This is a genomic window from Enterobacter cloacae complex sp. 394I7 (assembly GCF_057320345.1).
Map to the genome: position 1 here is coordinate 1 of NZ_JBXWCR010000001.1, position 115,343 is coordinate 115,343.

A 115,343-nucleotide genomic window follows, 5' to 3' on the forward strand; every position below is an offset into this window, starting at 1 on the left:
CCAACTACAACAAGCTGTATGAATTCCAGGCTTATTCAATCGACAGGGCCGGAAACCGTTCGGCTACCTCGTCGAAATTTGGGATCACTGTAGATACCGTCAACGCCGCGCCGGTGATCACCAGCGTCACGGATAACGTCGGTCCGGTAACGGGCAACGTGGCCAACGCGGGTTCAACGGATGACAACACGCCGACCCTGAACGGTACCGCTGAAGCAGGTAGCACAGTGTACATCGCGGTGAACGGTTCTACGTACAGTGTCACCGCCGCCGCTAACGGCAGCTGGAGCTTAACGCCGTCTGCACTGCCGTTGGGGAACCACACGTTTAGCGTGTTCTCTATCGATAAAGCAGGGAACCAGAGTGCGGGTGTTTCACGCAGCCTGACAGTGGTTTCTCCGAAATCGAGCGGGTTCGAAGATTTTAACACTGTACCGTTCCAGAACTTTGGAAAGGGTCTGGTCACACTGCCAAGTGGTCTGAAATTTACGTTAAACGATAAATATTACCCTGGTTATGGTGCGGCGATTTATCAGTGGGGCGTTTCATCCACCAGTCGGGTATTAGCAATGACTGGCGACATCACCATGCATTTTGACGGGGTAAATGCTGTCAGCATGAAACTTTCTGGTGCGAACGATTCCGTCCAGTCTAGCGTTGTGAAGTCAACATACACCGTTTACGACACGGCAGGGAAAGTGATCTCTTCAGGATATCTGCCAGTTGGTGAGTCAACCTTCTCTGTTAATGCCCCGTCGGGACGTGAGATTGGAAATATCGTGTTCAGTATGGGGCGTGGTGCAAGCAGTGGTTTGTCGGGTGGCGGTAACACCATCAATACCGATCAGTACTGGATTGATGATGTCCGCTGGACAGTGAACACACCGCGCTCAGCATCCAGAAGCATGATGATGAACGCTGAAGAGCAGCATGACGATAACGCCAGTGTTGTTAGCACCCTGAACGATCGTGAAATCAACCTGGATAATCTCCAGCACAAGACGATTGATATTACCAACAGCAAGCAGGACAAGCTGAATATCAGTCTGCACGACGTGCTGACCCACGCTGAAAAAGACCTGTTTATCACAGATGGTAATAAACAGCTGATGGTGCAGGGTAATAAAGGCGACGTGGTCAACCTGAGCGATCTGCTGCCTGACAACAGCGATCCGGGCAACTGGACCAACGCCGGTAATGTGAAGGTATCGGGTGTTGAGTATCAGGTGTTCCACATGGAAAGCCAGGATGTCGAGCTGCTGGTACAAGCTGGCGTAACCGTCAACGTGAATAATCACTAACTTAAACTTTTCCAGGCCTCCTTTCGGGGAGGCCTCTGGAGGATTTATGACTTTTTTCAAGACCTCTTTATTTGCGGCGCTGTTTACCTCCTCCGCATTTTTCATTCACACCGCCACCGCTGCGGAGAATTTTGGCAAGGTGTATCAGCCTGTTGCACCCGTCGCTCAGACTCAGGCGCAAATTGTTTACTACCGTGACGCCGGTAACACCACCGGCGGGGCGGCACATATTTATGTGGATAATGAATTCCACGATGCGCTGCTGCCTGGCGGTTATACCGTGTTCTGTCTGGCGCCGGGTAAGCATAATCTCGGCGCATACCAGAACGATGCACCGCAGTATCGTGGTAAAGAACAGGGTTACAACGTCGAAATGAACGGCGGGCAAACCTATTTCGTGCGCGTCAGTGACACGATGAATGCCGTGCCGGAAGCCCGTACGCGCGAGCAGGCGGAGAAGGATTTATCGGGGCTGCACGAGCAGACCCATGTGCTTTCTCGCGCATCCAGCGTGGAAGCCTGTAAGACTCTGGCCGCGCCTCAGTACAAAGATTACACCCTGTCTGGCGATATTATGTTCCGCTTTGGACAGTCCGGGGAAAAGGGCGTTTCCGCTCAGGGCCGCCAGGCGGTGAAAGACCTGGTGGCGACAATAAAACGTGAAAACGTCGAGCTGAAACAAATTCAGGTGATTGGCCATACGGATGCTATCGGCAGCGATCGTAGCAACTACGCGCTGGGGCTGAAGCGTGCGCAGACGGTACGTACGATGCTGGCAGAAAATGGCCTTCCGGCGCGTTTGATGGTGGCGTCCAGCGTCGGCAGTAACGAGCCGGTTGTTAATGACTGTGCCGCGTCCGGCAAGCGTGAGTTGGTTTCCTGCTATGCGCCAAACCGCCGCGTTGTTGTGCGTGTAAGCGGCGATCAGAACGTGACTGCACCTGAGCAAAAATAATCTTGCGTCCTGCCTTCCCGCAATGGGAGGGCATTCTCTTTTCCCTCGTGTATCCCTCATCAAACCTGTTTCGTGACAAAAAATAACCCGTTCCATTGAGACAGGTCTCATTAATTTAAGACTGTTCCGCGTGACAGAATATTCTTAATTTAAACCAATAAATCAATTTAATTCATTGATTTAAATATAAATAATCAATCAGGAAAAACGCGAAATATGGAATCCTCAACTGCAAATTTTCAGGAGGAACAGCTGCTTGCCGCCGCTCGCGATAACCGACAAAGTGATGATTCTCTGCTCAGAAGTATTGCCTGGGTGTGTGAGCATTATGGTCTCGGTAAAAGCGATGATGTTTTGCTGGCGGGTCTGCCTGTCGAACAACTCCTCACTCCCTCTTTAGCGCTTGATGCGCTCAAAAATGCCGGTGTGACCGGAGGGCTCATCAAGCGTAATAGCGCAGAACTGCCGGAGCAGATCTTCCCGATGATTTTGCTGCGTAAGGGTGCTGGCGGGATGGTGCTGCTGGGACGCGAGCGTCGTAAAAATGCCGAAGACAAATGGGATCTGTTCTATTCCCTGGTCATGCCGGATGTCTCTGACGAGCCGGTTGAACTGAATCATGAAGCGCTTAACGAGCTGTATGTTGGATACGCGATCGCGGCTAAACCGACTGCGCGTATTGACAGTCGGGTTAGCGATATCGCGCCGCCGCAGCCGAAAGGCCACTGGCTGTTCAGTACGCTGTGGCGCTACCGTCGTTACTATCGTAGCGCGGCGCTGGCGTCGGTGCTGGTGAACGTGCTCGCGCTGGCCACCGTGTTCTTTACCATGAACGTTTATGACCGCGTGATCCCTAACCAGGCGTTTACCACGCTCTGGTCGCTGGCGATTGGCGTGCTGGTGGCAATGATTTTTGAAGCCGTAACCCGTAGCGTGCGTGCTCACCTGCTGGATACCGCAGGAAAAAAAGCGGATCTGATTGTCGGCAGCGTGCTGTTTCGTCAGGCGCTGGCGGTGAAAATGGAGCATAAGCCCGCCTCTTCTGGCTCTTTTGCCAACCAGCTGCGCGAATTCGAATCCGTGCGTGATTTCGTCTCATCCGCGACGCTTGCAACCCTTGCCGACCTGCCGTTCGTTCTGCTGTTTATTGGCATTATCTTCGCCATCGGCGGCCCGCTGGCGATTGTCCCGTTGCTGATGCTGCCAATGATCCTGCTGGTCAGTATGGCCATTCAGTGGCCGCTGGCCAAAGTGATGAAAGCCAGCCTGCAGGAAGCATCGCTGAAGCAGGGCGTCCTGATTGAATCCATCGAAGGGATGGAAACGCTGAAATCCGTGGGGGGCGAGTCCTGGATGCAGAGCCGCTGGCAAAAGTTCAGCGCCATGCAATCGTCCAGCTCGGCGGCGTCTAAGCACTACTCTACGCTGGCGATGAATTCGGTGAGTTTCCTGCAACAGCTGCAGACGGTCATGCTGATTGTCACCGGCGTGTACCTGATTGATGCCGGCACCCTGACGCAGGGCGCGTTAATCGGTACGGTCATGCTGGCCGGCCGTGTGACCGCGCCGTTAAGCCAGGTCGTCGGTTTAGCCGTGCGTTATCAGCAGGCCAAAGCCGCGCTGACTTCGCTGAACAAGCTGATGGAGAACCCAACCGATCGCAGCAGTGAGATTGATTACATCAAACAGCCTGAGTTGAACGGTGATATCGAGCTTAAAGGCATTACCTTCTCTTATCCGGCGCCGCCCATGCAGCCGAACCCGGATATCCTCAAAGGCGTGAATCTGACGATAAAACCGGGCGAGCGTGTGGCGATCGTCGGGAAAATCGGCAGCGGTAAATCCACGCTGCTGCGCATCATTGCCCGCCTTTACACGCCGGTGAAAGGGCAGATTTTCAGTAGCGGTCTGGACGTGAATCAAATTGAGCCGTCTGACTGGCGAAACAACGTAGGGTTTGTGGGGCAGGATGCGCGTCTGTTTTACGGCACATTGCGCGAAAACATCATGATTGGCCGTCAGAATGCGTCGTCTGATGAGTTTCTTAAGGTACTGCGTTTAACCGGGCTGGACCACATTGCCGCGCGCCACCCGCGTGGCATTCATATGCCCGTTGGCGAGCAGGGCAACAGTTTGTCCGGCGGCCAGCGTCAGCTGGTTTCCCTGGCGCGAACGCTGTTGGCGCGTCCTAACCTGCTGCTGCTGGATGAACCGACCAGCGCGATGGATGCGCAGACCGAAGCCCTGTTCCTGCAACACCTGAAAATCGCGACTGCCGGACACACGCTGGTTGTTGTCACCCATCGCCCGTCGCTGCTGGCGCTGGTGGACAGAATGGTGATTATTGAGGACGGCAAAATCGTTGCAGATGGTCCAAAACAGCAGATTCTGGCTGCGCTCAACGGCACGCCAAAAGCGCAACCTGAGCAGACGCCCGCTAACGACAGTACGCCAGCGCAAGCTGTGCCAGTAAAAGAGCAGGCGGAGGCCAGCGCATGAAATTTCTAAAACAGAAGAAAAATAAACCGCTCTCAGCGCGTGATGCCGCCTGGATGAGCGATATCCAGGAGGCGCTGTTCTCCCAGACCACGCCAAAATCGCGACTGGTGTTATGGCTCATCCTGGCGGTGTTCATCGGCTTCTTAACCTGGGCGCATTTCGCCAAAGTGGAAGAGATCACCAAGGGTGATGCGAAGATCGTCTCAAAAAGTCGCGAACAGATTATCCAGAGCCTCGAGGGCGGGATACTCGAAGAGTTGAATGTCCGTGAGGGCGATATCGTTGAACCGGGGCAGGTACTGCTGAAAATCGACCCGACGCGTGCGCAATCGAGTTATCAGGAGACGCTTCGCAAGGTGGTGGCACTGGAAGCGACCGTTAACCGCCTGCGTGCGGAAGCGTATGGTCTGCCGCTGACCTTTAGCGACCGCGTGAAAAAGTATCCTTCTGAGGTCGAGCTGGAAACCCGCGCTTACAACAGCCGTAAGCAAGCGCTGGAAGAGGGCGTGGCTTCGCTTGAGAAGAGCTATCGTCTGGCGCAAAACGAAATTGCCATGTCTGAGCCGCTGGCGGCGCGCGGCCTGCTTTCCGAAGTAGAGCTGCTGCGTATGCGTCGTCAGGCAAACGACCTGCAATCGCAGATTGTTGAGCGCCGCAACCGCTATCAGGCGGATGCCAACGCCGACCTGATCCGTCAGGAACTGGATCTGGTGCAGGCTGAAGAGAGTCTGACCGGTCGCGAAGATATTGTGAACCGCACAACCATTACTGCACTGGTAAAAGGCACGGTCAAAAATGTGCGGGTTACCACTATTGGCGGGGTTATTCAGCCGGGTGAACACATCATGGAGATCGTGCCGCTGGAAGATCAGCTGCTGGTGGAAGGGAAGATCAAACCGTCTGACGTGGCCTTCCTGCATGCCGGTTTGCCTGCCATGGTGAAAATCACCGCTTACGATTTTGCAATCTACGGCGGCCTGAAGGGGCAAGTGTCTCTCGTCAGTCCGGATACGTTAAAAGATGACGCTAAAGCTGCGGCGGGCCGTCCTGATGATACGTATTACCGGGTGATGGTCTTAACCGACAGCAGTACCCTCAAAGCAGGGGATAAAGCCCTGCCGATTATTCCCGGCATGATTGCGACCGTGGAAATTCGTACGGGCGAAAAAACCATTCTTGATTACCTGCTGAAACCTATTTTCAAAGCGAAAGAAGCCTTCCGGGAGCGTTAATTTACGATGAAAAAGTATTCTCCAGTACAGCGTCGCCTGGCGGCGACGCTGACGGTACTCTCTTGCCTGATTTCAGGGAAAAGTGTCGCCAGTAGCGAGGGCTTATTAGCCTTTCAACCTGTCGCTCCGCAGGCAAAATCCGGCATGGTGATGGCCTCCACCCCGCCTGCACCTCTCGCGCCACGGGTGGCGCAGAAAAGCGCGGTGGATAACCATGCTACTAGCACAACCCACGCCGCGTTTGCGAAAAGCAACGCGACAAACGTTGACCGGCAGACCGCCCGTGCGCCTGGCGAGAATGAAATCCGTCTGCTCTTTAATGATGCGGTCAATACTGCACTGGGTATGAGCCCTGAGGTTCGTGGCGCGCAGTTCAATACCGAGGCGGCACAGGCCAACGTTGATGAAGCGAAAGGGCAACGCTGGCCGCAGGTGGATGTCGGGACGCGTTCAAAAAGCGTCCAGTTCGGTGGCGGAGAACGGGGCTACAGCGACAGTCGCCCGGCGGTGACCGTGAATGTCGCAACCACATTGCTCGATTTTGGTCGTACCAGCAACACCATTAAAAGCCGTGAAGCGCTGCATCTGGCCGCGAAAGAGAATACGGGCGCACAGGCGGAAAACATTGCCTGGCAGGTCAGTAGTGCACTCATTGAGTTGAGTAAGCAGCGCCAGATCATTGTTCTCAGCCAAAAGTACGTGGCGCGTATGAATGAACTGGTCGAAATGCTGGACGGTATTGTGAAGGTTGACCAGGGGCGTCGCAGTGAACTGACGCAGGCCAGAGGGCGTTTTTTACAGGCGCAATCTTCTTTAGATACGGCCATATCGCGCGCGCGTGATACGGAAATCATCCTCAACCGCCTGCTGGGGGATACGCCCGTTCCTCTGCCAACAGCACCGGTGTGGAACCTGAAGCCAGGGGAGCTGAACAAGCAGTTATCCGCCATTGAAAGCCATCCCACCATTCGACAGGCGCAGGCAGAGACCGCATCAGCACTGGCGGATGCGGAAGCGGCGCGTTCTGCCGCCTACCCAACGGTGACGTGGAACGTTGGCAAAAGTACCGGGCGCGATGAACTGGGGCGTGAACAGGCGTGGGAAACCAATGTAAACTTAAGCTGGCCGATTTTCCGGGGCGGTTCACAGCGGGCCGCTGAGCTTTCTGCCGCACGCCGTGCAGATGCCAGCAGAGAGGCCATTGAACAGCAATCCCGCGATCTGGATAACCGGGTACGTGCTGCCGATCAGGATGCCCATAGCATGCTGGAGCGCGCGGAGTTGTATCATAACTTATCGATTGAATCCGATCGTATTCGTCATGATTTCTTCGATCAGTGGTATCACCTCGGTCGACGTACTCTGTTAGATGTGTTGAGTGCAGAAAGTGATTTTTACGGCAACCAGGTCGCGGAAGTGACTAACCGTTTTGATGGCTATTCCGCTATTTTTCGTAGCTATGCCAGTTCCGGTACTTTATTGTTATGGTTACGGAATAATAATTAAGTCTTTTTTAAAGATGGCTCACACTGCAGGCATAAAAGAGAATATGTATGAACCCGTTTTCAGGTAAAAAAATATACGTCGCTTTACTCGACGATCACCCGATTGTCCGTAAGGGGATGGAAATTATATTGAGCCAGGAGCCTGATTTCGAACTAAAAGGCAGCTTTGCCACTCGTATCGAACTCATGAATTTTTTACGCAACAACCGTGTTGATGTGTTGGTTCTTGACTATTTGCTTGGTGATGAAGAGATCGACGGTTTACCGATGATCAAACAGCTCATGAGCACCTTCCCGTGGCTGAAAATTCTGCTTTCCTCCACGCTGGAAAACACGGCGATTGTGCGCATGGCGTTAAAAATCGGCGTGCGTGGGCATGTCGGTAAAAGCCGTGATTTATCGGAAGTGGTGAATGCGGCGCGCCAGGTCGCGGCGGGGCGTATCTCCCTCTCAGAAAGCATGGAGAAAGAGTTCTACCTGATTTCAGAGCCTTGTGCAGACACGAAATCGGGTTCAGAGGGTGACAACGCGCCGCAGGTGATTGAGGGCATTGGCCGCCTGGATCAGCTGTCTCCCAAGGAGCTTGAGGTGCTGCGACTCTTTACCGGTGGAATGTCTGTCCTGCAGATTTCAGAGAAATTCAATCGTAGTCGTAAGACGGTCAGCGGACAGAAGAAATCGGCCATGAAAAAGCTGGGCGTGAAAACGGACTCTGAACTGTTTCTTTGGCACGACCAACTGCTTTAAATCCATTACAACCGATTCATCCGAGACATTATCAGGAGCCTGTTACAGGCTCCTTTTTTATTTCAGTCAGACGGTATCGTCCGATGCTTTGTGCTCAATGGGATGAATATTTCGCAGTGCAGCCGCGAGATGATTGATTGAGCAGGGCTTGAACAGGCAATCATTCATACCAGCCTGTAAACAACGCGCCGTGATCTCATGCATGGCATTGGCGGTAAAGCCGATAATCCAGGCCGCGGCCCTGTGCTGCTCCTGCTCACGCGTGCGGATTATGTCAGTCAGCTGATAACCATTCATGCCGGGCATGTTGCAGTCGGTAATGATCACGTCGAAATCTGTTTTTTCCCAGATAGCCAGTGCCTCATTTCCCTCTGACGCAAGATACGCATGCTGTCCTAACCAGGCCAACTGTTTAGCCAGCAGGATCCGGTTGGCAGGGTTATCGTCCACGACCAGGATCTTCAGGGCCGGAATTTTGTCTTCGTCTTCGTGCTGCTGGGCATCCACGGCCGCCGCCGTTTTTACTTTCGGCAGTGTAAAGGTTGCTCTCACCGTGGTGCCCACGTTTTTCTCACTGGTCAGCATAAGCGTGCCGCCCATGCTTTCGCAGATGGTCCGGCTGATATAGAGGCCCAGCCCCGTTCCTGCGCGGCGGTTGTCTGCCTGACTAAAGGGCCTGAACAAGGCTGCCTGCTGGCTGGCATCGATCCCCACGCCGCTGTCCTTGACGTCAATGATGTAGTGAACGCTGTCATTTACCGGGTCTTCAGCCTGCTGCAGCGTCAGTGATACGCCGCCGACGTCGGTAAACTTAATGGCATTACTTAACAGGTTCGACAGAACCTGCTTGATGCGTAAGGGATCGGCACAGACATCGATTATCGGTTCCGTCGGGAACGCGCGAGTGAGTTCGATATTTTTCTCAATGGCCACGCCCTGGAAAACCCGCATCATATTGTTAATCAGCGTACCGAGGTTCGTGGCTTCAGGATTGAAATCGAGATGCCCCCCCTCAATACGGGAAATATCCAGAATATCGCCAATTAATCCCACCAGTCCTTCTGCCGATTCATACGCCACCTCGAGCGCCTGAATATCTTGCTCACCACGGCGTCCTTTTTTCAGCACGATATCCAGCATGCCAATAATGGCATTCATCGGCGTGCGGATTTCATGACTCATGGTCGACAGGAAGACGGATTTTGCGCGGTTAGAATCCTCGGCCCTGTCTTTGGCTTCCTCAAGTTCAACCAGCAGCGCTTCACGCTCGGTGATGACCTCGCGTAATTGCACAAGCTGGGTGTTCATCTGACGACGAAGTGCCGCTTTACGCGCGATTTGTCGACGCAGGTAGAGTGCCCAACCCAGGGCCAGAATAATTAAGACGGCGCTAAAGACGGCGGTGGCAATCAACACTTCCCGATAGCGATACCAGAAGCTGTCCACAACCACCAGTTCGTTGGGCCGCCAGCGGTTGGCCAGATTTTCCAGCTCAACAGGGGGAATGCTCAGCAATATTTTATCTAAAATCCCCTGAAGTTCCGGATTGGACAGCCCGACCCCGAAAGAGATCCAGACAGGGGCGTCACCCACAATCGACACCACTTTGAGTTTGTCCTGAAAGTTGGTGAAGATTTGATAGTCACTCATGATCAGAATACCCACTGCGGCATCCGCTTTTCCCTCAAGTACGGTGGAAAGCAGCTGTGATTCATTGCCCACGTGAACAATTTCAATTTCCGGGTAACGCTGGCGCACCATACTTTCCACACCAATGTTTTTTACCATCGCCAGCCGTTTTCCACGCAGGTCTGCCAGCATATGAATGTCGTTACGATTTGTCGCTGTTGCCAGGGAAAAGGCGCTCCGCAGATAGGGGCGGGTGAAAAGAATTTTATTTTTACGCGCTTCACTGGGGGTGATTGAGGCGAGCATATCCGCGCTTGACTCGTTCACCTGTTGAATCAGTTCCTCGGTGGTGCTGCCCGTTTCAAAACGAAACTGTAAACCGGTTCTGAGCGACACAACGGAAAACAGATCGGCGGCAATACCGCGCAGCACACCTTTATTATCAATAAATGAGACCGGGGCTGCATTGTCCTGGCTGTAGATCAGAACGTTAACGATGGGATGTTTCTTGATCCACGCTTTCTCTTGCTCGGTAAAGAGAAGGGATTTCGACCCCTGTGCGAGATCAATCCGATCGGGCTGCCAGAGACGATAAAGCTCCTGCTTTTCATCTTCTGGCACGGCCTTGATTGCGGCATTAATCAGTGTGAGCAGTTGTGGTTTTTTTTGGCTGACGGCAAATCCCACTTCACGGCTGGTCAGGCGTGAGAATCGCTCAACATGAATATTGTTCAGGTAGTTGCGGCTGAGCGAGTAACTGTTGCCCAGGTAAACCCGCGACTGACCAAACGCCACCGCGCTCAACGCTTCCTGATAACTGTCGAACAGGCGAAAACGGGCGTTAGGGTAGGCGGCCTGAGCCTGTGACAGGGGCAAATAGTCCCTCGGCATTGCGACGTCGGTATCACGCAGATCCTCTGCCAGAGGGGCGGTATCGCTATCGTTGAGCCCCAGCACCGGTTTATCGCTGGCATAAGGCAAAGAAAAGGCAAAGGCATCGTTATCCGGGAAGGCGGCCACGGACGGGATCAGGTCAATATCGCCACGTGCCAGCGCCTGCCACGCCTCTTCAGAGGAGCTAAACACTTTTATCTTAACCGGGAGGTTAAGTTGCCAGGCGACCAGTCCCGTATAATCCGCGCTCAAACCTTCATACTCATTGCGAATGTTACGCATGCCAAACGGTGGGGCATCATAATGGGTCACGCCCACGTTCAGTTGTCGTTGTTGTTTAATAAACGCGGCTTGATCGGCGGTAAGAGATAAACGCTGTAATCCCTGGACCGGTGTTCTCATCAGGATCTTATATTCATCGCCTATCGCTGAAGGCATTGAAAGCGAGAGTAAAACCAGCAGCACAAAAAGGCGAAAATAGTGACGCATATCTCTTTAACTGACTCCTGAAAACGAAGTGAGCCTGGGAATATCTTCCCCGGACATCGGGTGTGCTGTGAATGAAACATCATAAACAACCTGTACGGGCTAGCCCATAACTTACTGTATAGCCGATGAAAAGACATCCTTCATGCCTGACCTCAGCAATACCGGGGTCGAATTATACCGATGTCATCCTCATTTATGTGTGCGCAGTATGATGAAACAGACGATAAAGAGTTATAAGACCTGACTTGGTTATTTTTTTAATGAAATAACATCTCATTATAAACGGTAATGGTATTAATTAAGTTGCTGTAAAATACTCAGCTTAAGTGAAATTGAATAAGAGGCGGAAATCGCTTTTTACCTGCCAGGACCGGGGCTGTACTCTCTTCAGGGAATATCAAGACGGGTCTTATCGTGAGCCACCTGTAACAATGAAAAAATCGGCTTAATTTTTCTGATTAAATAATTGAGCGGATTTTTATGCGCCCGGTACCTCAACGTCGACCTGTTAACCACGCCGCAATAAGCCAGCAGTTACATTCCCTGGCGGAGATTTATCGCCAGTCTATGGCAGACGGGGATTACGCCAGCGCCTCGCGCTGCTGTGAAAAAGCCCTGGCCGTATTGCCCAAAAATATGTCAGTGCAAAGTGACTATGCGCTAAGCCTGATGCGTCAGGGAAAGTACGATCAGGCGTATAAAGTGTATCGTAAAATATACCAGTCGCCGCAGCGTCATGAAGCCTCTGAAACCTGGCTGGATGGTTTTGCTGAACTGTGTGGGCACATGGGCAAAACCCAGGAGATGCGCACCTATGGCCTTGAGTCGCTGACGCTGTCGGATCAACGCTTTGGTCATGGCAAATGCTGGCCGCTTCCCTCAATGCCGCCGCGTCCTTTTGATGCCACGCAGCGCGAAAAAAATATTATCGCCTTCAGCCTGTTCGGCGATCGGCCGCGCTATTGCGAAACGCTGATTAAAAACATTGAAACCGCAAACTCGCTGTTTCCTGGCTGGTGCTGCCGTGTGTATCTGGATAATTCTGTGCCGCAGCACGTCTGGCAACGTCTGCAGGCGGGCGGTGCTCAACTGGTCGATATGAGCCACGAAAAAACCATCTATCCCACGTTATGGCGTTTTCTGGTGATGGACGACCCGACGGTTGAGCGGTTTTTAGTTCGTGATGCCGACTCGTTGCTCTCCGAACGCGAGCAGGTTTGTGTCGAGGCGTGGCTACGTTCGCCCTGGTACTTTCACCATATGCGTGACTATTTCACGCATACCGAGTTGTTACTCGCCGGGATGTGGGCTGGATGTGGCGGCATCTTCCCAAACGTTGCAAGAATGATGCGTGAGTTTGTCGTGCAGTACCGGGGCAATGCGCGCTTCACTGACCAGTATTTCCTGAAGGCGGTGCTGTGGTCCACCGTGCGGCAAAGTCTGCTTAGCCATGATGATATTTTTGGTTTTCATCATGCTGAACCCTGGCCGGCGCATCCTCCTGTTCGCTGGAAGGCAGAACACTTCCACGTCGGGAGCAATGCCGGGTTTACGATCATGGCCGGGCCAAGCCATAAACAAGACGGGGAAAAGGAGGCTGTGCTGCTGAAAATGGACGGTAATGCCTGGCGGTATACGGCACCCGTGCAGCAGGGGCAGTGGAAACTGCCGATGCCTTTTTTTCTTGCCGAGGGGTTTCGTCAGGGAGACGTTAAGGTCGAGATAGTGAACGACGACGATCGTCAGGGGAGCTGAGACCGATTGCGGGACTCCCGGAAACGCAGCGTCCCGCGTGTCGCCAGGACCGCAGGACGCCTGCATTTACATATTATTGAGGGCGACCTGCATACCGACCTGAACCAGCAGTTCCGTTTCCATACCTGAATGCTGATATACGGCATATTGCACGCCATCGACAGTTACTGAGCCCCGGGCTTTCGTCCATTCACCCATTTCCGCGCCTTCGGGAAGTAGGTCCGAGAGGTTAATTACATCCCCTGCATCACCTTTTATCATCAGTTGCTGGCTGGTATCGTCGGCAAAAAGACGCGCTTCATTCTGAATTAAAACGTCGTCGAGCGTTATTTCCAGCACCACCGGAAATGGCGTATCGCGGTCCCCATCCGTGAGGGCCTCTGGCGCGATATCGCGATTATCAATATTGTTGTTCATCACGGATTAACCTGTTCAAACGTATAAAAGTGCTTTCCTGGTAAAATGGAGGAGAAATTTTTACCGGGACGGAACAGGCGCGACAATAAGTCCGGTCTTATACTGTCGGGATCTTGCCTGCCATGAGGTATTTGCGCAGAACAAGACAAAGCTTACTCAGGGTAAGCCGGGTCATCGATATAATTTTATTTTCCAGCATGTTTTATTCAGGGAACGACTCGTACGATGCGTTTTTTATCAGCCCGGCTATTGAGCCTGCTTCTTACCGTGTGTTGTGTATGGCAACTGCACGCCCAGCCACTGGAACTGCAGCGTCGCGTTCAGGTTAACGCGCCGCATGTCCAGTTCAGTGAGGCGGCGCAACGCTGGCTGGACAGCCATTCCACGCTGCATGTGGGGGTTTGGGGGCAGGAGCAACCGCCGTTAAGCGAAGGGATGGGCCATGGCGTCTTTGGCGGCATTGCCGCTGATTACCTGGCAATGCTGGAAGACAGCCTTAAGGTAAAAATTAAGCTGCATTACTACGAAAACAGCAGTGAAGCGTTACTCGCGCTGAAGCGCCAGGAAATACAGATGGTGGCTATCTGGAATCCGGAACTGTGGCCAAGCCCGGACCTGCAAGCCTCACCGCCCTGGCTGCTGGATAAAGCGGTTTTGATGACCCCAAAATCACAGGGTGAAACGCCTGTCGATCTGCGAAATAAAGTGATTGGCGTCGTCTCAGGAAGCCAGGCCAGTGAAGCGCTTCGCCGCCAGTATCCGGACAGCACCCTGCGCTTTCAGTCGTGGTATAACACCGCCGTCAGCGCGCTGGCCTTTAAGCAAATCGATGCGCTGTGGATTAACCGGGCCAGTGCGGAATATCTTACGCAATACCATCAGGTCAGAGACCTGAGCTGGACGTTCAGCCCGACGATACCTAATCTGAACATGAGTTTTGGTATCGACCGACAGCTACCGCTGCTGGCGGAATCCATCGATACCGTATTTAAACATATTTCGTTAGCCAGCCGTTTACGCATTGCGACCAGCTGGGGTCTGAACCGGAGCTTTGTTATCACCGCCAATCCACTGGGGTTAGATCCCGAGGAGGAAAGCTGGCTACGCGAGCACGGGCAAATTCAGGTCATTATTGACCGCCGTCAAAGGCCTGTCACGTTTGTCAGCGAAGGTGAACCTCAGGGGCTGGTGGTCGATCTGCTTAACCAGTTTAACGACCAGTACGGCATTCGCTTTTCCTTCCTCAGCGTTGAAAGCGATGCTGAACTTCTGGCAATGAAGCGCGCTCACCCTGACGCACTGTTTGTTGAACAGGTTATCGATACGCCGCAGCAGACCAAAAGCGGTGCAGCGAAAACGCCTCCGTTGCTTACCACGCCCGCCGTGGTGGTGATGGATCAGGGCATCAAGCGCCCCAGTGATTTCTCACAGTTGAAAGGCGAGAAAATTGCCATTCAGGCGAATGACCCGCTGTTACCCTGGCTGGACACCTGGTATCCCACCATTAAGCTGGTGAAAGTTCCGCATATGGACGACGCCCTTGAACGCTTAAAACGTGGAGAAGTCCGTGGGGTGATTGCACCGCAGTTTATTGCCAGTTATCTCGTGACTCTCCACCATCCAACCCGTTTTCATCTGGCGGTGACCCTTCCTGTGACACCCGTCGATCTGGTGTTGTCGGCGCAAACGGACAGCAGCCAGCCGATCAATATCCTGAACAAAGCGCTGGCCGATATGCAGCCACGGGCGCTGATGCAAATGGCGGGTGACTGGCGTCAGGCGGCGATAGAAAACAGTGAAACCTGGAATAAAAGCACGTTCGTGAACTCGCTGCTGTGGGGCATATTGCTCTTTCTGGTCGTGGTGGGCTGCTGGCTGTGGATCCAGTATTTGCGCCGTGCATTACGCCGCGGCAACGTCTGGCAGCAGAAGCTGGCTGAGCAGCTGAAATTTACCCAATCACTGATAGACGCCTCTCCTGTTGCGCTCTATGTCCGCGATCGGCAGGGGAATTTACTGCGTTATAACCAGGCCTGGAGCGATACTATTGGCCTGTCAGGGCAGGATCTGAAAGGTCTGCCGATCACCGCCATCAATACGGTTGAGCCTTCAGAGCTGGCGGCGATCGAAGCCCGCTATCGCCAGGCATTGCAGGATGGTCAACCGCAGAAATGGTCCGCCAGGTTTCAGGTGGGTGAGCAGCCACGATACTTGCAGGGGTGGGTCGTGCCGTGGCATGACGGGCAGGGCGAGATTGGCGGGTTAATTGGTGGCTGGCTGGATATCACCGAAAAAGAGCTGTTAATTACTCAACTCTCTGAAACAAAAAGTAATCTTGAGCAGGCGATTGCCAGTAAAAATGCCTTTATGCTGAGCATGGGGCATGAGGTTCGCACACCGCTTAACGTGATTACGGGTCTGCTGGAACTGGAACTTCAGGCGCTGGACGAGCGCCATGAACGCAACGAGAATCTGAACCTCATCTGGGAGTCCTCCCTTAATCTGCTTTCGTTAATTGGCGACATGTTCGATGTTTTCCGTGCCGATAACCCGCAACTGCTCGGCTTAACGCGCAGCACGAACCTGCCGCAGCTGATTGACAGTACGGTCGCCCTCTATCGTCAGCAGGCAGAAGCGAAAGGCATGAGCCTGAACGTACTGATCGAGCTTTCAGCGCAACGCTACGATACCGATCCGCTGTTAATTATCCGCATTCTGTCGAGCCTCCTGCGCAATGCCATCAAGCATGCTGACGGCGATGCCATTGATATCGAGGTGTATGAGGGAACCCGTGACCCACAGGTTGAAAGCGTCCGGCTGGTGATTGAGGTGTGCGATGGGGGCCCGGGGATTTCCGAAGCAACCCAGGCACAAATCATCGAACGCGCGAACAACGTGACGCTTAAATCGGAGTGGACCGATACCGGCTTTAGTTTGCCCGCCTGTCTGCATATGGCGCGCGCTGCCGGGGCGGAGGTGCGCATTGAGAGCGAGCCGCACGAAGGATGTGTGGTGAGTTTCCTCTTTAATGCGACACCCTCAGCGAAAATAGCCCTGCATCATCCGGCACCGGACAGCGTAGCCAGCCTGCACATCCTGGTGGTGGATGATTATCCTCCCGCGCGCCAGACCTTGCAGCAGCGACTCGAATCATGGGGACACCGCGTCTCTTTGGCCACGCAAGGAGAAGAGGCGCTGGCAATGTGGAAAGCGCAGCCAGCGCGTTATGCCGCCATTATTACTGACTGTACTATGCCGGTGATGGATGGTTACGAACTGACCCGGCAGATCCGTGAGCATGAACGACGGGAAGGGCGTGAGGCGATCCCCATTTTTGGTCTGACGGCCATGAGCGGCACAGAAGCGGCCGCAAGCTGTATTGATGCCGGGATGGATGAATATCTGGAAAAACCGCTAACGCCGCAAAAATTGCAGGAGATGCTGGAGCGGTATTTCGCCAGTGCCGGAAAGACGGACGCCACCGTTGACGATAAAACACGCCAGCTTCAGCTCGAAATGATCGCCGTGAATCATGACGACGCCGAACACCTTAAACAGCGACTTGAACAGCGAGAGCGCGACAAGGTTGGCCGCATGGCGCACCGGATTAACGGCGGTGCGCGGTTGATGAATTTTACCTCGCTGAAAGAGGCCTGTGAGGCGCTGGAACTCGCCTGCAACAACGAACAAGGCTGGGAATCCATTGAACCGTTGGTCAGTCGTGTGCTGGAAGAGATGGAACGGTTTAACGCGTGGCTGGAACGCCAGACGTGAGACGTCGGCAAAAGGGAATGTTGCGGCATAACGGCGATACCAGGGCAAATATCCTGCACCCTGACGCTTATTGGATATACTTCATGTGGCAGGTTGTGCTGTTTCCGGATTTTTCAGCCAGAGCGGAGACACCGCATCGTACATCCTGCAACGGGATCCAATGAAAATGTTCACCATGAAACAGTTATGGAGGTGTGGAAGATGGGATTATTAAGTTTTGTGAAAGAAGCGGGCGAGAAAATCTGGGATGCCGTATCCGGCGGTAGCAAGGAAGATCAGGCCGACAAGCTGAAAAAACATATTGATAGTCTTAACCTGCCTGGTGCCGAAAAGGTCAACATTAATGTCGCGGACGACGGTACGGCGACGGTGACCGGCGACGTGGGCTCCCAGGAAGATAAAGAAAAAATTCTGGTGGCGGTAGGTAACGTCACCGGGATTGGCCAGGTCAATGATAGCGTGACCGTCACCCAAAGCGGGGTGGAAAGCCGCTATTACACGGTGAAATCCGGCGATACCCTGAGCGCCATCTCAAAAGCGATGTATGGCTCTGCCAATGAGTATCAGCGTATTTTTGAAGCCAATAAACCGATGCTGACGCATCCCGACAAAATCTACCCGGGTCAGGTACTGATTATCCCGGCTAAGTAAGCCGTCAATCAGGACGTGTTAGCGATGTTTGTAGGGAGTCTGTGATGGGATTATTAGATCAAATCGGCAGCCTGGCCGGCGGGCAGGGCGGTAAGACGGAGCAACTCCAGGCGATCATGACCTGGATTGAGCAGCAGGGCGGCATTCAGGGGATCCTCGAAAAATTCCGCAATGGCGGCCTGGGCGGCGTTGTCGAGTCGTGGCTTAGCCAGCAGAGTAATCAGTCGGTGAACAGCGAACAGATCACATCGGTGTTTGGATCGCCAGCGCTGCAGGATCTTGGCGCGAAACTGGGCGTGGATTCTCAAACCGCGTCGACGCTGATTGCTGAATACCTGCCTAAAATCGTCGACGGTCTTTCACCGCAGGGCGAAGCCCCGGCCCAGGGCGACCTGATGTCTGCGGGACTTAATCTGCTCAAAGGTAAGTTCCTGAGTTAGTGCAATCCGCAGCGTCATGACGCCGTGTACATACCAGGCCTGTATTCAGGCCTGGTATGTAGTATCAGGCTTAATGGGAAGAGACAAATATCGACGCCTGCTGCACAGGCGGAACGGCGAAATTACGCTGCATGCGTTTTATTTCCTCTGCGGGTGGCAAACCAAACAGCCGTTTGAATTCACGATTAAACTGCGACGGACTTTCATAACCGACGGCGTAGCTCGCGGCGGCGGCGGTAATATGCTGACGCACCATCAACATCCTTGCCTGGTGCAGGCGCACCGATTTCACATACTGCATCGGCGGCATACGGGTTATCGCTTTGAAATGGGTGTGAAACGTCGGCACACTCATTCCGGCCTCCATCGCCAGTTGATTAAGCGTTAACGGCTCAGCGTAGGCGGTATGGATGTGCTGCAGTACTTTGCCAATTTTGCCGAACTGCCCCTGTAAGGCCAGCGCGGCGCGCATGGCCTTGCCCTGGGCACCCGTCAGGACGCGGAAATAGAGCTCTCGCACCCGCGCCGGGCCGAGGATCGCCGCCTCAAGCGGATTGTTCAGTACTTCAAGCAGGCGCAGCACGGCCGTTTTTACCGCGTCGTCCATCGGGCTCGACATCATGCTTTGCGGCGCAGCGGGAGGATGTGGGGCGTGATGCTGCTCAATCTGCAACATCAGTTCAGCGGCAAGCTGAAAATCCAGATGCAGATATATCGCCAGCAAGGGGTGTTCTGCCGATGCGTCGGTTTCCATCACAAACGGCACCGGAACCGACACGGCCAGATAGTGCTGTTCATCATACAGATAGGTCTTCTGACCGAAAAAGCCGCGTTTGCTGCCCTGGCAGACAATTACAATCCCCGGATCGTAAAGCACGGGCGTTCGCGCAAGCGGGCGGTCGGCACGCAAAATTCGCACATCAGGTAACGCCGTCAGGTTGTACCCCTCCTGCACCGCCAGTGCTTTTACTAAGGTAATCATCCCGGACATCACTGCACCTCATAAAATCAGGCAATAAAAAGAGAAGATACGGCCTAAAAATACGGCAGGGCAGAGAATACCATGCAACCTTCACTGTTCATGGGAGTAATTTATGGCATCTGCAAAAACAATCTTAATCACCGGCGTTAGCAGCGGCTTTGGTCGTGCTCTGGCGGAGGAAGCCCTCGCCGCAGGCCATCGGGTCGTGGGGACCGTGCGCACCCCCGAAGCAAAGCAGGCATTCGAGACACTCGATACGCAGCGGGCATTCGGCTGCCTGCTGGATGTCACGGACTATGCGCACATTGATGAAGTGGTTACGCAGAGTGTATCTACCGTCGGTCCGATTGATGTCCTTGTGAACAATGCCGGTTACGGTCACGAAGGCATACTGGAAGAGTCCTCGCTCGCAGACATGCGCCGCCAGTTTGAGGTGAATGTGTTTGGCGCCGTCGCGATGATCAAAGCCGTGCTGCCGGGCATGCGCCAGCGTCGTCACGGCCATATTATTAATATCACCTCGATGGGCGGTTTCATCACTCTGCCCGGTATCAGCTATTACTGTGGCAGTAAATTTGCGCTCGAAGGCATATCAGATACGCTGAGCAAAGAGCTTGCTCCGTTCAACATACATGTCACTGCGGTGGCACCGGGCTCGTTTCGCACCGACTGGGCAGGACGCTCGATGGTACGCAGCGCGCGCAGCATCCCGGACTATGACGCGTTATTCGATCCTGTCCGCCAGGCTCGTCAGGAAAAAAGTGGTCAGCAACTCGGCGACCCCGTAAAAGCGGCGCGCGCCATGCTGGCTATCATTGAGAGCCAGAACCCGCCGACGCATTTATTGCTTGGCAGTGATGCTTTGAGTTTAGTGCGGGAAAAGCTCGCGCGTTTAGGTGAGGAAATCGATCGCTGGGAAGCGTTAACACGTTCAACGGACGGCTGAGCGGCGAACACGGGAACATGATTACAGGCCGGTTTGCCACCGGCCAGTACGGGTCGCGGTGAAAGCCGCGACACTATGTTGATTGCTGGCGTTCAGGGCAGACGGTACTGCGACGCCATGCCCCGGGGGCCTGGCCATACTGACGCTTAAAGCTGCGGTTGAAGGACTGCTGGGAGTCAAAGCCCAGCGCGATCGCCACGTTCAGGATCGGTTCATCGCTGTGGGTTAAGCGCTCGACCGACTTTTGCAGCTTTTGTGCACGAATATACTCGGCCAGCGGATACCCGGTATGTTCCTTGAAGATCCGCTGGAGATGCCATTTCGAGTAGCCGGCGCGCCTGGAAACGGTGTTAATGTCCAGGCGGCTTTCAAGGTTGTTGTCGATCCAGTCGAGTAGATCATGAATAAATGCGTCAGTGTTCATGGTTTCCCCCACGCCGCGTTTTAAAAAGCATTTTTGTCTGTTGCATTTAAAGATGACTCGCTCTGACATTAAATGCAAGTTTTATTGTTGCATTTAAATCCTTGCCGAAAACGCGCCTTTTGCCCCTGAGCCAAATAGCACATAAAGTGTATTAATTATTCTTGCACTAAATCTGACGCCTTCCTACAATCGCCGCGATAGTGTATTCGCAACTGTTACAGTTTTGTGGCGATGAACGACACAAATAGTCTCAAGCCAGTCCGGACAAAGGAAGTGGCGCCGCGTCTCCCGCAGCGTCTTGCCCGGCGGCTACCATTACCGGAATAAAAATAATGAGCCTGCAAAAACCCTGGGTTAACGTTCATCTGACGGCGCTGGGAGCGATGTTCCTCTCCATGCTGCTTGTCGGATGCGATGACGGCGTGGCACAAAATGCCGTCCCACAAGCGCCCGCTGTGAGCGCCGCTGACGTGGTAGTGAAATCCATCAGTCAGTGGGATAGCTTTAACGGCCGTATTGAAGCGGTGGAAAGCGTTCAGCTGCGCCCCCGCGTCTCCGGCTACATTGATAAAGTGAATTACACCGACGGCCAGGAAGTGAAAAAGGGCGAGGTGCTGTTCACTATCGATGACAGAACCTATCGCGCTGCGCTGGAACAGGCGCAGGCCACCTTAACGAGAGCCAAAACGCAGGCCAGCCTGGCGCGCAGTGAGGCTAACCGTACCGATAAACTCGTTAATACCAACGTCGTTTCCCGTGAAGAGTGGGAGCAGCGCCGTTCGGCCGCCGCTCAGGCGCAGGCCGACATTCGCGCCGCGCAGGCAGCAGTTGACGCGGCACAACTTAACCTCGATTTCACCAAAGTGACCGCGCCTATTGATGGCCGCGCCAGCCGCGCGCTGATCACCAGCGGTAATCTGGTCACTGCGGGTGACAGTGCCAGCGTCCTCACCACGCTGGTCTCCCTGAAAACGGTTTACGTCTACTTTGACGTGGATGAAGCAACCTACCTTCACTATCAAAATCTCGCCCGCAGCGGGCAGGGCGCGTCCAGTAACCATCTGGCACTCCCGGTTGAGATTGGCCTGGTGGGGGAGGAGGGTTATCCCCATCAGGGCAAGGTGGATTTTCTTGATAATCAGTTAACGCCGAGCACCGGCACCATCCGTATGCGCGCGCTGCTGGATAATGCGCAGCGTCAGTTCACGCCAGGACTGTTTGCCCGCGTACGCCTGCCGGGCAGTGCTGAATTCAAAGCCACGCTTGTCGACGATAAAGCGGTGCTGACCGATCAGGATCGCAAATACGTTTATATCGTTGATAAAGAAGGTAAAGCGCAGCGCCGCGATATCACGCCGGGACGTCTGGCCGCCGGTTTACGTATCGTGCAGCAGGGGCTGAACCCTGGCGATAAAGTCATCGTCGACGGTTTACAAAAAGTGTTTATGCCGGGTATGCCGGTTAACGCGAAAACCGTTCCGATGACCGCCAGCGCCGCGCTTAACTGATCCCTTACCCGAGAATCCGACATATGGACTTTTCCCGCTTTTTTATCGACAGGCCGATTTTCGCCGCAGTACTGTCGATTCTGATTTTCATCACAGGATTAATCGCTATCCCGCTGTTGCCGGTGAGCGAATATCCTGACGTCGTACCGCCAAGCGTGCAGGTGCGCGCGGAGTATCCGGGTGCCAACCCGAAAGTGATTGCAGAAACCGTGGCGACGCCGCTGGAAGAAGCCATCAACGGCGTTGAAAACATGATGTACATGAAATCCGTTGCAGGCTCTGACGGCGTACTGGTAACCACCGTGACGTTCCGCCCGGGTACCGACCCGGATCAGGCGCAGGTTCAGGTGCAAAACCGCGTGTCACAGGCCGAGGCGCGTCTGCCAGAAGATGTACGACGTCTGGGCATTACCACCCAGAAACAATCACCGACGCTGACGCTGGTGGTGCATCTGTTTTCGCCGGGCGGCAAGTACGATTCACTGTATATGCGTAACTACGCCACGCTTAAAGTGAAGGACGAACTGGCGCGTCTGCCGGGCGTGGGTCAGATTCAGATTTTTGGCTCTGGCGAATACGCGATGCGCATCTGGCTGGATCCCGACAAGGTGGCAGCCCGCGGGTTGACGGCCTCGGATGTCGTGACGGCGATGCAGGAGCAAAACGTTCAGGTTTCTGCCGGGCAGCTTGGCGCCGAGCCGCTGCCGAAAGAGAGCGATTTCCTGATCTCCATTAACGCCCAGGGGCGTCTGCACACGGAAGAAGAGTTTGGCAATATTATTCTGAAAACGGCGCAAGACGGCTCGCTGGTACGCCTGCGCGACGTGGCGCGTATTGAAATGGGCTCTGGCAGCTATGCGCTGCGTTCCCAGCTCAACAACAAAGACGCGGTCGGGATCGGTATCTTCCAGTCCCCGGGCGCGAACGCCATCGATTTGTCTAACGCCGTGCGCGCGAAAATGAACGAACTGGCCACGCGTTTCCCGGAAGATATGAAATGGGCAGCACCGTACGACCCGACGGTTTTCGTTCGCGATTCCATTCGCGCGGTTGTGCAGACCCTGCTGGAAGCGGTGGTGCTGGTAGTACTGGTGGTGATCCTGTTCCTGCAGACCTGGCGCGCGTCGATTATTCCGCTGATCGCGGTGCCGGTATCGGTTGTGGGGACGTTCAGCATTCTCTACCTGCTTGGCTTCTCACTGAATACCCTGAGTTTGTTCGGGCTGGTGCTGGCTATCGGTATCGTCGTGGATGACGCCATCGTGGTGGTGGAAAACGTCGAGCGAAATATCGAAGAGGGGCTTTCTCCGCTTCAGGCGGCGCATCAGGCGATGCGTGAAGTTTCGGGGCCGATTATCGCGATTGCGCTGGTGCTGTGCGCGGTGTTTGTACCGATGGCGTTCCTCTCCGGGGTAACCGGCCAGTTCTACAAACAGTTTGCGGTGACTATCGCGATTTCGACGGTGATTTCCGCCATCAACTCGCTGACGCTCTCGCCGGCACTGGCAGCGCTGCTGTTAAAACCGCACGGCGCCCCGAAAGACTTCCCGACCCGGCTTATCGATCGTCTGTTCGGCTGGCTGTTCCGTCCGTTTAACCGCTTTTTCCACCGTAGCTCTAATGGTTATCAGGGACTGGTGGGGAAAACGCTCGGACGCCGTGGCGCGGTGTTTGTTGTTTATGTGCTGCTGTTGTGCGCGGCTGGCGTCATGTTTAAAGCGGTCCCCGGCGGGTTTATACCTACCCAGGATAAGCTGTATTTAATTGGCGGCGTGAAAATGCCGGAAGGTTCTTCACTGGCCCGCACCGATGCGGTGATCCGCAAAATGAGCGAAATCGGGATGAATACCGAAGGCGTGGATTATGCGGTCGCTTTTCCTGGGCTTAACGCGCTGCAGTTCACCAACACGCCGAATACCGGGACGGTCTTCTTTGGTCTGAAACCGTTCGATCAGCGTAAACACACGGCGGCGGAAATTAACGCTGAGATCAATGCCAAAATCGCTCAAATTCAGCAGGGCTTTGGTTTCTCCATTTTGCCACCGCCGATTTTAGGGCTGGGGCAGGGGTCGGGCTATTCGCTGTACATCCAGGATCGCGGTGGTCTGGGCTATGGTGCGCTGCAAAACGCGGTGAACACCATGTCCGGTGCGATTATGCAGACGCCGGGGATGCATTTCCCGATCTCAACCTACCAGGCTAACGTTCCGCAGCTGGATGTGCAGGTTGATCGAGATAAGGCGAAAGCGCAGGGCGTGTCGCTGACCGATCTGTTCGGTACGCTGCAAACCTATCTGGGATCGTCTTATGTGAACGATTTTAACCAGTTCGGGCGTACCTGGCGCGTGATGGCGCAGGCCGACGGGCCGTTCCGCGACAGCGTGGAAGACATTGCGAATTTGCGCACCCGTAATAATCAGGGCGAAATGGTGCCAATCGGCAGTATGGTGAATATCAGCACCACCTACGGGCCGGATCCGGTGATCCGTTATAACGGTTATCCGGCGGCGGATCTGATTGGCGATGCCGATCCGCGCATTCTCTCTTCGGCACAGGCGATGACGCAACTGGACGGAATGTCTAAGCAGATCCTGCCGAACGGGATGAATATTGAATGGACGGATCTGAGCTTCCAGCAGGCCACTCAGGGCAACACGGCGCTGATCGTCTTCCCGGTCGCGGTGCTGCTGGCTTTCCTGGTGCTGGCCGCACTGTATGAAAGCTGGACCCTGCCGCTGGCGGTGATCCTGATCGTTCCGATGACGATGCTGTCCGCGCTGTTTGGCGTCTGGCTGACCGGGGGCGATAACAACGTCTTCGTGCAGGTGGGGCTGGTGGTACTCATGGGGCTGGCATGTAAAAACGCGATTCTTATCGTTGAGTTTGCGCGCGAGCTGGAGCTTCAGGGGAAAGGGATTATGGAAGCGGCGCTGGAAGCATGCCGCCTGCGTTTACGCCCGATTGTGATGACCTCCATCGCCTTTATTGCCGGGACGATTCCGCTGATCCTCGGCCACGGCGCAGGCGCAGAAGTGCGCGGTGTCACCGGGATCACGGTGTTCTCCGGGATGCTGGGCGTGACGCTGTTTGGTCTGTTCCTGACGCCGGTGTTTTACGTGACGCTGCGTAAATTCGTTACGCGCGGCAAACCGGTCAACGACGTTTTACCTGCCTAGGTTTTTACAGGGCACAAAAAAACCGCCTTCTCGTTAAGGCGGTTTTTTTTCGTATCAGGAAGGGCATGACTACGCTTTTTTATGCAGGCCTTCAATTTCAGGCACCGGATCGCACCCGCTGGTATCGGCTTTTTTGACCTTTTCCAGCGCGCTGGCCACGGTATGTTGAGCCAGAACCTCTAACGAAGCCTGCTCCGCTTCATCGGCGATAGATTTGAAGTACCAGCACGCATTGGCGCTGACGACGCAGCGAGCCGGTACGTCAGGACGCGACGCCCACAGCTTTTTATCTTCTATGACAGAAACATAGATATCACGCAGGGTGATCTTATCCGCCGGACGACCAAGATGAATAGAACCGTTACGGCCAAGGGTTGAGACGATAATGCCGTCACGCGTAAGCGGAACCATCAACTTGCGGATAAAGCTCGGATTTGCTTCCAGTCCGTAGGCCAGAATCGCACTCGTCGAACGTTCACCCGATTGCTCCGCCATCGCTACGCTGAGAACCATCTGCAAAGCTGTCGGGAAGCGGTAATCTAACATTTCTTTGTCCTGGGTTGCGGTGAATCTTGTTCTTTTTGGCACCGCAGAGGTGAATAATCAATAAGTAACAATATAACAAATACGGCAATTTTTTTGAAGCAGACAACGCCTGACCTGGCCCGTAAAAAAGCGTTTACGCTTCGCGTCGAATGGCAGCATAAGACCCATCCATACGCTTTACCGATTGTATAAGCATTGTCTATTTCATCATGGCGACTGATAAAAATATTATGAAAAAATGCTGATCGAATCGCCGCTGATTTTTTGAGCACATAAAGGGAATGACATTACCCTCGTCAGAAGAAACAGGAGTCAGACCTATCCTGTCATTCATACATTAAAAAGCGGGAACGGGTCTGGTTTCTGTTTGAGTTGCCCGGCAATCTCGTTGAGTTTCAAGAGTGCTTGCTTTAACTGGCTGAACTCCGTTCCGCCAATACATAACCTGACGCCGTACTGATCCGACTGTTGACCCACTTCAGTCGAGGCCGGTGCTGTCACTTTGATGCCTGTCGCCAGCGCTGCATTGTAGAAAGAGTGCGCATCATCGCGTGAAAACGGTAACCAGAGATGAAAGCTGGGCAGCCCCGAGCGATAAACGTGCTCTCCTAAAATGTCGATAGCGAGTTGGTAACGACGCCGGGTTTCGTGTTCAATTGCGAGGGTGACGGTTTCTGCTGTGCCATCAATCAGCCATTGCTCCATGATGGAGCTGCTTAGCGGAGAGACCATCATCGCCGTTGCCCTCAGCATGGATTCTGCTCGTGAATACAGCGCCTCCGGTACCAGTAGCCCGCCAATCCGCAATGCTGGATTAAGGATCTTAGATAAGCTATTCACATATAAGGTGATATCGGGGGCTATTTTGGCAATCTGTGGCAATTCTGTCGTGCTCATCAGCCGATAAACATCATCCTCAATAATCTTTATGCCCCTTTCCCGACAAACCCGAACCAGTTCCTGACGGCGGGCCAGGCTCATAATGCGTGTGGACGGACTTTGTAAGAGCGGCGTGACATAGACAGCACCGCCTTTTTCCGCATTTTCATCGAGGGTCTTTTCCAGAACAGAGACATCCATGCCTTCGTCATCCATCGGGATCCCCACTAATGTGAGCTTCAGTAAATGCGACAGCTGAATCAGCCCTGAATAGGTCTGGGCCTCAACGTACAGTCGGCCAAAAGGTTCACAGACCGTAGACAACGCTACAGAGAGCGCATGCTGAGCACCGTTCGTTAAGATGAGATGCTGGTAATCGGCCGGGACACCCAGACGACTGAACCACTGCGCAAGAAGCCGCCGGTGTTCATCATGGCCCGTTGCCGGGGCGTAAGTGTTAAACATATCCATGTCAGGACGCCGGGCGAGGGTGGTGAGTGTCTTACTCAGTGACCGGGAGGTCAGTGCTGCCGGCGGGGTGTTTTGCGACAGGTCGATAAAGGTTCGGCTTCTGGAATTGGCCAGCGCGACAAACATTCCGCTGCCCTTAACGCTTCGCACCAGACCCCGTCTCTCCAGGATCCCATAGGCTTTCGTTACAGTACCCACCGCGATACCGAGCGTATCTGCCAGTTCACGATGCGCCGGAAGGCGCGCGCCGAGCCTCAGCAGGCCTGAAAGAATATCGTCTGACAACGCCTGGACCAGCCGATCGGTAGGGGATGAATTGCCTTCTGCAAGATGGGGTTGCCACGGAGAACGTTCGCGCATGAGATTACCATAAGTGTAATGTGACACTATTTATATTTACTGATAGTGTCACATCTTTTATTCTGGCGCCAGTATTTGAAATAGACGAAATGAGCGAAACGCATGAGTGAACAACGTGTGGATGTCAGTTCTGCCAGACCATTACTGGATAAGAGTGAAACGAAGAAAAAAGAAATTCTTCGTGGCCTGAAAGATGGGTTACCCGTATTACTGGGCGTGATCCCATTTGCGCTGGTGTTGGGTGCGCAGGCAAGCCATAAGGGGCTCACGCCTCTCGACGTTCCCTTGATGACAGGATTAAATTTTGCCGGCGGGTCTGAATTTGCCGCCATACAAATCTGGACGTCGCCGCCACCTTTTTTACTTATTATGGCCGTAACATTACTGGTAAACAGTCGTCATATTTTAATGGGGGCGACGCTGGTTCCCTTACTTTCTCGTTTTCCAAAACGAAAGGTCTTACCTGCGCTTTTTTTTATGACGGATGAGAGTTGGGCACTCAGTTATAATGACGCGCATTCCAGAAATAACAAAACGGCGCCGCTGTTCAGCATGCCATATTATATGGCGGTCTCTTTATCTTTCTATACGATGTGGGTTTTCTGTACCGCACTCGGCGCGTTAATTGGCCCAGTGCTGGGCGATGTTCACCAGTATGGTTTTGATATGGCCTTTCCGGCGGTCTTTCTTGTGCTGGTCAGAGGCATGTGGAATGGCATTCGTAAAGCCGTGCCCTGGATAATCAGTCTGGCCGTCTCCGTGGCGGTATGTCATTTTATTGCCGGCCTGTGGTACGTCATTGCTGGCCCTTTAGCAGGATTAGCCGTTGCCGCATTTTTAGGGGGAGAGGATGCCTGATTATCAGACCTTCATCGCCATCGTATTAATGGCACTCACCACGTATGCAACGCGTGTGACCGCTTATCTTATATTACGAAACCGGGTGCTTACGCCCAGGGCGATGACGGTACTTAAATCCTCTCCCGGTTGTGTCATGCTGGCTTTCATTGCGCCTTTTTTTGCCTCCGGAAATCCCGCAGATCTGATCGCGTTAGGGTTAACGTTGGTTGTTGCAATGCGCTTTTCAATGCCGGTGACGGTGATCTGCGGCGTGATGTTTGCCTTTATACTTCGCTATTATTTAGGGTAAGTTTCCTGACCTGCCGCGCAACCAGAAACAGAATCGACTTCCCACATTCCATTCCCCGCAGCTGTGCGCGACGTGGTAATGTTGGCGTCGAACAGGTTCTGCGTTGAGGATCCCGCTATGACCACGTTTTATCAACTGACAGCCACCCGTCTGGATGGACAGCCTGTCGCTATGCTCGACTTCGCTGGCAAGGTGGTGTTGGTCGTGAATACCGCCAGCCAATGTGGCTTCACGCCACAATACGGCGGCCTTGAGGCGCTTTATAAGAAATACGCCGCTCAGGGGCTGGTGGTGCTTGGGTTCCCCTGCAACCAGTTCGGTAAACAGGAGCCCGGCGATGCCGACGACATCGCCAGGACCTGTCACATTCATTACGGTGTGAGCTTCCCGATATTTGAGAAAATCGAGGTCAACGGAGCCGCAGCGCATCCGGTGTTTCGCTATCTGAAAAACGAATTGCCCGGCGTGCTGGGGGGACGAATCAAGTGGAACTTCACCAAGTTTCTGATCGGACGCGACGGTAAACCGCTCAAGCGTTTTGCGCCGATCACCACCCCCGAGAAAATGGAAGCCGCAATCCTTACTGCGCTTGAACGCTAAGTATTGTGGTCATGATGGTCTGAACTCTGAGGTATTCATTGCAGGGGGCGTTTATCGCGCATCGCAGACGCCATGACCGCATCTAAAATAGCACTCACGGAAAGATGTCACTCCCTCTCCTCATGCTATATCTCCATAAACATACCCATTAATGAAAGGACGTATGGAGATGCTGAGAGGCAAAAGAGCGGTTATTACGGGTGGGGGCAGGGGATTTGGTCAGGCGCTGTGCGTATGGCTGGCGCGGGAAGGCGTTGAGGTAGAATTTTGCGCGCGGCGGGCTGATGATATTCAACAAACCTGCAGTCTTATCACTGCTGAAGACGGTATGGCAAAAGGGTATATCTGTGATTTAACCCGGCCTGAATCCCTTTCTGCGTTTTCTTCACAGCTATTAACTTCAGACAAGCCCATAGATATTTTAATTCTCAATGCTGCCCAATGGTTGTCAGGAACGTTAGACGACCAGCCTGATACCGACATTATTAATACCGTCAGTTCCGGCCTGACAGCGTCGATTCTTCTGACGCAGGCTCTGTTGCCTGGGTTAAGACGTTCAGACAGTGCTGATATCGTCTCAATTATCTCTTCCTGCGGGATCCCGAATTTCACGGATTCAATTGCGCACCCCGCTTTTTTCGCCAGCAAACATGGGCTCAGCGGATTTACAACAAAACTCGCACAGCAATTGTCCGAAGAAAATATACGGGTTACCGGACTGTACCCTCCTGATTTCGAACTTACAGGGTTAGATTCGAGTGTCGATAGCCAATGCAGAATGGGAGAGCGACTCTTGAACGGGCGATCGGTCTGGGAAGCGATTCGTTTTGTGTTGGTTCAACCGCGTAGTTGCCATATAACTAGCCTCTACTTTCAAGGTCCAACCCGCGAAGACCTGAGTGATAGGGTCTAAATCGGGGGGATGTTAAACAGAACAGTCTTCGCACAGAGCAGCGTTGATACCAGATGAAACAGGCTGCTCTGTGCCCTAAGTGGATGCGTTGAGTCAATATGGGGGTTATGACAATTCAGGGATACCGACAGGATATCCGGAAGTTGACATTAAAGGGGTGAAATTGCCTCAACAACATGCTGGAAAACGTAAGGGTCAGAAAGTAGCTTAAATTCTTCATCATCCGGGTAAGTGACCGCCACATGATAGTTTTCTCCAGCAAATGCCTTCACTGACTGCAGATCCTGCCAGTAAGTTGCCAGAAAGAAATGCTCCCAACTTCCCTGCGTTTCTCTGCGAACGAACGCGCCTTTGTTCCCCGATATGCTCCTGGAATGCTCTACCCCTGTTTTTTCAAGGTGTTTTGCAAAACCTTCCGCATGTTCAAGCGGAACACATCCATGCCAGGTCCTTACAATCATTAGTGTTCTCTCTTTAGGGACGGTGAGGGTATAACCATATCATCAGAAAGCACCTCATGGTGTGATTAACGAAGAACGCTATCTCGCACATCGATTTATCGGACATTCTTCACCTTGCTTCAGACTGAATCTCATGACCATGATAAATTTAGGTCACTTCCGTTTTTTGCTCACAGTTGCATCCAGCCGCTGTGTACCGCTAGCGGCAAACATCAGTGCTCTGAGGAGGGAAGCGCTGCAGCGCTCTTTGTTGAGATAGCTCCCTCACTTCGGTTTTCCTTACGCTATGATAAATCATTATATTTTGCTCAAGGGCCATACATGAACATCTCCATCTGCAGACCAGACGAATATGATGATTTGGCTGATATTTTTATCGAAATGGAAACCTACTATAACCAGACGCTTTGCCTGTCCAGGCGTGATATGTCCGTGTATCTGAGGGATAAGATCTTTGCAGCCGACTCCGGTACCGAAGTTCACAAAGTGGTTTGTGATGGAGTTATCGCTGCGTTCTCATGTGTATCAGTAATGTACCCCTCTCCGCGATTTAGTGGGCAAATGTTTATCAAAGAGCTTTTTGTCTCTGCACCTTTCAGAAGGGCTGGAATTGGGAGAGGGCTGATGAGTTTTATAGCCAGTCGTGCTATAGAACGCGGGTGCTTTCAGCTCGACTGGTTATCTGTGACAGCAGACCCACTGGCGCAGACGTTTTATGAGTCTCTCGGTGCTCAGATTATCAGGAGCGTTAACTATCATCGGATTTCAGGCCCATCAATAGATAAGCTTGCCCGTCGTGCCAACTGAAGCATTCAGGCAAAGATACTCCCCGTTGAAAACCATATCATTATGGAAGGTCCGCTTCTCATTCATAGCGGACCTTCTGCTCCGTTAGTTTGGCCGCTTTATGCCAGCAGCGGACGTAGGCTGAATTGAAAGTAGCCATGATGTGTTTTCATTATGACCGGTTACGTTAGAATAGCCTCGTTGAAAACGATAGAGCTGGAGTAAAAATGTTTGCTGATTTTGGTATCGTGAATTTCTGGACGTATCTACTTGGTGCGACACTGATAGTCCTTGCCCCCGGCCCTGAGACCATGTTCGTGATTAAAACAAGCATTACGAGCGGCATCAAACGAGGCTTTGCTGCAATATTTTCCATTCTCATGAGTGACGTACTTCTGGTTCTGCTGGCATGGTGTGGGCTGGCCGCGGTTATAAGCTCAACTCCTGCCTTGTTTAACGCCATCAAATACGCAGGTGCTGCCTATCTTTTCTATCTCGGTGTCCAGACGATACGCGCTATCTTTAAGCCAGCTCTCGAAACGAGTCAGGAAAATAAATCTTCAGCTGATGCTAAGGAGATCATCGGGCGCGGAATGCTGGTTACTCTACTGAATCCAAAGACGCTGCTGTTCTATATCTCTTTCTTCGCCCAGTTCATCAATGTTCAGGCTGAACACTCCTGGATGGCGTTTATCATTCTTGCTGCAGTAATGTTCGCAATTACTCTCGTTTATTTCGGTTTCCTTGTTTTCTGCGGCTCTTATCTGCTCAGCCGTCTGAAAGGCAACCGTAGGTTATCAACCATTGGAAACGCGCTGGTAGGTATGTTCTTCATTGGATTTGCAGCGCGACTCGCAAGCGCAACTTCCTGACAAGACAGCTAAACCGCCTCACGGCGGTTTTTTTTTACGTTCTTACGCTGGATGGGACGGCCGCTCTTCGCTCACAGCGGACTTTATGCTCGGTGAGTTCGCCCGCTCTGTGCCAAAAGCAGGCATTTCTCCTTCGCAACCATTATGTATTAATCACTGGGGGTCAGGTCGTTTTCTATGAGGTCTATGCATTTTCTGAATGCCAGTTAAACGCAAACGTGATGACTGGTAAGAGAGTTACTGACGTAGCGGTGAATCATCAACGCTGGCGGGTCATTTGCAGGAGGAGCGTTTACTGTTCCAAACCAGACAGGATTAGCCGGGCAGACGGAGCCACAAATGTAGGCAGGTATGTCCGCAAATGTACCAGCTATTGGTCTATGGACATGGCCTGTAGAAATGGCGAGTAGTCTGGTCGGGGAGCGTCTTATCAAATCTTCCATCTCAGTTAGACCTCTGCACATAGTTTCGTCTAGCGTTGGTATGCCAGATGCAAATACATGATGGTGCAAAAACAGCAATGAAGGAGGGCTGTCTGCGTCGCTAAATTGATTATCCAACCATTCCAGATGGTCAGTCACACTGCCGTAATCCTTATAATTAACCGTCGAATCCAGACCAATCAGGCGAATGCCACCGGTATTATGAATTAAGTGCAGGGCTTCTCCTTGGGCATCGTGCGCCCATCTATTTTCATCCCAAACAGAACGCATCAGACTGCGGTCGTCTGAGTTACCCGGCAGGATATACGAAGGGTAATTTTGCTGATTCAGGCGGTCAGCTATCTGTACATAACCTTCCTGCCAATACCCATCCGTTAGATCACCTGTAAGTACCAGTACGTCCGGTTGCAGATGCGTAAGCCAATTTAATATCTGGTCGAACCGAAACAGATGATCATTCTCGGGTGAGGCGTGAATGTCTGAAACCTGCGCTATCAGCATAAAGGCCTCATACGATTATTGTGTGGGGAACAAGATCGTGATACATGGCCATAAATCCGGTTTCAAATTTCATTTTTTCACCACTATGGCAACAATGGACAGATTAATTAGGATCGGTAATTCAAAAGTTACGCTGAATCAAACTGGCTCCGAAGGCGGTCGGGAATTCACAGTAAATCGCTAAGTTTAATTTCTAATGCTCAGAGCCAATGTTAGCAGGGATGCGTAAGGTCCGCTTTTCGCTCAAAGCGGACTTTCCGTTCCCACCTGCCTTTTGCCTTGAACTCCTTCCTGCCGTATTTCCCTCAGCCTTCCATACGATTAGACAGCCCGGATCCGACATTGGTATTTTTCGGATCTTAGAAGCAGAAGAGAGGTTAAGGTCTTTTGCCTGACGATCGCTGATGTGAAAGCCAGGAGAACCATCTTCTGCATTTCAGCCAACGCAACCCGGCTGTGATCTTGAGATCTGACTTGGCCTTCCAGATCTCGGGAAAGGAGAAGAAAGATTGTTGCAATGGACGCTTAAAATAAGCGAATTGTTGCTCTCATCTGATAAGTCATCCTGACGGCGAATCTACCCACATCATTTTCACCCTGAACATCCGTGCGATCCATCTGCCCCTCGATCTGGATTTCAGTGGGTGGAGCGCGACGGAGATCGTCAGAGTCGGAAAGCATCATCCTGTGCCCCGTCCGGCTGACCCGGAGTTCGTTCGCGCAGCGTGAAAACGCTGATCCTGACTTTATGGAGTCGTGCAGCGAGGTGGCCAGCGACGAAAGACGATTTAACCTGTGAATACGATCCGGTGTTATTGTGGGAGATAAACGGTTGAACTCGGGAACGCAAAGTCAGCATTCCTGCTATGGACGATACTGATGATTTTCATAAACACTTTTTGCTGCACCGCCAGCCACTCGCTCCATACCGTTGTATACGTGAAGCAGTACACCATAATATTCAGCGAAGAATCGCCAAAATTATTAAAGTTGACCAGCAGTGTCTGACTTTGATCGATATCCGGGTCTTGAGCCAGAAACGTGTGAATATCATTCACGATATCGGCAATTTTCTCAGCATCCTCATAACGTAAACCAACCGTGGTCTCGATGCGCCGGTTCAGCATTCGCCCCGGATTCTCGACCGTGATATCAGCAAAAACGGAGTTGGGTATATACATTGGCCGGTTTTCAAACGTCATTACTTTGGTTAAGCGCCACCCAATTTCAGCCACGACACCCTCAATATTCCGGTCCGGTGAACGGATCCAGTCACCAATGTTAAATGGTCGGTCAAAATAGAGCATGATGCCGGCAAAAAAATTACTCAGTATGTCCTTACCTGCCATCCCGACGGCAATCCCACCGATACCACCAAAGGCGAGCAGGCCGGAGAAACTCATTCCGAAATGCTGACCAAAAATCAGCATGGCTATCAGAGTAACGGTTATCTTCAGCACCCGGGTGATAACCCGCGAGTCTGTCACATCATGTCCTTTATTAATCTGGCGGATTTCAAAATAATCAATAACCAGAAACAGTTTTCTCAGGAACAAAAGAGCGATCAGCGTGATACCGAATAAATTCACCGCCGTTCGTGAGAGGTATCTGATGTGCAAATCAGCAATTCCGTCATACAAATAACCTGTGCCAAGAAGTATAATTCCTGACCATAAAGCAAAACCCAGCAGGTGCTCAGTAAAACGGTACCGAATATTCCGGAAGTTCACTCCCCGGCAGGTGATAACCCCCAGGACAGGAATAGCGAAGATCATGAAAATTATCCCACTGAATTATGAATAAACAGTTCACCGGACATCGTCGACTCCTTTCGTATTCGCAACCGTTAAATTTTACGCTTTTCAGTTCAGGGAACACAACCGGATAAATTTTCTTTCTTGCGTTTTATATCTGTCTCCCTGAAAAAGGGATTTATAGCGCGTCCAGATCGGGGAACGCAGAAGAACGGTCCCGACAGACAGGCTCTGACTGATATTCTGCGGCCGTCCTGATGCCGCTGTTCCCTGAAACCAGGCGGCAGCGGACATCAGTACGGAGAATAAAGCGGAGCCATTCGGGACCGGGATGCTGTTCACCTCATCACGAAAGATACAGCGCGTGCCGGAAACAAGATTTCGTCAGGCATGATACTGGCGACCTGTAATTCGCGGCTTTTTTGGCGCGGAATACCGGGTACATACTGCGCTGGTCAGCGAGAGACATTAAGGATGCTGAAGATTGGCTTTCGCCGTAAACAACCGTTAATTTCGCATTCAGATATATATAACAATATTTACAGGCCACACCCGGAAATGAATTGAAAAACGCATGATCTTTAACGGTATTAGTTACCAGCATTAAAAAACGGTGACTTAATGTCCGGTTTTATTTACAGGAGTCTGTCTTATGTAACTTAAATGTTACTCCTGTTTTCTGGGAGGGGGCGTTACATATGAAGTAATAAAGGTTTAACTGTACCCGGTAGCTGTAAATAAGAAATTCACATTTTTTAATCCTTCAGGAGCTAATATGACTGACAAACATATATTTTCAGCGCAGGATTGTGATCATGGTATATATTTGCTTGAGAAAAGCATGAGTTTTATGTGGGCTGCTGCACTCCGGTCTGTCACGTTACTGGGCGTGGCCGAACATCTTACCAGTGGGCCTAAATCATGCGATGAACTGGCCGATATGCTGAAACTTGACGCCCAGGCACTTCTGCGGGTAATGCGGATCCTTGCCTCCGGCGCTGTGTTTAAGGAATTCCCGGAAGGTTATTTTTCCCTTACCCCTGCGGCCCACTTTCTCTGTAAGGACCACAGCCATTCATTGCGGTCAGCGATACTGATGCTCACGGATAAAACATTCTGGGAGCCCGCAGGTCATCTTGACAGGGCGCTTAAGGGGGAAGATGTCTTTAGCAGTCTTTTCGGGATGCCGTTCTATGACTACTGGACTAAGGAAAAGCACTCCCGTGGTGAGTATGATTTTCATGCTGGTATGTCATCGATGTCGACAGTGGAAAACGAAATTATTGCTGACGCCTATGATTTCCCGCACGGAGCAACGGTCGCGGACATTGCTGGAGGATATGGAAATCTGCTTTTACGGGTGTTACGTAAGGACAGCTCATTGCGTGGTATTTTGTTCGATCAGTCAGATATTCTGAGTAAAAACGTGCTTCATCAGCTCAAGGACGATACCCGTTGGGACACGGTCTCAGGTAGTTTTTTTGAAAAATGCCCTACTGCAGATATCTATATGCTGAAGTATATCCTCATGGACTGGTCAGATGAAAAGGCCTGCCAGATCCTGTCGAGTTGTCGTCGGGCCATGCGAGCTGATTCGAAATTATTAATTATAGAACCCGTTATAAAGGATAAAGATAATGAGGATGGCCGGTATGAAATTGACATGCTTCTTCTGGCAAGCTTTGACGGCGGGCAGGCCCGTACAGAACAGGCGCTGGGGAAAATGCTGGATGGCGCAGACCTGAAAATCAGTAACATTATTCATACACACAGTTATTTATCCATAGTGGAGGCAGTAATCAGGTAAACCTGTATCTTGATTCAGGTTTTCTCGTTTCTTAACGTCGACCTCTACGGAAGAAATTGTTTTTTTTAGCACAGCCCTATTTCATATGGTTTTTATCCAAAAATTCAGAAAGTTAACGAGAAATGGGGCAACTAAGGTTGATACAAGACATTAAATCTCCTTTTCGTCATCGGTCAGAAGATGACCGCCATTTTGACAATACAATCTCTTCATAGGTAGTGCGGTATCTTCATCGGACTGGAAACGGTTACGCCAACAAACGGCCAGAACAGCAGGGTGGAAATGCCAGATCTGCGGTGGAAAGGGACCACGATGGCCTGTGGAGTGCAATGAAATCTGGCATTACGACGATGACAGGCAGTGTCGACCCTCACCGGGCTCATCGCGTTATGCCTTTCATGCCATGAAGTCAAACACATGGGGTTCAGCGAGCTCTGGGGTAAAAAGAACGAAGTGGTGGCTCATCTGGCTCTCGTCAACGGGCGGTCCCTTCAGGGCGCATTTGACAATATGGATGAGGCCTTTGACGTGTGGCGGGAACGCTCTCGTCATGCCTGGCAACTGGATATCTCGTGGCTCGAAACGCAGGGGATTACACTCGAGGATGAGACAGCAGCAGAGGGCGACAACATCCCTGCTGAGAATCAGCTTTCGCTGGAGCTTGAGGTTCCGCCTGTCGCGACGGAGAGCACTGCAGTGCCCGCCGTCGGTGAACAAGAGAGCATCTCCGGCGATGAGAGGCCAATCCAGAAGGACAAACCTGTATCCCGCTCATCGTCCGTAGGGTCAACGTTCTGGTCAGTCTGCCAGCGGGTGTTCTACCAGGTGAAAAAGGTGATACGGGAGCAGTGGTGATTAAACCTGTGGCGACGCATTCCCGGTGAGAGAGCCGAATGAAAATGCATCACTTTTTTCAGGACGTAATTTCGATCTGACTGGCGATGAGCGCATCCACTTTACTCTGTACCGGCGTCAGCAGATCGACATCGGTCTTCCGGTACATGCAGGGAGACGATAACGCTATAGCGCGCTTCAGAGCGTGTCGAGTCTTCCACCAGCGCTGACTGTAGGGTTAGCGGTTTGGTTGTTGGCAAGGGAAGGGCAATGTTGTCGCATGAGATATGCCATTGATGTTCACGGGTGGGAATGTGCGTCCGCTCTGTGTCAGGAGCGGACCTCCGTTACTATTCTGAAGAGGAAGCACAGAAATATTTAGGTCTGTTGGGTAATAATTACGATATATAATAAAAACTCCTCCATTTCAGAATCCAAGAGTATGGGCATACGCAAGGATGCAATTATGAAATCCAAGAGTGCGTTAGTTTTAGAAGAACTCAGATCCAAATTACGTACTGCATCTGTGGCACAAGTCGGTGGTTTCCGCCCTACAGCAGACCCAATTACATCCTGGTTTTTAAAAGGAGTCGCTCTTCCAGGTGAAGGGTTGCCAGTTTGGAAGGGGCAGCCGATGTTTCCGCTTCTCCAGATTCGCGTAGATGAGCTTCCCGTGATTCCTGAACAACTGAAGGGGATCGCGCTCTTAGTGCTTTATCATAATATGGAAAGCCATCCATTTGATAAACCTCATGGCGAGGGGTGGCTAATACGAGAATACGCCACCCTTGATGGGCTTGAGTTATTACCTGCAATTAACACTCCATATCGAGCATTTCCGGTTCGGTGGGTGAGTGTCAATGATGATGCTCCGGGATGGGAGGATGCTTGGGATATTATTGACTTGTCTGACGTAAACGATGATGAGGATGCAAGTAATAGATTCTATGATGGTTTTAACCGGTACAGGGGAACCAAGGTTGGAGGATATCCAATGGAGATACAACATGGTGTGGGGATTCAAGATTTTGTCTTTCAAGTGGGGTCAGAAGAAAAAGTAAACTGGATGTGGGCGGACAATGGTATCGGCTACTTTCACAAATCCCCAGAGGGACTTTGGACGTTTTCATGTCAGTTTTACTAGAAACTCAACGTCCTCTTATCGCTCACAGCGGACCTTGCGGCTCTTATGCCGGTCCGCTTTGTGCAGAAAGGTAAATTCAGCTGTATTCAATAATATCAAACCCTTCATCAGCCGTTGGCTCTGCGAAAAAGCGCGTTATGGTTTCAAATTGTTGATCTGAGGCTGTAAATTCATGCATTCCTTCTTCATTACGGGCGCGCAAGCGGGATTTACATACTTCATCAGTAACTTTCAAATAATGCAGCCTGTTACTGGCACCTGACTCTTTAATGATGCTCATCATCCATTCACGATTGGTTTGTGTGTTTGCCGGAAAATCCAGAACTACGGATAAACCCGCATTGAGTAGCGACACCAGGTGAGGCTTCATAGCGTTTCTGAGTCTTGAGGAATACTGCACATAATCAGCTATGGATTGCATTTCATTGGCAAAGAGGGCAGCCAGCCAATAATCTTCACTGACAATTATGGTGCCGGGTAATGCACCTAACTTTGCTGATAATGTGGATTTGCCTGATGCAATTTTCCCACATAACAAGTGCAAAGTGGGTTTTTCTGACGTTGTTACTGAAGCGATATCCATTATTTACCTCACGGGATTGTTACCGGTAAGGCCCGCCTTACCGGCGGGAAAATGGCGAACGTTATCCCACCTGAGTCAGACAGGTGATAATAATCATTGAATGGAATAGGACAGAGTGTGTTTTCATTGTCATTCAAGTTAACAGGGCCTGAATGCAAAATCAGCAATTTTTTCCCTTATACATTCAATGCCCACTCCAGTGAGTTTGGCTGCTTCGTGCCAGAAGCGGACATTTAACAAGGCGCTGCATTGAATAACACCAGCTGGCTCATCTTCGCTGACGTAGCGCATTAAGTAGCGTCTGCGTTGCATCAGAAGACGCTCCAGATGCCGAACAAACCAGCCCAAATTCCCGGTGTATAGCAGGCGTCAAAGGCGCCACGCACAGGTTGCGCAGCGTCTCCGGCAGGGCTGATTCAGGTACAAGGGCGACGCCCATCTCTTCCCCGACTAGCTTACAGGCGCTAATCCAGTCGCGTACTGTTACGCGTATATCGGAAAGTTGCAAACCAGCCATTTCCATCAGGCTTTTTCCATTAACGACACATCCGCCTGTCGCCAGAATAAAGGGCTGGTCTGCCAGCACCTTTAGCGTTATGCCATAAGCCCTGGCATGATGTGCCAGCTGATGTTTAGCTGGTATTACCGCGACCCAGGCATCCTGTCCTAATATAACCTCTGCACGCCCGGGACCGGGATTCATGACCACCCCAAGTTCTACGGTATCGGCGGCAAGCCACTCCTCGACTTCCTCGTCCGATCCTTCCAGGACAACGATTTCAATACCCGGATGCAGGCGCTTAACGTCGCGAAGAAGCCCTGGCAACAATGTGGATGTCACTGAGGGAAAACTGGCCAGGCGAATGCGCCCCCGGTGTAAGTCTCGGCTTTTATCAGCCAGTATGCGGATGGCATTCAGCTGCGAAAGCATGTTTCGTGCATTTTCAATAACCTGCTCACCCAGCGCGGTAATACCGATATACCGTCGCTCACGCGTAAATACCGGGAATCCAAGCGAAGCTTCGAGCTGGGCGATGGCCTGGCTGGCTCCTGACTGAGTCATTCCTATCTCTTCTGCGGCGCGCGAGATGTTGCCGGCATCGGCGACGGCCACCAGCAGGCGCCAGTGTAAAAGATTCATCATGATTATCAGTAGCTCAGCTAATAGTTAGATTCTATATCATTAATTTTACAGCGAAATACGCGTCAAATACAGTGAGTTCAGAATTGCTTCGAATTTCTCGATGGCTTTACACATTTAACGGAGACAACATGAAACTCTATTACGCCCCGGATACCTGTTCGTTATCACCGCACATTGTGCTGCGCGAACTGGAAATTGAATTTGAACTGGTGAAGGTTAACAACAAAAGCAAGCTCACTGCTGATGGTCGCGACTTCCGCGCCATTAACCCTAAAGGTTATGTCGCTGCACTTGAATTGGATAATGGGCAGATACTCACTGAGGGGCCAGCCATTGTGCAGTACCTCGCCGATCTTAAACCAGAATATGGCCTGGCACCGCGCGCGAACAGTTGGGATCGGGTACGTCTGCAGGAATGGCTTAACTTTATCACTAGTGAAATACACGCTGGCTCGGCACCGCTGTTCAACCCCGCACTGCCCGAGGACATCAAAGCGATTTTTCAAGATAAGCTCTTCCGACAGTTCGATTTACTCCAGGCGAGGCTCAACGAAAACACTTATCTGACTGGCTCATCCTTCAGCGTAGCGGATGCCTACCTTTTTACTGTGCTGGGTTGGTGTAAATTCTTCTCAATCCGACTGGAACGCTGGCCAGCGCTACCGGCGTACATGGAAAAAATAAATGCCCGACCTGCTGTACAGGCTGCATTACTGGCTGAAGCGTCTCAGTAGGGTAGGTAATCGCTTATTGCTGGACACAACATGTTGAGTGTCTGCAAAGAGGTCGTCTGCCCTTTGTTCTACGCGGGCCTGAAGTTGCGCGTAGCGTTCTGCTCCGTAGCATGAGCTGACGCTGAAACCCATTCCCGGCGGCATTCACTGCTGCTTTCGTTTCATTATGGACTCAACGCCACGCGACTTTTTGCCTTCATCTATGCCTCAAGTCAGACCTTGCGGCTCTTATATCAGGCCGCTTTATGCCCTAAGCGGCCGTTACGCCTGGCCACTCGTTTGTCGTGAGGAAACGTTAAGGCTCAAAATAATGCACTGTTTCAGATATAAAATTATACCGTCGGGACAGTACCGCCATCGATCACATATTCCGTACCGGTAATAGTGGCAGCACAGGATGACGCGAGGAAGACGATGAGGTTCGCCACTTCGATGGGCTTTGAGGGACGGCCCAGCGGAATTCCACCGAGTGCATTCATGATGATCTGCTTACCGCCCTCGTAGTCCGTTCCTGCCTGCTGAGCAAGTCGTTCCGCCATCGCGACCGATGCTTCGGTTTCTACCCAGCCAGGCGCCACACGCACCACCCGAATCCCCTTAGGGGACACTTCTTTCGACAGGCTTTTGCTGTACGCCGACAGTGCCGCTTTGGCCGCCGCATATCCGGTGGTCGATTCCGGTAACGGCAGTTCACGCTGAATAGAGGTGACGTGGATGATCACCCCATCCTGTTGCGCCAGCATCCCAGGCAACAACGCGCGATCTAAGCGTACCGCAGGCAACAGATTAAGATTGAGCTCCTGTTGCCATTCCTCTTCCCCAAGGGCTGCAAACCCACCGCCGGGAGCGGTAGAACCGCCTGCTACGTGGATGATGATATCGACGCCGCCCAGGTATTTCTGAACGGCGTCCACGACTAAATTACATCCCTGGATGGTGGTCAGATCCGCCGCCACGAAAGCGTCTGCGGTAGATTCTGCGGGCTCGTGACGCGCGGTGGTTAGCACCGTTGCCCCTTGCTGTTTTAAAAGGCGGACAACTGCTTTGCCGATCCCTTTGGTCCCTGCGGTAACCAGAACACGTCTGCCCTGTAAATCAAGATCCATCAGCATCAGATTATCTCCAGAGTCGCAATCTTGTCGCCAGCGAGGCCGAAAGTATGTGTAAGCATCACGGGGCTACCGGGAAAATTACCGACAACGTTCGTGGTGACTATTACCCGATCGCCTTGCGTGAGAACTTCAATGGGGTGAACGCTATAGTCGAAGGCCGCCCGCGCCGCGCGTTGCCACGCTTCGATTGCCGCGTGCCCCCGATGGGTTTTACCTTCGTCGAACACGACGGCATTGAGGGTAAAACAGCGCTTAACGCTGGCAATATCGGCACCATTGCCGATCGCAAAATAGGTTGAAATAGCTTGCGGTAGAGATAATGACATGGCCCTTACTCCCGTTATTTACAGTACGGGAATTTTTAACATAGACTGTAAAATTGACAAGTACGCACAAAAAAGTGAGCAACTGAATTATGAGTAAGTTATATAGCCCTGAAACCGCCGCAAGCGGCGTGGAACAAGTTCTGCGAATGCTGGAAGGCCGCTGGAAACTCATTATTCTGTTTCATCTTTTCGACGGAAAGGTGCAACGCTATTCTGATTTTGAAAAACTGATCCCCGAAATTTCGCAGAAGATGCTGGCACAACAGCTGCGACAGCTGGAGGCCGACGGCATTGTGTCACGTAGGGTATATCCCCAGGTTCCACCGAAAGTCGAATATCGGCTCACTGAGTGGGGGCAGGCGCTGTGTCCGGCTCTCGATGCAATGCTGAAATGGGCAGAAAAACGCGAGGTTTAGGGGCTCGGGTACATTTTTGTTTATGGTCGAAAATTGTTGATGTTCATTCCTTGCTGATAGCAGACCTTGCGGCTCTTATTTCGGTCCGCTTTGTGCCGGGAGTGGACATTATTTTTCTCGACTTATTCTAAATTCAATGCAAGGTACAATTATGAAATATATTGTCTGGTTTAAATTATGAACACAACCAAACCCATAAAGGGCAATATTGTGAAACGGAGGAATATTTGCATATGGCCTCATGGCCGCATCCCTGCTCATAGGCTGTTATGCGGACGTACAACGCATTGAGTGGAGTAGGGAGCATGATAAAGAGCGAAGTATGAAAATCGAAATCTACTAATCCTCGTAGTACCGAAGATTGCCGGCATACTATAGACTCTGGCACCCGCAGCGTTTCATATTCTAAAAGTCCTCAAGAAAGCTAAACAAGGCGTCCTGATTCTGTGAACGCTTTGAGCTTATGGAGCATATTTGCATTAATTAATCAAGCTCAGCTGATTATATAATAAACAAGAATCACACTATTTTCTATATTTAAATGAAACGGATAAAAACCGAGCCGGTTTAGGTGCTATGAAATGTTATTAACTCTTAAAAAAACTTGTTATGATAATTTTAGATTTGTTTTAAGTGTGGCGTTTTTTATAATTTCAGTATCCATTGTTGTTATTGTTAATTTTATTGGTGCGCGTTATAATTTGGTCATTAATCGCACCTTAGTTTTTGCCTTTCTGTTATTAACACTTCTTTGCATTAATGGCAAAATATTAAAAAACCTTATTGGCTTTATAGCCTTAACATTAATCGCTGCTGATTTATCTCTTCAAATGTATGCCTGGAGTCACTTCAATGCTAAATTTGACTATGGTTTTGCATTAAGTGTAATAAATACTACAGGTAGCGAAGCATTTTCAATGTTAGGCGTTTATTGGAGAAGTTGTGCAATTTTTATGGGATTGCTGTGTTTATTTATTTTAACTATTAACTGTAGCACAAGTACCCTGCCGTTAAAGTATAGGCGATACCCTGCAATATTATTCGTGCTTTTGCTGACTGGCTATACTGTACAGGGTATACTGCATCAATTACGAAAAAGCAATGTTGATAGCCTTGCTCAACGTGTTGTCAATTCAACTCCGCTGAGCACGGCTACAGTCTTTATGCAAGCCATCTCTGATATGAGTATTGCCTCCAGTATTAATAATAATACACCTGACTATTCAGTATCACTATCAGATACCGGAATTGATAATTATGTAATTATTATTGGGGAGTCTGAGCGCAGTGCAAATATGAGCATATATGGATATGAGCGAAGCACGACTCCTGAACTGGAAGCAGAAAGGAAAAATCTTCTGTTGTTCCAGCATGCCATTAGCCCAGCGCCAGTGACCATTATGGCTGTGCCACTTGCGCTCACTGCTGATTCAGTACAGGAAGCAGATCCCGCTAAGTACAGTGACAATATTATTAGTATAGCGAACAAAGCCGGGTACGATACGTACTGGTATAGCCACCAGGGAAAAGGGGGCGCATATAATAATGTGATTACAGGTATCGCTATGAAAACCAAACACCATCAGTGGATTGAGCAGGGGTTCGATGACTCTTTGCTCCCAGAACTTGAATCAACGCTGAAAACATCTGGTAAGAAATTAATTGTGCTACATCTATATGGTAGCCACGAACCAGCCTGCGCGCGCTTCCCAAAAGATGCTTCCGTCTTTAAAGATGGAAATAAAGATGATGATTGCTATGATAACTCTGTGCGCTTCACGGATTATGTTATGGGGAAAGTTTTTAGCCAACTTTCAAATACACGCTCTTCTGTATTTTACTTTTCTGACCATGCCTTAATACGCGATCCTTCACGTTCAGTGGTATATTACCATGCGGGGGCTAATCCACCCCGGGAAGCGTTATCTGTCCCAACTTTCATTTGGTATAGCCCTAAAGTTGAAAGAAAGAATAAGTTGATCGGAAACTACGATACGCCATGGTCTACCGATGATGCGAATACCCTTTCCGAATTATGGCTCGGAATACATCGGGTTGAAAATGATATCGTTAGCTTGCAAAAGTGGCTACAGGACTATCAAAAACCGATTGTAATTAAGGATACAACGGGTAAGAAATTTAATTGGACGGATATAAAGTAGTTGAAGCTATGATTTTTAGTTAAAAATTATTCTGCCGATTGACTGAAAATACATGACTATGGGAGCCAGGCCTGAAGAGGTACTGGCTCGTACTCTCAATATTCATGACCAGCTCTCCATTGATTGATTTATACACTATGCTCTGAGTCAATCTTCACCGGGTGTGATAAAAATTGCGACGTCCGCACCTCATTCCCCGCGGCTGTCAGGGCAATGTAAATGAGCCTTCCATGACAATAACGCTTTTTCCTCCTACCCGAACTGACGGGCTTTCTGCAGTGCCGTCATAGCCTGAAAATAATATGCTGGCGCGCCCCATATCAACGCCCTGGCTTACGCGAAGAGAGAGCTCTTTTTTATTGCGAAGCTGGGCCAGCAGGGCTGTTACTGCGCCAGTCGCGCTGCCTGTTGCCGGATCTTCGGTCATGCGTGGCGTAAACATCCGGGCCTGCAAATCACACGGGTCTTCAGGATCCGTTTCCAGCGTATAGGCGTAAATGGACACCGCACCGTCGAGGGGCAAAATAGCCCGGAAACCCTGCAAATTGGGTACGCAACAGCGAAGCGCATTTCGGGTCGCGAGTTCGGCAATCAAAAAAGGCAGGCCAACAGAGGCGACGACAGGCATATGCATTTCAGTGCGTATATCACTGGCTTCAAGAGAGAGGCAGGCCGCCACGTTTTCCGGACTGACTTCTGAATGGCAGGATAAAGCTTGCGGAACAAGAAGCTCTGCACCCGTGACCTTTGCATTTTCTCTGATAATCCTGACAGGTACCCGCCCGGCGGCTTCTTCGAATATCAGCGTTTCAGGTAGCGATTCGCCATTCAGTTCAGCCTGATACGCCAGGACAAAAGCAGTCCCAATATTGGGATGACCAGCGAAAGGTATTTCACGCGTCGGGGTAAAAATCCGTACCCAAGCCGTATGTGATGGTTCTTCAGGAGGTAAAACAAACGTCGTTTCACTGTAGCCAAATTCTAACGCGAGCAGCTGCATTTGCTCAGTGGTCAATCCCTCGGCATCCAGAACGACAGCTACCGGATTACCGCAAAACGGTTTATCAGTAAACACATCTGCAATCACATAACGTCTTCTCACCAGGACCTCAACTTCCATGCCTTAAAATGAATTTATACTCAACGAGTTTGTCGTTTTAATATACGCTCACGTGAAAACATAACCCACTGGCATTTGCCTGTATGCGTATTTTTCACCTTAACGACAGAAGGTGATGTTTACCTGGTTTTGTTCATCCACTCCGTTAAGGTGAGTGAATACAAAAGGCTCGGCGGTGCGTCTTTAATATCATGTATATCTCTGACATATCTCAGTCCCGTTTTCTCAAGAACGTTCTGTGACGCCAGATGGTTAGCTCTGACAACGGCTGAGATCTCGGTGAGTTTCCTATCATCAAAACCATACCTTACCGCGCGTGTAGCAAATTCTGTCGCCAGGCCTTTTCCCCAGGCATCTGTCGATAACCGATATCCAAGATTGTTAATCACACTATCGCCATAGCTACGGATGCTCAGACCACCAAATCCGATAATTTTTTCAGGGGATTCGAGAAGCGATATGGCGAAGCTACCAAAGCTGTGAGTTTGCCAGTGGGCGAGCCAGCGATTGAGAACCGTTTTTGCATGATCAATATCCGGGTAGGGGCCTGCGGGGTTAAACGTGTTCGTCGCCGGATCACCATAAATTCTGAAAAGATCGGCTACGTCTGATGCCATTACCGGGCGAAGGCACAATCGAGTTGTTTCAATTCGCAAACAGACCTCCTGATATGTGTTGACGGGAAATATGTCTTTCATTAATTGATGTTCTCTGATTTAAGCATATATGTGTTTTGACGTAATTCGACAGATCCGATTGTGTGCTGTCGTGGCGAAACGCACACGACGAATACCCTGGTGTGTTAACCAATGGGCACAGGTCAGCCTCACCAGATATCAGTTTGCGATGGACAGAATACGGACAAAAAAAGACCCGCAGTACGCGGGTCTGTATAAATGCTGAAAAGGGTAATCAGAACGACCAGCGCAGGTTAGCGTTGACCGAATTGATGCGGGTGTCTTGACCGAGTTGCCCCTGATAACCGACATCCAGCGTCGCAGCGCGCGACAGCTGTACGCTGACGCCGATATCGCCCACCATCACGTCCTCATCAACGGCCTGGCCCTGGGTGATGAACGCGTCACTGCCGGCAAATGCCATCCGCGATGAGGTGTTTTTATCCCCGTAGGCGTGCTGCCAGCCCAACGAACCATACAGGTTAACGTTTTTCGGCAGCTCGGTGACACCGCGCATCCCGAGCGTGGAGTAGAAGGTGTTCATCGTTTCATTACGCACGCTCAGCGCGGCGGCACCGCCATCTTCCCTGAAACTGTCGGTATGCAGTCGAATCCAGGACAGGTTGATAAACGGTTCAACATTCATCGCCGGCTGGCCAAAACGGTAGCCCGCCTCGGTAAACGCCAGCAGCGAGTTGGCGTCGTAATCTGACTTCAGGCGGTCCGAGAAACCACTGAAATCAACGTTGCGCTCGCCTTCAATCTTGTGCCAGGTGTAACCCAGCGCGCCGCGCAGTGAGAACGCATTCTGTTGCCCTGCGGCATACAGGCCAAGGTGATAGTTATCGGTATCCGTGGATGAATGGCGGCTATCAACGTCGTAATCACCACGGCTATAACCAAAGTACCCCCCGACACGTACGTTATGGTCAGCCAACTTGCGATCCGCGCCCAGCAGGAAGCCGGTGGTGTTGCCGTCCAGCTTGCCTGCGTTACCGTTGTCGCGCGTTCTGCTCCAGGAACTGAAGGTCTGGCCCCATACGCCGTTATTTTGTTGCTCCGGCTGTTGTACCAGCGACATCGCTAACGGCGGTATCGGCAGACTGTCATTATCGAACGCGCGCTGCATGCGCTGGTTCAGTACGTTGAACAGCTGAGTGCTGCCGGCGATCAGGTTAGACTGTACCGACGGGTAAACTTCACCTGACAGCTGGTTGAACGCCTCGCGCGCTTGCGGTGCGCTGAGTACCAGCAGAGAGTTATAGAGCGCCAGGGAAGGGCCGTTTTGTGTCAGCGTGGAAAGCGCGCCGGCGGTATTCCACTGGTTGCTGGTGTTGGCTACCGTCTGGAAAATACCCGGTTTACCGCTTCCTGGATTCTCGCCGCCTGGATTCTCACCGCCAGGGTTTTCACCACCCGGATTTTCACCCCCAGGGTTCTCACCGCCCGGATTCTCACCACCCGGGTTTTCACCCCCAGGATTCTCTCCGCCGGTCTCTTTCTGCGCGATGGTGAGATCGACAGCGTCGGTGCTCTGTTTCAGTGCCACGTCCAGGAAGGCGGATTGGGAGATGGCCCCGGCGAACTGGCCGTCAATTCCCCCCTCGGAGGTTAGAATGCGATAGCTTTGGCCCGTTTTGTAGCTGGTCTGCGGATCCAGCGCGGTAACCTGTACTTTAGCCTGATCGCTGATGGTCGTTTTGCCAGACACCAGTAACTGATCGCTGCGGCCGTCACCGGCGATATCAACGTCATAGAACGATTCACCCACAAAGTTCAGGTAGCGTTTCAGCGTCAGCGTGCCGATAGTACCATCACCGGGCGAGATATGGCCGCCGGAGAGGATCTCTGTCTGGCCCAGCGTGCCGTCACCGCCCAGCGTGCCGCCGGCTTTGATCGACGCGGCGCTGCTGTAACCTTGTCCGTTACTGACCTCCGATCCCGCCGTCGCGTTGAGGATCAGCGTGCCGCCGTTCTCGGCGCTAAGCGTCTGCACATCAAAAATATCGTCTTCGGGTTGGGTGTTGATATTGCTGGCAATAATGACTTTTCCACCGCGCGCGGTCACGTTCGCCTTGAGTCCTGAAAGATCGCCGTTCAGCGTGGTCTGGCCGGAGGTATTGATCACTTCACCTTCGCCGCTCATCTTGTTGCTGAAAACGTAATTTCCGTCGGTATGGTTGAAGTAGACATAGCTGCCGAATAACCCACCCCGAAGGCTGATTGCCGTCTTCGCATCAAGAGTGCCCGCGCCGCCCGCCGCGCCGAGCGTCGGCTCCGTTAAACCGGTGCCGGAGTCCATATTGCCGCGGCTGCCGATTATCAGCGCGCCCCGGTTCGAGCCAGAACCCGTCATCCCCACTACCAGCTCGTTACTGCCTGCGGAAAATGCACCGCCGTCCATGACCGACAGTACGCCATTGCCGTAATCGCCAACGCTAACGCTGCTGGCACTGGTAAAACGCGAGCCCTCGCCCGCGATAACCAGCTCGGCGGTTTTACGTGCGCCTGAGACGCCCGCCACCTGAATGTTGCCCACGTTAACCGCTCCGCCGTTGAGCACGTCCAGATCGCCATAAAGCGTGAGCGTACGGCCAACATTCCATTGCGAACCGGATCCCGTGACGGTGGCTTTCGGGCTCAGCTTGTCGGTTTCATCTGGGCCGGAACCATTGCCGATACGGGCATCGTAGGTGGTGTTGAGCGTCGCACCGTTTTCAATCGCCAGCGTGGAGCGGGCACCCAGGTCAGTGCCAACGCTGAGAAAATTACTGACGACGCGTGAACCGGCGCCCGTAGCGATAAGGTGGCTGTCGTAGCCACGGGTGGTACCGACCACGATCTCCTTCGCGCTGGCCAGCGCACCGTCTTCGACTCGCAGGGTGCCCAGGCCAAGATTCAGGCCACCACGCAGAATGTACTGATCGTTAACCGCGTTCAGCTCAGCGTTTGGTCCGCGGACCGTGACCACGCTTTCATAAATTTGGCCGTTGAACAGTCGACCGATATTGATGTTATAGGCAGTGATTTTGCCATTATCGATCAGCAGGTTCCCGCGTTGGTTACGGCCGACGTAAACATCGCCGGTGTAACCTAAAGATTCGGTAACACGCGCATCGCCGTCAAAAATGGCATCCGCTGCGCGAGCGAAATCGGCAGGGGAGAGCATCAACAGCGGTGCGGAAAATAGAGCGAGGTAAAGTCTGGAAAGCGGTGTCTTAACCGCTAAAAAATGCGATGTAGAGTTATTCACGGGCTATCTCCGTACTCATTAGCATGATGTCTGGAAAATCGTTTTTATATGAAACTCAAATGTGTCGGGAAATTTAAAAGGCGTTATTATTTGTACGCCTTTTGGTATTGAGGAAATTATTTATGCGTGACAACCGGCGTACAGGTCGGCGCGCTTAGCGTCGGCGCAGATCCTAAAATTCCAGGCATCATCATTGATGAGCAATCGAAAATTCGCCCTTTTTCTGTCGTGGCGCGATAAGAAAGTTTTTGGCCGCCCAACGCATCCGGCTGGGCACCATTCACGTTGGTCACCGTTATTTCGTCCGACGAGCCCAGCCCCAGCATTTTAGCGGTTTCCGCCTGCAGCAGTGGAATAGCCTGATCGGTTTTCAGGGTGGAACAACCGGCTAGCATCAACGTAACGGTTAAAGCGATTAGTGGTCTTTTCATAAATTATCCTTTATATCCAACCAGTTAAAATCACTGATTGTATTTATGTTTTCTATTACCCAAATCAGCGGGTAATATATTTCTCTTTCCTAATTGAAAAAACCCTCCTAAAGTAGGGTGGGTCGATAATAATTCATCTGTACTCTCAGATACGCGAAGGTGAAAGGAGATTCCTTTGGGGCAGAATTATGCGTTGGTTGTTGATGACCATCCATTGGTAGCAAGCGGCATCGCCAATTTTCTGATTACACATTGCCGGTTCAAACAGGCGTATGTCGTGACGAATGAAGAAGATTGCTACCGTCATATTAGGGAAAATGGCCCGCCACGTTTACTGGTAATCGATTTTTGGCTATCTTCCGGTACGGCGTTGAAATTACTCAAAGAAGTGAAACAGCTTTACCCTCAGGTGCGCCTCCTGGTCGTCAGTGGGGATGAAAATAACGATATCTGGCAGAAAGTGCATACGGCCGGAGGACACGGTTTCGTATTGAAAAGCGAACCTCCTGAATTATTCTCACGGGCCGTTTTTGCCCTGGCGGATAATCTGACATGGTTTCCTTGTGCAAACGAATGTGCCGTTAAGACGAATAATGAGCAGTTAAGTAAATTTAACTTAACGCCGCGGCAAATTGATGTTGTGAATATGATTATGCGCGGCCTGCCAAATAAAAGAATTGCCGCCCAGCTTTCTATTTCTGAGCCCACGGTAAAAGAACACATCAGCAATATTCTGAAAAAGATAGGCGTTAACAGTCGGGTGGAAGCCATCACGCTACTGCATGGCAAACGGGAGCCGTCGGAATGAGGTTTTTCCAGGGTTCACAGAACGATGGCATCTCTCCCCCCGCGCAAATTCGCCTGCTGAATAATACATTTCTGCGGCTGGTATTCAGCTTTAGCGCTGTGCCTTTTGTCGGCATTCCTTTCGCTATCTGGATCCATTTGCTGGGGGACGATCTGGGTCCAACCATCACCTGGATAATAATTTACTTGCTCTGTGCTGTGGCGATCCGAATAGTGCATCGGCGCTATCAGCAAGAGGTTAAAGAAAATGATGATGAGGCCGTCCTGCGCCGCTGGCTTCCGCGCATTAATAAGGTGGCCTTTTTTCACGGGCTGGGGATTTCATCACTCTATTTAATTACCCCGCAGACGCAGAATTTTGACTTTTTCCTGCTCCTTAATATCAGCATTGCCGCTATTGTCGCTGCCAATGCGACGCATCTGACGCCGGTCATCAGCACCTTCACACGGTTTTTCTTTGCCTCCTGGGGGGTTCTGACTCTCGGTATCATCCTGCGACTGGATGACCTGATGTTCATCGTGCTGATGCTGAATCTGCTGTACGGCTTCGCAATCTACCGCCATGCGTTAACGTCCCACGCGTTCTTTATCCAGCAAGCACTGCTGGAAGAGCAAAGCTCACGCCTGGCGGAGCAGTTCCGGCAGGCCAAAGAAGAAGCGGAACAGGCGTTGCTCGATAAAAATCAGTTCCTGACGACCGCCAGCCACGATCTGCGCCAGCCAGTGCATGCCATGGGCTTTTTGATCGAAGCCATTATCCACAGAAACCAGGACGACAGCCTGACGCCACAGCTGCTTGACCTGCAACAGAGCGTTCGTTCGGTGCACCTGATGTTCAATTCCCTGCTCGATCTCAGCAAAATTGAATCTGGCAATGTAATGACCGCCCCTACACGCGTGGACATCGGCACGCTTCTCGACTCGGTGATCACCCTGTTTCGCGAAGAGGCCAACAGTCGCGCACTGCGGCTGCGAACCTGGCGGCCCAAACGTCGCCTCTTCGTGATGGGGGACCCGCTGCTGGTGCGTCAGTCCTTGATTAACCTGATACAAAATGCCCTTCGCTACACGCAGCAGGGCGGTGTGCTGGTTGCGATCCGTCCGCGCGGTGCCGAGTGTCTGGTGGAAGTATGGGACACTGGGGTCGGGATCGCCGACGACGAAAAAAGCAAAATCTTCTCGCCTTACTACCGCCCCGAGCTGGCATGGAAGATCGACAGCGCAGGGCACGGGCTGGGCCTGGCGGTGGTTGCCCGCTGTGCCAAGCTGATGAACGTGAAGTATGGAATGCACTCCATTGAAGGCAAAGGTTCACGCTTCTGGATGCGCTTTACGCAATACACGGGTGACGTGAAAGCGGTGGATCCACTGCCCGCCGGTGACAACATCGCTTCCCCAGTACGCTATGCGCCACTGCATGGCTCCTGCCTGGTCGTTGACGACGATCCGCTGGTGACGTCCGCCTGGGAGAGCCTGATGAGCCTCTGGGGGATTAACGTGCGCTGCGCGGCCTCGGCCGAAGACGCTTTTGCCATCATTGACGACGGTTTCACGCCATTTGCTGTACTGTGCGACCAGCGCCTGCGATCCGGCGAAAGCGGGTTCGACATCCTGAAAGCACTTTTCGAACGTCTGCCCGACATGAGCGGCGCGATGGTCAGCGGGGAGTTTAACTCGCCGGTTCTGCTGGAAGCGGAGCAGGAAGGCTACCTGGTGTTGCGTAAGCCGCTGGAGCCAGCCAAACTGCATGCGCTACTGACACAGTGGTCTGCAGGCTCGGGCTAAAACGAAAGTGCAATTTGACTGCAACACAATTCTGGACATGCTATACTGTATATAAATACAGTATGAGAGGTGCATAATGGCTGTTGAAACAAAATATGTTGTCGTACGAAAAGGTGAAGAGAAAATGACATTTGCCAGTAAAAAAGAGGCTGACGCTCACGACAAACTGCTCGACATGGCAGAAGCGTTCACCGACTGGCTGTTGCAAAGCGGCATGCAGATGGATGAAACGCAGGCTGAAAATCTTGGGCTGTATCTCGCCGAGCAGAAAGAGGCCGTGCAGCATATTCTGCGTACCAGCAAGCTTCCCGATCTCAATGCCGCCACTGCCACAGATAACCCCGAGCCAGATGCGGCTGGCAGTAAAAAAATCAGAGCCGTTAAAGCTGCCTGATCGCCAGAGTGCATCATCGATTCTGATGCCCCGAGTCAGGGGGGCATCAGGGCGTGTTGAGTGCCGCCCCGTTATCTGACAGGGGCGGGACGAATACATATTTATAGAGAGTTCAGCGCGAGAAGTCGTCGGGAAGCACTCATCCCATCACGATCAGAAGCTGTACGTCACTTTCAAACTTCCCGTGGGCGACGTTTTTCGTTGAACAATGGGGCTATTGCCTGCATCTCCCGTCAACTGCGTAACACCTGTTGCGACAGCTACGCTCCAGTCCGGGGTGAGCTTGTGGGTCCAGTCCACATTCAGCGAATAAGCATAAATACCGGATCCAGCATCATGTCGGGAAAACCCCGATGCTGCTGACTGTGCGGCATTCACCCCGTAGTAAGTCTGCATGTATTTGCTGGATCCCCAACTGGTGGTCAGGGCCAGTGTCAGCGAATTTTTCGGTGATGTATAAAGCGGGCTGATAATACCGAAGTGCAGGGCCTCACCGTTGTTTCTTTCAGAAACCGGCACTTCAGCCTGCAATTGCACACTCAGCCAGTCGGTCACCTTATACCCCAGTCCGGGCACAATGATGGCCGATCCTTTGACGTCACCCATACCCCGCAAGTCGTCACTGCCGGAGCTTATTGAATCGCTGCTCACGTCACGATCCTTGCGACCAGCGCGATAGCTCAGCGCAGCGTTGTACTCCAGCTTACCGACACTGTTACCGTAACCGATACCCCGCGTGGTGCTGATAAAGACGCCATTTGCCATGGAGTAATCAAGCACTAATGCTGTAGTGGCGCGGCTTTTATCCGAACCAGAATAGCGTGGCGCAATATCCACACCTCCCCCCAGGGTCAACACGTTACCCTGGTTCTGTTCTGCCGCCAGTGTCGGGGTGGTCAGAAACGCCAGAACGACTCCCGGCACTATTTTTTTCAGGCTTCGAGGCAGGAGCAAAGGAGGAAACTGATGACGCAGTGCGATGTTTCTCATTAAAGAAGTCCTTGTGGATTCAAATGATGACGATACAAGCGGTTATTCACGCCAGTTTTCTCAGTTTGAATACGCACCCTAAGGTTCTTATGAGCCGAAAATGAAGAAACGCTGAAGCAAGTACCGCTGCAGTAAACCTGATAGATTTATCGAAACCGTTTTTTTCTTAAGACGTTCTTCATTCACTGTTGATACCGTTACCAATGTGAAAATTCTACTAATCGAAGACGACCTGGATCTGGGCAATGGCGTGCGGATCGCCCTTGCAGATCAAGGATTTGATGTCATATGGGTTCGCCGCAAAGAGGATGCGCTGCATCAGCTTGATGCCTGCGTGCCAGAACTGATATTGCTCGACCTGGGACTGCCCGATGGCGATGGCATGGGCCTGATGACAAGCTTGCGGCAACAGTTCAAAGGGATCCCTGTCATCATCCTGACAGCGCGAGGCACGCTACAGGATCGCCTGTGCGGGCTGGATGCCGGTGCAGACGATTACCTTGTTAAACCTTTTATTCTCGCCGAGTTGTTGGCCAGGGTAAGAGCGCTTGCGCGCCGCAGTTACGGTTTTCAGAATGAGGCAATAGAAATCAGAGGGTTATCTCTGCATGTGCCAACGCGTCGCGTGACGGTGAGTGCCCGTCACGTGGAGTTGACGGCCAGTGAATACGCGCTGCTTGAAACGTTAATGTTGCGCGCTGACCGCGTGCTTACACGACGATTTCTGGAAGAAAGAATCTTCGGCACCAAAGAAAATCTGAGTAATGCTCTCGACGTGCATATGGGGAATTTACGTCGAAAAATCGGGGACGGTTATGTGCGAACGGTGAGAGGGGTAGGGTATGTCATTGATACTGTCCCGATCTACAAAGGCGGTGATTGATGCGAAATATCTGGCGCACCCTGAGACTCCCCACGCTCGTACGGCGAATCATCATCGCCCAGATGCTGCTGCTGACCTTGCTGTGGTGTCTTTTTTTGACTTTTGTTTTGTGGGAGGACTTGCGTAGCCCCCCGATATTAACGGGCAGTAAGACCTACGAAACCCTTTTTACGCTGGTGGACAGTATGGACGATCGCCCCCAGGAACGCACCGATGTGCTGAACACGTTCAGTAAGGCGTTGCGGGAGGGATATGGCGGAGGTGAAGATCCTGAACTGTCAATCAGCCTCATTATTCGCAAACATAACGAGATAATTTATTCATCTGATGGCGCACCAACAGGGGTCGTAAACACCCAACTGGGGGAATTACAGCGCATTGAGAGTGAGGGGCGCACCTGGACCAGCCGTACGCTAAAATCCGGGAACTCCGATGTGGAGGTGACACTTGTGACGCCTGCCGGAGGCTGGAACTTCTTTATCTACCTGAACTCGCGTGGCTATTACATATTGCCGCTACTGGTATGCATTCCTTTTCTTTTATTTCCCGCGTGGCTGTCAATTCGTATTGCAATGCGACCCTGGAGCAAGGTCGTAAATGAAATATCCTTGCGAACGCCAGACGATCTCTCTCCATTAAAAGCCATGCCAAAACACAGGGAGCTTCGTCAAATGGTGGACGCGATAAACGTATTTCTTGCCAGGGTGCGCGAAAGCGCGGAAAGGGAACGGATTTTCATTGCTGATGCCGCTCACGAGTTGCGTACTCCTCTGGCTGCAATGCGAATCAACGTGGAGGCGCTGCAGTCGTATGTAAGCAATGAAACTCAACAGGAATTACTGGCGGGGATTGTTCGCAGCAATAGCCGGGCTGCCCGACTCGTCAATCAATTGTTGCTGATGATGCACAGTGAAGCTCGTATTGATGCCGTTATGCAGCCAGTGCCGCTGACGACGCTCATTCAGGAGCGAATGGCTGCACTGGAACCGCTGGCTACGGAGCGCAGGATAGAGCTTGAATTCGTCTCTGATGATGAAGTCTGGATCACAGGCATCAGGGAGCGCCTGATGTCGCTGATTGACAATTTGATTGAGAACGCAGTCAAGTACAGCCCTGAGGGCGGACGGGTTGAAGTAGAGATACGATCGCGGGATAAAGCCACGCAGCTTCGTGTCTCAGATGCCGGGCCCGGTATTCGGCCTGAATTGAGGGAGCGTGTGTTCGACCGATTTTTTCGCGACCCCAACCAGATGCAAAGCGGGAGTGGACTGGGGCTAGCAATCGTCAACGCGATTGCACAGCAACACAACAGCAGCGTAGGCCTGTGTACGTCTGCAGAAGGCGGGCTGCTGGTCACTGTCGATTTCCCAACTCCGATAGCCGAAAATGCGTAGCAGAGGCCAGAAGCAAACATCTAAGAAAAACGTCCTGGCGTTTGATTCGCAGAGAATAGGGGGACTCTGTTTGCATCAACGTTATTTTAAAGGCCTGTTTTATCGAGCCATCTGGACACACGCTGGGCCAGTTCATCCGGTTTTTCCAGAGGAATAAGATGTCCACAACCGCCAACATAATCCACACAGGTTCCGGTTAGCCTGGCGAGTTCTTCTGCCTCCTCCGTTGAACGCAGCCGATCATGTTTCGCTGCAATAACGTAGGTCGGGCATAAAATGGGTCTTAACGTTATTCGCCCGCGGTTTAGCCCTGACTGAACTCTGAATACATCGGCTCCCAGCCTTTTTCCCATATTACGGATTTTCTCAATAATGGCCGTATTACTGGCGAGATCAGCATGAAGTGATTTTCTAATGGCCGTTGTGCTCAGCCCACTAAATTCTCTTGAGGAATTGATATTCGCTGCAGCAACACGGGTATTTATCTCTTCTGCCGAATCCTCTCTGAGAGACGTGGCAATGAGGATCATCGCCGCTGTCCGTTCCGGAAAAGCCTCATAAATAGCTCTGGCAACATAACCACCTAGCGAAAAGCCGGCCAGCACAAAACGCTCCGGTAGTTTCTGGACTATATTAGCGGCAATATCCTGGATTGTGGTTCCCTGGCCCAGGCTCGCAGGTATAAAGAGCCTGCGCTCGGGAAATGCGGTGATAAAATCGTCCCACAATGTTTCATCAAGCATAAATCCCGGGATAAGTACCACAGGAAGGTTCTCTGCATTCATCGGCAAGCCTCATTTCCTGGGCGCAGTGCCATTGCCAGGGTTTCTGAATCTGTAAACATAGCCTATTGCAGTTGATGAAGACATTGTCGTCTCGTCGAGGTCTGCCGTTTGTTCGTAGCAGACCTTGCGGCGCTTAAGCCGATCCGGTTCGTGCCTGGGGTGATTTGGGGACACACGGTGGCACTACTTTTTAGCCACAATCCGCATTTCCACCAGCGCATTTTCTGGAATGAACGCTGATACGCCTATGGCGGTCCATGCCGGGTAGGGTGCCTTTACATATTCATCTTTCACTTTAGAAAAAACGTCTATATGTTTTTTAAGATCAATATGAAAAGTGGTCATCTCAAGAATATTTTCATACCCTAAGCCTGCGGCTTTCAAATAAACACCAAGCTTATAAAACGCATCATGGAATTGTTCTTCCGGATGCTGACTTATCGGTTTGTCCTTCCGTGCCGCGGTAACACCAGAGAGATACACCGTGCCATCTGCTTCGATGACAGGCGAGAAGTGCCAGTCATCGAAATAGTGTTGGAATTCTTCAGGGACTATCGATTTTTTCATGATTTTTTCTCAGGTTGATGCAGGAGTACGTGCTGCGGGTAAACGGCACGCTGGGGAGGAACATGAGCAAGGATGTCCACGCCTCAGCCAGTTGATTGTCTGTTACGTTACTTGATAGACGCGCCGCTCGCAGCAGAAAATAAACCGGAGGCCTGCCGGATAAGCCGGATGCTTAGCGCGGCACCCGTGGCCAGGCATATCGCCATCGCCAGAAGGGCGACGATAAAGGCATGCGTAATATTTGCACCGCTTCTGCCGGTGTCCAGCATGCTGTAAAAAATGCCACCGATGACGGCGACGCTCAGCGCAGTGCTGATTTGGAGTGTCGAGCTGGTTACCCCGGCAATCATGCCTGAAAACGCCGGTGCAACGCGGCCTGTCACCATCCGGACCAGCGTCGGCATCGCCAGTCCCTGGCCGAGGCCGGTGATAAAAAGCAATACGGCGAGTGGCAGCATGGACGGTGCGCTACCCGTCATAGTATGGGCAATCAACCCTGCCAGGCCTGCTAACCCCAACGTCTCGCATCCCATCCCGATTGCGCTCAGGTAATTGCCGACAAAACGCCTCAGATAAGGTGTTAGCAACGGACCGATCAGAAAACCCACGCCAAAAGGCAGAAAAAGCAGGCCCGCAGTCAGGGCGTTTAACCGCAACGCCTCTTGTAGATAAACGGAGAACAAAAGAAAGAAGGCCCCGATAGAATAAAACAGCAAAACGATCGCCAGCCCCTGGCCCAGCCCCGGTGCGCGTAACACGACCGGATCAAGCAGAGGCGAACCGCCGTTCTGGCTAAGGCGACGCTCATAACGCCATAACAGCGACGCCAGCAGCGGGACAGCCAGAAATGACAGCCATGTCCACCAGGGCCATCCCGCTTCACGGCCTTCAATTAACGGCACAATCAGCGCACTCAACGTGGCGGTCGCCAGTAACATGCCGACCGGGTCCAGTCGTTGTGCGGATGGCGCACGCGTCTCTTTCAGCAGTGGCAGCCCGAAGAGAATGACCAGCAGCGCCACCGGCAAGTTAACGAGAAAAATAGCCCGCCATCCCAGGTGAAACAGATCCGCTGAGATCAGGATACCGCCCACTACCTGCCCGATAACCGAGGCGAGGCCAAATACAGCGCCATAGATACTCAACGCGAACGGTTTTTCCGCTTCCGGAAAAATGGCCTGTACGGAAGCCAGTGCCTGAGGCGCCATAATCGCGGCCGTAGCACCCTGTAACACGCGTCCACTAATCAGTACCCATGGTGACCAGGCTAAACCGCACAGCAGCGATGCCGCCGCAAAACCGATAAGCCCTATAAAAAACATCTTCCCACGACCATAAATATCACCCAGACGACCGCCGGTAATTAAGGTTACGGCATACACGGCTGCATAGGACGAAATGACCAGCTGTTCAGCAGAGGAAGAGGCGCTCAGCTCGTCCTGAATAGCAGGCAGCGCAACATTGACGATAAAAAAATCGAGTGGGGGCAAAAATGCGCCAACCAGCAGGATGACAAACATTGCCCAGCGACGCGGCTCGGCTTGCGGGAGGATAGGGGTCGACATGGAACACTCCACAGGTAACGGTTATGTGCAGAGATTGAGAGGCAGGGCGTTAGCGCATGCCACCAGAGGCAAGAATCACCTCACCGGTGATCCATCCCGCATCGTCTGATGCGAGAAATGAGACGATCGGCGCAACATCCTGCACCTGACCGATGCGGCCGAGTGGGGTCTGCTTTTCATTCCATGTCTGGAAGTCCGAGTTCATCGCGCCTGCACTATGACTGCCTTCCGTTTCGATAAGGCCAGGGTTGACCGCGTTGACGCGAATTCCCCGGGGGCCGAGTTCTCGTGACAGTACCCCGGTAATAGCATCGATCGCCCCTTTGGTGCCGCTGTAGATGGCACTCTCGGCGATAAAGACGCGGGTGACGAACGAACTGATGTTAATGATGCTGCTGCCTTTATTCAGATGCGGCGCAGCAGCGCCGGACATTAATAGCGGGCCCAGAACATTGATGTCGAATTGTCTGCGGTAGAGTGCCTCTGTGCTCTCTTCAATGCGGGCGAACTCATAAATGCCGGCGTTGTTCACCACAATGTCCAGCCGCCCGAAAATGTCGATGGCCGCGTGAACCAGCACCTCAACCTCAGCCTGACGGGTGACATCCGCCGCGACCGCTACCGCCTGCCCACCGGCAGCTTGTATATCGGCAACGACGTGATCAGCACTACTTTTGCCTGACGCGTAATTGACAATAACCTTCGCGCCGTCAGCCGCCAGTTGACGGGCAATCCCGGCTCCGATGCCTTTGGAACCACCGGTTACAATCGCCACTTTGTCTTTTAATTTGTACATGTCATTCATTTCCTGACTGGGGTGAGGACGCTATAGTGATATCGACAAAGTTGTTTTGGAACTGCCACTTTTGTATATTCAATGTTCATTTTTGTACGGTGAGACACTGGCATGGAATGGGGCGACGTCCGGGTATTTCTTGCAGTTATGCGTAAGGGCTCTTTCGGCGAGGCGGCACGAAGCCTGGGTGTGAGCCATCCGACGATTGGTCGCCGGATAAAGGCGCTTGAGGAAGAGGCGCAGCAAGCGCTATTTCGCCGGACACAGGATGGTCTGGTTCTGACCGACGCCGGCGACAGGGTGCTGAAGCTGGCAGAAGCGATGGAAAACTCCGCGCTGGCGATGGAGCGGCGTCTCGCCGGTAATCACGAACGTCTTGAAGGGATATTGCGGATCTCTTCAGCAGAGTGGTTTGCCAACTATGTTCTCGCACCGGTCCTGGAGGAACTGACGCGCCGCCATCCGGCGATTGTGCCGGAGCTTATGGCAAGCTACCGCCTACTTAACCTGTCGCGGCGTGATGCCGACATTGCGTTTCGCATCGTTCCCTTTACCGAACCGGATATTGTCCAGCGCCGCCTGATGCGCATCCCCTATGCGCTATATGGAACGCCGGAAATCGCCGATATCGCCCGACACGATCCGGCCGCAGTGGGGCTTATTCTGATGAACACAGCACAATCCCACTTCTCTGACGTCGCCTGGCTGCTCGACAGGTTCCCCCAGTCACGACGTGTGTTCACCAGTACCAGCCGGGCCGTACAGGCACAGATGTGCCAGCGCGGAATGGGCATCGCCGTGTTACCGCGCCCGCTTGGTGATGCCATCACCGGCTTAGCGGCTATCAGCATGCCGGAGCCACCGCCGTCCAAAGATATATGGGTAGGGTATCACTCTGACCTCCGACATATGGATCGCCTGCGGGTTATGCTGGATATCGCCGATGCGATGCTTGCCGATCCCGCGGCGCCGTCAACGTGAGCGACGGTTTACGCAGCCATTAAGCGTTCACCTCAAAGCGTTCCCGATAGAGAGAAACCAGCCAGTCTACAAAAATCCGGACACGGGGAGACAGCTGTCGGTGCTGTGGATAGATAGCCGAAAGTTGCATGGCCGGGATTTTCCAGTCGCTTAACACTTCCTGTAGCAGGCCATCCCGAAGGGCATCGTCCACATGATAACGTGGAAGCTGAACCAGCCCACATCCACGCAACGCGCAAATAACGTAATTCTCTGCGTCATTCACTGTCATCCAGCCTTTGGTCGGATAGCTTTTCTCTTTACCGTTAACAATGAGTTCCAGAGGGTAGTTCTTACCCCGGCTGGTGGAAAAGAAATTGACGCTCTGATGAGAAAGCAGATCGTCTGGAGTCATCGGTCGGCCGTGCTTACGAAGATAGTCCGGACTGGCGCAGATAACCTGAGGCATCTGGGCTAAAGGCCGGGCAATTAATGATGAATCAAAGAGCTTGCCCGCGCGTACGGCGCAGTCAACGCCTTCCCGAATCAGATCGACCAGACGATCCCCACTGCTGATAACCAGCCTGATGGCGGGATAGCGGGCGTGAAACTCGTCAATACGGGGCAGTACAATGCGGGTCGCATGGGCCCCGTGAAGATTCACGCGCAAAATCCCCTGTGGCCTTACGCCGGAATGACGCAGGGAAGACTCCGCATCGTCCAGTTCAGAAAGAATATGCACGCAGCGTTCATAAAATGCCTCGCCATCCAGCGAGGCCCGCACGTGTCTGGTCGTCCGCTCCAGCAGACGACACTCCAGGTTTTTCTCCAGGCTTTTTATTGCATTGCTGGCCGTCGCTCTGGGGATCCCTAGCTGGTCCGCGGCCTGACTGAAGCTTTGAAGCTCTACAATGCGGGTGAAGAGCAGCATGGTATCAAATTTATCCATCACGGATCCTGAAGGCGATTATTAACGATAATGGAATTATGTTATCAAATATCACCCATTTATCTCTCCCGCTAAAACATTAATATCTCCATTCAGACCCCTTTCACTGAAACCGGAGAGAACGATGGACAAAGTCAATAAAACTGCTCTTGTTACGGGCGGTTCCCGTGGTATCGGCCGCGCCATTGCTGAGCGTCTCGCGCGGGACGGTTTTACCACTATCGTGAATTACGCAGGTAATGCCGAGGCGGCAGAGCAAACCGTGCAGAGCATCGTTGCTAAAGGTGGCCGTGCGACGGCGATTCAGGCTGATGTTGCCAGCGAAGCGGATGTCAGCCACTTGTTCCAGCAAGCGAAAGCGGTTACCGGCAGACTGGATGTGGTGGTGCACAGCGCGGGGATCATGCCAATGGCGAAGATTACCCCTGCCGGTCTTCACGATTTTGATCGTGTCATTCATACCAACCTGCGTGGCGCATTTCTGGTGCTGGCAAATGCTGCTGAAACCGTGAGTGAAGGCGGCAGAATCATTGCCCTTTCGACGAGCGTGATCGCCAAATCCTTCCCGGCTTATGGTCCCTATATCGCCTCTAAAGCAGGCGTGGAAGGGCTTGTACACGTGCTGGCAAACGAACTGCGGGGCAGAAATATCACCGTTAATGCCGTTGCCCCGGGCCCCACCGGGACTGAGCTCTTCTTTAACGGTAAGAGCGAAGAGCAGGTTGCGGCCGTTGCAAAACTGGCCCCGCTCGAGCGCATCGGTACCCCAGAAGAGATCGCCAGCGCAGTAGCGATGATCGCCGGTCCGGACGGGAGCTGGATCAACTCGCAGGTTATTCGTGTAAACGGTGGCTTCGCCTAATCCCCCCGACAGGCGGATGCATACGCTTCCGGGGTAAATGAGCGATGAGGCCTGCACGGTCATGCCGCGCAGGCAATAGTCAATATCGTCAATACACCTGCGGGAAACGTCCCTTCCGGGTTGATATTGATCCGACTGATGAGAGTGCGGCGGTGGTCAATGCCATTGCCGAGCGCATCCGCCAGCAATTTTTACAGCTGGCCTGCCGATAAGATATTTGGATTTAAAGAGTATGAAGAAAATGACCTCCCAGAACTTTTCCTGGGATGATTTGAAAACCGTTATGGCTATAGGTGAGCACGGTAATCTGTCACGCGCCGCAGATGCTCTGGGCATCAATCATTCCACCTTGTTTCGTCGGTTGGGGGCCATTGAGACGTCGCTGGCATTAGCCCTCTTTCTGCGTCGCCGCACCCACTACGTTCCGACAAAAGCCGGAACCGCGCTGATCGCCCTGGGACACCGCATTGAAGAGGATATCCACTATGTTCTACAGAACATTGAAGAGGATGAATGCGGTTTTTCGGGGGAGATAAGGGTCACCACGTCGGATGCCCTTTTGCAGGATTACCTTAACCCGCTGATCGCGTCATTTAGCCGGGTAAATCCCCACATTACCTTTCAGGTCTCGACAGGAAATGAATCCGTCAATTTGTTCGATGGCGGGGCGGATATCGCGTTTCGAGCCACCAGAGACATTCCGGAGCATCTTTCCGGCCGCAAGGTGGGATCGGCGTTCTGGGCAGTATATGGTTTACGTGAACAATGGGAAAAAAAGCAAGTCAATGCTATGGCGCTCACGGAGCATCGCTGGGTCTCCTTCCATTACGCAATGTCTAAGTTAAACGCCTTTCTGTGGATTGAAAAAAATATTCCCGAGAAAAATATCACCTTTCGCGGCGACTCCGTTCTCAGTGTTGCGTCGGCAATCTCAAGCGGGATTGGGATCGGTTTGTTACCCTGCATGCATGGCAATCAGATAGATAAACTGGCTCAGATTAGCCCCATCGTGGAGGGACTGGGTGAAGACATTTGGCTGCTCGCGCATCCTGATGTGAGGAAATCAGCAAAATAAGGGAATTTATGAATCACTGTTCCCACTATTTAGCAGAGAACAGAAAAAGAATATTCGGACAGACATGTTAATTCCTTTTATCATATAAAATTCATTAATATTTCACAGCGTTCATTTTTGCAATAAGCCCTTTGCAAAAATGAACGGACAAAAGAATATTTCGTTTTGTATAGTTTTCCCGAGTTCACGAATCAGGTCCTTAATACACTGATAAATTTAAACAAACATCGCGGAAATTATTATGACGATTAAAGCAACACCTGCAGCGGCCAGAAATCTGTTAAGCCCGGAAAACCATGCGCTGATCCTGCTGGATCACCAGAGCCAGATGGCGTTCAATGTGAAAAATATTGATATCGGCCTGCTGAGACAAAATACCGCAGTCCTCGCGGAAACAGGTAAGGGGTTTAATATTCCGACCCTTGTTTCAACGATTTCACGCCATGATTTTGCGGGCCCGGTATTTCCTGAAGTTTCAGCGGTATTCCCGGATGACGCGTCGTATGTTAACCGATCCACCTCCAACGCATGGGAAGATGGTAATTTTGTTGATGCCGTCAACAAACTGGAGCGCGACCGCCTGGTGTTTGCAGGTCTGTGGACCTCGGTCTGTCTGAATGGTCCGGTTCAGTCTGCCATTGAGCAAGGTTTTGACGTCTATATCGTCACAGACGCCAGCGGTGACATGAGTGCAGAAGCTCATGAACGCGCTGTGCAACGCATGATTCAGGCTGGCGCAAAGCCGATTACTGCCCTGACTTACCTGCTTGAACTGCAACGTGACTGGGCACGTCATGAAACCTACGAACTGACCACTTCGATCAGCCAGAAACATGGCGGAGCGTTCGGTATTGGCATCCAGTATTGTGCAGATATGGTTCACGCCTAAGATAACTCGCCATACGATTTTTTTTGCTGGGGGAGTGGAATGACCGTATGGCCGGTATGCGGGCAGGATGCAGTATTCCTGCCCGCATGATTTATCTGAGTACTGCTCACCTCTCTTCGTTCCCCTTCGCTCGCCGTTTCGGCTGCCTCTCTTACCCCGAATTCTTTTGAAAACCATTCCGAACAAACATGGCATCCAGCATTGAGTAAAAAATGAGTGATGAAATTGACACCCAACCTACCAACTGGTAGGTTGGTTTTCGTTCGCTTTCCAGCCAACCGGATCCGGGCCTGAGAACGTTATTTTTTTACCTAAGCGATAAGTGAGATCGGTAATGGAGAAAAAGCATGAGTTAGCGGCAGGGCCATCCATTCAGGGAGATGGCATTGCGGAAACAACGACAGCGATCGAGGTTTTTTCCGGTCCTGGCATGAGTATCAACCTGCGTTTTTGCCTGATGAAAGAGGTTGCGGCGTATAAGGCGCAGCAGGGTCAGGCAATTGCCGACCCTGAACAGGAACGGGACGTGCTTGAAAGAGCCTTTGCTGTCGCCCACGCGTCAGGGCTGGAAAGAGAGAGCGTCAGGTCTTTCATTCAACTGCAGATGGACATTGCGAAGGCTATCCAGCATTTCCATTGTGCCGACTGGCTCATGGAAGAAGACACACCGAGGACACCGATGCCGCTCTCTGTGGTGAGAGCAAAAATTGCCCATGCCGATGAATCAACGCTTCGCAGTATCGCCCGGAAATTAAAAACGGAGGACGGCTTTTCCGGAGCTGATAAAGCGGCATTCATGCGAGAAATTCAGCATGAAAAAATACGTGATAGAGATAAAGAGCGGCTCTGGGCTACAGTTAAAAAAATCCTGCTTCATTCATCCTGTGGCGCGTCTTAATGGGCGAGTTATCACGCCAGCAGCGAAAGACGTGCTTAATGTTTTCAGGAATACGTTCTCGCGTATTTGATTGTGTATTCACTGTGTGAGCAAAAATATGACGAACACTTCACTTTCCACCGGCCAAAAAATAGTCCGCCTGTGCCTGGTCGCGATTATTCCCCTTGTCTTGATAGCGCTGTTTCTCTGGTCAGGCGGCTGGCTGACGCCGAATCGTCTGACGTCTGACAAACTGGTTTCGGTATTGCAGAAATCGGGTGGGGAACATCCCGGTTTTCGCCGCAATCACGCGAAGGGCGTGTGCGTGGTGGGGGATTTTATCTCTAATGGCCAGGTCAGTTCGTTATCGCGAGCAGCGCTGTTTGCCCCTGGCGAAACGCCGGTTACGGGGCGTTTCGCCATCGCAGGGGGTAACCCAAAAGCGCCGGATTATGCCGTTCCCGTGCGCAGCATGGCGCTGCAATTCAGGCAGAGCAACGGCGAGCAGTGGCGAACAGGCATGAACGCGATGCCACGCTTCCCGGTCTCTACCGTTGAAGACTTCTATGCGCTGCAAAACCTGACTCTGCCCGATCCGGCAACCGGTAAACCCAACCCCGATAAGCTTAAGGCGTTTGTGATCGCGCATCCTCAGATGCAACCCTACCTCGCCTGGGCAAAGCAGTATGTACCTTCATCCAGTTGGGCAAGCGATCGCTTTAATAGCCTGAATGCATTTCGCTTTATTGATAAAACGGGTAAAGAGCATCTGGTCCGCTGGAGTATGGTGCCGCATATTGGCTCTCAGCCGATGAGCGAGGCGGATAAAAATGATAAAGATTTTCTGCAACACGATCTTGAAGAGCGCCTGAAGCAAGGGCCGCTGAAATGGGATCTGATGATTACCGTCGCTAAACCGGGCGATCCGGGCAACGATGCAAGCCAGGTTTGGCCTGAAGATCGGCAAACCATCAATGCCGGCATGCTCGTGCTGACACGTGCAACACCGCAGCAAAACGGTCCGTGCAATGACATCAACTACGATCCGCTGATTTTGCCCGATGGCATTGCTCCTTCGGACGATCCTTTACTGAATGCGCGCTCGGCGGTCTATGCCAAATCCTACAATGCGCGTACCCGTGAACAGTCCCAACAGTCAGGAGCTGGCTTATGAAACAGGTTGCTTATTTCCATCCGGCGTTGCGCATTCTGCACTGGTTCATGGCAGCGGCTATCGTGGCAATGCTGTTTATCGGCATTGCGATGGTTTCAACCATTTCGTCGAAGCATGCCCTGCTGGTGGCGATCCACAAACCGCTGGGGCTGATGATTCTGGTTCTGGTGGTGGTCAGGCTATGGCTGAGGTTTTATACCTCCGTCCCTTCGCTACCGGCTTCCATACCGGCCTGGCAGCGCCTGATAGCGCATCTCTCACACTGGGCGTTATACCTCATGATGTTCCTTCAGCCCCTGATTGGCTGGGCGATGCAGTCAGCGGCGGGGTACCCCATCACCCTCGGGGGCGGGGTTGTTTTGCCACCCATTGTTCCGGTGAATAACGACTGGTTTGCCATTCTGCGCCCTTTGCATTCTCTGGTTGCGCTGATGCTATTTGCTACCGTGATGCTGCATTTGGCGGCCGCGCTTTTTCATGCGTTAGTGCTGCGAGATGGCGTATTTGACAGTATGGCGGGGACCGGCAGACGGCGGCACTAAAGGCGGCCTGTCGGTAGGTTTTCGCTCTGCTCTCTGATATCTTATTGATCTGTATACTGACAATGGGTAACGGCTATGTCCACCGAACGTTCACAGAAAGCAAACGACATTATATTTTTCACCCGACAATTGCTTACCACCGGTGGCTACCGAAGCTTCAGTTTTGCCGACCTTTCTGAAAAGGTGAATATTCGCAAGGCGAGTATTCACCACCATTTTTCAAGCAAGGCGGAGCTGGTAATGGTCGTCGTGAGCGAGTATCGCCAGGAGGCCCGCGCCGGAATGCAGGCATTAAGCCATCAACTAAATAATCCGGTTGCCGAACTTCAGGCCTATGCCGATTATTGGGCCAAATGCATCCAGGACGGTTCTGCGCCATTTTGTATCTGCGCGATGCTTGCCGCCGAACTGCCGACGTTGCCGCCCGAAGTCGCTTCGGAAGTGACGGGACATTTCGCCGATCTCTCTGGCTGGCTGACGGAGTTGCTCCAGAGAGGAGAAAGGGAAAAATGCTTTACTGTCCGGTCAACCCACGCCAGCGAGGCGGGGCAGTTAATGGCAACGGTACATGGTGCTATGTTAGCCGCACGCGCGTTTAACGACGCGAAAGTATTTCAGCAAATCGTCCAGCCGGTGATCGACAATATTCTTGTGTCGGATTGATCGCTCGATAGCACGACATTGCTCTTTTAACCTGCTTATAAGGGCGCAATGTGCACCTCTCCTGAGGGGATTCCGTACCAATAATTGAACACTCCGCACAAATTCTGACCGTTTAAGACGCAACGGGGGATTAGAAACGACAATTTTTTCAAATTCCGCCTTCGTCCAATTTTAATAACCTGCTCTGTCTCATATTATCATGGTGTAAAAGGGAGACAGGGACACGTCTGAAGGCTAATCTTTGTTAATGACGATACGGCAAGCAACAACGTCGGGATGGCTGTCATGGACCGTTAAACGAGAGTATAACGGGACCGTTTCGTCCTGGAGTCTTATCTGGTTGGCTGGTAACAATTTGTGTCAGAATAGACGACAAGACATACCTATTTCCTTATTGGAGTCATCGCGCATGAGAATGGCAATCACCCTACTTTTCTTGATTATTTCGACCTGTTCCTGGGGGAAGGAACTCCCTAAGCTTGAAGGGAAACCCGTGTTAACCATCTCCGGGAAAATCGAGAACAGTAATCAAAATGGCGCTGCAGTCTTTGATATCGCTGGCCTGGAAAAAATCGGCCTCGTTACCATGCGTACCCGTAACCCATGGTATAATGACCAGACAAGCTTTGAGGGTATTCCCATGAAAAAACTCATGGAACTGGTCGGCGCCAAAGGCACTGTTCTGAGTGTAACCGCGCTCAATGATTATACGACTGAAATTCCCATTGAAGACTTCACAAAATATAACGTGATCCTTGCAATAAAAATGAACGGCCAATATATGCGCGTTCGCGACAAGGGCCCTCTGTTTATTGTCTATCCTTATGAAAGTAACAAAGAGTTGGATAACCAGGTCTATTACTCGAGATCAGCATGGCAGATTAGCAAAATGGTCGTAGAGTAATAATCTGGAGAAATGCATGAACAGGATCCTGGTAGGCATTATATTTTTCCTATTCATTACAACCGGGTATATTTCATTTCTTTTGCATGAGCGGCAGGAGGATCTGCAAAAACTCAACCATTATAAGGACTCCTGGTCTGTCTCTCAGATGGTTTCAGAATACTACAGGCTGGAGTCGTGGATCAGCCGTTATTCTGACAATAATCCTGATATCACCATGGACGATCTCCGCATGCGACTGGAGATCATGCTTAGCCAGCGCGAGTTACTGAAAGAAGGCGATTTAGGAAAATATGTAAAGTCGAATAAAAGCCATAATGCACTGGCAAAAAACCTGCATGAAACGCTTGATTACCTTGATCATCATCTGGAAGGGATGAGTCGCGCTCAACTTGCTGATTATCTTGAGAAAATGTATGCGCTTGATTCCTCCCTTAGCCAGTTTTCATCCAGTGCACTCTCCAATGATGTTAACTCCATCAACGAGACAAACCAGAATATACAAAAGCTGTATCGTATCTATTCAGGCCTTTCGGTTCTGCTGATTATTTTAAGTGCGATATTGGGTGTTTTAAATGTCTGCCAGAACAGGAAGATACTTAAAACTCACCGACAGGTTACCAGCCTGGCAAATGAACTTCAGAAATCGAAGGAAATACTCCAGCAACAGAATAAAAAACTGGCGTATGACGTTTACCATGACTCGTTGACGGGGCTTAAAAACAGGCTTTATTTCTGGGATGATCTTATTAATAACATCTCGATAGCGAGCCGCATACACAGGCCAGTCACGGTCATGTTGTTTGATCTCGATCGCTTTAAAGAAGTCAATGACAGCTTTGGTCACGATGCCGGCGATCTGTTATTGCGTGAGGTTGCGCACCGGTTATCCTCCATGAGCAACGAAACAAATACATTCTATCGCCTCGGGGGCGACGAGTTTGCATTATTGTCGCATGAGCTGACAGAAGAAAGTGCCGTTAATCTGGCAATGGAAATCTGTGAGTGCATTAAAAAGCCTTACATAATAGGTAACTCTAACGTCACCATTGGTACCTGCGTCGGTATTGTTGTTTCAGAGTTAGAACGACGTTCAGATTACCTTTATAAGTTTGCCGATCTGGCTCTGTATGAAGCTAAACGTGCAGGCTTAAACATGATCAAAGTGTTTCGCCGCATTATGCTGCAAAAGCTCGAGGAAAGCAGAACCCTGGAGCGTGATTTATCAGTGGCAGTCGCAAATAAAGAGTTGGTCGTTTACTATCAGCCGATTGTTGATTCGTACACCACTGAAATATATGGCTATGAAGCCCTTCTGCGCTGGAATCATCCCGTTAAGGGCATCATTGCGCCGGATGATTTTATTTCGGTAGCAGAGAAAACGGGATTCATCCATGAGATAGGCAAAGCCGCGCTTGAAATCGCCTGCAAGGAAGCGACGACATGGAAGGTGCCGGCAAGGATCTCTGTCAACGTGTCTCCGGTGCAGTTAAGCAGTATGAATTTTGTCGATACAGTACGCGCAGTGCTGGCCGAAACGGGGTTGCCCGCGACCCGACTCGAACTGGAAGTGACGGAATCTTCGCTGTTTACCGACAGTGAAACCCCCATCGAAATCCTTATGGCGCTCAGAGTGCTGGGCATAAAAATCTCTATTGATGATTTTGGTACGGGCTATTCCTCCCTTTCAAGATTGATTCAGTTAGGCTTTGATAAAATAAAAATCGATAAATCTTTTGTGCGAACAATATCCACGGATGAAGAAACTCAGACCATCGCAAAATTAATGGTCGGCATGGCGAAATGCCTTGATATGATAATTATTGCTGAAGGCGTTGAAACCAATGATCAACTGTTGTGCCTTCAACGTTTAGGGTGTGATTTGGCACAAGGATATCTCTTTGGAAAGCCCGCGCCCTTTATCAGTCAATCAATCAAAGCGGGTGAAACACTTGTTTAATCCTGCGGCGACGCTCCCTGGTCAACACGTGTGCCTGGCGCCTGGAAGAGAAGAGAGGGCGATATGCAGGCGCAACGGCTGATGGGGGAGGGGTATGAACCGTACGTTGAGCAACAGGGTGACAGACTGACCTACTCTTTGCCGGTCGATTCCGGATTTGTCAGTTTTAACTTCACGTTTGATCTTCGCCAGACCGATCTGGATGTCCTGCTGTCGAGCGATTACAGGCGAGCCGTCCTCGAGATCACGGCCCACACTTTGCTCCAGCATTCGACACTGAAGGGGAATGACCGTTTCACTCAGAAAGACTTCGACAACCTGGTCGCAGTCACACTCCACGCATCGCTGGCGCTTTTGCACATATTCATTTCGCGCGTGAGCCGTGAGCACAATATTGCCATTGACCATTATGTCGAAGAAATACTCCACCGACGAACACGCCGCGGCTGAACAGGCCCGAAGCCTGATCAATGTGTTCCTGATACTCCCCTCAACGCGAACATGACTGCCCCTCAACAGAAGCAGCCTGCATCTGCAATTTGCTGCAACACGGTCGCGTTATTCGGCAAAGTTCAACAGCGCGTTACCCTCCAGGCGATACCGTACCCATTCGTTTTGAGGTAATGCGCCAATGCTGAGGTAAAAATCAATTGCGGGCTGGTTCCAGTCCAGTACGCTCCATTCAAGGCGTCCGCAGCGCCGTTCCACGGCATATTGCGCAATTTTCTTCAGCATCGCTTTTCCCGCGCCCTTGCCGCGATAATCGGGGGAAATATACAAATCTTCCATATAAATACCGTTACGTCCAAGCCATGTGGAGTAGCTGGTGAAGAACACGGCGTATCCGGCGATTTTCCCTTCAATCTCGCAGATTAACGCTTCGGTATGGCTGCCGTCGCCAAAGAGTGTTTCGCGAATCTCATCCGGTGTGGTGACCACTTCTTGCGGGGCTTTTTCGTAAACCGCCAGCTCATAAATCATATCGTAAATAGCGGAGGCATCTTCCGGGCGGGCCTGGCGAAGGCTGATACTCATATGTTTTCCTGTCTTTTTTGCAAGGCATCGTTATTGATGGCATTAAGCATAGGGGGTATTGTCAGAAGAATTAAGTGCAATGAAATCACCCAATGATGAATATTATGCATCCAGCGCTGCGACGTCTTGATTTAAATCTGCTGCTCATTTTTGACGCCATTTATCGGCACTGTTCCGTTCGCCTCGCTGCGGATGAACTGGCGATGAGCACCTCTGCGTTGAGCCACGCACTGTCCCGACTGCGTATTGCGCTCAATGACCCGCTATTTTACCGGGAAGGACACCGGATGTGCCCAAGCGTGTATGCCACCCAGCTCGCGCCCTCTATTGCATCAGCACTGAAATTTCTCAATCAGGAGCTGACTGTACAACCGGCGTTCGTGGCTTGCGAAAGCACGGAGCGGATCCAGATTGCGATTACGGACTTTACCGCGTTGTGCATTTTCCCGACGTTGATGCAGAGGCTGCAGCAGGAAGCTCCTGGCTTGCGCTTTGATTTACGCTATTTGCCACACAGCCCGGCGCTGAACGAACTGTTGGCAGGAGAAGTGGATCTGGCGCTGGGATTCAGTACACCCGACGATATCCGTCACAATGAACTGGACGAGATAAACTGGTTTGAGGATGAGTATGTTGTCATCAGCAATACCCGCCGAACACAGCTGACGCTGGAAGATTATCTTGCCGCACGGCATCTGGTGATAACCCCCTGGAACGAAAAGCAGGGTGTACTGGATTTACGGCTTGAGCAGTTGGGGTATACGCGGCAGATAGCGCTTAAGACGCCATCCATGCTGAGTGCCCCGTTTATCGTTGCGGAAAGTGACCTGCTAATGGCCATCCCCCGTTTTGCTGCTGAGAAGCTGAAACATGCTGCCAGTATTCAGATTTTTTCATTGCCGTTCACCATAAGCCCGTTTGAAGTAAAGATTTACTCGCATAAACGCAGTGGCCAGAGAGGGGCAACCAAATGGCTGAAGACGACACTTCACATGCTGGCGGACGAGTTGCCGCAAAACATTTATGGCCATGAAACTGACAGTCGAATTTGAATGAGGGTAAATGCCATGCTTCTGGAACAGTTGAAAACGCTGGAATGCACGCTTCATGGCAGCAGGCGCAACGATCGTGAATGGCTTGAACAGATACTTCACGACCAGTTCAGGGAAATGACATGATCAGGTGTGTTGATCGATCGTTCGCAGACAATAGAGGCACTTTCTGCCGAAACAGTTATCCCGACCATTCTTAGCAGCGACTTTCAGCTCATCCAAATAAGAGAGGATGTCGCGATATTGCACTACAGGACATTCAATGCGGACGGCGCTCGCCAGACTTTGCGTTCTTCGTGTTGGGAGCGAGCCGGGAGCGGGCAATGGAAACTGGTATTCCATCAGGGGACACCTGAGGCGGGGAGCGGATAAGGTCCCAGGATCGCACCGCAGAAAACGATTTCTGGATCTCAAGTGGGGAGAGTTAAGCCAGCCGACGGGCTGGCCTGAAATAGCGGCATTACTCCGCACTCATTTTAAGTTTGTGGGGTCGCTTATCGCTCGTAGCAAACCTTGCGGCTCTTATGTCGGTCCGCTTTGTGCCAGAAGCGGACGTTATGCTAATCATTGATGAGATGATTTGGCTGGAGCGTACGCTTAGCCAGCTTCTTTTGCAGAATGATAACGATGATGGGGAACCCTGATGCGGAAATTGCACATACCCCCAGCAACGTGTTCATATTTTGTTGTGCTATGGAGTGCCCAGATAATAGAAAAGAAGACAGAAAAAATGCGACAGTTGTGATCAGGTACATTATTGATGACTGCAATGAAGAAAATCCCGCTCGTTGCCTGTCATCAGGAAACTGAATACTCACCGCCGAGGAGGAAACCAGACGACTGTAAGATGCACCGAGAAATAAAATAATAAATAGCGTCGGATTCGAATAGCCCATAACAGGTATCAGCAAAGCGAGTAAAAAAACGAAAGTTGACCCTGTAGCCAGACTCACTGCAGAAAAATGCGGAGTTAGCGCACCTGTCATTTTTGTTGACAGGTATCCTGCAATGCCCCCGGCGAAAAACAGCCATGGCAGCAGGTATTGAGAGCCCCCCAGCTGTTGGGTCATTAATGGTACCAAAACAGGAATGACCAGCATCGGGCTAAACTGTACCAGCGCATTACTGGAAGCGAACAGTAAAGTATTAACGTCGAGAGGCAGTGCGTGGGGTGTATCGAAAGAGACTGTATCCTGAGGGATGATGGATACAATCAGTGGCATTGCCAACAAACACAGCGTACTGGTTAGCCACAAAGCGACATGCCAACCGTAATGAGCGCACAAAAATAGTATCGTGGGCATTCCGGCAATGCTTATCATCGGAAATGATGCAATTACCGTCGCCAACAATTTCCCTCGCAAGTTAGTTGGTGCGAGATTTATCAATATACTGATACTCACCCCCATAGTTGTGCCTCCAGCCAATCCGGCACAGAATCGTAATGTAAGCAGAAGGCTAAAGCTGGAGGTAAATGTCGTCAAAAGTGTCAGTAGGCCGAGTAGTGCCATATTGGCGATTAAAAAACGTTTCTTATTGAAACGACCAATCCAGTAAAAGGCGATAATTCCCGACAGGACCGCCCCGGAGGTGTACATGCCCGATACGTAGCCAGAGAATGACACGGGAACGGCGAAGTCTGCTGCCATAAAAGCAAAAACAGGGTTGAACATCATATATTCCAGCGCATTTGTGAACTGGATAAAAGCCATGACAACCGCTATCCGGATGAGGGCTTTATGATTAAACGTTGTTGTGACCGATGACATAACAAGCGACCTGTGGGTAAAAGATATCCGAGTTTAATTGCTTTCAATCTTATTCAGTAGATGGTAAAACTGGCACGTATTGTTATCATTTATGGGATAGTCTATGCGACCAGCTCTTGATTTTAATACCCTGAAAGTTTTCATTGCGGTGGTTGAAAGAGAAAGTTTTGTTGGGGCATCTAAAGTCCTTGAAATGCCGACATCAAACGTTAGTCGTTGTATTTCTCAGCTAGAAGACAGACTGAATCTTCAGCTCATTGAGCGCAGCACCCGACATATGAAACTCACACAAGCGGGGCACCTGCTCTATTCCCGGGCGAAGCCATTAATGGATGCACTTGAGCAGACTGAAACAGAATTAACGTTGCGGCAGATGCAGCTCAAGGGGCCACTACGTATCTGTATTCCCAATGAAATAGGTCCTGCACTGCTGGGTTCTGTGATTGCCGATTTCGCCTGCCAGCACCCGGATCTGGAAATTAGCTGTGTCACAAATTTGTCTGGTCTTGAATCCCTGAGAGACGATCTCGATTTAGCCATCATTGTGAGCCGTGGCCAGATGGATGACGGTGATTACATAGCCCGTCACCTGGTGACGATCCCTTGCACCATCGTTGCAGCCCCCTCCGTCATTCAGCGTTATGGCATACCTTCTCGTATACAGCAATTTGAAGAATTACCCTGTATTACCACGGTAAATGCACTTAAAGGTGCTCCCTGGCAGTTTGTGAATAAAAAGGGGGGATTTGAGACGATAAAGGTTAAAGGCCATTACCGGGTAAACAGCGGAGAGATGGCAGGACGCGCGGCGGTAGCGGGTGTTGGTTTCGCTATTCTTTCGAAACAGGCCTGCCAGCCCTACATCGACGATGGACGACTGATCGAGACTAAGTTCGAACAACCGCCAGCCCCACTTCAATTGTACGCACTTTATTCAGACAAGCGTTATTTGCCCGCTAAAACACGAGCGCTTATTGAATACATACAGCAGAATTTGAGCAATCTATCCTTAGCAGCCTAAGGATAGATGAAACAGCTACAGAGAGTTCCAGTGTTTCAATGGTCTCTAAATGCAGAATGTCTGCTGTACGCTCAACGCAGACCTTATGACCACGTGGGCTGTCCGTTGCGTGCCAGAAACGGACGTTCAATGGAATAAACGTATCTGCAATTAAAGGCACGCCTCGGAAACTCCGAAGCTATCCTCAAACATGCGAAAGCGGGTAATAAGACCATTTTCGATGTACATGTCGAGTACAAATTCGGTTTCAATCAGCTTCTGTGTTTTTTTAACGCGTGATGCAAGCTCACCAATAGCAACCAGTCGCTTGTCTTTGATGAGAATATCTTTTATTTCAAAATGTTCTGGTGAGAGGTGTGTCCGTATTTGCGCATAGAATTCTGCCACACCGTTTCTGCCGTATTTTCGGCCAATCCAGGGAACTAACTGAGTATTTCCAGCGACCACCCAGTCGACGCTTTCACTTACCAGTGCCGCTATCTCATTCACATCTTCTGCTGTGGCTATACGATGAAAAAAAGTTTCCGCTACTACCTGTGGTGTTTGGACTGTCATAGCTTGTTAATCCCAGTAAGAGTAATTAAGGATTGTCAGACTAAACGATGGTATTAAAAATCACCTTGTCCTACGGTGCTGTTTGATCATGTTATAGAGAGCAGTTGGTACGTTACTCAGTCCCCTGGCGGGCTTTTGTCCGATTTTCGCTCATGGCGGACCTTTGGCTCAGTTAGCTTGTCCGCTTTTTGCCAGAAGCGGACAATGCAAACCTTGCGAGGGAGTTAATTAACAACGGGAACGTCGGCGAGATGTTTAACAAAACGCTTCCTAACTTCCTGATAACCATTATCTTCATAAAACTTGTGTGCTCTGACTCTTCTTTCACTGCTTGAAAGCTCAATTTGAGAACATCCTTTCTCCAGGGCGATTTGCTCAGCGGCGATGAGGAGTTTCCGCCCGATCCCTGCCCCTCGCAATGATTCGTCAATAACCAGAGCTGAAATTAATGCCCATAAGCCGTTTTCGTGCAGGGGCGTTATAAAATTCACCACAATAACCCCGCAAAGTTCTTTTTCTGATTCGGCAACCAATATGCTAAGACCGGTATACTCTTGGTCAATGTGCTTTTCTAAGCGTTCTCCCTCTGTCTGATATCCTAGTTGCAGAAACAGCTTATTTAGAGAGGGTATATCTTTTAACTTTGGCGTCCTGATTAAGACCATGCCATAACCTCCTTCATAATAGTTTAGAAAAAATATCCAAATCACAATTCGATGCGCCTGCAGGGAAGCCATATACGGTCAAGGCTGTTAAGAGGAACACTGGCCCTGAAGCTGAAAGAAACTTTGCGTTAAAGGAAGTGGTTTCAGAATTGATGGGCGTCTGTAAAGCTTCTCCGGCTCACGGCATCCCAACAAGGGTTCGCGATTTCCTCACATGTTCTCTTAATGATATGTTCTCACTGAAACGCTGCCGTCGTGACGCTATTTATAGACAACATCATATCGTCAGCAACCGTCAGCCTCTTCAATATATTCCTCTGTATTACCAAAAATGGTAGTTATGTATGAAAGCATAGCTACCACCTTACGTAATACCTCTTAGCAGATTAGCTGCTCGCTCAAAAATAATTATGCGTGACAAATCTGATGGAGACTACCAATTATAGTGGGGAGGGGGCTTACTTGTATAAATAAAAAAACAGAAATAAGCCGATTAATAATACCAAGATGAAAGCTTCATCATGAAAAGTTACCACCAGTAAATTTATGAAAGAATATAAAGAAATCCTTTTTTTAGAAAGTATTAAAATCTTCACATCTTCGACCAGCTAGATGATAAAACTACGTAAACCAACTTGAGTTTTTGTGCTAAGCGGACAAAGTTAATATTTTTTTATTGTGATGTAGATCACACTTTCGGATAGATGAAATTAAAATTTATGTAAACATGTAGTTAATTTTCTGGGCGCAGATGCGCATAACCTAAAAAGGAAATGGAAATGAAAAAACTTTCTGAAATGCTGAAAGCAGCCGCTTCTTCTAAAAAGCCGGCACAAAAGGTTAAGGGTAAGGATCTTTATTCCGGTGCTGGTCCGAGTAACTCCAATTCCCACTGCCAGGGTGGTGGTGGCTGGTAAGAAATACCGGGGGGAGTGATCCACTCCCCCATTGCTCCCCCTCAAAAAGGAAGAATCATAATGATGGACGATATTGCTAAAACTTTGCCACATTCTATGGAAGTGTCGCTTACCGGGCGAGAACCCACTCTTGATGAAGCTGTAGAGTACATTGATAAAATTGACTTTTCTGAGTTGAAAAATAAGTTATCAAGATCAGATGAGCTAATTTCCCGAGTCTGGTCTGAGCAAGAGTTACAGATGACTGAACAATATTATAAAAACTTCCTGTATCTCAATAAAAAATACAATAATATTGTTAAAGTAATTGTCCCAAGCCTCGCCATAGATGAATTCTGGCATCATCATATCTTAGACACAAGGTCGTACATCAGAGACTGCAACAATATTTTTGGATACTATTTTCACCACTACCCATATTTTGGTATGCGGGGTGAGACAGATTATAAGAACTTAAAAAAAGCATTTGATGTTACACAAAAAATATACGAGGCGGAATTTGGTGAAAAAATCATTGATATTTGGTGAGCCAGATTACTTTAAAAATATCAGATCTAGGATCATACCATTCATTACAAGCAGGGTGGTTCCCTTTGCAGGTTTTACACTAATCACCGTCATGATCGCCCGCCTCAACTATCCGGAGTTGGGAACTTTCACCTATCTTACTGCGATGTTTTCTCTTCCAGTAGTCCTGATGTCGATGCCATTAGCAATGGTTGGGAATTTCTCGGCAGCATCAAAAAAGACAGGTGAAAGCGGGAGCGAAATATTTTTGAGTGGTCTTCCGTTGGCTGTCATCCTGTCGGTTTCAGGAGGGTTCATTGCTGCATTCATGCTGTTTTACTTAGTCAACACGGTAGATCCAAATGTTGATTTGGCTGGGAGAATATATTGCTTTTGCGTTCCTTTCTTAATAATTAACACTTATTTATTCTATTACATAGAAAGCTATATAAGCAACAAGATAATGGCTAAAGTAAAGATTGCCAGTACTTTCATCAGTGCGGTTGCTATCTTATCCCTTTCGGTATTTGTGGATGAAATTGTTACTTGGCATGTTTTTTCCGTATTTTTGCTAATCGAGATTATTCTTTTTTGCCTATATGTATGGGTAACAGTCTCCCATTCAGATGCTAATCTAAGGCAGGGTATTGGTTTAAAAATTACAGAGGCCTCAAAAAAACTAATCGTTATCGGGTTGCCTGTTGCTCTGGGCCTGACGGGGCAAAAAGCGGTATACTTTCTTATCACTCAGCGCATCAACGATATAAACAGCAGCCTTGTGGCAGATTTGTCTGTAATGATGAGTATATCGGGAATTTTATCTCTGCCATTTGCCGCTTTTGCACAAATACATAGCTTGTTTGTTAGCGAAAATGATTTTAAGTTTCATTACCAGATTTACAAACAAGGGGTTGTTTGTGGTTGTATTGCTATCTTCAGCATACTGATACTGGGAGTAGGTAGTTATTATTTCTTACTGGAATTATATAATGCCGCACCTGATTTATATAGTATAAATTACTTTGTCAGTATTTCAGCTTTGTTTGTTGCGTCTTCTCTTATGCTTTTGTCCATGAGTCATCTGAGGGCGTTACATGACACACTCTATCCTCAGTCGATTGCAGTCTTAATTCTCCTGGCGGGGTTTATCCCGGTAATCTGGTTACATACATTTAAAAGCAATGCATTGTATAAAGTTATATATATACAGGCTGCATTTACAATGATAATTTTTGTTGCACTGAGTTTCAGGATTAAAACACAATTCAAATTCAGTAATGGAACTGAGGTTACACAATGAAGACCATTGATATGCAATTTAAGGAGTTAACAAAAGAGCTCCTTATGCTTCATACAAATAAAATGCGCAGTCCATGTGTATTTGTTAATATGGTTATAAATCAACGACTTGAGAATTGCAGCGTTGAAGAGATATTGTCTCTTCAACAAACACAATTTTTGTCTAGTAATCATAACGGATCGTACTGGGCCGATAAACCGCTCTACGCTGAAGTTCAGGGCAGGAAGAAAACACTGGACCTGGAGCGTATGTTTTTAAAGGATAGCGGTGACTACTATGTCACCTATTTTGTTCAGAGAACACTCCATCCAGCCGGATGGGAAACCATCCGGACTTGTGGAAATAATGTTTTCGATGATTATCTGGCAAGCAGAACCACCTTCAAAGATTATATGAAGGGAAGCGTGTTTCATAACCACTGGATTTCAAACGGTAACACTTTGAGTTCACTTCATGCAGATCCGGTCAATACTTTCTTTCTCCAGGTGCAGGGAACGAAAAGATTCAGATTGATTGAGGAGTCTTTATTATTGTGTAAATATGTTGATTTAAGACAGCCTCATAAACTTAAAATTAATTTTGATAAGCTAAAAAATTTAGGTGTTAAAAATGAAGAGTTCACTGTCACCCCTGGGATGGCCGTTTTCATGCCTTCTTGGTGTTTTCATGAAATAGAAAGTCAGGGGGCCGGGCTTAATATTTCGTTAACTTCGCATTATCCCCGTTCACGTTCAGCGTTCCTTCTTTCTCCTCTACAGGCCATCAATAAAGTAAGGCGTTTCTGGTATCCAAAATTTGTCCAAAAAAAAAGAATACAATTTCAGATTGAAAATCTTTCAGTGAATGCTGTACCCTTTTTTCCCTGGTTCTCCTCATTCGTATCAAATACTACTTTCTTAAATGACACCACCTACCAGCCTCAATATTATATATTGAACAGGAAAACAAAAAGGATCGTACCCGTCTTAAATATGGAATTGGTATCTGTACTTAAACAGATAAATGGCTTTGTTACAGTGCAGGATATTTCGAACATAACAGGTCTTGCTCAGGATACCGTAATCGATACTCTGGCCACACTTATTGAAGATGAGTTCATCCAGATACTTTTTGATTCGGAAGATAAGTATAATTATTTCTATCAAAGTATAGAGCCGAAAACATTATCTACCTGAAATAGGATAAGTGAAGGTCCTGTTCAGACCTTCATGTATGCCACAGGAGCCGCGTCCAAAGGATGGTTTCTATGTGCAACTGATAGCACACGGCCGGGGTTGCCTCCGGCCACAGCCCGTTCGCCGGGTTCTCATCAAAAAATCTAGCCGCTTTAAAACCGGTACGCTGATAAGGCTGCTGTCTCTCCAGCCTGCGGGTCTGTACTTAATGATCTTTTTTTTACATAAGTTTTGCCTTTATATCGTCGTGAGTGACGTTCTAATTTTTCTGTCACGACACGGCATAAACCTTTCTTCCGATCACGGGAGTTTTCGAATCTGCGGAGAAGAATAGAGAGATTGATTCAGAACAGGCACTAATTAAGGAGGATTATTATGATATCTGGATTATTCTCATTCAGGAATGAAAAGGTACTGATTATTGCCCTGAGCGGACAAGTTATCCTCACGGCCTATCAGCGACGAACCGGCACGCATCATTTTCACCCTGAACGTCCGTCCTGACCTTTGACAACGTGGCCGATGATTAAAGTCCCCTTTGTGCCAATAACTGACCTTGCTAATCTAAATGCTGTTTAAATTGTTAGCGAGATCTCAAGCGAATGACGGGCGTAAATCTTCAACAAGCGAGCCGTTAATTCCCACCTCCCAAACCATTCCTCACCGGCTTCTATTGCTGATATAGTGCAAGTTTTGGCGAGGATGATTTTATGTCTTTAACTGCCCTTATGGCTTTTGCCCTGATTATGTCTGCCGGTATCGTCACTCCAGGCCCGACTGTTCTACTTGCTCTTAATAATGCGGCTCGCTTTGGTATCAGGAAGGCGACATGGGGGATTATTGGCGCAGCAGCAGCGGATATCCTTCTGGTAGCGCTGGTCGGTTTAGGACTTGGCGTTGTTCTGGCTGCTTCAGAAACCCTTTTTGTCACCCTGAAGTGGGTTGGAGCTGCGTGGCTTGCTTTTATCGGCTTGCGAATGTTGCTTTCTTCGAACACTTCTTTGCCTGGAGGCATTGAGGAAACAACTCCGGCGCGTCATTCACTTTTTCTCAAAAGCTTCTTTGTCGCCATGAGCAATCCTAAATATTATATCTTCATGACCGCATTACTCCCTCAGTTCGTCAGTACGGCGCAACCAGCCTTGCCGCAGTATGTCAGCCTGGCGGCAGTGATAGTTTTAATCGATGTGGCGGTGATGCTGGGCTATGCGATCTTGGGTAAGAAATCCGTCAGCCTCTGGAGAGCTGGCGGTATTAAATGGATGAACCGTATCAGCGGGTCGTTTCTGTTAATTCTCGCTGGTTCGGTTGCTTTGTATCGTAAAAGCAGCACATAAGTTTCCCTGGAGATGTAAAGCAGCTATCAGGCGGCTTTTTTCCGTCCCATGTCCGCTTCTTGCTCAAAGCGGACCCTTCCATCTCCACCTGCCTTTTGCTTTGAACGCCGGAGCCTCAACAATTTCTCTGCCCGGCCCGGTGCAGAGAGAAAAGACGTCATCAACCTCATGCTATCTTTCTATAAAACAGGTATCCCAGTGGTAATTGGGGCTGCCCCGTTGAAATAAAAGGAACAAGTTAATGCTTGATTATATGCTTGAGCAGTTCAGCAGGCTGCCTGTTGACTCCTGGTTACTCAGGAACGGCCTGAAAGACTATATTGATGAACAGCTGCTCTGGTGTGAGGACAGCAATTTTTCATCAAATTTCCCTTTCCGGGAAACCGGTCTGCCTCAGGATTTTTTTCTTCAGAAAATCATTTCCTGCGACGGTAATGACTACCTCACCGGACCCAGATACAGAGGCGGCGATTTGAAGAAGCCGTTCATTGATCTGGTCGCCAGCTCTGCTCCTCTGACCCGGAGGGCAATGGCCTCAATACTGGACGTATGGCATCCCATGGGCGCACGTTCAGTCCGCGTTCTCCGACCCGTGTCTGAGGATACGCGCGGTTGTGCCGATCAGTTTTTCTATGTCGGCGGCAGCATGGATGAAAAAAAAGAAGCTGTAATCAGCGGCCATACTGTCCGCATTGAGCGTGCCTGCCAGCCGTCAGTTGAGTGGTGCCTTCAGGCTCTGGAACTTGCCTATGCCGAGACGTATTCCCGCTATCCTTTCCTGAAGGATAAGGTGGTTCCTGCAGATGAAGAAGACATTCGCGATGCCATTAAGGACGGAAACCTGTTCATCATAGTTTATGAGGGGTCGCGTGCCGGTTTTATCATCTGTGATAACGCGCGCCGGGCTTTTATATCCGGACAGTGGATCACCGAGGAGATCGTTATTCCGCGCTTTCGCGGAAAGCATGTTGCGGGTTCCGCTCAACAGGCCTTACTTTCTTTTCTCAGCACGCCCCGCACACCGGCATCGCTATGGGGAACCATCGAAAGCAGTAACCTGCCTTCAATACGCGCCGCTGAGCATGCCGGGAGAAAGCGGGTGATGGAGTATGCTTTTCTGTATGGGGAAGATGTGCATGATTAAGAGCTACCGGCAGCTTACGCTGTGTCTTTTCATACTGTTGTCCACATTCGGCTTCTGCCTTTATCTGGGTTTTTTTTCCTTCTGTCTGGTTAAAATAAAAACCGACCCGCTTGTTATTTCAGTGCTGACAGGTTCAACTGCGCTGGCGGCGTGACCGCCACCTTGTGATCCACCCTGTCAGCTGCATACAGACCGCCTTCCCGGCGGTTTTTTTATGCCTTTTCTGCGGTAACAAGACAGGGCGGAAGTCTGCCTGCCCCGTGGCTCAGCATCCGACTTCGGGAGTTTTCGGATCTGTGCAGAAGAGGAGAGAGATTGATGCAGGACAGGCACTAATTAAGGAGGATTATTGTGATTAGGGGATTATTGTCTTTCAGGAAGGAAAAGGTACTGATTATTGCACCGAGCAGACAAGTCATTCTGACGGTCTATCAGCGACGAAGCGGCACGCATCATTTTTCACCCTGAACATCCGTCCTGACCTTTGACAACGTGGCCGATGATTAAAGTCCGCTTAGTGCCAGAAGCGGACATTGCCAGCCAGCCCAAGGCTATCTCGTGCTAATAGCAAGTTTAGCCGCGAAGCATAAAAATAAGCCCCCTGTTGCTCTGTCCATCATTCGGACAACGCGACTTTTCTTCAGTACGGCTGATGCAAAATGCGTGGATAAAATGAGAGTGACTGACCATATAGTCCCAATCGCTACGTGGATGCTGACCAGGATAAAAGTCCATATTAAAGGTGAGTGACCGGCAGGTACGAACTGCGGCAAAAAAGAGACATAAAAAATGCCCATTTTGGGATTGAGCACATTCCCCAGCATTCCTCTGATAAACCAGTTCCCTTGAGAAACGTTGTTGTCATCACCATCACTGAAAGATGATCGAGGACGTATCAGCAGTTGTAAGCCCAGCCAGCTCAGGTAGACCGCGCCACAAACTTTGAGCACAGTGTAAGCCATCTCTGAAACCGCCAGAAGAGCACCAAGACCTAACGCAACCAGCGCGCCCCATACAAAACAGCCAGCATCAATGCCAAGCGCAGCGTGAAAAGCCTTTTTACCGCCCTCAGCACAAGCGGTGCGCAGAATAAGTGCCGTATCAAGACCGGGGGTCAGGGTAAGTAACAGTGCTGCGAGAGAGAATGCGAAGAGGGAATCGTTAACAGTCATTTTCTTTGTCCGAAAGAGCAGATGCTAATCATTTAGCTCCCTACAATCAATCCATTAAATATTGTTTTTAAAGGTCTGCTCTTCGCTCAAAGCGGACTTTCAGCTCACTTAGCCTGTCCGCTTTGCGCCCGAAGCAGACCTTTATTCGTACGGCAAAAATCTCCGTGACAACGGTCTATGAAACATATACATTATATATATGTTCTATTACAGAGTATATGCTTATGGGTATTGTCAAAATTTCAGATTTGCTGCATGAAGACGTGCGGGATGCAAGCAGAGCGATGTCACGTTCAGTGAATGCACAAGCCGAATACTGGATCCGCCTCGGTATGATGAGTGAGCTTTACCCGGAACTTAACTATCAACAAATTAAAATGATGATGCTGAAATCAGGTTCTGACCGTTTAATGGAGGTTATCAATGCCATCAATTCCCATTAAAACCGCAGATGAACTTGCCCGCCAGCGTCATGCAGGAGCGTTGCTGGCCTCCGTATTTGAGATGCTGGACACGTTTATTGTTCCGGGAGTCTCAACTCTGGACATCAATGATCGCGTAGAAGCTTTTATTGTCAATGAGTTGCAGTCAAGACCTGCCAGTAAAGGACAATATAATTACCCTTACGTCCTGAATACTTCTGTGAATGAAGTGGTTTGTCACGGAGTTCCTAAAGCCAACGAATACCTGAAAGCCGGCGCTATAGTTAATGTCGATATCACCCTGGAGAAAGGGGGCCTGATTGCCGACTCCAGCAAAATGTATCTGATTGGTGACGTCTCTCCGCTGGCTCGCCGGTTGGTGGATATAAGCCAGGAAGCCATGTGGCTGGGCATAAAAATGGTAAAACCGGGTGCAACACTGGGAGACATCGGGCATGCCATCCAGACGCATGCTGAGTCCAACGGCTATAGCATTGTCAGGGAATACTGCGGGCACGGTATCGGCAAAGAAATGCATGAAGAACCGCAGGTGCTGCACTATGGTAAACCTGGTACAGGCGAAGTGTTACAGGCAGGAATGGTTTTTACCATCGAACCGATGGTAAATCAGGGAAGCAGTAAAATAAAAACCAAAAAAGACGGCTGGACAGTGGTCACCCGGGATAAAAAACTCTCGGCCCAGTGGGAACACACGGTCGCTGTGACCAATGACGGTTTTGAAGTTTTAACACTTCGTAAAGATGAAATCATTCCAGAAAACATGGTTTGACTCCGGTGATTACTCAGCAAAAAAAAGCTTTCACGCATCTTCAACTGTGTGCTTGATTCCCGTATCCAGCCTGGCATCTTTTACAGGGGACGTCCGCTTATCGCTCACAGCGGACCTTCTGCTCCGTTAGTTTGGTCGCTTTGTGCCAGGAGCGGACGTTGCAAATATCACGGTTTTAATCGATGGGGAGCAGATCAACGATGAACCATAACCCTGAATCAGCTCATTTTAACGGCAAATAGATATCCGTGAGTAATTCATGTTCTGCTACCTCATGCACAAAGTTGTGGTAATGAAAGAAAAGCGGGAAGTCGCGAAGTTCCTCTCCGCTCTCTGGCAACCAGTCACGATACAGAGACTTAGCCAACCCGGTTAACGCATCATGCGATCCCTGATGACGTAACACCGCACAGCGACCAGCCGGAATGTCACTATTTATCACCCCGAAGCGATTGTCTTCAATAATGGGTGACGTGACGGTTCCGCAAATATGGAACTCAAATTCATCCGGCGGCGTTAAGGTTGGATCGTGTGGTGCAATACCGTATGTCTGGCTACTGGCAACCGGTGAAAAACCCGTGGTTTTTCGCCATTCAATAAAGCGAGCCGCCGTTTCGTTTATTCGCTCCGGTTGTCCATAATGTGTCAGCATTGCGACTGACGTCGCGGGGAAAGTAATGATCCTGACCTGGCTTTGCATGGTTTGTCTCCTGGCTTTGTAAGGTTCGGATATGCGCTTATGCCAATCCACCCAGGGGGGCTGCTGGCGGAATTGCGTCGGTGATAGACCGAACATTTGTCTGAAAGCACGGCTAAATGATTCAGAATGCTGGAAACCGGCGTCGTACGCGATATCAGTGATTTTCTCTAACGGATTAAAAGCCAGTCGATAAGATGCGCGTTTTAAGCGCATCATCTGGATGTAACGGCCAGGTGGCATCCCACAATAACTACAAAACTGACGATGGAAATGAAATGGCGAGAAGTGAGCCACTTCACTCAGTTTTTCCAGTAATAAAGCGTCATCGAGATGGTGGTCAATATAATCAAAGACCTGTTTAAAGCGTCTGGCGTAACTATCAGTTTTATTATCACACATGACTTCCTCCGTGCTGCTTAATATGCTCGAAGGCGATTCAGTTTGCCTGACCGATCTTGCTCAATGACGTACAAAGGAGAGCATTTCCAGGTGGCTATCTTTCGAACCTTTGACTTGCTCCCCATTGCTCAAGACTCTCGATGTCAATATGCATGCAGAACTTCCACTGTTCGCTCATTGCGGACCTTAGGGGACTTCAGGAAGTCCGCTCCATGCCGGGAGCTTACATTGTTGATATGGTAATCGCCGCGGATAATCTCAACCGCCTATGTGGTTACGTTCCATCGCTCTTAAAACCTTCTCTGCAGAATCAAATATATCCATTCTCTGCATATCATGCGGGTATTTGGTGTATTCATAACTTTCTAAGGCGAGATCCCATGTACTTTTCTTAAATTCACACTGATATAACTGCACTGTCTTGTTCAAAATCAATGCTTCTAATGTACTGTTATTTCTAATTATTTCATCAACCTTCTTGTTGTTTATCCCAATATAGATACCTGTTATTGATTTTAGATCAATTATTTTATCAATTAAAACCGTGCCTTGTTTTTGTAATGCGTCTGTCTTTTTTATTATTCTGATTTCTTCTTCATATTTCCAATGCAGTGATTTAGTAAGCAATAATTTACTAATTATATCAGTATCATAGATATTTTCTTGACTGATTTTTAGTTTGCTTTTCATTCGGCTCTCTAAATAAAAAATTTCACCTTTCGGAGCTGTAATCAGGCATTTTGCTTCATCATCAAATCCTGCTTTCTCAGTGTCGATTGCTACAACAAAGCCCTGATGCTTATCAGCATAATGTGACCACATCAATACGTTGAGTGGATTTTTAGAAAGGCATAAACAGGCAAGGTTTTGATTGATCTCATACCTCATAGTCAATGATTCAATTGATTCATCATCAAGTGCATATCCATAACTTTCGAACGGATCATTAAACTCACTGTGAGGGGTGAATTTTATAGAAATGTAGCCATCTTTGAAGAATCGATCTAATGATGCATTGTCTATGTATTTGTACAAAATCATAAAATACTCAGAATTATCTATAGGTGTTATCAGTGTACAGCCTTTCGACAGGGTAGGGGTAAGTATCCCGCTTAACCAGCAAGTGCATACCCTGGATCACCTAATAGCATAACTTTCAGGGTATGAAAGTCTATACCTCGCTCAAAACGGACCTTCCCACAACCCGCAACACCGCGCGTAAAACGCAATTCCCCTGATCCCTCCGCATCACACTACACTTATCCCTTAAAGCCAAACCTGACACAGGGAGTCATGTATGTCTGCGGAGAATTTATCCCAAATGGGTGCGGCAAACGTTCAGCGTTTGGTGGATCAATATGGTCAGCAAGTCATAGAAAAATGCCCTGTTAGTCCTGTGGAATATGCTTTCTACGAGCGTGCAGCGGAAGAGCTCAACGGCAGGGGGATCAAAACGCCGACGCTGTTGTCTGCCGATCCACATCCACGCCGGTTAAGGCTGGAATATATCCCTGGAAAAGTGTCTCAGGATGAGGTGTCGGGGGATGACATATTGAAATGCCTTTCTCATCTTCATCGCACTCCACCGGACCCAACCTGGGTGTATCACCCTCATTCCTGGTCCGAGAAAGCGCTTGAAAAATCATTGGCGCTTTTGAAATTACCGGACCGCGCGGCCCACCAGATGTGCTGTTTTCAGCAAGCGGGCAGCATTTTGTTTCGGCAGAAATGTTTAATCTCAGGGGATACCAATGCCGGTAACTGGGGGAGGAGAGAAAACGGAGAGTGGGTTCTCTTTGACTGGGAAAGGTTTGGCACGGGCAGTCCGGCTATCGACCTCGCCCCGCTGGTAAAGGGGATGGGCTCCAGGCAAAGCATTTTACAGCTTGCGGAGCGTTACAGCGTGCATTATCTGCATATGCCTGCTCGACAGCTAGCGACGGAAATAACCCTTGCTAAAGCATGGATTGTGTCAGAAGTGGTGTCCCTGCTCTATGACCGGAACAAAACAGATTTTGAGCTGTACCTGAACTGGTACAGAGAAACGCTTCCCGGCTGGCTGGATGAGGCCATCACAGTACTTTAACCCTTCGTCTGCATGGGTTTTTTATATTATTAAGGCCGAAATTCTGGCTCACAGACCAGCTGAATTTCGGCCCTTAAGCTCTGGCCTTAGTGCGCCGTGATATACGGCTCTTTCACGAACTCCGCCAGCAGCCAGACCATATCATGTAGCAGACCGGTCAGCTCTTTTGCCACGTTTGCAGGCAATGTTCCGCCCATTACCGCCTGCGTTAACGCCAGCGCATAGTCCACCTGGAGCGACGTATCCTGCCAGCAGTCCGGAACGCAGGAGACAATCTTCTCTCCTGCAATCAGCTGTTCGACCAGATAAGGCGGGAGGGCAGAATCACAACGCGCGCGAAGGCGTTTAAGGACTGCCAGCAAACGCGTACACAGTGTTGCATGGGTGACCGCATCGTCGGTTTCTACCAGCACGCTTACATACGCGGTGCAGGCATCGGCCAGTTCGAAGAGATCTGCAGATTCAGGCAGTTGTAGATGAATCAGATGGTGTATAGCGCTTTCTTCAGAGAGCGCGTAAGACAGGGAAGGGACAGTTGTCATGTGATTTTCCATTTTAAAAAAACTCCAGACCATCCAATAAGTTCCTACGCTCATGGGTGGTAGCGCTGACGGAGGTAGGAATACCGCACACGACAAAAACGGCCAACCTTTCGGTTGCTCCGCCAGCGCGACCGTAGTGTAACGGGATGAGCGCTGCCGCGACAAAATAATTGTCGTATCGTGATATGCGGGTTCCTACGCCCGGTTGCGGATGTGCCGCAACGCAGGCACTTTACGGCCGGGAGGAGAGTAAGAAAAGCAGTAACCCTGAATTACACAGGGTTACTTGCAGGTTTGCGAGGCGGCTTCCAGAAAGGCCTTAGCGGGCGCAAGCAACGCCGCGCCATTACCCTTCACTCAGCATCGCCAGAAACCGTTTCACCGTCCGCGAACGTTCAAAACGCCGCCAGCACAGCGCGATATCGGTATAAAGCTCCGGTGATGTCAGCGCATGGTAGGTCACATTGGGGGGCGAAATGGCGGCCATTGACTTCGGCACCAGGGCGAACCCGCCGCCAGCGGACACCATGCTCAGGGAAGAGGAAAGTTGCGAAGACTGCAGCGTGTGCTGCACGTCAATTCCGGCCCGCTCGCAGCAGCCGTAAACGCGATCGTACAACCCTGGCGCGACCTCCTGCGGGAACAAAACGACCGGCGTATCCCGAAGTTGCTCCAGCGCCAGCGATCCACACTTCGCCAGTGGATGGTCGCGATGCAGCGCCACAACCATCGGCTCACGGTCGAGAATTTTTAGCTCAAACGCTTTGCTGCTCTCACACGGCAGACGCACAAACGCGATATCCAGCTCACCCTCCGCCAGCATCGCCGTCAGCGAAGACATATTGGCTTCCACCTGGTGCACTCTCACCGCCATGTTCTGCAGCTGATACTGGCGAATAAGGGTGAAGATTTTGGGGTGAAAGGCGTCTGAACTGGTGATCCCAATCGACAGACTGCCGTTCAGCCCGCGGGCAATGCCCCGGGCTTTCTCCAGCGCGGCGTCGCTCAGCGCCAGGATCTTACAGGCGTCCTCATAGAAGGCTTCTCCCGCTTCAGTCAGCTCCACGCCTCGCGTCAGGCGTCTGAATAACGGCGTGCCCACTTCTTCCTCGAGCCGTTTAATCTGCTGACTCAGAGGAGGCTGTGAAATACCCAGCGCTTTGGCCGCTTTGGTGAAGTGTCGCTCACGTGCAACGGCGACAAAATACCGCAGATAACGAAGTTCCATATCAAAAACGTCTCAAACCAGCATGGATTCTATATTGGAACTCTATGCTGAATCGGGTCAACATTTATTTAACCTTTCTAAATAAAGTTGAAGAGGACGAGCATGATGGTGCATTCATCTGCATGCGACTGTGAGGCCAGTTTGTGCGAGACCCTGCGTGGGTTTTCTGCCCAGCATCCTGACAGCGTGATCTATCAGACATCGCTAATGAGCGCCCTGTTAAGCGGCGTGTACGAGGGGGATACCACTATCGCCGATCTGCTTGCGCACGGCGATTTTGGTCTGGGTACGTTCAACGAGCTGGATGGCGAAATGATTGCCTTCAGCAGCCAGGTGTATCAGCTGCGCGCCGACGGAAGTGCCCGTGCCGCGAAGCCGGAGCAAAAAACACCGTTTGCGGTGATGACCTGGTTCCAGCCGCAGTATCGCAAAACCTTCGATGCGCCGGTCAGCCGTCAGCAGATCCACGACGTGATCGACCAGCAAATCCCCTCCGATAACCTGTTCTGTGCGTTACGCATCGACGGTAATTTCCGCCACGCCCACACCCGTACCGTTCCGCGTCAAAAGCCGCCATACCGCGCCATGACCGACGTGCTGGACGACCAGCCAGTGTTCCGCTTTAACCAGCGAGAAGGGGTACTGGTCGGGTTCCGCACGCCGCAGCATATGCAGGGCATTAACGTCGCGGGATATCACGAACATTTTATCACCGACGATCGTCAGGGCGGCGGGCATCTGCTCGACTACCAGCTGGAGAGCGGCGTGCTGACCTTCGGTGAAATTCACAAACTGATGATCGACCTGCCTGCCGACAGCGCATTTTTACAGGCCAACCTTCACCCCAGCAACCTTGATGCTGCAATCCGTTCCGTCGAAAACTAACAGGAGAACCACCGTGAACAGTGATAAACAGGCACGTCAGTGGGCGCATGGCGCCGATATGGTCGTAGGCCAGCTGGAAGCGCAGGGCGTGAAGCAGGTTTTCGGTATTCCGGGTGCAAAAATCGACAAAGTGTTTGATTCCTTGCTCGATTCCTCCATCGAAATCATTCCCGTGCGCCACGAAGCGAACGCGGCGTTTATGGCCGCAGCGGTAGGGCGCCTCACCGGCAAGGCCGGGGTCGCGCTGGTCACCTCCGGACCGGGCTGCTCGAACCTGATCACCGGGATTGCCACCGCCAACAGTGAGGGCGACCCGGTGGTCGCGCTGGGCGGTGCCGTGAAGCGGGCAGATAAAGCGAAGCTGGTGCATCAGAGCATGGACACAGTCGCCATGTTCAGCCCGGTGACGAAGTACGCCGTGGAGGTAAGTTCACCGGATGCGATTGCCGAAGTGGTCTCGAACGCGTTTCGCGCTGCCGAGCACGGCAGGCCAGGGGGCGCGTTCGTCAGCCTGCCGCAGGATATTGTCGACCAGCCCGCCACGGGCGCGATTTTGCCGGGCAGCAGTACTGCCAAAATGGGGCCGGCACCGGAGTCCGCCATTAACGATGTGGCGAAGCTTATCGAAAAAGCCAAGAATCCGGTCATTTTACTGGGCCTGATGGCCAGCCAGCCTGCCAACAGCGCCGCGCTGCGTAAGCTGCTGGAGAAAAGTCGCATCCCGGTCACCAGTACCTATCAGGCGGCCGGGGCGGTGAATCAGGAACATTTCACCCGCTTTGCCGGACGTGTCGGCCTCTTTAACAACCAGGCAGGCGACAGATTGCTGCATCTGGCGGATCTGATTATCTGCATCGGTTACAGCCCGGTGGAATACGAACCGTCCATGTGGAACAGCGGCGACGCCACGCTGGTGCATATCGATGTGCTGCCCGCCTATGAAGAACGCAATTATGTGCCTGACCTCGAGCTGGTGGGGGACATCGCCGAAACGCTGAACCTGCTCGCGAGCCGGATCGCCCACAAGCTGGAGCTCAGCGCGCGCGCGTCAGAAATCCTGGTCGATCGTCAGCATCAACGGGATCTGCTCGATCGCCGTGGCGCCTCGCTTAATCAGTTTGCCCTGCATCCGCTGCGCATCGTGCGGGCCATGCAGGACATCGTCAATAACGACGTTACGCTTACCGTTGATATGGGGAGCTTCCACATCTGGATCGCCCGCTATCTCTATAGCTTCCGCGCACGTCAGGTCATGATCTCTAACGGTCAGCAGACCATGGGCGTTGCACTGCCGTGGGCGATTGGTGCGTGGCTGGTCAATCCTGGACGCAAGGTGGTCTCGGTGTCCGGTGACGGCGGCTTCCTGCAGTCGAGCATGGAGCTGGAAACCGCCGTGCGTCTCAACGCCAATGTGCTGCACATCATCTGGGTGGACAACGCCTACAACATGGTGGCGATCCAGGAAGAGAAAAAATACCAGCGCCTTTCCGGCGTAGAGTTCGGCCCGGTCGATTTCAAAGTCTATGCCGATGCCTTTGGGGCGAAAGGCTTTGCCGTCGAGAGCGCGGATGCGCTGGAGCCTACGCTGCGTGCTGCAATGGATGTCGATGGCCCGGCCGTGGTCGCCATTCCCGTCGACTATAGCGATAACCCGCTGCTGATGGGCCAGCTCCATCTCAGCCAGATTTTGTGAATCAATATAAGGACAGAGAAATGCAAAAAGTTGCTCTCGTAACAGGCTCAGGCCAGGGGATTGGTAAAGCGATTGCGCTTCGCCTGGTGAAAGACGGTTTTGCCGTCGCCATCGCGGATTACAACGAAGAGACTGCAAAAGCCGTTGCCGATGAGATCACCCGCAATGGGGGGAAGGCCGTCGCCGTGAAGGTGGATGTCTCCAGCCGCGAGCAGGTGTTTGCAGCGGTGGAAAAAGCCCGCACTGCGCTGGGCGGTTTCAACGTGATCGTCAACAATGCCGGGATCGCGCCTTCCACGCCAATTGAGTCGATCACCCCGGAAATTGTCGACAAAGTTTACAACATCAACGTCAAAGGGGTTATCTGGGGTATCCAGGCTGCCATTGACGCCTTCCGTAAAGAAGGGCACGGCGGCAAGATCATCAACGCCTGTTCCCAGGCAGGCCATACCGGGAACCCTGAACTGGCGGTCTACAGTTCCAGTAAGTTTGCGGTACGCGGGTTAACCCAGACGGCGGCACGTGACCTTGCGCCATTAGGGATCACCGTTAACGCTTACTGCCCGGGCATCGTCAAAACGCCGATGTGGGCGGAAATTGACCGCCAGGTCTCCGAAGCGGCGGGTAAACCGCTCGGCTACGGCACTGAAACGTTTGCCAAACGCATTACGCTTGGCAGATTGTCCGAACCCGAAGATGTGGCCGCCTGTGTCTCTTATCTCGCCGGGCCAGATTCCGACTACATGACCGGTCAGTCCCTGTTGATTGACGGTGGTATGGTGTTCAACTAAATACTAATAAGCTCTGACATGAGTTTTCCCCTGCCCCCGTGCAGGGGCTTTTTTTTGTCTCCTCAGCCATTGTGGATTACACTGCGCGCTGCAAAACTTTAGTCTTAGAGATCTGACAGGCGGTAACAGCGATGAACGGTACAATCACAACGTGGTTTAAAGATAAAGGCTTTGGATTTATCAAAGATGAAAACGGTGACAACCGCTATTTTCATGTGATTAAGGTCGCCAACCCTGATCTGATTAAGAAAGACGCAGCGGTGACCTTCGAGCCCACAACCAACAACAAAGGCCTTTCCGCCTATGCGGTGAAGGTGATCCCGGAAAGCAAACACCTCTATATCGCAGGCGAGCGCGTGAAGCTCACCTCGATCAAATCGTTTGTGGTGTTCAGCGAAGAAGAGCCAGCAGATACCGGCATAGATAAAGAGAACGCGGTACTGTCCGTGGGGCTGCTGATGAACAACATCAAACCCAAGTCTGACAAAAAACCGGGTGAAATGCGCACGGTGAAGAAGCTGGCTATCACCACCTTCCAGAATACGACGATGATCTTCACGGAAGATGAGATCGACATCGACGCTACGGTGAAGCTGCTGAAATAATGTTTTGCCGGGTAGGGCGACGTCTTACCCGGCGTACCGCTGTCATCCTGGCGTGCAAACGCCACTTCCCCCGTTTTCCCGAGCAGGCGATACGCCGCGTCTCTTTTCGTCCGCTTTTTAACCTGCTATAACAAAACCCTTATCCTTCCGGGAGTCAACGCCGTGCCCGAGCTTAATCAACATGGTCAAACTGTTAACGATATCGTCCCAGACTGGAAATGCGCCCGTGCGTTAACCCGCACTCCGCTCGTCGGTCAGTATTGTCGTCTGGAGCCGCTGGATGCCGAACGCCACGCGGCAGATTTGTATGAGGCCTATGCGCTGGGGGACGACAGCGACTGGACGTGGCTTGTCAGCACCCAGCCCGTGAGCGTTGAAGACACCGCAGAATGGGTCCTTGGCAAAGTACTGGATGATGAACTGGTGCCGTACGCCGTCATCGATTTACGTACCGGGCAAGCTGTGGGGCTGGTGAGCTATATGGCAATAGAGCGCATGCAAGGGTCGGTGGAGATCGGCCACGTCACCTGGTCACGCAAGATGAAAGGCTCCCGCCTTGGCACGGAAACCGTATGGCTGCTGCTCAGGAATGCATTCGAGCATGGCTATCGTCGGCTGGAGTGGAAGTGCGATTCAATGAACACTGCCTCGCGTAATGCGGCGGAAAGGCTGGGGTTTGTCTGGGAAGGCCGGCTGCGTCAGAAGCTGGTGCGCAAAGGGCGCAACCGCGACAGCGACATGCTGTCAATCATTGATGGCGAATGGCCACAGCGGGATGCCGAACTCCGCGCCTGGCTGGCTGAAGCGAATTTTGACGGGGAAGGGCGGCAGCGTAAAAAGCTGGAGGCGTTTCGTCTGTAAAATATGCCCCTCACCCGTTGGGAAAGGGGCTGCTTAGCAAACTGCGTTACAGGCGAACCGGTGCACCGTTGGCGACATAATATGCCGCGGTACTCTTCGCCAGCGGCTCGCGCCCGCGAATGGCATCGGCAATTTTCTCGCCAATCATGATGGTGGTGGCGTTCAGGTTGCCGGTGATGATCTGCGGCATAATGGACGCATCCACCACGCGCAATCCTTCCAGCCCATGAACGCGACCTTCGCCGTCGACCACGGCCATTTCGTCATACCCCATCTTACAGGTGCCGCACGGGTGGAAGGCGGTTTCAGCGTGGTTACGCACAAACTCGTCCAGCTGTTCGTCGGTCTGGCACTCAATGCCCGGGCTGATTTCCCGTCCACGGTATTTATCCAGCGCCGGCTGGTGCATGATCTCACGGGTGATGCGGATCGCATCGCGAAACTCCTGCCAGTCCTGTTCGTGGGACATATAGTTGAACAGGATTGCCGGATGCTGATGCGGATCGCGTGATTTAATCCGTACATGCCCGCGGCTTGGTGAGCGCATGGAGCCAACGTGACACTGGAAACCGTGCTCTTTGACCGCGTTCGACCCGTTGTAGTTAATGGCGACCGGCAGGAAGTGGTATTGAATATTCGGCCATTCAAACTCCTCGCGGCTGCGGATAAACCCACCGGCTTCAAAGTGGTTGCTCGCTCCCACGCCGGTGCCGCCAAACAGCCACTCCGCGCCAATCTTCGGCTGGTTCCACCACTGCAGGGCAGGGTAGAGAGAGACCGGCTCTTTGCACTCGTACTGCAGGTACATCTCTAAGTGATCCTGCAGGTTTTCACCCACACCCGGGAGGTCATGTACCAGCGGGATGTCAAATTGCTTCAGCAGTTCCGCGTTACCCACGCCGGAGCGCTGCAGGATCTGCGGAGAGGCAATCGCCCCGGCGCACAGCAGCACCTCTTTGCTGGCCGTCGCTTTTGACGGAATCGTGCTCTCGCCTTCCAGCCACTCGACGCCTGTCGCGCGTTTGCCGTCAAAAATAATGTGATCGGTCATGGCATGGGTGCGAATGGTCAGGTTCGGGCGTGATTTCGCCTGATCCAGATAGCCGCGTGCGGTACTGGCGCGACGGCCCTGCGGCGTCACGGTTCTGTCCATCGGGCCGAAGCCTTCCTGCTGATAGCCGTTAAGGTCGTCAGTACGCGGGTAGCCCGCCTGCACACCGGCTTCTACCATCGCTTCAAACAGCGGGTTTACGCCGGGTTTAGAGGTGGTCACGCTCACCGGGCCGTCGCCGCCGTGGTAGTCGTTTGGCCCCACGTCACGGGTCTCTGCCTTACGGTAGTAGGGCAGGCAGTTGAGATAGCTCCAGTGTTCCAGACCCGGCTCAGTTGCCCAGTTGTCCAGATCCATCGCGTTACCGCGGATGTAGCACATGCCGTTGATCAGGGATGAGCCGCCCAGCCCTTTGCCGCGACCGCACTCCATACGGCGGTTGTTCATGTGCGGCTCGGGCTCGGTTTCATACGCCCAGTTGTAACGCTTGCCCTGCAAGGGAAACGCCAGCGCGGCAGGCATCTGGGTGCGGAAGTCAAAACGGTAATCCGGGCCGCCCGCTTCGAGCAGCAGAACGGTGGTATTGGGATCTTCCGTCAGTCGTGTTGCCAGTACGTTGCCGGCAGAGCCGGCACCAATAATGATGTAGTCAAATTGCAAAAAAACCTCCCGGTTAAAATATGGACTGGAATTTACCCATCTCAACCTGGATGGACTTCACCTGGGTATAACTCTGGAGCGTCATTACGCCGTTCTCGCGGCCAATGCCGGAGTGTTTGTAGCCACCAACCGGCATCTCTGCCGCGGATTCACCCCAGGTGTTGATCCAGCAGATACCCGCTTCAAGCTGGTGGATCGCGCTGTGCGCGCGGTTCAGGTCGGCAGTCACGATGCCCGCCGCCAGACCGTAATCGGTGTCGTTGGCGCGACGAATCACCTCTTCGTCGGTTTCGTACGTGAGGATGGACATCACCGGCCCGAAGATCTCTTCGCGCACGATGGTCATCTCATCGGTGCAGTCGGTGAACACGGTGGGAGCCACCCACGCGCCGTTGTCAAAGCCGTCGCCTTTCAGCACATCGCCACCGCACAGCACACGCGCGCCTTCCTCTTTGCCTTTGGCGATATAGCGCAGCACGTTTTCGCGGTGCGGGAAGCTCACCAGCGGGCCAAAGTTGGTGCGTTCATCGAACAGATCGCCCGCGCGAATACGTGCCACGCGCTCAACAATTTTCTGCTCAAACGCGGCTTTGAATTTCGCCGGCACGAACACGCGGGTGCCGTTAGTGCATACCTGTCCGGAGCTGAAGAAGTTGGCCATCATGGCGATGTCCGCCGCGAGATCCAGGTCGGCATCGTCGAAAATAACCAGCGGGGATTTCCCGCCCAGCTCCATCGTCACCTCTTTCAGGGACGAGGCCGCCGAATTGGCCATCACTTTTTTGCCGCTGGCAACGCCGCCGGTGAAGGAGACTTTGGCGATACCCGGGTGCTCGGTCAGGAACTGACCGGTTTCTGCGCCCACGCCCGGCAGAACGTTAAACACGCCGTCCGGCAGACCCGCTTCGGTGTAGATTTCGGCAAGCTTCAGGGCGGTGAGGGGCGTCACTTCGCTCGGTTTGAAGATCATCGCGTTACCTGCGGCCAGCGCTGGCGCGGATTTCCACAGGGCGATCTGGATCGGGTAGTTCCACGCGCCAATGCCCGCGACCACGCCCAGCGGTTCACGACGGGTATAGACAAATGAGGTATCGCGCAGGGGGATCTGGCTGCCTTCCAGCGCCGGGATCAGCCCTGCGTAGTACTCCAGCACGTCCGCGCCGGTGACGATATCAACGGTGCTGGTTTCTGAGTACGCTTTGCCGGTGTCGAGGGTTTCCAGCTTCGCCAGCTCGTCGTTACGCTCACGAAGAATGTCTACCGCACGGCGCAGAATGCGCGAGCGCTCCATGGCGGTCATCGCCGCCCAGATTTTTTGCCCGCGCTGCGCGCTTTCTACGGCGCGATCGACATCCTCGCGTCCGGCGGCCTGAACGGTCGCCAGGACTTCACCGTTGGCCGGGTTGATGGTCTCGAAGGTGCGACCGCTGGTGGCCGATGTATAACCACCATTGATATAAAGCTGCTGTTCTGCCATTCGGGACATAAATTCTCCTCGGTTAATCGGTCGGTAAATGCTGGCTAATAAAGTGGCTGGTGAGCGACTGGGCCAGGGTTTTATCCAGCGGTTTGCCACTCAGCGCGGCGCGCAGCCACAGCCCGTCAATCAGCGCCGCGAGCCCGTAACCCGCCTCCTGCGCCTGTTCGCGCGGCAGCTCGCGGCGGAACTCATACACCAGGTTCGACAGCAGACGGCGGCTGCTCACCTGCTGCAGACGGTAGAGCATTGGCTGATGCATGCTGCTCGCCCAGAAGGCCAGCCAGGCTTTCATTGCCGCGCCGCTGATCTGGGTTTCATCAAAATTGCCGCCGACAATCGCCTGCAGACGCTGCTCTGCGCTGCCGTGCGGTAAGGCATGCAAGCGGTTCAATACCGCGTCGCGCAGCTGGCCGGTGATGTCGCGCATGGTCGCTTCCAGCAGGCCATTTTTGTCCTTGAAATAGTGACTGATGATCCCCGTGGAAACGCCCGCCCGACGGGCGATCTGCGCGATGGTCGCGTCATGCATTCCCACTTCATTTATTGCTTCCAGCGTGGCGTCGATCAGTTGCCTGCGCCGGATTGGCTGCATCCCCACTTTGGGCATTTTTGCCACTCCATTCATCAGCGTTGGTTAACCATTAAAGCGGTTTTTGATTGGACGTTCAATATAAAATGTGTCTTAATTGTTGCGGTTTTGGATTTCAATAGTTACAAAAACAGTGGGGATACTGGATGACAGATCTTTCGCAAGACAGAGAAAAGGACAAAATCAATCCGGTTGTTTTTTATACATCCGCAGGACTGATTTTGTTGTTTTCCCTGATGACGATCTTCTTTAGCGATTTTTCTGCCGAGTGGATTGGGCGCACCCTTAACTGGGTGTCGAAGACCTTCGGCTGGTACTACTTGCTGGCGGCGACGCTCTATATCGTCTTCGTCGTCTGCATCGCCTGCTCGCGCTTTGGCTCGGTAAAGCTCGGGCCGGAACAGTCAAAACCCGAGTTCAGCCTGCTGAGCTGGGCCGCGATGCTGTTTGCCGCGGGCATTGGTATTGACCTGATGTTCTTCTCCGTGGCGGAACCGGTCACGCAATATATGCAGCCACCGGAAGGGGCGGGGCAGACGATGGAGGCCGCGCGACAGGCGATGGTCTGGACATTGTTCCACTACGGCTTAACCGGCTGGTCGATGTATGCCCTGATGGGGATGGCGCTCGGATACTTTAGCTATCGTTATAATTTACCCCTCACGATCCGCTCCGCGCTCTATCCGATTTTCGGTAAAAAAATTAACGGACCGATTGGGCACACCGTGGATATTGCGGCGGTGATTGGCACCATCTTTGGGATCGCCACCACGCTCGGTATCGGCGTGGTGCAGCTCAACTACGGTCTGAGCGTGCTGTTTGATATCCCGGATTCCATGGCGGCCAAAGCGGCGCTGATCGCGCTGTCGGTGATTATCGCCACCATTTCGGTTACCTCCGGCGTGGACAAGGGCATTCGCGTGCTTTCTGAGCTGAACGTCGCGCTGGCGCTGGGGTTGATCCTGTTCGTGCTGTTTATGGGCGATACGTCATTCCTGCTCAATGCGTTAGTGCTGAACGTGGGTGATTACGTGAACCGCTTTATGGGTATGACGTTGAACAGCTTCGCCTTCGATCGCCCGGTCGAGTGGATGAACAACTGGACGCTGTTCTTCTGGGCGTGGTGGGTCGCGTGGTCGCCGTTTGTTGGCCTGTTCCTGGCGCGTATTTCGCGTGGACGCACCATTCGTCAGTTTGTGATGGGCACGCTGATTATCCCGTTCACCTTTACGCTGCTGTGGCTGTCGGTGTTCGGCAACAGCGCGCTGCACGAGATCATTCACGGCAATGCGACGTTTGCGCAGGAAGCGATGGTGCATCCGGAGCGGGGGTTCTACAGCCTGCTGGCGCAGTATCCGGCGTTTACCTTTAGCGCCTCTGTTGCGACCATTACCGGCCTGCTGTTTTACGTCACCTCGGCGGATTCCGGCGCGCTGGTGCTGGGGAACTTCACCTCGAAGCTCAAGGACATCAACAGCGATGCTCCCAACTGGCTGCGCATCTTCTGGTCTGTCGCCATTGGCCTGCTGACCCTGGGCATGCTGATGACCAACGGTATTTCTGCCCTGCAGAACACCACGGTGATCATGGGTCTGCCGTTCAGTTTCGTGATCTTCTTCGTGATGGCCGGGTTGTATAAATCTCTCAAGGTGGAAGATTACCGCCGCGTCAGCGCCAGCCGCGACACCGCGCCACGTCCGATGGGTGCGCAGGACAGACTGAGCTGGAAAAAGCGGTTGTCACGCCTGATGAACTATCCGGGCACGCGCTACACCAAACAGATGATGGAAACGGTCTGCTTCCCGGCGATGGAAGAGGTGGCGCAGGAGCTGAAGCTGCGTGGTGCGTATGTTGAACTGAAAAACCTGCCGCCGGACGACGGTGAGACTCTGGGACACCTGGACCTGCTGGTGCATATGGGCGACGAACAAAACTTTGTCTACCAGATTTGGCCACAGCAGTATTCGGTGCCCGGGTTTACCTATCGCGCACGCAGCGGGAAATCAACGTATTACCGCCTTGAGACGTTCCTGCTGGAAGGGAGCCAGGGGAATGACCTGATGGATTACAGTAAGGAACAGGTAATTACGGACATACTGGATCAGTATGAGCGGCACCTGAACTTTATTCACCTCCATCGCGAGGCGCCGGGGAATAGCGTGATGTTCCCGGATGTTTGAGCGGGATAACTAAGTGAATAAAGCGGTATCCTGGAACAGGGTACCGCTTTTTTTAATGGCCTGGCACATTCGTGCTGCGCAATATTAATGATTTTGAAAATGAATACCGGTTTTCCATATAAAGAAACTCACAGTGTCGACTAATTTTGAATCAGCTTCTGCGTAGGTGGCCGCATTGTGTCCTCCTTGACTGTAAGCTAATACCAGCACCGGAACATTCCACGGTTTGTTTATTGTCTGCAATCGGGCTGCGAATTTTGCTGTCTGCCAGGGGGAGACACGTTGGTCATGCAGGCCGACCGTTAACAACACCGGGGGATAGCGTTTACCTGGAACCAGATGCTGATAAGCGTCTATTTTTAACAAATTGAGCATGCCTGATTGTTTAAAAGGTGAACCCAACTCTTCAAAATTCATCTCGCCTATTGGAATTTTATCCAGTCGACTGGTATTAAGTATTCCGACGTCTATCGCCACAGCTGAAAATAGTTCTGGGCGAAGCGTCATTGCCATACCCATTATAATCCCCCCCGCGCTCTCACCACTGATCACCAATTTTGACGGTGAGGTGTATTTATTATCAACGAGATATTCAGCGCAACGAATAAAATCATTAATAGAATTTTCTTTCTTATTCGCTCTACCTCCTTCATGCCATGCTGGACCCAGTTCACCTCCTCCTCGAACATGCGCGATTGCGATGGCTCCGCCTTGTTCAAGCCAGAGCAAGCGGGAAATATCAAATTCAGGAAGGGTACTTACTCCATAAGCGCCGTAAGCTGTCAACCAGATGGGGGTGGCACCATTGTGTTCAATCCCTTTATGATGAATTAAAGTTAACGGAACGCGGACGTTATCTGCTGTGAGAACCCATATTTCTTCCGTCACATAGTCTGTAAAGGATTGTTTTACCGGTGATATTAAATTCGTATCTCTGATGCGATTATTGACCGGGTTATACTGGAAAATAGCAGGTTGCGTGAGCCAACTCTGTCGGGTGAAGAGGATATCCTTGCGGTTATTGCTGGCGAAGATTGCACTCACATTTTCATCTGCTGGTGCTGGAATGAACTGGTGCTTATTCGGGTCATCAAAAGGAATACGTACGAATTTATTGGTACCAGAGTCATGGTATGCAATATAAAGTGAATCCCGACTGGTGGTTAGCTGGGTGAGCTCACCATTTGCCCAGCTCATCACATGCTCTCGTTTTGAAGTAGGAGTACTCAGATCGACTCTTGAGATATCATAACCTGATGATGAATTCATGTTAGCAAAATAAATCCACTTTCCAGAGCAAACAAAGGCAGAAACATTCTCATCAACATCAATGATTTTGGCCCAGTGTAATATTCCGTTGAGTGCGGGATCGTTTTTTGCTGAAAAAAGATAGCCGCCATAACCGCTGATTGATTTCGAAAAATAAACGATGAGATATGCAGAGTCGGGGGATGCAAACAAATTAACGTTTTCACATTTCTTCTGTGTCAATTCCGGGAGAGTATGCCAGTCAAAAGTCATAACATCATTTTGGCTCCCTAAATGATGGTAGTAGACTTTTCCGCATGTTTGTCGCCCGGTATCATGAGTTGTATCGTTAAGACTGTAATAAAATGACTGGTTATCCGCTGCCCAGACAACATTAGGATAGCGAACCGCGGAAATTTCATCTTTTAATACGACACCATCCGCAACTCTGATGACATTTATTGCCGTAGTTTCAGTACCATTTTTCGATAATCCAAAAGCCACATAGTGACCGTCTGGAGATGGGCTAAAAAAATTAATCCCATATCCGACGGGAGGGGTAATAACCACTCGTTCAGGTTTTCCCTTTTGTTGCACAAAAAGCCGCAGATAAGGATGTTCAGTTGTCGATCGTAGGTAGAAACGACGATCGCCCGCATCATAGATATCAGATAGAGTTGGTTCTGTGTTAACCAGTATGCTTAGTCTTTTCGCCAGTGCATTTCGCCAGGGGAGGGTGTGTAATATTTTAACCGCTTGGTCTGATTGATGGCTTAGCCAACGAGCTGTCTGTTGTCCGTCGGTTTCCATCCAGCGATAAGGATCTACGTTGTTGTCAACATCAGCGTTTCTCCCATGGGCATGAGTGAAAAAAACGCAGCCAAACAAAATGACTATTATGAATAATGTCGGTTTTATACTCAGTCTTACGCAATTTTTCATTCAGAGTGCAGTCCATGCTGTTCTGTCTGTGGCATTAATCGAATCACACGCTCAACAGATGCGATGGTTGATTGTCTGTGAGCAATGATTATTCGGGTGATGTTTAGCTTTTTGATAGCCTGATTAACATACGTTTCACTCTCTTCGTCCAAGGCACTGGTTGCTTCATCCATAAATAATATCCCGGGTTTACGATAAAGTGCGCGGGCAATAAAGATGCGTTGTTTCTGTCCTCCAGACAACCCCTCACCAAGTTCTCCAACTAATGTATCGTATCCCATGGGCATTTTTACAATAGCACCATGGATAAAGCTTGCGCGAGCGCACTCTTCCATCCATTCGTAATCGGCATTTTCATCGAAGCCACAAATATTTTCTCTAATTGAACCAGAAAATAACTTATCATCCTGCATTACGCACCCGATTATTTTGCGGTAATTGTTTAAACCAAGTTGTTGAATGTCGTTACCATCGATCATTACTGAACCTGTCTGCGGTTCAAACAATCCACAAAGAACCCTCATAAGCGTTGTTTTACCTGCACCTGACGGGCCTGTAATTGCCACACTTTCTCCAGCTAAAACCTGGAAAGAAAGACCACGAAAGACAGCGGCCGAATGGTCATCATATCGGTAGCTTAATGCATTTATTTCTAGGGCTACAGGTTTCATCGTGTTTAATATTTCTCTATCGGGCTTTTTCTTTTCTTGAGTATTAAGTGCAATATCTGCCACACGTTCATTATGAAGGTGCATCATGCGCAACTTAGTCAGGAAATTAGTTAATGACCAAATTCTGTCGGCAAATTGTTCTCTGAATACACCGAAAGCGATGAACATCCCAATTGTTATATCGTTATCTATAATGAGTCTTGAACCCAGCCATAGCATTGCTATCTGCTCGCAAGCAGTGATAAGGGAGTTTACGCCACCAAAAAGCAAATCCATTTTGGTGATTTTTATTTCAGTGTTAATTGTGTCAATTTCCAGGTTCAGCCAGTGGATGCTTCTTCTTTCACTAAAACCTTGCATTTTAATGGTCGCTATACCGTACAACGTTTCCATGAAATAAGATCGGGTTCGGGCGTCTCTAACGAGAATTTCCTCCGATAATTCGCGGTAGGTACTGTACGTCATAAGACGGATGAGGACATATAGAGCAGTAAAACACATAACAACGCCTGTGAGCCAGCCGCCATAAAGTGCCATCATAATGACGACACCGATCAACATCGTTCCATCGATGAGTGCTCCAACGATACTACTGGTAAAGGTTTCCCGAAGAGTGTTCAACGATCCAAAGCGCGACTGAATGTCACCTAACTTGCGTCGCTCAAAATAACTCAAAGGTAGCCGCAGTAAATGTGAAAATAACCCGGATTGCCACTGAACATTGATGAGCGTAGTCATTAATAATGAAGACCATGAACGCAGTGCGCTCAATGCCAGGCGTAAGAAAGTAAAGAGTAACAGACCAATACAAATCAGTGTCAGTAAGCCCACATCTGCAGCGGGAATAGCATGATCCAGTGCAAGCTGAGTACCTATCGGGATAAGAAGATTTATGGATTCAATAATGAGCGAATAGAAAAATATTTTCGCTAGCGTACCCTTAAGACCATGTACCTTTGCTGCAAGGGCTTTGAGGCTGAAGTGGTGACTTTCTTGCTCTTCGGTAAATGTACTTCCAGGCCATACTTCGAGTGCTATGCCAGTGAAGTATTGAGACATTTCCTCGAGATTTATCGTTCTACGGCCTCTGGCAGGGTCGTGTAGGATCACTCGATTTTGTTTCACACCGACCAGAACTACAAAATGGTTAAAATCCCAATGTAAGATGCAGGGGATCTTAAGCGAGTTGAGTTCATGAAGTTCCAGGGATAAACAGCGAGATGCAAGTCCTAATTGTTCAGCAATTTCTTTCATTCCTGCCAGTGTTGTCCCACGTGCAGATAGGTTGAATTGTTGTCGCAAGGATATGAGATTGCTATTTTTTCCATAGTGATTACAAATCATCGCAAGACATGCCAAACCGCATTCTGAGGATTCCGTTTGATGAACTAGTGGAACCCGAGAACGCAGATGAAGATCGAGTTGTCCGAGAAGCGTTTTAAAAGCACGTTTACTCATTTATCGGGCCCTCTATGCTATTTTTCATATCGTAGAAGGGGGAAAGCATCCACTGATAGATCTTCCTTTTTTCCAGAAATAAGGTGCTTTGAGCTTGCATTCCATTACCCAAGCTCAGACGTTTACCCGCGTACGCAATATTTTGTCTGTCAGGTTTGATAATAACTTTGTAGTAGGGTGCAGCTGAAGATGAGGCCACTTTAAGCGCCCCTTGATAGGTTTGCATTTCCTGTGGGGAGGCTGGGGAACGTGAGATGACAGAAATTGCTCCGCCAAACATACCGAATTTTTGAGCAGGAAAGGCTTCATAGCGGATGTTCACGCGGTCTCCAGCATTAAGATAGGGGACTGCGTCATTCGGTACCCAAATGACAAGAGAGAAATGATCGATATTGTATGGGATGATTTGTAGCAGACTGTCGCCCGGCTTGATCATCTGCCCGACGGTGACGCTAAGGGAATCTACCCTCCCGTTAGCCATGGCTCGGATAATAATAGCGCCTCCAGCATCAATACTCAGACGTTCTTTTTGCAATTCATAGCGCTGAAGTTCCATTTGATGAATCTGATTATCAAATTCAGCGGCCTGCGTCTGAATCTGACTCTCCAGTGTTGTCACCTGCAACGCGTTTTGGTCACTCTGGGCAGACAGGTTAATCATGTTATTCTGTCGTTCGTAGTATAAGGCTATCTGATTAATCAGCTGATCCTGAGTAATAAGACCACGCGCCTGATAATGCCGGTAGTTCTCCATGTTAGTTTTCATTACATGGAGGCCTTCCTGGGCTTGGGTGATAATATCTGAGGAACGTTTGAGAGCAGCGCTATATTGTTCTTTTTGTTTTTTGAGCATCTCAAGAGTGTTTTTTTTATTTTCCTGGAGAAGAGACATGATTTGAGATATGCGTGTCAGCTGGTTGTCAACATCCATACGCTGATTATCGCTGACAACACCGCTACGTGTGCTTTTACTAACATCGATCATGTAAATAGCATCACCTACTTTGAGCAGTTGACCTTCTTTGACAAATTGTTTAACTACCACCCCCTGAACACTGGCGTAAACGTTAGATGAACGAGGATAGGTGGTTATTTCTCCCACTACAGTTATTCTTCTCGTATAGGTGAACGTTAGGACGAAGGTTAGAAAAGCAATAACAAAAAAAACAGATAGCCCTGCAACCAACCAAACAGGGATCCCAGGCAGTAATATGGCTCTTCCTTGCCATCTCAATTTTTTGTGATCAACCGCTTTTTGGCGATACACGCACTTTTTCCTTTTTTTAAAAGATTTCGTGATTTTGTGTGGTTCACCAGGTGACAATTTTAAGTCAATTGCACCTGGTTATTCTGCATATCCAGGGGTATCGTGTTTTTTCCTGCATATGTAATTTGCTTTGCTGCGCTTCGGTAATACTATTTCTTCGACGACTCAACCATCCCTACCGTTACGGCCATCGTGTCCACCGGGACCACCTTTACCGCCTTTGCCCCCTTTTCCTCCAGGGCCACCATTTCCACCATCACCCCCGTTCCCGCCTCGTCCCCCGTTACCGCCATTACCACCATTTCCAGAACCACAGGTTCCTCCATTACCTCCGCGGCCGCCATTACCGCCTGCGCCCCCATTACCTCCACTTCCACCATCGCATTGCGAACCCCCAGAAATACCTTCACTCTCTGATTTCAGTAGTTCTCGCATTTTTACTCCTGATAAAGTAATGCATCACGCACAACGACCCGCCATGACAAACTTACAGCGGGTCGTCGTTTTGGTTTTTAATGATGGCTATCGACGACCGCCATTATTGCCACCGCCGCAGCTTCCGCCGTTACCCCCATTACCGCCATTACCGCCGCGGCCACCATTACCACCATTGCCGCCATTACAGGTACCACCATTACCACCACTATTGCCATTGCCGTTGCCACTGTGATTACCGTTCCCATTACCGGCACCAATACCACCGGCCACAATACTCATTTCATTTTGATTTAATTCACGCATTAGACTTTCCTTAGTTATATGGAGTTAAAGTAAAACAGCCTTAACATAATGTTCCTGAAATAAAGAAAATGGAAATGACTTATTTCATCTTTCACGGTTTTTTTATCTTTGGGTTTTTGACCTACCTCTAAGTTTCGTTGCGTAATTCTGTTATGGAAAGCATGGTGGCGAGTTGTGGATTATGTTCTAAAATTAAATTGGTTTTATCTAACTATTAAAAGTAGTAGGAAGGGATAGATTCTCTTAACATTTGCACTCAAGGGGTGTATGTTTCCCACATCGAGATAGGTTGTGAGGTGCTATATTTTTATACATGATCGTAGGCGTGATAAAGCTGCAAGGATATTTCTTTGTGGTTGGGTTTTATATTAATAATTGTTTTGTTTTCAGTAATGATATTTTATCAAAAGAGTAGGGTGTTGAATTTTTCGGATAAAAAGTCAAAACTATTCCTGAACGACGAGCAACGTGCATACGCTTTCGTCCATAATTTGCCATGCCAGGTTAAAACACAATCCCTCGTAATAACACCCTATGGGTTGGGCAAGTTTTAATACCAGCGTTTTCTCATTCAATGCACTGACCCGTGCGCATTCAAATCCCATGTATTCCCTCACTACAGGAAAAAGCGCTTTAAACAGGCTCTCTTTGGCGCTGAATGCGAGCGTCAATGTAAGCGCGAAAGGCTTGCCCGACTGCAAAAGGCGTGTTTCTTCCTGTGCGTCGATGACACCTTCCTTTATTTCGTGAGCTTCGTTTTCGGAAAGAATGGCTTCCAGATCAATGCCGATTAGCGTATGCGGATAGCGCGCAACCACCGCCATCGCCTGTGTACCGCTGTGGGTAATGCTGCCAGTGATGCCTTCCGGCCAGAGGGGTTCCCCGCTGGGACCGATGCCGGGAACGGCGCGTTCGTTAATCGCTCTGAGTGCGTGGGCGGCGGCGAGGCGACCGGCAAGGTGTTCGGTTTTTCGTTTTCGTCCGGCGTCGGTTAGCTGGGCCTGGTGAGGAAGCCAGAGGAGGTCGGCGTCGGTAAAGGTGGTGGGATCGAAGGTAATTTGGTGGACCGTGGTTCCGGCAAGACGAAATGTGGAGTGGGTGGTGCGCATGTTTTCTCGTCCTGACGTTGAGGAATAGTGCGGCCTGATGCCTTCACCCCGATCTTCTCCTGCCGGGAGAGGGAGACATTCAGCCCCTCTCCCGGCAGGAGAGGGGAGACACAGCCTGCCTTAGAAGTGCGTGTTCACGCTCATAAACCAGGTTCGGCCCGGCTCATTATAGGTGTATGCACCCGCGCCGTACATATAGGCACCGGTTGTGGCGTTGCCGGTGGTCTGGGCATTACCCGCGCGCCACTGGCGTTTATCAAAGACGTTATCCACGCCGCCGGTCAGGCTGACGTTTTTGGTCACGTCCCAGGTCGCACTCAGGCCAACGATGCTGTACGGGCTGACTTCGTCTTTCTCAGATCCGGTCACCGGCTGGCCTTTGTAGTTGTACTTCTTCGGCTGCTGCTTGCCGTACCAGGTGAAGGTCGACTGCAGCGACACATCCTGATGTACCTGCCAGCTCAGGGTTGAGTTCAGCGTGTACTCCGGGATGATCGACAGACGGTCGCCGGTCTCCTTGTTCTTACTTTGCAGCATATAGGTGATGTTGTTGGTCCAGTTGATCGTGTCGCTGACCGGCACGTTCAGGGAGCCTTCCAGACCTTCAACCACCGCTTTAGGTACGTTTTCCCACTGGTAAATATCGGTGGTCACTTTACTGGTGGAGGTCTGGCCGACTGGCGCATACCCCGCTTCAATCTTGTTGCGGTAGTCGTTACGGAACCAGGTCACGCCCGCCAGCCAGCCGTCGTGTTTCCACTCCAGACCAATCTCTTTGTTAATGCTGGTTTCGGCTTTCAGGTCGTCGTTACCCATCATGTAGCAACCCACGCCGTCGGAGCTGGCGTAGCAGCCCTGGCCTTTGCTGTACAACAGATAGTTCGGGTTGGTCTGGTACAGGCTCGGCGCTTTATAGGCGCGGGCGATACCCATCTTCAGCGTAAAGTCGTCACCCAGGCCTTGCGACAGGTTCAGGGACGGGCTCCAGTTGTTACCGACGATCGTATGGTGATCGAAGCGCAGCGCCGGGGTCAGCATGGTGCTGTCCGTCAGCTCCATGTTGTTTTCAGCGAACAGGGAGAAGATCTCCGCCGAGGTATACGGGCTACGATCGTTGCTGAGCCCCGGAATGGTCCCGCCCTGCTGGGTTTGCGAGAAGGAGGTCGAGTCCTTCATGCGCTGCTGGTTCCACTCGGTGCCCAGCGTCAGGTTCTGGTTGACGAGAAAATCAATCGGCAGGTTGATTTCGCTGTGCAGCATCACATCAGCCAGGTCGGTGTCGGTGAATTTATTGCTGTTGAATAATCCTTCCGTACCGCCTGCCAGGCCTTCGCCGAGACGCGAATTGCGGGTGTGCTCGTACTGCGCCCAGTTGCTGGTGGTAATCCCATTATCCCAGCCGCCGTTCCAGGTCACCGCAAAGTTCTGGCGATAGATACGGTTAGTCTCTTTACCGTAGTTTTTCTTCACCAGACCGCTGGAGCTGTTGTCGTTGTTGGTGTTCTGGGTATCACCCGCGTAGAGGTTGTTCTGGCGGCTATAGCCCGCTTCAAACTCCAGGGACTGCATGGGCGCGAAGTCCCAGCGGACCACGCCGTTAATGTCTTTGTTCTCGACCCCTTCACGGCCTGCAGGCAGGGTGTCGGCATAGGTACCAGTACGATCGGACTGGTGACCCTGGTTGATGTCCCACGCATCGGCCTGAGTTTTGTCGAGGTTACCAAACATGCGAAAGCTGAAGTCGCCGCCCAGCGGGCCGCTCAGGCTGAAGTTGGTGCGCTTAGTGGAACCCTCATCCTTATGTTCTGGAGCATTCAGATAGGTGTTCCAGGAGCCATGCCACTGGTTGTCGAATTTTTTGGTGATGATGTTCACCACGCCGCCTGCCGCACCGTTGCCGTAGCGAGCTGCGGCCGGGCCACGAATGACCTCAATGCGTTCAATCATCTCTGGCGGTACCCAGCCGGTGTCACCGCGGGTATCTCGCTCGCCGCGCCAGCCCAGACGGATGGAGTTGCGGCTGGTGACCGGCTTGCCGTCGATCAGGATCAGGGTGTTTTCCGGACCCATACCACGAATATCAATCTGACGGTTATTGCCGCGCTGTCCGCTGGTGGAGTTCCCGGTCAGGTTAACGCCAGGCATGGTGCGGATGATTTCGGCCACGTCACGTGCGGGCGGGTTTTTACGGATTTCATCGGCGGTGATGGTCGATACCCCTGGTGCCTGCAGGTTCTGCTCTGCGGCGGTGATCACCATGGTGTCTTCGTGCTGCGCGTCGGCGGTGTTGTCGTCTGCCAGCGCTGGCATCGCAACGCCGTAAATCCCTAAGTTGACCAGCAAGGCCAGGGAGTGAATCTTCTTATTCATTGTACGTCCTGCTTTTCGCGCCGCATCCCCGGGCTCCATTCCCGAAAGGGAGAGGAGGCGGCATGGTGTCACCCGCAGTTTGCGTAAGCAGCCCCGTCCTCGAGCGCACACAACGCGTGGCATGGTTGTTTTATGAGCGCGCTTCCCACAGCGCGGCCACTACGCTATTGCAAATGCAAATAGTTATCAATAATATTATCAATAAAATTTGTCCTGAAACAAAAAAGACTGATAAACATGAGGTTATACGGGTGACGGGGTTAAAAACGGGAAGTGAAGCCTGGTGGCAGTCGAAAAACGGACCCGAATGGACCCGCGAGAAGGGGCACTATTGCGTCACTTTCTGGTGGCGTGACCCGGCAGGAACGCAAAAAACCTCGCCGCTAAAACGCGTCTGGCTCTACATCACCGGCGTGACCGATCACCATCAAAATGCCCGTCCGCAATCCCTTGAGCGCATTCCTGATACTGACGTCTGGCAGTGGCAGGGCGCGTTCACCCCGCAATGGCGCGGCAGCTACTGTTTTATCCCCTCAGTGAACGAAGATGATTTTGCCGACGCGGTCTTCCACGGCGAGCAACCCGAACGTTTGGCGCTGCGTGAAGGCTGGCGAAAGTTGCTCCCCGCGGCGATGGCCGATCCGTTAAATCCGCAAAGCTGGCGCGGCGGACGCGGGCATCCCGTCTCGGCGCTCGAAATGCCCGAGGCCCCGGTTCAGCCCGGCTGGAACACGCCCGCAACGCCCGGCAACGCGCCCGTCTGCTTTGAATGGGAAAGCGTGCGTCTGAATAACCGCCGCCGGGTGTGGGTTTTCACCACCGGTGAAGACAGCCCGGAGCGGCCGCTTGCCGTACTGCTCGACGGCCAGTTCTGGGCCGAAAGCATGCCCGTGTGGTCTCCGCTAACCGCGCTGACAAACGCGGGCAAACTGCCGCCTGCCGTCTACGTCTTAATCGATGTGATCGACATGGCGCACCGCAATCACGAGTTGCCCTGCAACCCTGATTTCTGGCGGGCGGTGCAGGAGGAACTTCTCCCGCGGGTGAACAGCCGCACTCCGTTCAGCGACCGCGCCGACCGAACGGTAGTCGCGGGTCAAAGCTTTGGCGGCCTCTCTTCACTTTATGCCGGGCTTAACTGGCCCGAGCGCTTTGGCTGCGTATTAAGCCAGTCCGGCTCCTACTGGTGGCCGCACCGTGGCGGTCAGCAGGACGGGTTGCTCATCGAACAACTTAAAGCGGGCGACCTCACCGCGCGCGGGCTGCGTATCGTTCTTGAGGCCGGGCGCAATGAGCCGCTCATCTTCCGCGCGAATCAGGCGATCTACGCCGAACTGCACCCGCAGCAACCGGTTATCTGGCGTCAGGTTGACGGCGGACACGACGCGCTTTGCTGGCGCGGTGGGCTGACGCAGGGGCTGATGACCCTCTGGCAGCCGCTTATTCACTAACGGAGTCTGTATGGAATTCAGCAACCCTTTCGATAATCCGCAGGGTCAGTTTGCGATTTTGCGTAACGACCAGGGACAGTACAGTCTGTGGCCGCAGCAGTGCCAGCTGCCGGCGGGCTGGCGCGTGGTCTGTGAAGCGCAGTCTCAGGAAGCCTGTCAGCAGTGGCTCGCCGACCACTGGCAAACCCTGCAACCGTCTTATTTTGCGGGAGAGAAAGCATGAACCGTCTTCCCCTTGTCGCCGCCCAGCCGGGTATCTGGATGGCGGAGCAGCTTTCCTCCCTGCCAAACGCCTGGAGCGTGGCACACTACACCGAGCTGAAGGGCAATATTGACGCATCGCTGCTGGCAAAAGCCATTGTTGAAGGGATGAGGCAGGCCGACACTCTGCGCATGCGTTTTGTGCAAGAGAATGGCGAGGTGTGGCAGTGGGTGGATGACGCTATGTCACTGCCTGAACCGTCCGTGGTTCGCGCCGAATCCCATGACGCGGCGATGGCCCTGATGGCGGCGGATTTAAACCAGAACCTGCGCGTGGACAGCGGTCAGCCGCTGGCGTTCCATCAGCTGATTCAGGTAGGCGAAGGGCACTGGTACTGGTATCAGCGATATCATCATCTGGTGGTGGATGGCTTCAGTTTTCCGGCGATTACCCGCCAGATCGCCGCCATTTATCGCGCATGGCAAAACGGCGAGCCCACGCCCGCGTCGCCGTTTACCCCTTTCGCCGAGGTGGTGGAGGAGTACCAGCGCTATCGCGACAGCGAAGCGTATCAGCGCGACGGGGCGTTCTGGGCGGAGCAGCGTAAGCAGCTTCCTTCCCCGGTCTCGCTGTCGTCGGCACCGCTGCCGGGCCGTGCGGCAACCACCGATATTCTGCGTCTGAAGGTGACGGCTGACCGCCGCGCCTTTACCCGGCTTGCTCAGGCGGCGGGGCCGGTTCAGCGTACCGATCTGGCGCTTGCGCTGGTGGCGCTGTGGATCGGGCGTCTGACCGGACGGCTGGACTACGCCGCCGGGTTTATCTTTATGCGCCGAATGGGGTCGGCGGCCTTAACGGCAACCGGTCCGGTGCTGAACGTGCTGCCGCTGGCGGTGAACATTGCCCCGCACGAAAGCCTGCCTGCGCTGGCGCATCGTCTGGCAAATCAGCTGAAAAAAATGCGTCGCCATCAGCGTTATGACGCCGAGCAGATCGTGCGCGACAGCGGACGTGCCGCGGGCGATGACGCGCTGTTTGGCCCGGTACTGAACGTCAAGGTGTTTGATTATCAGCTGGATATGGATGGCGTGGACGCCATCACCCATACGCTGGCCACTGGCCCGGTCAATGACCTTGAACTGGCGCTGTTCCCGGACGAGCAGGGCGGACTGAGTATTGAAATCCTTGCCAATAAGCAGCGCTACGATGAAGCGACGCTAACGCGCCACGTTGCACGCCTGAACGCCATGCTGATGCAGTTTGCTGCCAACCCGGATTTGCGCTGCGGCGAAGCAGAAACCGTTTCAGAGCAGGAATACCAGCAGCTGGCGCGTATCAATGATACCGGGCTGGCGCTACCGTCAACCACGCTGGCTCAGCTGGTGGCAGACCAGGCGGATAAAACGCCGGATGCCCCCGCGCTTGCTGATGCGCACATCGAACTGAATTACCGCCAGATGCGCGAGCAGGTGGTGGCTCTTGCGACATTACTGCGGGAACGCGGCGTTAAGCCTGGCGACAGCGTGGCGGTAGCCCTGCCGCGCTCGGTGTTTCTTACCCTGGCGCTACACGGTATCGTGGAGGCGGGTGCCGCGTGGTTGCCGCTGGATACCGGTTACCCGGACGATCGTCTGCGCATGATGCTGGAG

At 51.4% G+C, this 115,343-nt stretch carries 103 protein-coding genes and 1 pseudogene (1 of these 104 running past the window's edge); 62 read left to right on the plus strand and 42 right to left on the minus strand.

Features of this window, described 5'->3' with window-relative positions; genetic code table 11:
• From AC2FAP_RS00005 to AC2FAP_RS00030, 6 genes are all read left to right on the plus strand, one after another.
• Window positions 1-1,301 (plus strand): Ig-like domain-containing protein (locus AC2FAP_RS00005; RefSeq protein WP_485452799.1); only part of this gene is annotated, 1,301 nt, incomplete at its 5' end.
• A gap of 46 nt (window positions 1,302-1,347) precedes the next feature.
• Window positions 1,348-2,256: an OmpA family protein gene (locus AC2FAP_RS00010; protein ID WP_485452800.1), complete on the plus strand. Its 909-nt coding sequence runs from the start codon at window positions 1,348-1,350 to the stop codon at window positions 2,254-2,256.
• Window positions 2,257-2,472: 216 nt separating this feature from the next.
• Window positions 2,473-4,755, plus strand: coding sequence for a type I secretion system permease/ATPase (locus AC2FAP_RS00015; protein ID WP_322414633.1), 2,283 nt, complete (start codon window positions 2,473-2,475; stop codon window positions 4,753-4,755).
• Window positions 4,752-5,987: an HlyD family type I secretion periplasmic adaptor subunit gene (locus AC2FAP_RS00020; protein WP_020885110.1), complete on the plus strand. Its 1,236-nt coding sequence runs from the start codon at window positions 4,752-4,754 to the stop codon at window positions 5,985-5,987. The genes AC2FAP_RS00015 and AC2FAP_RS00020 overlap by 4 nt, the downstream gene beginning before the upstream one ends.
• Before the next feature lie 6 nt (window positions 5,988-5,993).
• On the plus strand, window positions 5,994-7,493 hold the full coding sequence (locus AC2FAP_RS00025; RefSeq protein ID WP_121340246.1) for a TolC family protein: 1,500 nt from the start codon (window positions 5,994-5,996) through the stop codon (window positions 7,491-7,493).
• 47 nt (window positions 7,494-7,540) lie between these two features.
• Window positions 7,541-8,239, plus strand: coding sequence for a response regulator (locus AC2FAP_RS00030; protein WP_183516574.1), 699 nt, complete (start codon window positions 7,541-7,543; stop codon window positions 8,237-8,239).
• A gap of 66 nt (window positions 8,240-8,305) precedes the next feature.
• On the opposite strand, the gene AC2FAP_RS00035 is transcribed toward AC2FAP_RS00030, so the two are convergent.
• Window positions 8,306-11,251, minus strand: a complete 2,946-nt coding sequence (locus AC2FAP_RS00035) for a transporter substrate-binding domain-containing protein (protein ID WP_485452801.1) — start codon at window positions 11,249-11,251, stop codon at window positions 8,306-8,308.
• A 480-nt stretch (window positions 11,252-11,731) separates the two neighbouring features.
• Here AC2FAP_RS00035 and AC2FAP_RS00040 point away from each other — a divergent pair, with 480 nt between their 5' ends.
• Window positions 11,732-13,006 carry a tetratricopeptide repeat protein gene (locus AC2FAP_RS00040; protein ID WP_020885106.1) on the plus strand — a complete coding sequence of 425 codons (1,275 nt, stop codon included), beginning with the start codon at window positions 11,732-11,734 and terminating at the stop codon, window positions 13,004-13,006.
• 66 nt (window positions 13,007-13,072) lie between these two features.
• Here the strand turns inward: AC2FAP_RS00040 and AC2FAP_RS00045 are convergent, their stop codons facing one another.
• Entirely contained in the window at window positions 13,073-13,423 is a 351-nt protein-coding gene (locus AC2FAP_RS00045) for a hypothetical protein (RefSeq protein WP_020885105.1), read from the minus strand.
• A 225-nt stretch (window positions 13,424-13,648) separates the two neighbouring features.
• Between AC2FAP_RS00045 and AC2FAP_RS00050 the strand changes: the two genes are divergently transcribed.
• The 3 genes and pseudogenes from AC2FAP_RS00050 to AC2FAP_RS00060 all read left to right on the plus strand — a co-directional run.
• Complete coding sequence (locus tag AC2FAP_RS00050; RefSeq protein ID WP_479435824.1) at window positions 13,649-17,197, plus strand: response regulator; 3,549 nt, start codon at window positions 13,649-13,651, stop codon at window positions 17,195-17,197.
• A gap of 201 nt (window positions 17,198-17,398) precedes the next feature.
• A complete protein-coding gene (lysM, locus tag AC2FAP_RS00055) occupies window positions 17,399-17,848 on the plus strand; it encodes a peptidoglycan-binding protein LysM (protein WP_020885103.1) in 450 nt (149 codons plus the stop codon).
• 29 nt (window positions 17,849-17,877) lie between these two features.
• Window positions 17,878-18,288, plus strand: a pseudogene (locus AC2FAP_RS00060) (YidB family protein); the annotation flags it as partial.
• Window positions 18,289-18,358: 70 nt separating this feature from the next.
• Here the strand turns inward: AC2FAP_RS00060 and AC2FAP_RS00065 are convergent.
• Window positions 18,359-19,279 (minus strand): AraC family transcriptional regulator, encoded by a 921-nt coding sequence (locus tag AC2FAP_RS00065; RefSeq protein ID WP_032681495.1) that lies wholly within the window; start codon window positions 19,277-19,279, stop codon window positions 18,359-18,361.
• Between the two features lie 103 nt (window positions 19,280-19,382).
• Between AC2FAP_RS00065 and AC2FAP_RS00070 the strand changes: the two genes are divergently transcribed.
• The gene (locus AC2FAP_RS00070) at window positions 19,383-20,216 is read left to right on the plus strand and encodes an oxidoreductase (RefSeq protein ID WP_032681494.1); all 834 of its coding nucleotides are present in this window, start codon (window positions 19,383-19,385) and stop codon (window positions 20,214-20,216) included.
• A gap of 73 nt (window positions 20,217-20,289) precedes the next feature.
• On the opposite strand, the gene AC2FAP_RS00075 is transcribed toward AC2FAP_RS00070, so the two are convergent.
• Window positions 20,290-20,640, minus strand: a complete 351-nt coding sequence (locus AC2FAP_RS00075) for a helix-turn-helix domain-containing protein (RefSeq protein WP_032670748.1) — start codon at window positions 20,638-20,640, stop codon at window positions 20,290-20,292.
• 332 nt (window positions 20,641-20,972) lie between these two features.
• Here AC2FAP_RS00075 and oqxA point away from each other — a divergent pair, with 332 nt between their 5' ends.
• The gene (oqxA, locus tag AC2FAP_RS00080) at window positions 20,973-22,148 is read left to right on the plus strand and encodes a multidrug efflux RND transporter periplasmic adaptor subunit OqxA (RefSeq protein WP_014168988.1); all 1,176 of its coding nucleotides are present in this window, start codon (window positions 20,973-20,975) and stop codon (window positions 22,146-22,148) included.
• Window positions 22,149-22,171: 23 nt separating this feature from the next.
• Window positions 22,172-25,324: a multidrug efflux RND transporter permease subunit OqxB gene (oqxB, locus tag AC2FAP_RS00085; protein ID WP_020885098.1), complete on the plus strand. Its 3,153-nt coding sequence runs from the start codon at window positions 22,172-22,174 to the stop codon at window positions 25,322-25,324.
• A gap of 69 nt (window positions 25,325-25,393) precedes the next feature.
• On the opposite strand, the gene oqxR is transcribed toward oqxB, so the two are convergent.
• On the minus strand, window positions 25,394-25,870 hold the full coding sequence (gene oqxR / locus AC2FAP_RS00090) for an efflux pump transcriptional repressor OqxR (protein WP_020885097.1): 477 nt from the start codon (window positions 25,868-25,870) through the stop codon (window positions 25,394-25,396).
• 330 nt (window positions 25,871-26,200) lie between these two features.
• Window positions 26,201-27,580 (minus strand): aminotransferase-like domain-containing protein, encoded by a 1,380-nt coding sequence (locus tag AC2FAP_RS00095; protein WP_032681493.1) that lies wholly within the window; start codon window positions 27,578-27,580, stop codon window positions 26,201-26,203.
• A 102-nt stretch (window positions 27,581-27,682) separates the two neighbouring features.
• Between AC2FAP_RS00095 and AC2FAP_RS00100 the strand changes: the two genes are divergently transcribed.
• From AC2FAP_RS00100 to AC2FAP_RS00115, 4 genes are all read left to right on the plus strand, one after another.
• Window positions 27,683-28,438, plus strand: coding sequence for an AzlC family ABC transporter permease (locus AC2FAP_RS00100; RefSeq protein ID WP_449541426.1), 756 nt, complete (start codon window positions 27,683-27,685; stop codon window positions 28,436-28,438).
• On the plus strand, window positions 28,431-28,730 hold the full coding sequence (locus AC2FAP_RS00105; protein ID WP_032677598.1) for an AzlD family protein: 300 nt from the start codon (window positions 28,431-28,433) through the stop codon (window positions 28,728-28,730). Before AC2FAP_RS00100 ends, AC2FAP_RS00105 begins: the two co-directional genes overlap by 8 nt.
• 117 nt (window positions 28,731-28,847) lie before the next feature.
• Window positions 28,848-29,330: a glutathione peroxidase gene (locus AC2FAP_RS00110; protein ID WP_032677599.1), complete on the plus strand. Its 483-nt coding sequence runs from the start codon at window positions 28,848-28,850 to the stop codon at window positions 29,328-29,330.
• 169 nt (window positions 29,331-29,499) lie between these two features.
• On the plus strand, window positions 29,500-30,243 hold the full coding sequence (locus AC2FAP_RS00115; protein WP_449541425.1) for an SDR family oxidoreductase: 744 nt from the start codon (window positions 29,500-29,502) through the stop codon (window positions 30,241-30,243).
• A gap of 149 nt (window positions 30,244-30,392) precedes the next feature.
• Here the strand turns inward: AC2FAP_RS00115 and AC2FAP_RS00120 are convergent, their stop codons facing one another.
• Window positions 30,393-30,704 (minus strand): hypothetical protein, encoded by a 312-nt coding sequence (locus tag AC2FAP_RS00120; RefSeq protein ID WP_025204747.1) that lies wholly within the window; start codon window positions 30,702-30,704, stop codon window positions 30,393-30,395.
• A 321-nt stretch (window positions 30,705-31,025) separates the two neighbouring features.
• On the opposite strand from AC2FAP_RS00120, the gene AC2FAP_RS00125 reads away from it, so the two are divergent.
• Complete coding sequence (locus AC2FAP_RS00125; RefSeq protein WP_047955183.1) at window positions 31,026-31,511, plus strand: GNAT family N-acetyltransferase; 486 nt, start codon at window positions 31,026-31,028, stop codon at window positions 31,509-31,511.
• A gap of 206 nt (window positions 31,512-31,717) precedes the next feature.
• Window positions 31,718-32,362, plus strand: coding sequence for a leucine efflux protein LeuE (gene leuE, locus AC2FAP_RS00130; protein ID WP_014168997.1), 645 nt, complete (start codon window positions 31,718-31,720; stop codon window positions 32,360-32,362).
• Between the two features lie 206 nt (window positions 32,363-32,568).
• Here the strand turns inward: leuE and AC2FAP_RS00135 are convergent, their stop codons facing one another.
• Both AC2FAP_RS00135 and AC2FAP_RS00140 read right to left on the minus strand, forming a co-directional pair.
• Window positions 32,569-33,306, minus strand: a complete 738-nt coding sequence (locus AC2FAP_RS00135; RefSeq protein ID WP_025204744.1) for a metallophosphoesterase — start codon at window positions 33,304-33,306, stop codon at window positions 32,569-32,571.
• A gap of 812 nt (window positions 33,307-34,118) precedes the next feature.
• Window positions 34,119-35,081: a mechanosensitive ion channel family protein gene (locus AC2FAP_RS00140; protein ID WP_449541424.1), complete on the minus strand. Its 963-nt coding sequence runs from the start codon at window positions 35,079-35,081 to the stop codon at window positions 34,119-34,121.
• A 754-nt stretch (window positions 35,082-35,835) separates the two neighbouring features.
• Here AC2FAP_RS00140 and AC2FAP_RS00145 point away from each other — a divergent pair.
• The 3 genes from AC2FAP_RS00145 (at window position 35,836) to AC2FAP_RS00155 (ending at window position 38,845) form a co-directional block, all read left to right on the plus strand.
• Window positions 35,836-36,867, plus strand: coding sequence for a methyltransferase (locus AC2FAP_RS00145; RefSeq protein ID WP_014169001.1), 1,032 nt, complete (start codon window positions 35,836-35,838; stop codon window positions 36,865-36,867).
• A gap of 417 nt (window positions 36,868-37,284) precedes the next feature.
• Entirely contained in the window at window positions 37,285-37,722 is a 438-nt protein-coding gene (locus tag AC2FAP_RS00150) for a hypothetical protein (protein WP_231106635.1), read from the plus strand.
• A 445-nt stretch (window positions 37,723-38,167) separates the two neighbouring features.
• Window positions 38,168-38,845 (plus strand): DUF1963 domain-containing protein, encoded by a 678-nt coding sequence (locus tag AC2FAP_RS00155; protein WP_032677601.1) that lies wholly within the window; start codon window positions 38,168-38,170, stop codon window positions 38,843-38,845.
• Window positions 38,846-38,921: 76 nt separating this feature from the next.
• On the opposite strand, the gene AC2FAP_RS00160 is transcribed toward AC2FAP_RS00155, so the two are convergent.
• On the minus strand, window positions 38,922-39,428 hold the full coding sequence (locus AC2FAP_RS00160) for a P-loop nucleotide/nucleoside kinase family protein (RefSeq protein ID WP_449541423.1): 507 nt from the start codon (window positions 39,426-39,428) through the stop codon (window positions 38,922-38,924).
• A gap of 268 nt (window positions 39,429-39,696) precedes the next feature.
• The gene (locus AC2FAP_RS00165; RefSeq protein ID WP_149376898.1) at window positions 39,697-40,572 is read right to left on the minus strand and encodes a LysR family transcriptional regulator; all 876 of its coding nucleotides are present in this window, start codon (window positions 40,570-40,572) and stop codon (window positions 39,697-39,699) included.
• Between the two features lie 128 nt (window positions 40,573-40,700).
• On the opposite strand from AC2FAP_RS00165, the gene gstA reads away from it, so the two are divergent.
• Window positions 40,701-41,306, plus strand: coding sequence for a glutathione transferase GstA (gene gstA, locus AC2FAP_RS00170; protein ID WP_449541422.1), 606 nt, complete (start codon window positions 40,701-40,703; stop codon window positions 41,304-41,306).
• A 332-nt stretch (window positions 41,307-41,638) separates the two neighbouring features.
• Here gstA and AC2FAP_RS00175 read toward each other — a convergent pair whose 3' ends face one another.
• Both AC2FAP_RS00175 and AC2FAP_RS00180 read right to left on the minus strand, forming a co-directional pair.
• Entirely contained in the window at window positions 41,639-42,418 is a 780-nt protein-coding gene (locus tag AC2FAP_RS00175) for an SDR family oxidoreductase (protein ID WP_149376900.1), read from the minus strand.
• Window positions 42,418-42,744, minus strand: a complete 327-nt coding sequence (locus tag AC2FAP_RS00180) for a nuclear transport factor 2 family protein (protein ID WP_307372191.1) — start codon at window positions 42,742-42,744, stop codon at window positions 42,418-42,420. Before AC2FAP_RS00180 ends, AC2FAP_RS00175 begins: the two co-directional genes overlap by 1 nt.
• Before the next feature lie 89 nt (window positions 42,745-42,833).
• Between AC2FAP_RS00180 and AC2FAP_RS00185 the strand changes: the two genes are divergently transcribed.
• Complete coding sequence (locus AC2FAP_RS00185) at window positions 42,834-43,160, plus strand: winged helix-turn-helix transcriptional regulator (RefSeq protein ID WP_014169010.1); 327 nt, start codon at window positions 42,834-42,836, stop codon at window positions 43,158-43,160.
• Between the two features lie 581 nt (window positions 43,161-43,741).
• Window positions 43,742-45,322 (plus strand): phosphoethanolamine transferase, encoded by a 1,581-nt coding sequence (locus AC2FAP_RS00190; protein WP_449541421.1) that lies wholly within the window; start codon window positions 43,742-43,744, stop codon window positions 45,320-45,322.
• Between the two features lie 205 nt (window positions 45,323-45,527).
• Here AC2FAP_RS00190 and AC2FAP_RS00195 read toward each other — a convergent pair whose 3' ends face one another.
• The 4 genes from AC2FAP_RS00195 to AC2FAP_RS00210 all read right to left on the minus strand — a co-directional run bounded on the left by AC2FAP_RS00195 (window position 45,528) and on the right by AC2FAP_RS00210 (window position 50,803).
• Entirely contained in the window at window positions 45,528-46,424 is an 897-nt protein-coding gene (locus tag AC2FAP_RS00195) for a PhzF family phenazine biosynthesis protein (RefSeq protein ID WP_044857927.1), read from the minus strand.
• A gap of 137 nt (window positions 46,425-46,561) precedes the next feature.
• Entirely contained in the window at window positions 46,562-47,098 is a 537-nt protein-coding gene (locus AC2FAP_RS00200) for a GNAT family N-acetyltransferase (protein ID WP_079231312.1), read from the minus strand.
• 256 nt (window positions 47,099-47,354) lie between these two features.
• Window positions 47,355-50,372: an autotransporter outer membrane beta-barrel domain-containing protein gene (locus tag AC2FAP_RS00205; RefSeq protein ID WP_449541420.1), complete on the minus strand. Its 3,018-nt coding sequence runs from the start codon at window positions 50,370-50,372 to the stop codon at window positions 47,355-47,357.
• A 116-nt stretch (window positions 50,373-50,488) separates the two neighbouring features.
• Complete coding sequence (locus AC2FAP_RS00210) at window positions 50,489-50,803, minus strand: lipoprotein (RefSeq protein ID WP_014169014.1); 315 nt, start codon at window positions 50,801-50,803, stop codon at window positions 50,489-50,491.
• 175 nt (window positions 50,804-50,978) lie between these two features.
• Here AC2FAP_RS00210 and AC2FAP_RS00215 point away from each other — a divergent pair, with 175 nt between their 5' ends.
• The 3 genes from AC2FAP_RS00215 (at window position 50,979) to AC2FAP_RS00225 (ending at window position 53,789) form a co-directional block, all read left to right on the plus strand.
• Entirely contained in the window at window positions 50,979-51,611 is a 633-nt protein-coding gene (locus tag AC2FAP_RS00215; protein ID WP_449541419.1) for a LuxR C-terminal-related transcriptional regulator, read from the plus strand.
• On the plus strand, window positions 51,608-53,395 hold the full coding sequence (locus AC2FAP_RS00220) for a hybrid sensor histidine kinase/response regulator (RefSeq protein WP_151711985.1): 1,788 nt from the start codon (window positions 51,608-51,610) through the stop codon (window positions 53,393-53,395). Before AC2FAP_RS00215 ends, AC2FAP_RS00220 begins: the two co-directional genes overlap by 4 nt.
• Window positions 53,396-53,471: 76 nt before the next feature.
• Window positions 53,472-53,789: a YebG family protein gene (locus tag AC2FAP_RS00225; RefSeq protein ID WP_014169017.1), complete on the plus strand. Its 318-nt coding sequence runs from the start codon at window positions 53,472-53,474 to the stop codon at window positions 53,787-53,789.
• 153 nt (window positions 53,790-53,942) lie between these two features.
• Here the strand turns inward: AC2FAP_RS00225 and AC2FAP_RS00230 are convergent, their stop codons facing one another.
• Window positions 53,943-54,779 carry a MipA/OmpV family protein gene (locus tag AC2FAP_RS00230; protein ID WP_214580657.1) on the minus strand — a complete coding sequence of 279 codons (837 nt, stop codon included), beginning with the start codon at window positions 54,777-54,779 and terminating at the stop codon, window positions 53,943-53,945.
• Between the two features lie 205 nt (window positions 54,780-54,984).
• Here AC2FAP_RS00230 and AC2FAP_RS00235 point away from each other — a divergent pair, with 205 nt between their 5' ends.
• Both AC2FAP_RS00235 and AC2FAP_RS00240 read left to right on the plus strand, forming a co-directional pair.
• Window positions 54,985-55,662, plus strand: a complete 678-nt coding sequence (locus AC2FAP_RS00235; protein WP_047357068.1) for a response regulator — start codon at window positions 54,985-54,987, stop codon at window positions 55,660-55,662.
• Window positions 55,662-57,056, plus strand: coding sequence for a sensor histidine kinase (locus AC2FAP_RS00240; protein ID WP_445663007.1), 1,395 nt, complete (start codon window positions 55,662-55,664; stop codon window positions 57,054-57,056). Before AC2FAP_RS00235 ends, AC2FAP_RS00240 begins: the two co-directional genes overlap by 1 nt.
• Before the next feature lie 86 nt (window positions 57,057-57,142).
• Here the strand turns inward: AC2FAP_RS00240 and AC2FAP_RS00245 are convergent, their stop codons facing one another.
• From AC2FAP_RS00245 to AC2FAP_RS00260, 4 genes are all read right to left on the minus strand, one after another.
• Window positions 57,143-57,841, minus strand: coding sequence for an alpha/beta fold hydrolase (locus AC2FAP_RS00245; protein WP_410395302.1), 699 nt, complete (start codon window positions 57,839-57,841; stop codon window positions 57,143-57,145).
• A gap of 183 nt (window positions 57,842-58,024) precedes the next feature.
• Window positions 58,025-58,408: a RidA family protein gene (locus AC2FAP_RS00250; RefSeq protein WP_020885066.1), complete on the minus strand. Its 384-nt coding sequence runs from the start codon at window positions 58,406-58,408 to the stop codon at window positions 58,025-58,027.
• 107 nt (window positions 58,409-58,515) lie between these two features.
• On the minus strand, window positions 58,516-59,973 hold the full coding sequence (locus AC2FAP_RS00255) for an MFS transporter (protein WP_449541418.1): 1,458 nt from the start codon (window positions 59,971-59,973) through the stop codon (window positions 58,516-58,518).
• Between the two features lie 49 nt (window positions 59,974-60,022).
• Window positions 60,023-60,769 (minus strand): glucose 1-dehydrogenase, encoded by a 747-nt coding sequence (locus AC2FAP_RS00260; protein WP_272456390.1) that lies wholly within the window; start codon window positions 60,767-60,769, stop codon window positions 60,023-60,025.
• Between the two features lie 111 nt (window positions 60,770-60,880).
• On the opposite strand from AC2FAP_RS00260, the gene AC2FAP_RS00265 reads away from it, so the two are divergent.
• Window positions 60,881-61,750: a LysR family transcriptional regulator gene (locus AC2FAP_RS00265; RefSeq protein WP_272456389.1), complete on the plus strand. Its 870-nt coding sequence runs from the start codon at window positions 60,881-60,883 to the stop codon at window positions 61,748-61,750.
• A gap of 19 nt (window positions 61,751-61,769) precedes the next feature.
• Here the strand turns inward: AC2FAP_RS00265 and AC2FAP_RS00270 are convergent, their stop codons facing one another.
• Complete coding sequence (locus tag AC2FAP_RS00270) at window positions 61,770-62,678, minus strand: LysR family transcriptional regulator (RefSeq protein ID WP_449541417.1); 909 nt, start codon at window positions 62,676-62,678, stop codon at window positions 61,770-61,772.
• A gap of 124 nt (window positions 62,679-62,802) precedes the next feature.
• On the opposite strand from AC2FAP_RS00270, the gene AC2FAP_RS00275 reads away from it, so the two are divergent.
• From AC2FAP_RS00275 to AC2FAP_RS00320, 10 genes are all read left to right on the plus strand, one after another.
• On the plus strand, window positions 62,803-63,540 hold the full coding sequence (locus tag AC2FAP_RS00275) for an SDR family oxidoreductase (protein ID WP_014169027.1): 738 nt from the start codon (window positions 62,803-62,805) through the stop codon (window positions 63,538-63,540).
• Between the two features lie 232 nt (window positions 63,541-63,772).
• The gene (locus tag AC2FAP_RS00280) at window positions 63,773-64,615 is read left to right on the plus strand and encodes a LysR family transcriptional regulator (RefSeq protein WP_485452802.1); all 843 of its coding nucleotides are present in this window, start codon (window positions 63,773-63,775) and stop codon (window positions 64,613-64,615) included.
• Window positions 64,616-64,856: 241 nt separating this feature from the next.
• Window positions 64,857-65,504: an isochorismatase family protein gene (locus tag AC2FAP_RS00285; protein ID WP_020885059.1), complete on the plus strand. Its 648-nt coding sequence runs from the start codon at window positions 64,857-64,859 to the stop codon at window positions 65,502-65,504.
• A gap of 334 nt (window positions 65,505-65,838) precedes the next feature.
• Entirely contained in the window at window positions 65,839-66,402 is a 564-nt protein-coding gene (gene aroQ / locus AC2FAP_RS00290; protein ID WP_445663009.1) for a gamma subclass chorismate mutase AroQ, read from the plus strand.
• A gap of 97 nt (window positions 66,403-66,499) precedes the next feature.
• Complete coding sequence (locus AC2FAP_RS00295; protein ID WP_445663010.1) at window positions 66,500-67,555, plus strand: catalase family peroxidase; 1,056 nt, start codon at window positions 66,500-66,502, stop codon at window positions 67,553-67,555.
• Window positions 67,552-68,097, plus strand: coding sequence for a cytochrome b (locus AC2FAP_RS00300; RefSeq protein ID WP_059306372.1), 546 nt, complete (start codon window positions 67,552-67,554; stop codon window positions 68,095-68,097). The genes AC2FAP_RS00295 and AC2FAP_RS00300 overlap by 4 nt, the downstream gene beginning before the upstream one ends.
• 75 nt (window positions 68,098-68,172) lie before the next feature.
• Window positions 68,173-68,760: a TetR/AcrR family transcriptional regulator gene (locus tag AC2FAP_RS00305; protein ID WP_485452803.1), complete on the plus strand. Its 588-nt coding sequence runs from the start codon at window positions 68,173-68,175 to the stop codon at window positions 68,758-68,760.
• A 409-nt stretch (window positions 68,761-69,169) separates the two neighbouring features.
• The gene (locus AC2FAP_RS00310) at window positions 69,170-69,664 is read left to right on the plus strand and encodes a putative pterin-binding protein (RefSeq protein WP_020885054.1); all 495 of its coding nucleotides are present in this window, start codon (window positions 69,170-69,172) and stop codon (window positions 69,662-69,664) included.
• A 16-nt stretch (window positions 69,665-69,680) separates the two neighbouring features.
• A complete protein-coding gene (locus tag AC2FAP_RS00315) occupies window positions 69,681-71,624 on the plus strand; it encodes a putative bifunctional diguanylate cyclase/phosphodiesterase (RefSeq protein ID WP_025204718.1) in 1,944 nt (647 codons plus the stop codon).
• Window positions 71,625-71,687: 63 nt separating this feature from the next.
• Entirely contained in the window at window positions 71,688-72,074 is a 387-nt protein-coding gene (locus tag AC2FAP_RS00320) for a hypothetical protein (RefSeq protein ID WP_040016881.1), read from the plus strand.
• A 108-nt stretch (window positions 72,075-72,182) separates the two neighbouring features.
• Here the strand turns inward: AC2FAP_RS00320 and AC2FAP_RS00325 are convergent, their stop codons facing one another.
• Entirely contained in the window at window positions 72,183-72,659 is a 477-nt protein-coding gene (locus tag AC2FAP_RS00325) for a GNAT family N-acetyltransferase (protein WP_014169039.1), read from the minus strand.
• A gap of 92 nt (window positions 72,660-72,751) precedes the next feature.
• On the opposite strand from AC2FAP_RS00325, the gene AC2FAP_RS00330 reads away from it, so the two are divergent.
• On the plus strand, window positions 72,752-73,711 hold the full coding sequence (locus AC2FAP_RS00330) for a LysR family transcriptional regulator (protein ID WP_020885050.1): 960 nt from the start codon (window positions 72,752-72,754) through the stop codon (window positions 73,709-73,711).
• A gap of 560 nt (window positions 73,712-74,271) precedes the next feature.
• Here AC2FAP_RS00330 and AC2FAP_RS00335 read toward each other — a convergent pair.
• Window positions 74,272-75,480 (minus strand): MFS transporter, encoded by a 1,209-nt coding sequence (locus tag AC2FAP_RS00335; RefSeq protein WP_032677632.1) that lies wholly within the window; start codon window positions 75,478-75,480, stop codon window positions 74,272-74,274.
• A gap of 103 nt (window positions 75,481-75,583) precedes the next feature.
• Between AC2FAP_RS00335 and AC2FAP_RS00340 the strand changes: the two genes are divergently transcribed.
• On the plus strand, window positions 75,584-76,501 hold the full coding sequence (locus AC2FAP_RS00340; RefSeq protein WP_032677633.1) for a LysR family transcriptional regulator: 918 nt from the start codon (window positions 75,584-75,586) through the stop codon (window positions 76,499-76,501).
• Between the two features lie 150 nt (window positions 76,502-76,651).
• On the opposite strand, the gene AC2FAP_RS00345 is transcribed toward AC2FAP_RS00340, so the two are convergent.
• Both AC2FAP_RS00345 and AC2FAP_RS00350 read right to left on the minus strand, forming a co-directional pair.
• Entirely contained in the window at window positions 76,652-77,056 is a 405-nt protein-coding gene (locus AC2FAP_RS00345; protein WP_032677634.1) for a nuclear transport factor 2 family protein, read from the minus strand.
• 224 nt (window positions 77,057-77,280) lie between these two features.
• Window positions 77,281-77,721, minus strand: a complete 441-nt coding sequence (locus AC2FAP_RS00350) for a GNAT family N-acetyltransferase (protein ID WP_032677635.1) — start codon at window positions 77,719-77,721, stop codon at window positions 77,281-77,283.
• A gap of 779 nt (window positions 77,722-78,500) precedes the next feature.
• Between AC2FAP_RS00350 and AC2FAP_RS00355 the strand changes: the two genes are divergently transcribed.
• The 7 genes from AC2FAP_RS00355 (at window position 78,501) to AC2FAP_RS00385 (ending at window position 84,101) form a co-directional block, all read left to right on the plus strand.
• Entirely contained in the window at window positions 78,501-78,638 is a 138-nt protein-coding gene (locus AC2FAP_RS00355) for a hypothetical protein (RefSeq protein ID WP_155964410.1), read from the plus strand.
• Between the two features lie 60 nt (window positions 78,639-78,698).
• Window positions 78,699-79,166, plus strand: a complete 468-nt coding sequence (locus AC2FAP_RS00360; protein ID WP_410389802.1) for a glycine-rich domain-containing protein — start codon at window positions 78,699-78,701, stop codon at window positions 79,164-79,166.
• Window positions 79,141-80,445, plus strand: coding sequence for a hypothetical protein (locus AC2FAP_RS00365; RefSeq protein WP_311383229.1), 1,305 nt, complete (start codon window positions 79,141-79,143; stop codon window positions 80,443-80,445). The genes AC2FAP_RS00360 and AC2FAP_RS00365 overlap by 26 nt, the downstream gene beginning before the upstream one ends.
• On the plus strand, window positions 80,442-81,620 hold the full coding sequence (locus AC2FAP_RS00370; protein WP_032677638.1) for a cupin-like domain-containing protein: 1,179 nt from the start codon (window positions 80,442-80,444) through the stop codon (window positions 81,618-81,620). Before AC2FAP_RS00365 ends, AC2FAP_RS00370 begins: the two co-directional genes overlap by 4 nt.
• A gap of 375 nt (window positions 81,621-81,995) precedes the next feature.
• Window positions 81,996-82,124, plus strand: coding sequence for a hypothetical protein (locus tag AC2FAP_RS00375; protein ID WP_255358169.1), 129 nt, complete (start codon window positions 81,996-81,998; stop codon window positions 82,122-82,124).
• 206 nt (window positions 82,125-82,330) lie between these two features.
• On the plus strand, window positions 82,331-82,957 hold the full coding sequence (locus AC2FAP_RS00380; protein ID WP_032677640.1) for a LysE family translocator: 627 nt from the start codon (window positions 82,331-82,333) through the stop codon (window positions 82,955-82,957).
• A 241-nt stretch (window positions 82,958-83,198) separates the two neighbouring features.
• Window positions 83,199-84,101, plus strand: coding sequence for a hypothetical protein (locus AC2FAP_RS00385; RefSeq protein WP_079231303.1), 903 nt, complete (start codon window positions 83,199-83,201; stop codon window positions 84,099-84,101).
• Window positions 84,102-84,652: 551 nt separating this feature from the next.
• Here AC2FAP_RS00385 and AC2FAP_RS00390 read toward each other — a convergent pair.
• On the minus strand, window positions 84,653-85,273 hold the full coding sequence (locus tag AC2FAP_RS00390) for a LysE family translocator (RefSeq protein WP_032677642.1): 621 nt from the start codon (window positions 85,271-85,273) through the stop codon (window positions 84,653-84,655).
• Window positions 85,274-85,497: 224 nt separating this feature from the next.
• Between AC2FAP_RS00390 and AC2FAP_RS00395 the strand changes: the two genes are divergently transcribed.
• Both AC2FAP_RS00395 and map read left to right on the plus strand, forming a co-directional pair.
• Entirely contained in the window at window positions 85,498-85,716 is a 219-nt protein-coding gene (locus AC2FAP_RS00395) for a ParD-like family protein (RefSeq protein ID WP_032677643.1), read from the plus strand.
• Window positions 85,697-86,485: a type I methionyl aminopeptidase gene (map, locus tag AC2FAP_RS00400; RefSeq protein WP_032677644.1), complete on the plus strand. Its 789-nt coding sequence runs from the start codon at window positions 85,697-85,699 to the stop codon at window positions 86,483-86,485. The genes AC2FAP_RS00395 and map overlap by 20 nt, the downstream gene beginning before the upstream one ends.
• 223 nt (window positions 86,486-86,708) lie before the next feature.
• On the opposite strand, the gene AC2FAP_RS00405 is transcribed toward map, so the two are convergent.
• On the minus strand, window positions 86,709-87,584 hold the full coding sequence (locus AC2FAP_RS00405) for an AraC family transcriptional regulator (protein WP_020885047.1): 876 nt from the start codon (window positions 87,582-87,584) through the stop codon (window positions 86,709-86,711).
• 258 nt (window positions 87,585-87,842) lie between these two features.
• The gene (locus AC2FAP_RS00410; protein WP_410389800.1) at window positions 87,843-88,625 is read right to left on the minus strand and encodes a DUF2971 domain-containing protein; all 783 of its coding nucleotides are present in this window, start codon (window positions 88,623-88,625) and stop codon (window positions 87,843-87,845) included.
• 256 nt (window positions 88,626-88,881) lie between these two features.
• Between AC2FAP_RS00410 and AC2FAP_RS00415 the strand changes: the two genes are divergently transcribed.
• Entirely contained in the window at window positions 88,882-89,670 is a 789-nt protein-coding gene (locus tag AC2FAP_RS00415) for a phosphotransferase family protein (protein ID WP_410389798.1), read from the plus strand.
• Between the two features lie 86 nt (window positions 89,671-89,756).
• Here the strand turns inward: AC2FAP_RS00415 and AC2FAP_RS00420 are convergent, their stop codons facing one another.
• Window positions 89,757-90,212 carry a hypothetical protein gene (locus tag AC2FAP_RS00420; RefSeq protein WP_025204709.1) on the minus strand — a complete coding sequence of 152 codons (456 nt, stop codon included), beginning with the start codon at window positions 90,210-90,212 and terminating at the stop codon, window positions 89,757-89,759.
• A 346-nt stretch (window positions 90,213-90,558) separates the two neighbouring features.
• On the minus strand, window positions 90,559-91,440 hold the full coding sequence (locus tag AC2FAP_RS00425; RefSeq protein WP_014169049.1) for a LysR family transcriptional regulator: 882 nt from the start codon (window positions 91,438-91,440) through the stop codon (window positions 90,559-90,561).
• Between the two features lie 105 nt (window positions 91,441-91,545).
• On the opposite strand from AC2FAP_RS00425, the gene budA reads away from it, so the two are divergent.
• The 5 genes from budA (at window position 91,546) to AC2FAP_RS00450 (ending at window position 96,275) form a co-directional block, all read left to right on the plus strand.
• Window positions 91,546-92,325, plus strand: a complete 780-nt coding sequence (gene budA, locus AC2FAP_RS00430; RefSeq protein WP_025204708.1) for an acetolactate decarboxylase — start codon at window positions 91,546-91,548, stop codon at window positions 92,323-92,325.
• Window positions 92,297-94,018 carry an acetolactate synthase AlsS gene (alsS, locus tag AC2FAP_RS00435; RefSeq protein WP_086463059.1) on the plus strand — a complete coding sequence of 574 codons (1,722 nt, stop codon included), beginning with the start codon at window positions 92,297-92,299 and terminating at the stop codon, window positions 94,016-94,018. The genes budA and alsS overlap by 29 nt, the downstream gene beginning before the upstream one ends.
• A 20-nt stretch (window positions 94,019-94,038) precedes the next feature.
• The gene (locus AC2FAP_RS00440; protein WP_020885040.1) at window positions 94,039-94,809 is read left to right on the plus strand and encodes a (S)-acetoin forming diacetyl reductase; all 771 of its coding nucleotides are present in this window, start codon (window positions 94,039-94,041) and stop codon (window positions 94,807-94,809) included.
• Window positions 94,810-94,940: 131 nt separating this feature from the next.
• Complete coding sequence (locus AC2FAP_RS00445) at window positions 94,941-95,414, plus strand: cold-shock protein (RefSeq protein WP_014169053.1); 474 nt, start codon at window positions 94,941-94,943, stop codon at window positions 95,412-95,414.
• Between the two features lie 162 nt (window positions 95,415-95,576).
• The gene (locus AC2FAP_RS00450; protein WP_014169054.1) at window positions 95,577-96,275 is read left to right on the plus strand and encodes a GNAT family N-acetyltransferase; all 699 of its coding nucleotides are present in this window, start codon (window positions 95,577-95,579) and stop codon (window positions 96,273-96,275) included.
• A gap of 46 nt (window positions 96,276-96,321) precedes the next feature.
• Here the strand turns inward: AC2FAP_RS00450 and betA are convergent, their stop codons facing one another.
• The 3 genes from betA to betI are packed head-to-tail and all read right to left on the minus strand — an operon-like array spanning window position 96,322 to window position 100,073.
• Window positions 96,322-97,986 (minus strand): choline dehydrogenase, encoded by a 1,665-nt coding sequence (betA, locus tag AC2FAP_RS00455; protein WP_020885039.1) that lies wholly within the window; start codon window positions 97,984-97,986, stop codon window positions 96,322-96,324.
• Window positions 97,987-97,999: 13 nt separating this feature from the next.
• Entirely contained in the window at window positions 98,000-99,472 is a 1,473-nt protein-coding gene (gene betB, locus AC2FAP_RS00460; RefSeq protein ID WP_485452804.1) for a betaine-aldehyde dehydrogenase, read from the minus strand.
• A gap of 13 nt (window positions 99,473-99,485) precedes the next feature.
• The gene (betI, locus tag AC2FAP_RS00465; RefSeq protein WP_020885037.1) at window positions 99,486-100,073 is read right to left on the minus strand and encodes a transcriptional regulator BetI; all 588 of its coding nucleotides are present in this window, start codon (window positions 100,071-100,073) and stop codon (window positions 99,486-99,488) included.
• Window positions 100,074-100,201: 128 nt separating this feature from the next.
• Here betI and betT point away from each other — a divergent pair, with 128 nt between their 5' ends.
• Window positions 100,202-102,235: a choline BCCT transporter BetT gene (gene betT, locus AC2FAP_RS00470; protein ID WP_014169058.1), complete on the plus strand. Its 2,034-nt coding sequence runs from the start codon at window positions 100,202-100,204 to the stop codon at window positions 102,233-102,235.
• 84 nt (window positions 102,236-102,319) lie between these two features.
• On the opposite strand, the gene AC2FAP_RS00475 is transcribed toward betT, so the two are convergent.
• The 7 genes from AC2FAP_RS00475 to AC2FAP_RS00505 all read right to left on the minus strand — a co-directional run bounded on the left by AC2FAP_RS00475 (window position 102,320) and on the right by AC2FAP_RS00505 (window position 112,041).
• Window positions 102,320-104,425, minus strand: a complete 2,106-nt coding sequence (locus AC2FAP_RS00475; RefSeq protein WP_410389794.1) for a prolyl oligopeptidase family serine peptidase — start codon at window positions 104,423-104,425, stop codon at window positions 102,320-102,322.
• Window positions 104,422-106,554: a peptidase domain-containing ABC transporter gene (locus tag AC2FAP_RS00480; protein WP_063925327.1), complete on the minus strand. Its 2,133-nt coding sequence runs from the start codon at window positions 106,552-106,554 to the stop codon at window positions 104,422-104,424. Before AC2FAP_RS00480 ends, AC2FAP_RS00475 begins: the two co-directional genes overlap by 4 nt.
• Window positions 106,547-107,821, minus strand: a complete 1,275-nt coding sequence (locus AC2FAP_RS00485; protein WP_113656473.1) for an HlyD family secretion protein — start codon at window positions 107,819-107,821, stop codon at window positions 106,547-106,549. Before AC2FAP_RS00485 ends, AC2FAP_RS00480 begins: the two co-directional genes overlap by 8 nt.
• A 149-nt stretch (window positions 107,822-107,970) precedes the next feature.
• Window positions 107,971-108,231, minus strand: a complete 261-nt coding sequence (locus tag AC2FAP_RS00490) for a hypothetical protein (protein ID WP_410389790.1) — start codon at window positions 108,229-108,231, stop codon at window positions 107,971-107,973.
• A gap of 102 nt (window positions 108,232-108,333) precedes the next feature.
• Window positions 108,334-108,504 carry a hypothetical protein gene (locus tag AC2FAP_RS00495; RefSeq protein WP_154816602.1) on the minus strand — a complete coding sequence of 57 codons (171 nt, stop codon included), beginning with the start codon at window positions 108,502-108,504 and terminating at the stop codon, window positions 108,334-108,336.
• 504 nt (window positions 108,505-109,008) lie between these two features.
• Window positions 109,009-109,671, minus strand: coding sequence for an enterobactin synthase subunit EntD (gene entD, locus AC2FAP_RS00500; RefSeq protein WP_244047760.1), 663 nt, complete (start codon window positions 109,669-109,671; stop codon window positions 109,009-109,011).
• Window positions 109,672-109,791: 120 nt separating this feature from the next.
• Window positions 109,792-112,041, minus strand: a complete 2,250-nt coding sequence (locus tag AC2FAP_RS00505) for a TonB-dependent siderophore receptor (RefSeq protein WP_047357082.1) — start codon at window positions 112,039-112,041, stop codon at window positions 109,792-109,794.
• 251 nt (window positions 112,042-112,292) lie between these two features.
• Here AC2FAP_RS00505 and fes point away from each other — a divergent pair, with 251 nt between their 5' ends.
• The 3 genes in view from fes to entF are tightly spaced (at most 10 nt apart) and all read left to right on the plus strand, a layout consistent with a single transcriptional unit that may run on beyond the window.
• Window positions 112,293-113,492: an enterochelin esterase gene (gene fes / locus AC2FAP_RS00510; protein WP_244047761.1), complete on the plus strand. Its 1,200-nt coding sequence runs from the start codon at window positions 112,293-112,295 to the stop codon at window positions 113,490-113,492.
• Between the two features lie 10 nt (window positions 113,493-113,502).
• The gene (locus AC2FAP_RS00515) at window positions 113,503-113,715 is read left to right on the plus strand and encodes an MbtH family protein (RefSeq protein ID WP_014169063.1); all 213 of its coding nucleotides are present in this window, start codon (window positions 113,503-113,505) and stop codon (window positions 113,713-113,715) included.
• Window positions 113,712-115,343: the start of an enterobactin non-ribosomal peptide synthetase EntF gene (entF, locus tag AC2FAP_RS00520; RefSeq protein ID WP_410389787.1), read on the plus strand. Its footprint extends 2,226 nt past the window's final position; the window shows 1,632 of its 3,858 coding nt (coding positions 1-1,632); it begins with the start codon at window positions 113,712-113,714; its stop codon lies beyond the right edge, outside the window. The genes AC2FAP_RS00515 and entF overlap by 4 nt, the downstream gene beginning before the upstream one ends.

Bases quoted from the DNA above. Each gene is read 5' to 3' on its own strand.
- AC2FAP_RS00010 (WP_485452800.1), top strand. From the start codon at position 1,348: ATGACTTTTTTCAAGACCTCTTTATTTGCGGCGCTGTTTACCTCCTCC.
- AC2FAP_RS00015 (WP_322414633.1), top strand. From the start codon at position 2,473: ATGGAATCCTCAACTGCAAATTTTCAGGAGGAACAGCTGCTTGCCGCC.
- AC2FAP_RS00020 (WP_020885110.1), top strand. From the start codon at position 4,752: ATGAAATTTCTAAAACAGAAGAAAAATAAACCGCTCTCAGCGCGTGAT.
- AC2FAP_RS00025 (WP_121340246.1), top strand. From the start codon at position 5,994: ATGAAAAAGTATTCTCCAGTACAGCGTCGCCTGGCGGCGACGCTGACG.
- AC2FAP_RS00030 (WP_183516574.1), top strand. From the start codon at position 7,541: ATGAACCCGTTTTCAGGTAAAAAAATATACGTCGCTTTACTCGACGAT.
- AC2FAP_RS00035 (WP_485452801.1), bottom strand. From the start codon at position 11,251: ATGCGTCACTATTTTCGCCTTTTTGTGCTGCTGGTTTTACTCTCGCTT.
- AC2FAP_RS00040 (WP_020885106.1), top strand. From the start codon at position 11,732: ATGCGCCCGGTACCTCAACGTCGACCTGTTAACCACGCCGCAATAAGC.
- AC2FAP_RS00045 (WP_020885105.1), bottom strand. From the start codon at position 13,423: ATGAACAACAATATTGATAATCGCGATATCGCGCCAGAGGCCCTCACG.
- AC2FAP_RS00050 (WP_479435824.1), top strand. From the start codon at position 13,649: ATGCGTTTTTTATCAGCCCGGCTATTGAGCCTGCTTCTTACCGTGTGT.
- lysM (WP_020885103.1), top strand. From the start codon at position 17,399: ATGGGATTATTAAGTTTTGTGAAAGAAGCGGGCGAGAAAATCTGGGAT.
- AC2FAP_RS00065 (WP_032681495.1), bottom strand. From the start codon at position 19,279: ATGTCCGGGATGATTACCTTAGTAAAAGCACTGGCGGTGCAGGAGGGG.
- AC2FAP_RS00070 (WP_032681494.1), top strand. From the start codon at position 19,383: ATGGCATCTGCAAAAACAATCTTAATCACCGGCGTTAGCAGCGGCTTT.
- AC2FAP_RS00075 (WP_032670748.1), bottom strand. From the start codon at position 20,640: ATGAACACTGACGCATTTATTCATGATCTACTCGACTGGATCGACAAC.
- oqxA (WP_014168988.1), top strand. From the start codon at position 20,973: ATGAGCCTGCAAAAACCCTGGGTTAACGTTCATCTGACGGCGCTGGGA.
- oqxB (WP_020885098.1), top strand. From the start codon at position 22,172: ATGGACTTTTCCCGCTTTTTTATCGACAGGCCGATTTTCGCCGCAGTA.
- oqxR (WP_020885097.1), bottom strand. From the start codon at position 25,870: ATGTTAGATTACCGCTTCCCGACAGCTTTGCAGATGGTTCTCAGCGTA.
- AC2FAP_RS00095 (WP_032681493.1), bottom strand. From the start codon at position 27,580: ATGCGCGAACGTTCTCCGTGGCAACCCCATCTTGCAGAAGGCAATTCA.
- AC2FAP_RS00100 (WP_449541426.1), top strand. From the start codon at position 27,683: ATGAGTGAACAACGTGTGGATGTCAGTTCTGCCAGACCATTACTGGAT.
- AC2FAP_RS00105 (WP_032677598.1), top strand. From the start codon at position 28,431: ATGCCTGATTATCAGACCTTCATCGCCATCGTATTAATGGCACTCACC.
- AC2FAP_RS00110 (WP_032677599.1), top strand. From the start codon at position 28,848: ATGACCACGTTTTATCAACTGACAGCCACCCGTCTGGATGGACAGCCT.
- AC2FAP_RS00115 (WP_449541425.1), top strand. From the start codon at position 29,500: ATGCTGAGAGGCAAAAGAGCGGTTATTACGGGTGGGGGCAGGGGATTT.
- AC2FAP_RS00120 (WP_025204747.1), bottom strand. From the start codon at position 30,704: ATGATTGTAAGGACCTGGCATGGATGTGTTCCGCTTGAACATGCGGAA.
- AC2FAP_RS00125 (WP_047955183.1), top strand. From the start codon at position 31,026: ATGAACATCTCCATCTGCAGACCAGACGAATATGATGATTTGGCTGAT.
- leuE (WP_014168997.1), top strand. From the start codon at position 31,718: ATGTTTGCTGATTTTGGTATCGTGAATTTCTGGACGTATCTACTTGGT.
- AC2FAP_RS00135 (WP_025204744.1), bottom strand. From the start codon at position 33,306: ATGCTGATAGCGCAGGTTTCAGACATTCACGCCTCACCCGAGAATGAT.
- AC2FAP_RS00140 (WP_449541424.1), bottom strand. From the start codon at position 35,081: ATGATCTTCGCTATTCCTGTCCTGGGGGTTATCACCTGCCGGGGAGTG.
- AC2FAP_RS00145 (WP_014169001.1), top strand. From the start codon at position 35,836: ATGACTGACAAACATATATTTTCAGCGCAGGATTGTGATCATGGTATA.
- AC2FAP_RS00150 (WP_231106635.1), top strand. From the start codon at position 37,285: ATGGGGTTCAGCGAGCTCTGGGGTAAAAAGAACGAAGTGGTGGCTCAT.
- AC2FAP_RS00155 (WP_032677601.1), top strand. From the start codon at position 38,168: ATGAAATCCAAGAGTGCGTTAGTTTTAGAAGAACTCAGATCCAAATTA.
- AC2FAP_RS00160 (WP_449541423.1), bottom strand. From the start codon at position 39,428: ATGGATATCGCTTCAGTAACAACGTCAGAAAAACCCACTTTGCACTTG.
- AC2FAP_RS00165 (WP_149376898.1), bottom strand. From the start codon at position 40,572: ATGATGAATCTTTTACACTGGCGCCTGCTGGTGGCCGTCGCCGATGCC.
- gstA (WP_449541422.1), top strand. From the start codon at position 40,701: ATGAAACTCTATTACGCCCCGGATACCTGTTCGTTATCACCGCACATT.
- AC2FAP_RS00175 (WP_149376900.1), bottom strand. From the start codon at position 42,418: ATGCTGATGGATCTTGATTTACAGGGCAGACGTGTTCTGGTTACCGCA.
- AC2FAP_RS00180 (WP_307372191.1), bottom strand. From the start codon at position 42,744: ATGTCATTATCTCTACCGCAAGCTATTTCAACCTATTTTGCGATCGGC.
- AC2FAP_RS00185 (WP_014169010.1), top strand. From the start codon at position 42,834: ATGAGTAAGTTATATAGCCCTGAAACCGCCGCAAGCGGCGTGGAACAA.
- AC2FAP_RS00190 (WP_449541421.1), top strand. From the start codon at position 43,742: ATGTTATTAACTCTTAAAAAAACTTGTTATGATAATTTTAGATTTGTT.
- AC2FAP_RS00210 (WP_014169014.1), bottom strand. From the start codon at position 50,803: ATGAAAAGACCACTAATCGCTTTAACCGTTACGTTGATGCTAGCCGGT.
- AC2FAP_RS00220 (WP_151711985.1), top strand. From the start codon at position 51,608: ATGAGGTTTTTCCAGGGTTCACAGAACGATGGCATCTCTCCCCCCGCG.
- AC2FAP_RS00225 (WP_014169017.1), top strand. From the start codon at position 53,472: ATGGCTGTTGAAACAAAATATGTTGTCGTACGAAAAGGTGAAGAGAAA.
- AC2FAP_RS00230 (WP_214580657.1), bottom strand. From the start codon at position 54,779: ATGAGAAACATCGCACTGCGTCATCAGTTTCCTCCTTTGCTCCTGCCT.
- AC2FAP_RS00240 (WP_445663007.1), top strand. From the start codon at position 55,662: ATGCGAAATATCTGGCGCACCCTGAGACTCCCCACGCTCGTACGGCGA.
- AC2FAP_RS00245 (WP_410395302.1), bottom strand. From the start codon at position 57,841: ATGAATGCAGAGAACCTTCCTGTGGTACTTATCCCGGGATTTATGCTT.
- AC2FAP_RS00250 (WP_020885066.1), bottom strand. From the start codon at position 58,408: ATGAAAAAATCGATAGTCCCTGAAGAATTCCAACACTATTTCGATGAC.
- AC2FAP_RS00255 (WP_449541418.1), bottom strand. From the start codon at position 59,973: ATGTCGACCCCTATCCTCCCGCAAGCCGAGCCGCGTCGCTGGGCAATG.
- AC2FAP_RS00260 (WP_272456390.1), bottom strand. From the start codon at position 60,769: ATGTACAAATTAAAAGACAAAGTGGCGATTGTAACCGGTGGTTCCAAA.
- AC2FAP_RS00265 (WP_272456389.1), top strand. From the start codon at position 60,881: ATGGAATGGGGCGACGTCCGGGTATTTCTTGCAGTTATGCGTAAGGGC.
- AC2FAP_RS00270 (WP_449541417.1), bottom strand. From the start codon at position 62,678: ATGGATAAATTTGATACCATGCTGCTCTTCACCCGCATTGTAGAGCTT.
- AC2FAP_RS00275 (WP_014169027.1), top strand. From the start codon at position 62,803: ATGGACAAAGTCAATAAAACTGCTCTTGTTACGGGCGGTTCCCGTGGT.
- AC2FAP_RS00280 (WP_485452802.1), top strand. From the start codon at position 63,773: ATGAAGAAAATGACCTCCCAGAACTTTTCCTGGGATGATTTGAAAACC.
- AC2FAP_RS00285 (WP_020885059.1), top strand. From the start codon at position 64,857: ATGACGATTAAAGCAACACCTGCAGCGGCCAGAAATCTGTTAAGCCCG.
- aroQ (WP_445663009.1), top strand. From the start codon at position 65,839: ATGGAGAAAAAGCATGAGTTAGCGGCAGGGCCATCCATTCAGGGAGAT.
- AC2FAP_RS00295 (WP_445663010.1), top strand. From the start codon at position 66,500: ATGACGAACACTTCACTTTCCACCGGCCAAAAAATAGTCCGCCTGTGC.
- AC2FAP_RS00300 (WP_059306372.1), top strand. From the start codon at position 67,552: ATGAAACAGGTTGCTTATTTCCATCCGGCGTTGCGCATTCTGCACTGG.
- AC2FAP_RS00305 (WP_485452803.1), top strand. From the start codon at position 68,173: ATGTCCACCGAACGTTCACAGAAAGCAAACGACATTATATTTTTCACC.
- AC2FAP_RS00310 (WP_020885054.1), top strand. From the start codon at position 69,170: ATGAGAATGGCAATCACCCTACTTTTCTTGATTATTTCGACCTGTTCC.
- AC2FAP_RS00315 (WP_025204718.1), top strand. From the start codon at position 69,681: ATGAACAGGATCCTGGTAGGCATTATATTTTTCCTATTCATTACAACC.
- AC2FAP_RS00320 (WP_040016881.1), top strand. From the start codon at position 71,688: ATGCAGGCGCAACGGCTGATGGGGGAGGGGTATGAACCGTACGTTGAG.
- AC2FAP_RS00325 (WP_014169039.1), bottom strand. From the start codon at position 72,659: ATGAGTATCAGCCTTCGCCAGGCCCGCCCGGAAGATGCCTCCGCTATT.
- AC2FAP_RS00330 (WP_020885050.1), top strand. From the start codon at position 72,752: ATGATGAATATTATGCATCCAGCGCTGCGACGTCTTGATTTAAATCTG.
- AC2FAP_RS00335 (WP_032677632.1), bottom strand. From the start codon at position 75,480: ATGTCATCGGTCACAACAACGTTTAATCATAAAGCCCTCATCCGGATA.
- AC2FAP_RS00340 (WP_032677633.1), top strand. From the start codon at position 75,584: ATGCGACCAGCTCTTGATTTTAATACCCTGAAAGTTTTCATTGCGGTG.
- AC2FAP_RS00345 (WP_032677634.1), bottom strand. From the start codon at position 77,056: ATGACAGTCCAAACACCACAGGTAGTAGCGGAAACTTTTTTTCATCGT.
- AC2FAP_RS00350 (WP_032677635.1), bottom strand. From the start codon at position 77,721: ATGGTCTTAATCAGGACGCCAAAGTTAAAAGATATACCCTCTCTAAAT.
- AC2FAP_RS00355 (WP_155964410.1), top strand. From the start codon at position 78,501: ATGAAAAAACTTTCTGAAATGCTGAAAGCAGCCGCTTCTTCTAAAAAG.
- AC2FAP_RS00360 (WP_410389802.1), top strand. From the start codon at position 78,699: ATGATGGACGATATTGCTAAAACTTTGCCACATTCTATGGAAGTGTCG.
- AC2FAP_RS00370 (WP_032677638.1), top strand. From the start codon at position 80,442: ATGAAGACCATTGATATGCAATTTAAGGAGTTAACAAAAGAGCTCCTT.
- AC2FAP_RS00375 (WP_255358169.1), top strand. From the start codon at position 81,996: ATGATATCTGGATTATTCTCATTCAGGAATGAAAAGGTACTGATTATT.
- AC2FAP_RS00380 (WP_032677640.1), top strand. From the start codon at position 82,331: ATGTCTTTAACTGCCCTTATGGCTTTTGCCCTGATTATGTCTGCCGGT.
- AC2FAP_RS00385 (WP_079231303.1), top strand. From the start codon at position 83,199: ATGCTTGATTATATGCTTGAGCAGTTCAGCAGGCTGCCTGTTGACTCC.
- AC2FAP_RS00390 (WP_032677642.1), bottom strand. From the start codon at position 85,273: ATGACTGTTAACGATTCCCTCTTCGCATTCTCTCTCGCAGCACTGTTA.
- AC2FAP_RS00395 (WP_032677643.1), top strand. From the start codon at position 85,498: ATGGGTATTGTCAAAATTTCAGATTTGCTGCATGAAGACGTGCGGGAT.
- map (WP_032677644.1), top strand. From the start codon at position 85,697: ATGCCATCAATTCCCATTAAAACCGCAGATGAACTTGCCCGCCAGCGT.
- AC2FAP_RS00405 (WP_020885047.1), bottom strand. From the start codon at position 87,584: ATGTGTGATAATAAAACTGATAGTTACGCCAGACGCTTTAAACAGGTC.
- AC2FAP_RS00410 (WP_410389800.1), bottom strand. From the start codon at position 88,625: ATGATTTTGTACAAATACATAGACAATGCATCATTAGATCGATTCTTC.
- AC2FAP_RS00415 (WP_410389798.1), top strand. From the start codon at position 88,882: ATGTCTGCGGAGAATTTATCCCAAATGGGTGCGGCAAACGTTCAGCGT.
- AC2FAP_RS00420 (WP_025204709.1), bottom strand. From the start codon at position 90,212: ATGACAACTGTCCCTTCCCTGTCTTACGCGCTCTCTGAAGAAAGCGCT.
- AC2FAP_RS00425 (WP_014169049.1), bottom strand. From the start codon at position 91,440: ATGGAACTTCGTTATCTGCGGTATTTTGTCGCCGTTGCACGTGAGCGA.
- budA (WP_025204708.1), top strand. From the start codon at position 91,546: ATGGTGCATTCATCTGCATGCGACTGTGAGGCCAGTTTGTGCGAGACC.
- alsS (WP_086463059.1), top strand. From the start codon at position 92,297: ATGCTGCAATCCGTTCCGTCGAAAACTAACAGGAGAACCACCGTGAAC.
- AC2FAP_RS00440 (WP_020885040.1), top strand. From the start codon at position 94,039: ATGCAAAAAGTTGCTCTCGTAACAGGCTCAGGCCAGGGGATTGGTAAA.
- AC2FAP_RS00445 (WP_014169053.1), top strand. From the start codon at position 94,941: ATGAACGGTACAATCACAACGTGGTTTAAAGATAAAGGCTTTGGATTT.
- betB (WP_485452804.1), bottom strand. From the start codon at position 99,472: ATGTCCCGAATGGCAGAACAGCAGCTTTATATCAATGGTGGTTATACA.
- betI (WP_020885037.1), bottom strand. From the start codon at position 100,073: ATGCCCAAAGTGGGGATGCAGCCAATCCGGCGCAGGCAACTGATCGAC.
- betT (WP_014169058.1), top strand. From the start codon at position 100,202: ATGACAGATCTTTCGCAAGACAGAGAAAAGGACAAAATCAATCCGGTT.
- AC2FAP_RS00475 (WP_410389794.1), bottom strand. From the start codon at position 104,425: ATGAAAAATTGCGTAAGACTGAGTATAAAACCGACATTATTCATAATA.
- AC2FAP_RS00480 (WP_063925327.1), bottom strand. From the start codon at position 106,554: ATGAGTAAACGTGCTTTTAAAACGCTTCTCGGACAACTCGATCTTCAT.
- AC2FAP_RS00495 (WP_154816602.1), bottom strand. From the start codon at position 108,504: ATGGGAACGGTAATCACAGTGGCAACGGCAATGGCAATAGTGGTGGTA.
- entD (WP_244047760.1), bottom strand. From the start codon at position 109,671: ATGCGCACCACCCACTCCACATTTCGTCTTGCCGGAACCACGGTCCAC.
- AC2FAP_RS00505 (WP_047357082.1), bottom strand. From the start codon at position 112,041: ATGAATAAGAAGATTCACTCCCTGGCCTTGCTGGTCAACTTAGGGATT.
- AC2FAP_RS00515 (WP_014169063.1), top strand. From the start codon at position 113,503: ATGGAATTCAGCAACCCTTTCGATAATCCGCAGGGTCAGTTTGCGATT.